88 protein-coding genes, 3 rRNA genes and 3 pseudogenes (2 of these 94 running past the window's edge) are annotated in these 115,343 nt (G+C 70.7%); 48 read left to right on the forward strand and 46 right to left on the reverse strand.

Going from position 1 to position 115,343, the window contains the following annotated elements:
* Together OG352_RS16755 and OG352_RS16760 are read right to left on the reverse strand one after the other, a co-directional pair.
* Positions 1-45, reverse strand: partial view of a serine/threonine-protein kinase gene (locus OG352_RS16755; protein WP_329217834.1) — the 5' end (the start) only. Its footprint begins 1,209 nt before the window's first position; 45 of the gene's 1,254 nt are visible here — the first part of the coding sequence; it begins with the start codon at positions 43-45; its stop codon lies off the left edge, out of view.
* Between the two features lie 137 nt (positions 46-182).
* Positions 183-1,934 carry a serine/threonine-protein kinase gene (locus OG352_RS16760; protein ID WP_329217835.1) on the reverse strand — a complete coding sequence of 584 codons (1,752 nt, stop codon included), beginning with the start codon at positions 1,932-1,934 and terminating at the stop codon, positions 183-185.
* Between the two features lie 385 nt (positions 1,935-2,319).
* Between OG352_RS16760 and OG352_RS16765 the strand changes: the two genes are divergently transcribed.
* From OG352_RS16765 to OG352_RS16800, 8 genes are all read left to right on the forward strand, one after another.
* Positions 2,320-5,850, forward strand: a complete 3,531-nt coding sequence (locus OG352_RS16765; RefSeq protein WP_329223860.1) for an FHA domain-containing protein — start codon at positions 2,320-2,322, stop codon at positions 5,848-5,850.
* A 480-nt stretch (positions 5,851-6,330) separates the two neighbouring features.
* A complete protein-coding gene (locus OG352_RS16770; RefSeq protein ID WP_329217836.1) occupies positions 6,331-7,749 on the forward strand; it encodes an ABC transporter substrate-binding protein in 1,419 nt (472 codons plus the stop codon).
* Between the two features lie 7 nt (positions 7,750-7,756).
* Positions 7,757-9,049 (forward strand): carbohydrate ABC transporter permease, encoded by a 1,293-nt coding sequence (locus OG352_RS16775; RefSeq protein WP_329217838.1) that lies wholly within the window; start codon positions 7,757-7,759, stop codon positions 9,047-9,049.
* A gap of 88 nt (positions 9,050-9,137) precedes the next feature.
* Entirely contained in the window at positions 9,138-9,989 is an 852-nt protein-coding gene (locus tag OG352_RS16780) for a carbohydrate ABC transporter permease (protein ID WP_329217840.1), read from the forward strand.
* 200 nt (positions 9,990-10,189) lie between these two features.
* Positions 10,190-12,466: a bifunctional glycosyltransferase/CDP-glycerol:glycerophosphate glycerophosphotransferase gene (locus OG352_RS16785; RefSeq protein ID WP_329217842.1), complete on the forward strand. Its 2,277-nt coding sequence runs from the start codon at positions 10,190-10,192 to the stop codon at positions 12,464-12,466.
* A gap of 83 nt (positions 12,467-12,549) precedes the next feature.
* Positions 12,550-14,793 (forward strand): bifunctional glycosyltransferase/CDP-glycerol:glycerophosphate glycerophosphotransferase, encoded by a 2,244-nt coding sequence (locus OG352_RS16790; RefSeq protein ID WP_329217843.1) that lies wholly within the window; start codon positions 12,550-12,552, stop codon positions 14,791-14,793.
* A gap of 5 nt (positions 14,794-14,798) precedes the next feature.
* Positions 14,799-17,063: a bifunctional glycosyltransferase/CDP-glycerol:glycerophosphate glycerophosphotransferase gene (locus OG352_RS16795; protein WP_329217844.1), complete on the forward strand. Its 2,265-nt coding sequence runs from the start codon at positions 14,799-14,801 to the stop codon at positions 17,061-17,063.
* Between the two features lie 91 nt (positions 17,064-17,154).
* Positions 17,155-17,883 carry a hypothetical protein gene (locus tag OG352_RS16800; RefSeq protein WP_329217845.1) on the forward strand — a complete coding sequence of 243 codons (729 nt, stop codon included), beginning with the start codon at positions 17,155-17,157 and terminating at the stop codon, positions 17,881-17,883.
* Between the two features lie 45 nt (positions 17,884-17,928).
* Here OG352_RS16800 and OG352_RS16805 read toward each other — a convergent pair whose 3' ends face one another.
* The gene (locus OG352_RS16805) at positions 17,929-18,342 is read right to left on the reverse strand and encodes an organic hydroperoxide resistance protein (RefSeq protein WP_329217847.1); all 414 of its coding nucleotides are present in this window, start codon (positions 18,340-18,342) and stop codon (positions 17,929-17,931) included.
* A gap of 120 nt (positions 18,343-18,462) precedes the next feature.
* On the opposite strand from OG352_RS16805, the gene OG352_RS16810 reads away from it, so the two are divergent.
* Positions 18,463-18,960: a MarR family winged helix-turn-helix transcriptional regulator gene (locus OG352_RS16810; RefSeq protein ID WP_329217849.1), complete on the forward strand. Its 498-nt coding sequence runs from the start codon at positions 18,463-18,465 to the stop codon at positions 18,958-18,960.
* Here OG352_RS16810 and OG352_RS16815 read toward each other — a convergent pair.
* The gene (locus OG352_RS16815) at positions 18,908-20,488 is read right to left on the reverse strand and encodes a glycosyltransferase family 39 protein (protein ID WP_329217850.1); all 1,581 of its coding nucleotides are present in this window, start codon (positions 20,486-20,488) and stop codon (positions 18,908-18,910) included. The two genes, OG352_RS16810 and OG352_RS16815, sit on opposite strands and share 53 nt — an antisense overlap.
* 124 nt (positions 20,489-20,612) lie before the next feature.
* Here OG352_RS16815 and OG352_RS16820 point away from each other — a divergent pair, with 124 nt between their 5' ends.
* The gene (locus tag OG352_RS16820; protein WP_329217851.1) at positions 20,613-21,587 is read left to right on the forward strand and encodes an ADP-ribosylglycohydrolase family protein; all 975 of its coding nucleotides are present in this window, start codon (positions 20,613-20,615) and stop codon (positions 21,585-21,587) included.
* Between the two features lie 82 nt (positions 21,588-21,669).
* Here OG352_RS16820 and OG352_RS16825 read toward each other — a convergent pair whose 3' ends face one another.
* Positions 21,670-22,317 (reverse strand): TetR/AcrR family transcriptional regulator, encoded by a 648-nt coding sequence (locus OG352_RS16825; protein ID WP_329217852.1) that lies wholly within the window; start codon positions 22,315-22,317, stop codon positions 21,670-21,672.
* A 171-nt stretch (positions 22,318-22,488) separates the two neighbouring features.
* Between OG352_RS16825 and OG352_RS16830 the strand changes: the two genes are divergently transcribed.
* Positions 22,489-23,406: an ABC transporter permease gene (locus OG352_RS16830; protein WP_329217854.1), complete on the forward strand. Its 918-nt coding sequence runs from the start codon at positions 22,489-22,491 to the stop codon at positions 23,404-23,406.
* Complete coding sequence (locus OG352_RS16835) at positions 23,399-24,229, forward strand: ABC transporter ATP-binding protein (RefSeq protein ID WP_329217856.1); 831 nt, start codon at positions 23,399-23,401, stop codon at positions 24,227-24,229. Before OG352_RS16830 ends, OG352_RS16835 begins: the two co-directional genes overlap by 8 nt.
* Before the next feature lie 124 nt (positions 24,230-24,353).
* On the opposite strand, the gene OG352_RS16840 is transcribed toward OG352_RS16835, so the two are convergent.
* Positions 24,354-29,309: an NAD-glutamate dehydrogenase gene (locus OG352_RS16840; RefSeq protein WP_329217858.1), complete on the reverse strand. Its 4,956-nt coding sequence runs from the start codon at positions 29,307-29,309 to the stop codon at positions 24,354-24,356.
* Positions 29,310-29,928: 619 nt separating this feature from the next.
* On the opposite strand from OG352_RS16840, the gene OG352_RS16845 reads away from it, so the two are divergent.
* Positions 29,929-30,495, forward strand: coding sequence for a DJ-1/PfpI family protein (locus OG352_RS16845; RefSeq protein WP_329217859.1), 567 nt, complete (start codon positions 29,929-29,931; stop codon positions 30,493-30,495).
* Positions 30,496-30,592: 97 nt separating this feature from the next.
* Here the strand turns inward: OG352_RS16845 and OG352_RS16850 are convergent, their stop codons facing one another.
* Positions 30,593-31,267, reverse strand: coding sequence for an HAD family hydrolase (locus tag OG352_RS16850; protein ID WP_329217860.1), 675 nt, complete (start codon positions 31,265-31,267; stop codon positions 30,593-30,595).
* An 88-nt stretch (positions 31,268-31,355) separates the two neighbouring features.
* Complete coding sequence (locus tag OG352_RS16855) at positions 31,356-31,871, reverse strand: DUF6912 family protein (RefSeq protein ID WP_329217862.1); 516 nt, start codon at positions 31,869-31,871, stop codon at positions 31,356-31,358.
* A gap of 337 nt (positions 31,872-32,208) precedes the next feature.
* On the opposite strand from OG352_RS16855, the gene OG352_RS16860 reads away from it, so the two are divergent.
* Entirely contained in the window at positions 32,209-32,829 is a 621-nt protein-coding gene (locus OG352_RS16860; RefSeq protein WP_329217863.1) for an Rv3235 family protein, read from the forward strand.
* 212 nt (positions 32,830-33,041) lie between these two features.
* Here OG352_RS16860 and secA read toward each other — a convergent pair whose 3' ends face one another.
* Complete coding sequence (gene secA / locus OG352_RS16865; RefSeq protein ID WP_329217864.1) at positions 33,042-35,858, reverse strand: preprotein translocase subunit SecA; 2,817 nt, start codon at positions 35,856-35,858, stop codon at positions 33,042-33,044.
* Between the two features lie 277 nt (positions 35,859-36,135).
* On the opposite strand from secA, the gene OG352_RS16870 reads away from it, so the two are divergent.
* Positions 36,136-36,771: a GNAT family N-acetyltransferase gene (locus OG352_RS16870; protein WP_329217866.1), complete on the forward strand. Its 636-nt coding sequence runs from the start codon at positions 36,136-36,138 to the stop codon at positions 36,769-36,771.
* A gap of 101 nt (positions 36,772-36,872) precedes the next feature.
* On the forward strand, positions 36,873-38,072 hold the full coding sequence (locus OG352_RS16875) for a winged helix-turn-helix domain-containing protein (protein ID WP_329217867.1): 1,200 nt from the start codon (positions 36,873-36,875) through the stop codon (positions 38,070-38,072).
* 104 nt (positions 38,073-38,176) lie between these two features.
* Here the strand turns inward: OG352_RS16875 and OG352_RS16880 are convergent, their stop codons facing one another.
* From OG352_RS16880 to OG352_RS16890, 3 genes are all read right to left on the reverse strand, one after another.
* On the reverse strand, positions 38,177-38,923 hold the full coding sequence (locus OG352_RS16880) for a response regulator transcription factor (RefSeq protein ID WP_329217868.1): 747 nt from the start codon (positions 38,921-38,923) through the stop codon (positions 38,177-38,179).
* 316 nt (positions 38,924-39,239) lie between these two features.
* Complete coding sequence (gene hpf / locus OG352_RS16885; RefSeq protein ID WP_443072290.1) at positions 39,240-39,932, reverse strand: ribosome hibernation-promoting factor, HPF/YfiA family; 693 nt, start codon at positions 39,930-39,932, stop codon at positions 39,240-39,242.
* A 315-nt stretch (positions 39,933-40,247) separates the two neighbouring features.
* A complete protein-coding gene (locus OG352_RS16890; protein ID WP_329217869.1) occupies positions 40,248-41,165 on the reverse strand; it encodes a ComF family protein in 918 nt (305 codons plus the stop codon).
* Between the two features lie 262 nt (positions 41,166-41,427).
* Between OG352_RS16890 and OG352_RS16895 the strand changes: the two genes are divergently transcribed.
* Both OG352_RS16895 and OG352_RS16900 read left to right on the forward strand, forming a co-directional pair.
* Positions 41,428-41,835, forward strand: a complete 408-nt coding sequence (locus tag OG352_RS16895; protein ID WP_329217870.1) for a YciI family protein — start codon at positions 41,428-41,430, stop codon at positions 41,833-41,835.
* 8 nt (positions 41,836-41,843) lie between these two features.
* Entirely contained in the window at positions 41,844-42,989 is a 1,146-nt protein-coding gene (locus OG352_RS16900; protein WP_329223862.1) for an RNA polymerase sigma factor, read from the forward strand.
* 141 nt (positions 42,990-43,130) lie between these two features.
* Here the strand turns inward: OG352_RS16900 and OG352_RS16905 are convergent, their stop codons facing one another.
* From OG352_RS16905 to mtrA, 3 genes are read right to left on the reverse strand one after another with little or no spacing between them, the layout of a single operon-like run.
* The gene (locus tag OG352_RS16905; RefSeq protein WP_329217871.1) at positions 43,131-44,999 is read right to left on the reverse strand and encodes an LpqB family beta-propeller domain-containing protein; all 1,869 of its coding nucleotides are present in this window, start codon (positions 44,997-44,999) and stop codon (positions 43,131-43,133) included.
* Positions 44,989-47,238, reverse strand: coding sequence for an MtrAB system histidine kinase MtrB (gene mtrB / locus OG352_RS16910; protein WP_329217873.1), 2,250 nt, complete (start codon positions 47,236-47,238; stop codon positions 44,989-44,991). The genes OG352_RS16905 and mtrB overlap by 11 nt, the downstream gene beginning before the upstream one ends.
* A 1-nt stretch (position 47,239) precedes the next feature.
* Positions 47,240-47,929, reverse strand: coding sequence for a two-component system response regulator MtrA (gene mtrA, locus OG352_RS16915; protein WP_218159018.1), 690 nt, complete (start codon positions 47,927-47,929; stop codon positions 47,240-47,242).
* A gap of 184 nt (positions 47,930-48,113) precedes the next feature.
* Between mtrA and OG352_RS16920 the strand changes: the two genes are divergently transcribed.
* Positions 48,114-48,962 carry a GNAT family N-acetyltransferase gene (locus OG352_RS16920; RefSeq protein WP_329217875.1) on the forward strand — a complete coding sequence of 283 codons (849 nt, stop codon included), beginning with the start codon at positions 48,114-48,116 and terminating at the stop codon, positions 48,960-48,962.
* A 71-nt stretch (positions 48,963-49,033) separates the two neighbouring features.
* Here the strand turns inward: OG352_RS16920 and mtnA are convergent, their stop codons facing one another.
* Entirely contained in the window at positions 49,034-50,182 is a 1,149-nt protein-coding gene (mtnA, locus tag OG352_RS16925; RefSeq protein ID WP_329217877.1) for an S-methyl-5-thioribose-1-phosphate isomerase, read from the reverse strand.
* Positions 50,183-50,346: 164 nt separating this feature from the next.
* On the opposite strand from mtnA, the gene OG352_RS16930 reads away from it, so the two are divergent.
* Genes OG352_RS16930 through OG352_RS16950 form a run of 5 tightly spaced genes read left to right on the forward strand, consistent with a single transcriptional unit; the run spans position 50,347 to position 56,122 of the window.
* Positions 50,347-51,738: a glycerophosphoryl diester phosphodiesterase membrane domain-containing protein gene (locus OG352_RS16930; RefSeq protein WP_329217878.1), complete on the forward strand. Its 1,392-nt coding sequence runs from the start codon at positions 50,347-50,349 to the stop codon at positions 51,736-51,738.
* Between the two features lie 4 nt (positions 51,739-51,742).
* Entirely contained in the window at positions 51,743-52,609 is an 867-nt protein-coding gene (locus tag OG352_RS16935; protein WP_443072291.1) for a DUF4129 domain-containing protein, read from the forward strand.
* Positions 52,606-53,823: a DUF4350 domain-containing protein gene (locus OG352_RS16940; RefSeq protein ID WP_329217880.1), complete on the forward strand. Its 1,218-nt coding sequence runs from the start codon at positions 52,606-52,608 to the stop codon at positions 53,821-53,823. The genes OG352_RS16935 and OG352_RS16940 overlap by 4 nt, the downstream gene beginning before the upstream one ends.
* On the forward strand, positions 53,823-54,812 hold the full coding sequence (locus tag OG352_RS16945) for an AAA family ATPase (RefSeq protein WP_329217882.1): 990 nt from the start codon (positions 53,823-53,825) through the stop codon (positions 54,810-54,812). The genes OG352_RS16940 and OG352_RS16945 overlap by 1 nt, the downstream gene beginning before the upstream one ends.
* The gene (locus OG352_RS16950) at positions 54,812-56,122 is read left to right on the forward strand and encodes a DUF58 domain-containing protein (RefSeq protein ID WP_329217883.1); all 1,311 of its coding nucleotides are present in this window, start codon (positions 54,812-54,814) and stop codon (positions 56,120-56,122) included. Before OG352_RS16945 ends, OG352_RS16950 begins: the two co-directional genes overlap by 1 nt.
* A 98-nt stretch (positions 56,123-56,220) precedes the next feature.
* On the opposite strand, the gene rrf is transcribed toward OG352_RS16950, so the two are convergent.
* The 4 genes from rrf to OG352_RS16970 form a co-directional block, all read right to left on the reverse strand.
* Positions 56,221-56,337, reverse strand: a 5S ribosomal RNA gene (rrf, locus tag OG352_RS16955).
* Positions 56,338-56,432: 95 nt separating this feature from the next.
* Positions 56,433-59,557 (reverse strand): 23S ribosomal RNA (locus OG352_RS16960).
* A gap of 319 nt (positions 59,558-59,876) precedes the next feature.
* A 16S ribosomal RNA gene (locus OG352_RS16965) occupies positions 59,877-61,403 on the reverse strand.
* Together the 16S, 23S and 5S rRNA genes form the textbook arrangement of a ribosomal RNA operon.
* 589 nt (positions 61,404-61,992) lie before the next feature.
* A complete protein-coding gene (locus tag OG352_RS16970; RefSeq protein WP_329217885.1) occupies positions 61,993-63,000 on the reverse strand; it encodes a stage II sporulation protein M in 1,008 nt (335 codons plus the stop codon).
* 130 nt (positions 63,001-63,130) lie between these two features.
* On the opposite strand from OG352_RS16970, the gene OG352_RS16975 reads away from it, so the two are divergent.
* A complete protein-coding gene (locus OG352_RS16975; protein WP_329217887.1) occupies positions 63,131-64,048 on the forward strand; it encodes an RDD family protein in 918 nt (305 codons plus the stop codon).
* 20 nt (positions 64,049-64,068) lie between these two features.
* On the opposite strand, the gene OG352_RS16980 is transcribed toward OG352_RS16975, so the two are convergent.
* From OG352_RS16980 to OG352_RS17015, 8 genes are all read right to left on the reverse strand, one after another.
* Positions 64,069-64,683 carry a hypothetical protein gene (locus tag OG352_RS16980; RefSeq protein ID WP_329217889.1) on the reverse strand — a complete coding sequence of 205 codons (615 nt, stop codon included), beginning with the start codon at positions 64,681-64,683 and terminating at the stop codon, positions 64,069-64,071.
* 101 nt (positions 64,684-64,784) lie between these two features.
* Positions 64,785-66,242, reverse strand: coding sequence for an adenosylhomocysteinase (gene ahcY, locus OG352_RS16985; protein ID WP_329217891.1), 1,458 nt, complete (start codon positions 66,240-66,242; stop codon positions 64,785-64,787).
* 263 nt (positions 66,243-66,505) lie between these two features.
* A complete protein-coding gene (locus tag OG352_RS16990) occupies positions 66,506-67,486 on the reverse strand; it encodes a cation diffusion facilitator family transporter (protein WP_329217893.1) in 981 nt (326 codons plus the stop codon).
* 125 nt (positions 67,487-67,611) lie between these two features.
* Complete coding sequence (manA, locus tag OG352_RS16995; protein WP_329217894.1) at positions 67,612-68,763, reverse strand: mannose-6-phosphate isomerase, class I; 1,152 nt, start codon at positions 68,761-68,763, stop codon at positions 67,612-67,614.
* Between the two features lie 79 nt (positions 68,764-68,842).
* Entirely contained in the window at positions 68,843-69,976 is a 1,134-nt protein-coding gene (locus OG352_RS17000; protein ID WP_329217895.1) for an SIS domain-containing protein, read from the reverse strand.
* A gap of 148 nt (positions 69,977-70,124) precedes the next feature.
* Complete coding sequence (locus OG352_RS17005; RefSeq protein ID WP_329217896.1) at positions 70,125-70,295, reverse strand: Trm112 family protein; 171 nt, start codon at positions 70,293-70,295, stop codon at positions 70,125-70,127.
* 169 nt (positions 70,296-70,464) lie between these two features.
* Complete coding sequence (locus OG352_RS17010; RefSeq protein WP_329217897.1) at positions 70,465-71,874, reverse strand: phosphomannomutase/phosphoglucomutase; 1,410 nt, start codon at positions 71,872-71,874, stop codon at positions 70,465-70,467.
* A 236-nt stretch (positions 71,875-72,110) separates the two neighbouring features.
* Complete coding sequence (locus OG352_RS17015) at positions 72,111-72,533, reverse strand: DUF3499 domain-containing protein (RefSeq protein WP_329217898.1); 423 nt, start codon at positions 72,531-72,533, stop codon at positions 72,111-72,113.
* Positions 72,534-72,873: 340 nt separating this feature from the next.
* Here OG352_RS17015 and OG352_RS17020 point away from each other — a divergent pair, with 340 nt between their 5' ends.
* Entirely contained in the window at positions 72,874-73,254 is a 381-nt protein-coding gene (locus tag OG352_RS17020; RefSeq protein WP_329217899.1) for a metallopeptidase family protein, read from the forward strand.
* Between the two features lie 90 nt (positions 73,255-73,344).
* Here the strand turns inward: OG352_RS17020 and OG352_RS17025 are convergent, their stop codons facing one another.
* The 3 genes from OG352_RS17025 to OG352_RS17035 all read right to left on the reverse strand — a co-directional run bounded on the left by OG352_RS17025 (position 73,345) and on the right by OG352_RS17035 (position 79,037).
* On the reverse strand, positions 73,345-74,868 hold the full coding sequence (locus OG352_RS17025) for a DUF5719 family protein (protein WP_329217901.1): 1,524 nt from the start codon (positions 74,866-74,868) through the stop codon (positions 73,345-73,347).
* Positions 74,865-78,557: a glycosyltransferase family 2 protein gene (locus OG352_RS17030; RefSeq protein WP_329217903.1), complete on the reverse strand. Its 3,693-nt coding sequence runs from the start codon at positions 78,555-78,557 to the stop codon at positions 74,865-74,867. Before OG352_RS17030 ends, OG352_RS17025 begins: the two co-directional genes overlap by 4 nt.
* Positions 78,558-78,767: 210 nt before the next feature.
* Positions 78,768-79,037 carry a WhiB family transcriptional regulator gene (locus OG352_RS17035; RefSeq protein ID WP_069768511.1) on the reverse strand — a complete coding sequence of 90 codons (270 nt, stop codon included), beginning with the start codon at positions 79,035-79,037 and terminating at the stop codon, positions 78,768-78,770.
* Positions 79,038-79,812: 775 nt separating this feature from the next.
* On the opposite strand from OG352_RS17035, the gene OG352_RS17040 reads away from it, so the two are divergent.
* From OG352_RS17040 to OG352_RS17055, 4 genes and pseudogenes are all read left to right on the forward strand, one after another.
* Positions 79,813-80,322 carry a cysteine dioxygenase gene (locus OG352_RS17040; RefSeq protein WP_329217905.1) on the forward strand — a complete coding sequence of 170 codons (510 nt, stop codon included), beginning with the start codon at positions 79,813-79,815 and terminating at the stop codon, positions 80,320-80,322.
* Positions 80,323-80,487: 165 nt separating this feature from the next.
* Positions 80,488-81,447 (forward strand): 2-phospho-L-lactate transferase, encoded by a 960-nt coding sequence (cofD, locus tag OG352_RS17045; protein WP_329217906.1) that lies wholly within the window; start codon positions 80,488-80,490, stop codon positions 81,445-81,447.
* 59 nt (positions 81,448-81,506) lie between these two features.
* A pseudogene (locus tag OG352_RS17050) lies at positions 81,507-82,831 on the forward strand (coenzyme F420-0:L-glutamate ligase).
* A gap of 194 nt (positions 82,832-83,025) precedes the next feature.
* The gene (locus OG352_RS17055) at positions 83,026-84,102 is read left to right on the forward strand and encodes a DNA-3-methyladenine glycosylase family protein (RefSeq protein WP_329217908.1); all 1,077 of its coding nucleotides are present in this window, start codon (positions 83,026-83,028) and stop codon (positions 84,100-84,102) included.
* 35 nt (positions 84,103-84,137) lie between these two features.
* On the opposite strand, the gene OG352_RS17060 is transcribed toward OG352_RS17055, so the two are convergent.
* Positions 84,138-85,340 carry an RNA-guided endonuclease InsQ/TnpB family protein gene (locus tag OG352_RS17060; RefSeq protein WP_329217910.1) on the reverse strand — a complete coding sequence of 401 codons (1,203 nt, stop codon included), beginning with the start codon at positions 85,338-85,340 and terminating at the stop codon, positions 84,138-84,140.
* A gap of 28 nt (positions 85,341-85,368) precedes the next feature.
* Between OG352_RS17060 and OG352_RS17065 the strand changes: the two genes are divergently transcribed.
* Positions 85,369-85,527 (forward strand): Arc family DNA-binding protein, encoded by a 159-nt coding sequence (locus tag OG352_RS17065; protein ID WP_329217912.1) that lies wholly within the window; start codon positions 85,369-85,371, stop codon positions 85,525-85,527.
* A gap of 371 nt (positions 85,528-85,898) precedes the next feature.
* Here the strand turns inward: OG352_RS17065 and OG352_RS17070 are convergent, their stop codons facing one another.
* On the reverse strand, positions 85,899-86,981 hold the full coding sequence (locus OG352_RS17070; protein WP_329217913.1) for an NDP-sugar synthase: 1,083 nt from the start codon (positions 86,979-86,981) through the stop codon (positions 85,899-85,901).
* Positions 86,982-87,143: 162 nt separating this feature from the next.
* The gene (locus OG352_RS17075; protein ID WP_329217914.1) at positions 87,144-88,727 is read right to left on the reverse strand and encodes a peptidoglycan recognition protein family protein; all 1,584 of its coding nucleotides are present in this window, start codon (positions 88,725-88,727) and stop codon (positions 87,144-87,146) included.
* Positions 88,728-88,876: 149 nt separating this feature from the next.
* Between OG352_RS17075 and OG352_RS17080 the strand changes: the two genes are divergently transcribed.
* The 4 genes from OG352_RS17080 to OG352_RS17095 all read left to right on the forward strand — a co-directional run bounded on the left by OG352_RS17080 (position 88,877) and on the right by OG352_RS17095 (position 95,221).
* On the forward strand, positions 88,877-89,635 hold the full coding sequence (locus OG352_RS17080; RefSeq protein ID WP_329217916.1) for a TIGR03089 family protein: 759 nt from the start codon (positions 88,877-88,879) through the stop codon (positions 89,633-89,635).
* A 382-nt stretch (positions 89,636-90,017) separates the two neighbouring features.
* Entirely contained in the window at positions 90,018-91,304 is a 1,287-nt protein-coding gene (locus tag OG352_RS17085; RefSeq protein ID WP_443072292.1) for an LCP family protein, read from the forward strand.
* A gap of 242 nt (positions 91,305-91,546) precedes the next feature.
* Positions 91,547-93,409: an LCP family protein gene (locus tag OG352_RS17090; protein WP_329217918.1), complete on the forward strand. Its 1,863-nt coding sequence runs from the start codon at positions 91,547-91,549 to the stop codon at positions 93,407-93,409.
* Positions 93,410-93,502: 93 nt separating this feature from the next.
* Positions 93,503-95,221, forward strand: coding sequence for an LCP family protein (locus OG352_RS17095; protein WP_329217919.1), 1,719 nt, complete (start codon positions 93,503-93,505; stop codon positions 95,219-95,221).
* Positions 95,222-95,251: 30 nt separating this feature from the next.
* Here OG352_RS17095 and OG352_RS17100 read toward each other — a convergent pair whose 3' ends face one another.
* On the reverse strand, positions 95,252-96,304 hold the full coding sequence (locus tag OG352_RS17100) for a glycosyltransferase family 2 protein (RefSeq protein WP_329217920.1): 1,053 nt from the start codon (positions 96,302-96,304) through the stop codon (positions 95,252-95,254).
* 132 nt (positions 96,305-96,436) lie between these two features.
* On the opposite strand from OG352_RS17100, the gene OG352_RS17105 reads away from it, so the two are divergent.
* Together OG352_RS17105 and OG352_RS17110 are read left to right on the forward strand one after the other, a co-directional pair.
* Complete coding sequence (locus OG352_RS17105) at positions 96,437-97,939, forward strand: LCP family protein (protein ID WP_329217922.1); 1,503 nt, start codon at positions 96,437-96,439, stop codon at positions 97,937-97,939.
* Positions 97,940-98,148: 209 nt separating this feature from the next.
* The gene (locus tag OG352_RS17110; protein WP_329217924.1) at positions 98,149-98,511 is read left to right on the forward strand and encodes a four-helix bundle copper-binding protein; all 363 of its coding nucleotides are present in this window, start codon (positions 98,149-98,151) and stop codon (positions 98,509-98,511) included.
* A gap of 68 nt (positions 98,512-98,579) precedes the next feature.
* On the opposite strand, the gene OG352_RS17115 is transcribed toward OG352_RS17110, so the two are convergent.
* Positions 98,580-99,875: an LCP family protein gene (locus OG352_RS17115; protein ID WP_329217925.1), complete on the reverse strand. Its 1,296-nt coding sequence runs from the start codon at positions 99,873-99,875 to the stop codon at positions 98,580-98,582.
* A gap of 119 nt (positions 99,876-99,994) precedes the next feature.
* Here OG352_RS17115 and OG352_RS17120 point away from each other — a divergent pair, with 119 nt between their 5' ends.
* The 7 genes and pseudogenes from OG352_RS17120 (at position 99,995) to OG352_RS17150 (ending at position 103,734) form a co-directional block, all read left to right on the forward strand.
* A complete protein-coding gene (locus OG352_RS17120) occupies positions 99,995-100,555 on the forward strand; it encodes an acyl-CoA thioesterase (RefSeq protein ID WP_329217926.1) in 561 nt (186 codons plus the stop codon).
* Between the two features lie 290 nt (positions 100,556-100,845).
* Positions 100,846-101,036 (forward strand): annotated as a pseudogene (locus OG352_RS17125) (hypothetical protein).
* Entirely contained in the window at positions 101,020-101,550 is a 531-nt protein-coding gene (locus tag OG352_RS17130; protein WP_329217927.1) for a DUF6879 family protein, read from the forward strand. Before OG352_RS17125 ends, OG352_RS17130 begins: the two are co-directional and overlap by 17 nt.
* Entirely contained in the window at positions 101,547-102,377 is an 831-nt protein-coding gene (locus OG352_RS17135; protein WP_329223865.1) for a helix-turn-helix domain-containing protein, read from the forward strand. Before OG352_RS17130 ends, OG352_RS17135 begins: the two co-directional genes overlap by 4 nt.
* Positions 102,378-102,609: 232 nt before the next feature.
* On the forward strand, positions 102,610-102,846 hold the full coding sequence (locus tag OG352_RS17140; RefSeq protein ID WP_329217928.1) for a hypothetical protein: 237 nt from the start codon (positions 102,610-102,612) through the stop codon (positions 102,844-102,846).
* A 105-nt stretch (positions 102,847-102,951) separates the two neighbouring features.
* Positions 102,952-103,176, forward strand: coding sequence for a DUF397 domain-containing protein (locus OG352_RS17145; RefSeq protein WP_329217930.1), 225 nt, complete (start codon positions 102,952-102,954; stop codon positions 103,174-103,176).
* 96 nt (positions 103,177-103,272) lie between these two features.
* Entirely contained in the window at positions 103,273-103,734 is a 462-nt protein-coding gene (locus OG352_RS17150) for a hypothetical protein (protein ID WP_329223866.1), read from the forward strand.
* On the opposite strand, the gene OG352_RS17155 is transcribed toward OG352_RS17150, so the two are convergent.
* A complete protein-coding gene (locus OG352_RS17155; RefSeq protein WP_329217932.1) occupies positions 103,727-103,933 on the reverse strand; it encodes a DUF397 domain-containing protein in 207 nt (68 codons plus the stop codon). The two genes, OG352_RS17150 and OG352_RS17155, sit on opposite strands and share 8 nt — an antisense overlap.
* A gap of 2 nt (positions 103,934-103,935) precedes the next feature.
* A complete protein-coding gene (locus OG352_RS17160) occupies positions 103,936-104,799 on the reverse strand; it encodes a helix-turn-helix domain-containing protein (protein WP_329217933.1) in 864 nt (287 codons plus the stop codon).
* Positions 104,800-105,049: 250 nt separating this feature from the next.
* On the opposite strand from OG352_RS17160, the gene OG352_RS17165 reads away from it, so the two are divergent.
* Positions 105,050-105,457, forward strand: a complete 408-nt coding sequence (locus OG352_RS17165; RefSeq protein ID WP_329217934.1) for an ATP-binding protein — start codon at positions 105,050-105,052, stop codon at positions 105,455-105,457.
* Positions 105,458-105,520: 63 nt separating this feature from the next.
* Here the strand turns inward: OG352_RS17165 and OG352_RS17170 are convergent, their stop codons facing one another.
* Positions 105,521-106,678, reverse strand: coding sequence for an acyl-CoA dehydrogenase (locus tag OG352_RS17170; RefSeq protein ID WP_329217935.1), 1,158 nt, complete (start codon positions 106,676-106,678; stop codon positions 105,521-105,523).
* A gap of 233 nt (positions 106,679-106,911) precedes the next feature.
* Between OG352_RS17170 and OG352_RS17175 the strand changes: the two genes are divergently transcribed.
* Positions 106,912-108,255 (forward strand): UDP-glucose dehydrogenase family protein, encoded by a 1,344-nt coding sequence (locus OG352_RS17175; RefSeq protein ID WP_329217936.1) that lies wholly within the window; start codon positions 106,912-106,914, stop codon positions 108,253-108,255.
* A gap of 99 nt (positions 108,256-108,354) precedes the next feature.
* Positions 108,355-108,459, forward strand: a pseudogene (locus OG352_RS17180) (VOC family protein); the annotation flags it as partial.
* A gap of 13 nt (positions 108,460-108,472) precedes the next feature.
* On the opposite strand, the gene OG352_RS17185 reads toward OG352_RS17180, so the two are convergent.
* From OG352_RS17185 to OG352_RS17210, 6 genes are all read right to left on the reverse strand, one after another.
* Positions 108,473-109,648, reverse strand: coding sequence for a dipeptidase (locus OG352_RS17185; RefSeq protein ID WP_329217937.1), 1,176 nt, complete (start codon positions 109,646-109,648; stop codon positions 108,473-108,475).
* A gap of 102 nt (positions 109,649-109,750) precedes the next feature.
* Positions 109,751-110,014 carry a Txe/YoeB family addiction module toxin gene (locus OG352_RS17190; RefSeq protein ID WP_329217938.1) on the reverse strand — a complete coding sequence of 88 codons (264 nt, stop codon included), beginning with the start codon at positions 110,012-110,014 and terminating at the stop codon, positions 109,751-109,753.
* Entirely contained in the window at positions 110,011-110,283 is a 273-nt protein-coding gene (locus OG352_RS17195) for a type II toxin-antitoxin system Phd/YefM family antitoxin (protein ID WP_329217939.1), read from the reverse strand. Before OG352_RS17195 ends, OG352_RS17190 begins: the two co-directional genes overlap by 4 nt.
* Before the next feature lie 88 nt (positions 110,284-110,371).
* Complete coding sequence (locus tag OG352_RS17200) at positions 110,372-111,559, reverse strand: dipeptidase (RefSeq protein ID WP_329217940.1); 1,188 nt, start codon at positions 111,557-111,559, stop codon at positions 110,372-110,374.
* A gap of 7 nt (positions 111,560-111,566) precedes the next feature.
* A complete protein-coding gene (purE, locus tag OG352_RS17205; protein ID WP_329217942.1) occupies positions 111,567-112,109 on the reverse strand; it encodes a 5-(carboxyamino)imidazole ribonucleotide mutase in 543 nt (180 codons plus the stop codon).
* Positions 112,106-113,245 (reverse strand): 5-(carboxyamino)imidazole ribonucleotide synthase, encoded by a 1,140-nt coding sequence (locus OG352_RS17210; RefSeq protein ID WP_329217943.1) that lies wholly within the window; start codon positions 113,243-113,245, stop codon positions 112,106-112,108. The genes purE and OG352_RS17210 overlap by 4 nt, the downstream gene beginning before the upstream one ends.
* A 197-nt stretch (positions 113,246-113,442) precedes the next feature.
* Between OG352_RS17210 and OG352_RS17215 the strand changes: the two genes are divergently transcribed.
* Complete coding sequence (locus OG352_RS17215; RefSeq protein WP_329217944.1) at positions 113,443-113,985, forward strand: GtrA family protein; 543 nt, start codon at positions 113,443-113,445, stop codon at positions 113,983-113,985.
* Between the two features lie 165 nt (positions 113,986-114,150).
* Here OG352_RS17215 and OG352_RS17220 read toward each other — a convergent pair whose 3' ends face one another.
* Positions 114,151-115,343, reverse strand: partial view of an ATP-binding protein gene (locus OG352_RS17220; protein ID WP_329217945.1) — the 3' portion only. The gene runs 82 nt beyond the window's last position; the window shows 1,193 of its 1,275 coding nt (coding positions 83-1,275); its start codon lies beyond the right edge, outside the window — the gene reads right to left on this strand; the stop codon is at positions 114,151-114,153.

Consider the following 115,343-nt stretch of genomic DNA (forward strand, 5'->3'; position numbering starts at 1 on the left):
GAGGATCTGGTGGGCGGTGTACCGGCTGCCGATCTTCCGTGCCAAGGCTGCTCCTACAGACGCGTGTTGCCCATCAAAGTACGCGTCCGAAGCGCCAACCTTCACCGCGGAGACGGAAATCACCCGCCAGGTGTCGACAAGTCCACAAACTCGCGGTCAGCCCCGGTGTCCCGGCCGGTGTCTCAGTTCGCGCCACCGCCGGAACCGCTCCCCGAGCCACTGCCCGAACCGCTGCTGCCCAGGTCGCCGATCCATCCGGTGACGTCCCCGACCCAGCCGCTGACCAACTGCCACCAGCTCTTGCCCGTGCCGATCCAGCCCTGCAGCGGGCTGAACTCCCAGACCAGCCAGCCGGCCACGAACAGGATGACGATCGTGAACAGGCAGCCCTTCAGACAGCCGAGCCCGGGGATCCGCATCGGGTTGGCGCTGCGCTGCCTCGGCTCACGCGGCTGCCGGGGTTCCGGCGCGGGCCGCTGCTGAGGCTGCTGAGGCTGGGGCGGCGGCGCGTACCGCTGGGGCTGCTGCTGGGGCTGCTGGTGCTGCGGAGGCGCGTACTGCTGCTGCGGCTGCCCCTGGTACCCGTAGCCGGGCTGCTGCGGTTGCTGCGGACGGCGCTGGGGCCGCTGCTGCTGCGGTTGCTGGGGCGGATACCCCTGCTGCGGCTGCTGCTGCGGGGGCTGCTGGCGGGAGACCTGCCGCTGGGGGCGGCGGCGCAGCGGGTCCTGGCCGGGGTCGAGGTAGGGCTGGACCTGCGTCGGTTCGTTGCGGTCGCGGGCGGCCCGCATCTGGTTCTGCCAGGGGTGCGGCTGCTCGGGCTGCTGGCCGGACTGCTGTCCGGGCTCGTGCGGCGGCACCGGCGGCAGGACGGCCGTCCGGTCGGCCGCGCCCGCCGGACCGCCCGTGTGGGGCAGGACGGCGGTGGGGTCCGCCGCGCCCGCCGGGCCGGCCGTGTGCGGCAGGACGCTGGTCGCGGCGTTCGGGTCGTAGGCCCCGGCCGGAGCCCCCGGCACGGTCGCGGGCGCCGGGTTGGGCGCGAGGATGTGGCCGACGCCGTCGGCGGCGGCGATCTGCATCGAGTTCGCGTGCACCCCGATGCCCTCGGCGACGATCCGCAGCCCGCGCGCGAGGTTCTCGGCGCTCGGCCGGTGGTCGGGGTTCTTGCTCAGGCAGCGCTCGATGACCGTCCACAGCGGGTCGGGGACCGTGGAGGGGCGGCGCGGCTCGGCGCTGAGGTGCTGGTGGAGGACTTCCAGGGCGGAGCCGCCGGAGAACGGCGGACGGCCGGTGACCAGCTCGTACAGCAGGATTCCGGCGCCGTAGATGTCCACGGCGGAGGTCTGCGGGCGGCCCTCGGCGGACTCGGGGGCGACGTACGCGGGCGTGCCGACGAACTCGCTGGTGCGGGTCAGGCCCGGGGAGTCGGCGAGGCGGGCGATGCCGAAGTCGGTGAGCAGCGGGTGCATCTCCCCGCCGTTCTGCCTCAGCAGGACGTTGGCCGGCTTCAGGTCGCGGTGCACGACGCCGTCGGCGTGGCTGGCGGCGAGCGCGTCGGCGACCTGGGCGGTGAGCAGGGAGGCGGCGACGGGCGTGAAGGGGCCGTTCTCGCGCAGGTAGCGGTGCAGGTCGGGGCCCTCGACGAGGTCCATGACCAGGGCCAGCAGATCGCCCTCGACGACCAGGTCGCGGACCCGGACGATGTTCGGGTGGGTCAGCCGCAGCAGCACGGACCGCTCGCGCAGGAAGCGCATCACGACGTCGGGGTCGTTCGCGAGCTCTTCCTTGAGAACCTTGATCGCGACGGTCTCCCCGGGCTGGCCCGGCACGGCCGCCTCGGCGCCCGCGGTCTCGCGCTGGCGGGCTCGCCAGACGGTGCCCGTGGCGCCGCGTCCGAGCGGCTCCTCGAGCAGGTACTTGCTGCCGACTGGCCGCACGTCACGCGCTCCCTGCTGCTTGCTTACCTGTGCTGTCCGTGTTCCGACCCACTGTAGTGCCGCCGTCCGGACACCGGGCTGTCGTCTTTGTTCGCAGAAAGACGCGTGGCCCGGTCCCCTTGGTTGCCCGAGCCGGACGTGACCGATCTCAACTGATCGCCGGTGGCGTACTTGTCCGGCACTTTTGCGGGCAGAGCCGACCAATCAAGATCACTTGCCATCGGGGGGCGGGCGCGTTGTCAGTGGCAGGTGCGAGGATGCCTTCAGTACTGGCAGTGCTCCTGCGGAACTGCCGCGGGAGCGGCCGGTACTGGCAGTACTGGCCGCTGTGCTCGTGTGGGGTGGGGGGAAGTCCGCGCCCGTGCAGAAGGGACCGCTGACGGCGATGCAGATCCGGCTGACCGTCGTAGACCCGACGGGCCCGCCCGCCGACGCACGGGCCCGGGCCGCGAGCTGCGACGTGCTGGTCACGGCGCCCGCCGGCACGGCCCTGGCGGCGGTGGCGTCCGCGCTGGCCGCGGCGGTCTCCGGGGAGGGCGCCGCGTCGTCCTCGTCGGCGGCGGCGGTCGTGCTGTACGCGGGCGTGGAGCGGCTCGACACCCAGCGCTGCACGCTCGGCGAGCCCCCGCTGATCGACGGCGCGGTGCTGTCCCTGGGCGCCCCGGCCGACCCCGAGCCGCATCCCGAGGTCGACGACGCCCCGGCCCGCCTGCACGTGGTGGCCGGTCCCGACGCGGGCGGCGTCCATCTCCTGCACGGCGGTCAGGTCCGCGTCGGCCGCTCCGCCGACGCCGACGTGCCTCTCGACGACCCGGACGTCTCCCGCCTGCACTGCGCGGTGACGCTCTCGCCCGACGGCCGCCTCACGGTCGCCGACCTCGGCTCCACCAACGGCACCACCCTGGACGGCACGCGCGTACAGACCCGCCCCGTCCGCCTCGCCCCCGGCGCCCTGCTCCGCATCGGCGAGTCGGCCCTGCGCCTGGCCCCACCCGGCGGCCCGGGCCCCCGGATGCCGACGACACCGGACGGCGAGGGTCATGTACGGGTGCCCCGCGGGGGCACGGACGGAGAGGGGGGCGCGGACGCGGAGGCAGGGGCTGACCGCGCGGGCGACCATGAGGGCCCGTCCGGCCCGTCCAGCACCTCGGGCCCTTCCGGTCCGACCGGTCACGCCTACGGGACGGTCGACTGGAGCGGCTCGGGCGACGACGCCCGGGGCGAGCGGGGGCAGGGCCAGCGGCGGGGGCGCGGTACCGGGGAGACCCTCAGGGTGCCGCCCGTCGTGCGTCGCACGGCGCCTCCGCAGGTGCCGGGCCAGGGCACGGCACCGCGCATCGAGAGCACGTCCGGAGCGGGCGAAGGCTCCCTGCCCGGCTCCGTGACCGGTTCGACGGCCACCCACGGCGGACGCTCGGGCCTCGGCTCGTTCACGACGCCGTACGACGACGACGTCCGAGGCCCGCACACCGCCCACACCCCCGACACCTCCGCCACCACGTCCCCGTACGACGTCGACGCCCTGGAGACGATCGACGACCCGCGCGGAGCCTCCCGCCGTAAAGGCACCCCCCTGCGCGGCACCGACGTCCCGCCGGGCGTGCGCAAGCGTGGGGGGCTCTCCGCGTGGGCGCGGCGGCTGGCCGGGGGCCGTGGGGGCGACGAGGACACCGTCGTCCCCGGGAGCTGCGGCGAGGAGGCGGCCGGAGTCGAGTCGCCGCCGTCCGCCGCCGCCACCCCGCCCCCCGCGCCGGAGACCTGGCCGGACCCGGCGGCGCTGCTGCTGACGGCGCTGGGGCCGGGCCCCCGGCTGTGGGAGCGCGGTCCGGGGCACCCGGAGGCGCTCACCGTGCGGCTCGGCACGGCCGACCGGGCGGCGCCCGACGGCTCGGGTCTGCTGCCCGCCGTCCCGGTGACGGCAGGGCTGCGCGAGGTCGGCGCGCTCGGGCTGGCCGGGCCGCGCCCGAGGCTGTCCGGGCTGGCGCGCGCGGTGCTGGCCCAGCTCGCCGCGCTGCACTCCCCCGACGCCCTGGAGATCGTCCTGCTCAGCACGGACCGCGCGCGTTCCGAGGAGGAGCGCGCCGCCGAGTGGTCCTGGCTGGGCTGGCTGCCCCAACTGCGCCCCGGGCACGGCCAGGACTGCCGTCTCCTCCTCGCCTACGACCGCGACCAGGCCACGGCCCGCACCGACGAACTCCTGCGCCGCCTGGAGGACCACGTCTCCGACAGTGCGAGCGGCCCGGGGCCGGCGCAGGTGCCCCCGCCGCGTGGCACCGCGCGCCGCCCCTCGTGGGCCGTGGCGGACGACACGGGCGGCGGCTTCCCCGGCCCGTACACGGTGGTCGTCGTGGACGGCGACCCGGGCGGCGCCGACCTGCGGGACGCGGTGAGCCGGCTGGCGGTGACCGGTCCGCGCGCCGGGATCCACGTCGTCTGCCTGGCCGAGACGCCCGCCGCCGCCCCCTCCGCGCCGCCGGCGCAGACGTACGAGGCGGCGTGCGCGGCGGTGCCCACGTTCCGCGCGTGCGGGGCGGTCGCGCTGCTCAGCGGGGACGTGGCGACGGCGCTGCGGCTGCTGCGGGTGGCGCGGTCCGGGGCGGACACGGAGCGGCCGGGCCCGGTGGGCGCCGGCACGGTCGGCGCGGTGGACGCGGTCTCCCTGGCCTGGGCCGAACGCTTCGCGCGCGCCCTGGCCCCCCTGCGCCCGGACAACGCCGGCGGCGGTGCGGAGCGGCACGCGCGCGTGTCCGCGCCGCTCCCCCAGTCGGCCCGGCTCCTGGACGAGCTGGGCCTCGCCCGTGCCACGCCCGCCTCCCTGATGGCGCGCTGGGCGGCCGCGGCGGACGACGCCGAGGCGCTCGGCGGCCGGGCGTGGGCCGTGCTCGGCGCCGGTCCGCGCGGCCCGGTCGGGGTGGACCTGGCCGCCGAGGGCCCCCACCTGCTGATCGAGGGCCCGCCCGGCAGCGGGCGTACGGAGCTGCTGCGGGCGGTCGTCGCCTCGCTGGCCGCGGCCGAGCGCCCGGACCGGCTGGACATCATCCTGCTGGACGGCCGCGACACCGTCGGCAAGGGCAGCGGCGGCGGCCCCGGCGACGGTCTGCAGGTCTGTACGGACGTCCCGCATGTCAGCACCCACCTCACCGCCAACGACCCCGTCCGGATGCGGGAGTTCGCGCAGTCGCTGAGTGCCGAGCTGAAGCGGCGGGCCGAGCTGCTGGGCCGCTCCGACTTCGCGGAGTGGCACACGCACCGCTCGGTCTCCGGCCGCATCCTCCCGCAGCGCACCCCGAACACCCCGCCCCCGGCGACCGGCAGCACCGCGGCAGGCGCCGCCGACCTCGACACCCCGCCCAGCACCACGCTCCGCCTGCGCCCGGGAGCGGCGGCCCGGCAGCGGACCGAGACGGCGCCCCCGCTGCCCCGCCTGGTGGTGGTGGTCGACGACCTGGACGCCCTGGTCTCTCCCGCCCTCGGCTCCCCGGGCCGCCCCGCCGCCGGTTCGGTGATGCGCGCGCTGGAGGCGGTGGCCCGCGAGGGCGAGCGGCTCGGCGTGCACCTGGTGGCGGCGGCCGGCCCCGGAGTCCGTACGGCGGAGTCGGAGCCGGCCCGCAGGTCCACCGTTCGGATCACTCTCGAAGCACCGGGTTCCGGCGCGGACGAACCGGCCCCGGGCCGAGGCCGCCTCAAGGGCGCGGACGGCCGCCTCACCCCCCTCCAGGCCGGCCGCGTCACCGGCCGCATCCCCCGCACGGCGACCCTCCGCCCCACGGTCGTCCCCCTGGAATGGCCCCGCATGGGCGACCCCCCGACCCGCAGACCGGTACGAGAACTGGGCAACGGCCCGACGGACCTGGCCCTGCTGGCGAGCGCCCTGGAACGAGCGGCCCGCCAGCACAGCCCATCAGGCGTCCACTGATGCTTGTCAGCCCGTCCAGCGTCCACTGACAAGCGCCCGGCCAGAGCATCCCAGCCCGTCCGGCGTCCACTGACGATCACCGGTCAGTGCACTTCAGCGGGTCGGGCGCTCACGGACAGGGCACCGGTCAGGACAACTCAGCCGGTCGGGCGCTCACGGACAAGGCACCGGTCAGGACAACTCAGCCGGTCGGGCGCTCACGGACAAGGCACCGGTCAGGACAACTCAGCCCGTCCGGCGTTTGAGGACGAGGCCCCTTAAGGGCCGACAGCGGGGGCCTGGGGGCGGCAGCCCCCAGCAACGCCCACACCAACACCCCGCACCGACACCCCCGCACCAACACCCCTCACCGATCACGACGCGGTCACGATCCCCCGCCCCACCGCGTGGGCGCTCTTGCCGAGCCATGGCACCCGGCGTAGACCAGTGCCCACGGGACAACGCTCAACGTTCGACGAGGAACGAAGAACGGGGCCAGTGATGCGTAGCACGAGCAGCAGCACCATCCGGACACACCAGACGCACCGCACACGCCAGACCCACCGCACACGCAGCACCGTGAGAGCAGCCGCCACGCTCCTGGCGGGAGCCCTCGCGCTCTCGCTCACCGCCTGCGGCAACGACGACAAGAGCGGCAGCACCGGCAGCGGCACCGGAACCAAGGATTCCGGCAGCGGCCTCACCCTCCCCAAGCTCGACGGCACCACGCTCGAGGTGGCCGCCGTATGGACCGGCACCGAACAGGCGAACTTCAAGAAGGTCCTCGCCGAGTTCGAGAAGCGCACCGGCGCGAAGATCACCTTCGTGCCCGCCCAGGACCCGATCATCAACTTCCTCGGTTCGAAGATCGCGGGCGGCTCACCGCCGGACATCGCCATGCTGCCGCAGCCCGGCGCCATCAAACAGGCCGCCGACAAGGGCTGGGCCAAACCGCTGGGCGCCGAGGCCCAGGCAGAGCTGGCCAAGAACTACTCGCAGAGCTGGCAGGACATCGGCAAGGTGGGCGGCAAGCAGTACGGCGTCTACTACAAGGCGGCGAACAAGTCGCTGATCTGGTACAACGCCAAGGTCTTCGAGAACGCGGGCGCGGCCGAGCCCGCCACCTGGAACGACCTGGTGAAGACCGCGCAGACGGTCTACGACTCCGGCGTCACCCCGTTCTCGATCGGCGGCGCCGACGGCTGGACCCTCACCGACTGGTTCGAGAACGTCTACCTCTCCCAGGCGGGCCCGGAGAAGTACGACCAGCTCGCCCAGCACAAGATCAAGTGGACGGACCCGTCCGTGAAGGCGGCCCTGACCACTCTCGCCCAGATCTGGGGCAAGAAGGACTGGATCGCGGGCGGCGCGAGCGGCGCGCTCCAGACCGAGTTCCCGGCCTCGGTGACGCAGACCTTCACCGGCGGCGACCAGCCGAAGGCGGCCATGGTCTACGAGGGCGACTTCGTGCAGGTCAACATCGCCGACACCAAGGCGAAGGTGGGCACGGACGCGAAGGTGTTCCCGTTCCCGAAGGTCGGCTCCACCGCGCCCGTGGTCTCCGGCGGTGACGCGGCCGTCATCCTGAAGGACTCCAAGGGCGCGCAGGCGCTGGCCACCTTCCTGGCCTCGCCGGACGCGGCGGAGATCCAGGCCAAGCTCGGCGGCTACCTCTCGCCGAACAAGAACGTGGACATCTCCGCGTATCCGAACGAGGTCCAGCAAAGAATCGCCAAGGCGCTGATCGCGGCCGGCGACGACTTCCGCTTCGACATGTCCGACCAGGCCCCGCAGGCCTTCGGCGGCACCCCCGGCAAGGGCGAGTGGAAGGAGCTCCAGGACTTCCTGAAGAACCCGACCGACGTGGCCGGCATCCAGCAGAAACTGGAGTCGGACGCGGCGGCGGCGTACGGGAACTGACCCGGCGATGAAACAGTCCGTGACCGGCACGCGCAGGAGCGTGGCGGCGCTGTTCCTGCTGCCCGCCCTGGTCCTGCTCGGCGCGCTCGTGGTCTACCCGATCGGGTACTCGGTCGTGCGCAGCTTCTACGACCAGTCCGGCGACGGTTTCGCCGGCGCCGACAACTACAAGGCCCTCTTCACCGACGCCGGCATCCGCACCGCGCTGAAGAACAACGTGATCTGGGTGGTGTTCGCGCCGACGGTCGCGACCGCGCTCGGGCTGATCTTCGCGGTGCTGACCGAACGGGTGCGCTGGGGCACCGCGTTCAAGCTGGTCGTCTTCATGCCGATGGCGATCTCGATGCTGGCGGCCGGCATCATCTTCCGGCTGGTCTACGACCAGGACCCGGACAAGGGCGTCGCCAACGCGGTGTGGGTGGGCGTGCACGACACGTTCGCCCAATCGTCGGCGTTCCCGAAGGCCCACCCGGGCCGCGACTCGCCGCTGCGGCCCGACCAGGGCGGCTTCCTCACCAAGACCCCCGTCCGGGCCGGCACCCCGGTCGCCCTCCCCCTGGTCGGCGTCGCCCCCGACCAGATGCCGGACAGCGCGAAGAACGCCGTCACAGCGCCGGCGGACCCCGGCAGGATCACCGGCACCGTCTGGCAGGACTTCACGCGCGGCAAGGGCGTCGGCACGCTCGGCGCGCCCGACCCGTCGGAGCTGGGCTACGCCGGGATGCGGATCGAGGCGGTGAAGGACGGCAGGGTGGTGGCGTCGGCCAAGGCCGCCGACGACGGCACCTTCACCCTCCCCGCCCAGGCCGACGGGGCCCGACTCCGGCTTCCGGCAAGCAACTTCAAGGAGGCGTACAACGGCCTGGACTGGCTGGGCCCGACGCTGGTCACGCCGTCGATCATCGGCTCGTACATCTGGATGTGGGCGGGCTTCGCGATGGTGCTGATCGCGGCCGGTCTGGCGGGCGTGCCACGGGAGTTGCTGGAGGCCGCGCGCGTCGACGGCGCGACCGAGTGGCAGGTGTTCCGCCGGATCACGGTGCCGCTGCTCGCGCCGGTCCTCGCGGTCGTCACCGTCACCCTGATGATCAACGTGCTGAAGGTGTTCGACCTGGTGTTCATCATCGCCCCGGGCTCCTCGCAGGACGACGCGAACGTGCTCGCCCTGGAGCTGTACCGCAAGGGCTTCTCCGAGGACCAGCCCGGCATCGCCAGCGCCATCGCGGTGTTCCTGCTGCTGCTGGTGATCCCGGTGATGTGGTTCAACGTGCGTCGGCTCAGGCGGGAGGTCAGGCGATGAGCGTGCACCTGTCCTTCTGCTGGGGGTCTGGGGATTGTCCCCCGGACGGAAGCAGCAACGTGCGTCGGCTCAGGCGGGAGGTGCGGCGATGACGGCGGCGGGCAAGTGGCTGGTGGAGAAGCTCAACGGCGGTCTGGTGCGCGCCTTTCTGCTCGTCGTCGGGCTGTTCTGGCTGGTCCCGACGATCGGGCTGCTCATATCCTCCCTGCGCTCCCCCGAGGACATGAGCGCCGGCGGCTGGTGGAAGGTGTTCTCCCAGCCGTCCCAACTCACCTTCGACAGCTACCGGAAGCTGCTGGAGAACGGCGACATCACCAGCTCCCTCGTCAACACCGTGCTGATCACGGTGCCGGCGACGGTCCTGGTCGTCGTCATCGGCTCGCTCGCGGGCTACGCGTTCGCGTGGATGGAGTTCCCGGGCCGGGACTGGTGGTTCCTGGGCGTCGTGGGCCTGTTGGTGGTGCCCGTGCAGGTGGCGCTGATCCCGATCGCCGAACTGTTCGGCAAGATAGGCCTGTTCGGGAACATCCTGGGCGTGATCCTGTTCCACGTCGGGTTCGGGCTGCCGTTCGCGGTGTTCCTGCTGCGGAACTTCTTCGCGGAGATCCCCCGCGAACTGCTGGAGGCGGCCCGCCTCGACGGGGCCGGTGAACTGCGGCTGTTCGCACGGGTCGTGATGCCGCTGGGCGGGCCGGCGATCGCGTCCCTGGGCATCTTCCAGTTCCTGTGGGTGTGGAACGACATGCTGGTGGCGCTGGTGTTCACCAACGCCGACAGCCAGCCGATCACGGTCGCCCTGCAGACGCAGGTACGGCAGTTCGGCAACAACATCGACGTGCTGGCGCCCGGCGCGTTCATCTCGATGGTGATCCCGCTGGCCGTGTTCTTCGCGTTCCAGCGGCAGTTCGTGTCCGGCGTGATGGCGGGCGCGGTCAAGTAGCCGCAAACGCACGGGGAATCACGTAAGAGCACCGAAAACCAGGGGAAACCACGGGAAACCAGGGGGCGGGCAGGGTCATCGGCCCGCCCCTCTCCGTTAACCCGAAATCCCCCGTATGCCTCGGAAACCGTAACCAATTCACTCCTTCGGCCGTTCCCGGGCAAGGCCCTGTCCCGCCCGCGCCGACCCATGGATGTCCCTTGCCCAGGTTCAGTGTCATCGTCCCCGCGTACAAGGTTCAGGCGTACCTGCACGAGTGCCTCGAATCGGTGCTGTCCCAGTCGTACGCCGATCTCGAACTCATCGCCGTCGACGACCGTTCGCCTGACGCCTGCGGCGAGATCATCGACGAGTTCGCGGCCCGCGACGCGCGCGTGCGCGCCGTGCACCTGCCGCACAACGTCGGGTTGGGGCAGGCCCGTAACGCGGGACTGGAGCACGCCCGGGGCGACTACCTGCTGTTCCTCGACTCCGACGACACGCTCACCCCGGACGCGCTGCGCGCGATCGCCGACCGGCTGCAGGACACGGGCGAGCCGGACGTCCTGGTCTACGACTACGCGAGCACGTACTGGACGGGCGAGGCCGTCCGCAACAAGTTCGCCGACCAGCTCGACGAGGAGGGCCCGGCGCCGTTCAGGCTGGCCGACCGGCCGGGGCTGCTGAGGGTGCTCATGGTGGCCTGGAACAAGGCCTACCGGCGGGAGTTCGTCGAGAGCGTGGGCCTGACGTTCCCGCCCGGCTACTACGAGGACACGCCGTGGACGTACCCGGCGCTGCTGGCGGCGAAGACGCTGGCGACGCTGGACCGGGTCTGCGTGCACTACCGCCAGCGCCGCCGGGGCAACATCCTGTCGACCACGAGCCGGGGCCACTTCGACGTCTTCGAACAGTACGACCGGGTCTTCGCGTTCGTCGAGCAGCACCCCGAACTCGCGGAGTGGCGGCCGGTGTTGTTCCGCCGCATGGTCGACCACCTGTCGACGGTCTTCACCAAGCGCGACCGGCTCCCGCGCGGCTCGCGCGCCGAGTTCCTGCGCAGGGCCCGCGCCCACTACCGGCGTTACCGCGTCCCGGGCGCCTCGGTCCCGCTGCGTTCCCGGCTGCGCCACACCCTCGTCCACTTCGGCGTGCACCGCACCTACCGGCTGTTGCAGGTGTCCATGACCGTGCGCCGGCGCACGCAGAAGGCGGCCTCGAAGCTGACCCGCGCCCTGCGGGCGGCCGCCCTGCAGGCGCACTACCGCGTCCAGTTGCGGCTGCCGCTGCGCGCCGACCGGGCCGTGTTCGCCGCGTACTGGGGCCGTGGGCACGGCTGCAACCCGGGCGCGCTGGAAGAGGCGTTCCGCACGTTCGCGCCGCAGGTGCGCACGGCGTGGATCGCCCGCCCCGAGCACCAGGCGACCGTACCGCCGGGCCCGCGTCACGTGCGCCCCGGCACGGCCGCCTACTGGACGGCGCTGGCCCGCTCCAAGTACCTGGTGAACAACGTCAACTTCGACCGGCGGCTGGTCAAACGGCCCGGCCAGGTCTTCGTGCAGACCCAGCACGGCACCCCCCTCAAGCACATGGGCCTCGACCTCCAGGAACGCCCGGCGGCCGCCCGGGACATGGACTTCGCCGCGCTGCTGGACGGCGTCGACAAGTGGGACTACGTCCTGTCCGCCAACCGCCACACCACCCTCACCTGGGAGCGCGTCTACCCGGGCCGCTACGAGACCCTCGAGTACGGCTACCCGCGCAACGACGTCTACCAGAAGGCGACGGCGGCGGACGTGGCCCGGCTGCGCGAGACCCTCGGCATCCCGCGCAGCGCGGTCGCCGTCCTGTACGCGCCCACCCACCGCGACTACCGCCGCGTCCAGGGCTCCCACCTCGACCTGGAGCGCGTCCTGCGCCGGCTGGGCCCCCGCTTCGTGATCCTGGCCCGCGCCCACTACTGGCAGGACGCCCCGCTCGCCCGGCGGACGCCCGGCGTCATCGACGTCACCGGCCATCCGAGCGTGGAGGCCCTCTGCCTGGCCTCGGACGCCCTGGTCACCGACTACTCGTCCCTGATGTTCGACTACGCCAACCTGGACCGCCCGATCGTGATCCACGCCGACGACTGGGAGGCGTACGAGGCGGCCCGCGGCACCTACTTCGACCTGCGGGCCTTCCCGCCGGGCGCGGTCGCGCGCAGCGAGGACGAGCTGATCGACATCTTCGGCACCGGCCACTGGCGCGGCTCCCGCTCGACCCAGTTGCGCACCGCGTTCCGTGAGCGGTTCTGCGCCCACGACGACGGGCGCGCCGCCGAGCGGGTCGTCCGGCGGGTCGTGCTGGGCGAGACCGAGCTGCCCGCGGTGGTGCCGCTCGCCGAGCGCTGCCCGGCGGCGTCGGCGGCGCAGACGGCGGCGCAGGCGCAGTCGGGACGCCCGCCGCTCGCCACCGTGCCCCGGCCGTCCGGCTCCCGCCCCGTCACCGACAGCCACTGACCGCCGTTCGCCTTCCGACGCCTCACGACGTCTTCCGACGCCTTCCGGCAGAGAAATCAAGACACAGACAGAGAAAGAGCAGCATGCCCCGCTTCAGCATCATCGTCGCGTCCCATGGGGACGGGGGTCCCCCCGGTCGAGCGGCCACGAGACCGGGGGAGGGCCGGCTGTCCCTGGCGCTGGACTCCGTCCTCGCCCAGTCCTTCGCCGACTTCGAGCTGATCCCGGTCGGCGACGCGCCCGACGCCGTCGCCACGGCCGTCGCCGACCGGTACGCGGAGCGCGACTCCCGGGTGCGGCCGGCGCAGTCGCCGCCCGCGGCGGGTCTCGCCGGGGCGCGCAACGCGGGGCTGCGGGCGGCGGGCGGCGCATACGTGCTGTTCCTCGACGGCGACGACACCCTCGCCCCGGGCGCCCTGACGGCGCTGGACGCACGGCTGACCGAGACCGGCGACGTGGACGTCCTGTACACCGAGCACGAGCGCGTCCCCTGGTGGGAGGGCGAGCCGGCCAACCCGGCGGCCCCGCTGCTGGCGAAGACCCCGACGGGCGCGTTCTCCCCCTTCGAGGCCCCCCAGGTGACCGGGGTGCACCTGCCGGTGTGGGGCACCGCCTACCGGCGCTCCTTCCTCACCGAGCACCAACTCGCCTTCCCCGACGGCAACTTCACGGACGTCGGCTTCGGCGGCCTGGTCACCGTGTACGCCGAGCGCGTCGCGACCCTGCGGTCGGTCGTCGTACGGCACCTGCTACGGCGGCAGGGCGACCCGCTGAACCTGCCGGGCGAGCACCACATGGAGCTGCTGGACCGCGCCGACGAGGTGCTGACCCGGGCGGGCGAGGTCGCGCTGTCCGAGGACCGGTCGGGGCCGCTGTTCGAGCAGCTCTTCGCGGCCGTCCTGAAGACCGCCGCGCATCCGGCCCGGCTGTCCGGGCGCCGCCGCCGGGCCTTCTTCCGGCGCGCGGGCCGGCTGTACCGGCGCCACCGGCCGGCCGGTTTCCGCAGGCCTGGCGGGAGTCTCGGGGTGCAGCACCGGCTGCTGGCGGCCGGCGCGTACACCGCGTTCCGCGCGCTGCGCGACGCCAACCGCAGGGCGTCCGCGGCCGGCCGGCGCGTCCCGCGCGCCCGGGGCCTGCGCACCCGCCTGTACTACCGGCGTCAACTGCGCCGCCGTATCGACCCCGACCTCGCGGTGTTCTGCGCCTACTGGGGCCGCGGCTACGCCTGCAACCCGGCCGCGATCCACGCCAAGACCGCCGAACTCGCCCCGCACATCCGCTCGGTGTTCCTCGTCGAGTCCGACCAGGTGCACGCGCTGCCCGAGGGCGTCGACCACGCCGTGATCGGCAGCCGCCGCTACTGGCAGGTGCTGGCCCGCGCCAAGTACCTGGTCAACAACGCCAACTTCGAAGGGGCCGTCGTCAAACGCCCCGGCAGCGTCCATCTGTCGACGCAGCACGGCACCCCGCTGAAGCGGATGGGCGTCGAGCAGGCCGAGTACCCGGTGGTCGCCGCCGCCACCGGAAGCTTCGACCGGCTGCTCGCCCGGGTCGACCGCTGGGACTACAACCTCAGCTCCAACCGGCTCTCCACCGAGGTGTGGGAGCGGTCCTTCCCGTCCTCGTACGAGATGCTCGAGTACGGCTATCCGCGCAACGACGTCTACTACACGGCGACGGCGGACGACGTGCGCCGCGTCCGCGAGCGGCTCGGGATCCCGGCCGGCCGGACGGCGCTGCTGTACGCGCCGACGCACCGCGACCACCAGAGCGGCTTCCACGCACAGCTCGACGTCGAGGCGCTGTGCGAGGCCCTCGGGGACGACTTCGTGGTCCTGCTGCGCGCCCACTACTTCTACGACGACGACCGCGACCGGCCGCGCGACGAGCGGATCATCGACGTCACCGGGCACCGCTCGTCCGAGGACGTCTGTCTCGCCGCGGACGCCCTGATCACCGACTACTCGTCGATCGTCTTCGACTACGCCAACCTCGACCGGCCGATCGTCGTGTACGCCGACGACTGGGACGTGTACCGCGAGACCCGCGGGGTCACCTTCGACTTCCTGGGCTCCGCGCCCGGTCCGGTCGCCCGCACCGCCGACGAACTGGCCGCCGTCTTCCGCTCCGGCCGCTGGGCCGACGCCGAGGCGGCCGGGCTGCGGGCCCGGTTCCGGGCCCGGTTCTGCGAGTTCGACGACGGGCGCGCCGCCGAGCGCGTCGTGCGCCGCGTGCTGCTCGGGGAACCGGCCGAGCGCATCGAGCCCGCCGTTCCGCTCGCCCGGCGCAGGCCCGCCCCCGCCGCCGTGACCTCTCCGAGGAGCTGACCTTCGTGCCCCGCTTCAGCGTCATCGTCCCTGTCTTCAAGGTGCAGGGGTTCCTTCGCGAGTGCCTCGACTCCGTGCTCGGCCAGTCCTTCGACGACCTCGAGGTGATCGCCGTCGACGACTGCTCCCCCGACGGCTGCGGAGCGATCCTCGACGAGTACGCGGCCCGCGACCCCCGGCTGCGGGCCGTCCACCTGCCGGAGAACGTGGGCCTGGGCCGCGCCCGCAACGCCGGCCTGCCGCACGCCACCGGCGACTACGTCCTCTTCCTCGACAGCGACGACCGGTACACGCCCGGCCTGCTGCGGGCGGTCGCCGACCGGCTCGACGTGACCGGCGACCCCGACATCCTCGTCTTCGACCACGTTCGCACCCACTGGTGGGGCCGCGCGGGCCGCAGCGACGCCGCCGACCTCTTCGAACAGGCCGGCACCGACACCTTCGACCTGCGCACGAACCCCGAGTACCTGGGGCTGTTCCTGGTCGCCTGGAACAAGGCCTACCGCCGGGACTTCTTCCTCGGGCACGGCTTCCGGTACCGGCCGGGGCTGTACGAGGACGCCCCCGTCACCTATCAGACGATGGTCACGGCGGAGCGGATCGCCTGTCTGGACCGGGTGGGCGTCGAGTACCGGCAGCGGCGGCAGGGCGCGATCACCCGCACCCCAGGACGCAAGCACTTCGACATCTTCGACCAGTACGAGGGACTCTTCGCCTTCCTCGCCGAGCGGCCCGGCCTGGACTGGGCCCGGCCGCTGCTGTTCGAACGGGCCCTGGACCACATGCTGTTCACCGTGGCCCGCCCGGAACGGGTGCTGCGGGGCGACCGGCGGGAGTTCCACCGGCGGATCCGGGCGTTCTACCGCACGCACGTGCCGCCCGGCTTCGTCCCGCCGCCGGAGTCCCGCCGTACGGAGATCCGGCTGCTGGCCCTCGCCCCCTACTCCGCCCACCGCGGCCTCGGCGCGCTGCGCGGCGCGGGCCGGGCGGCCGGGCGCAGGACGCGCAGGACACGGGACCTGGTGGTCCGGCGCCTCAAGCGGTGCTGGTACCGGATCCAGTTGCGGCGGCCCCTCGACCCGGGGCTCGCCGTGTACTCCGCCGGACACAGCCGCGCCGTGAACGGCGACCCCCACGCGATCCACTCCCGCGCCGCCGAGCTGGCGCCGCAGGTGCGGGGCGTGTGGGTGGTGCGGCCCGACGCGGTGGGGCTGGTGCCGCCGGGCACGGAGTACGTGACGACGGGATCCTGGCGCTACTACCGGGTGATGGCCCGCGCGGGGCACTGGATCAACGACTGCAACTGGGCCGGTGACCTGGTGAAACGCCCCGGTTCCGTGCACGTCCAGACGCACCGGGGCACGCCGCTGAAGTACATGGCCCTGGACCTCCTGGACCGGCCGGGCGCCCGGCACGGCACCAACGTCCGCGGCATGCTGCGGCGCAGCGACCGGTGGGACGTCAGCCTGGTCGCGAACCGGCACTCGGAGGAGATCTGGCAGCGGGCCTACCCCTGTCACTTCACGTCGCTGCGCAGCGGCAGCCCGCGCAACGACGTCCTGGTGCGGGGCGGGGAGGCGCGGGCGGCCGAGGTGCGTGAGCGGCTGGGGGCGGGGCCGGCCGAGACGGTCGTGCTGTACGCGCCGACGCCGCGCGACTACCGCAGGGGCCGCCATGTCGGGCGGGTCGGCCTGGAGGCGCTGGCGGCGTCGCTCGGCCCCGGGCACCGGCTGCTGGTGCGCCTGCACCCCGGTCTGGCCCGACATCACGAGAGGGCGCTGCTGCTGCGTGACCTGCACCGGCGGGGCGTGCTGACCGACGTCACGGACGAGCCGCACGTCGAGGACGTCCTGCTGGCCAGCGACGCCCTGATCACCGACTACGCGGCGCTGATGTTCGACTACGCGAACCTGGACCGGCCGATCGTGATCCACGCCGACGACTGGGCGGCCTACCGGGCGGCCCGGGGCGCCTACTTCGACATCACCGCCGAGCCGCCGGGACACGTCACACGCTCCGACGAGGAACTGGCGAAGGTGTTCACCTCCGGCGCCTGGCGCGACACCGAGTCGACCCGGCTGCGGGCGGCGTTCCGGGAGCGGTTCTGCGAGTACGACGACGGGCGGGCCGCGGAACGCGTCGTCCGGCGGATCCTGCTGGGCGAGACACCGGACACGAAGGGTGGCGGCGGGGTCGTCGACGGTGACGGCGGGGTCGTCCGTATCCCGGCGGCCGTCGACCGTTCGGCGCGCCTGCCGGAGTACAGCTGACCTGCGTTCGGCGGGAGGCGGACGGGTTTCCTTCGGGGCCGTCGGCCTAGCCCGCCGGGAACAAGACTCCGCGAGGGGCAAAATGCGTGGAATGCGCACCACTGCCCGTCTCTTCCGGCATCCGACGCCGTACCAGTTCTTCGGAACCCTGGTCTGGCTGGCGATGTCCCTCGCGTACTGGCGGGACCCGCTGTGCCGCGCGGCGGTGACCGGCCCGGTCAACCTGCTGGTGCTGCTGACCGGGATCGGCCGCTTCACGCGCGTCCTGACGGACCGTCGCCGGGCCGCGGTGCTGGTCCTGCTCGTCCTGGCGCTGCTGTGGGGCGGCGACCCGTCCTGGTCCGACGGCGACCTCGGTCGTCCGTCGACACTGGCCGTCGGGCTGACCTGCTGGGCCTGGGCGGGGACGGCCACGCGCGCGGGGGCGGTGCGCTGCCCGGTCCGGTACGTCGGTCCGAGCGGCCTGCGGAGCTGCTGGGGGTACGCGTGGCTCGGCGCGCTGTACGCGCTGATCCTGATGCTGCACCCGGTGACGTTCGCCGCGGCGGCGGTCGGGGCGGTGGCGCTGGTCGCCGGGTGGGAACGGGACCGGCGGCCGGCCGTGCTGAGCCGGTGGGCGCTCACGGCGGCGGTGCCGTCGACGGCGGCGTACTTCCGGCCGTACGTCGACGCGCTCGCCCTGGCGGCCGGGGACCCCGGTGCGGGACTGACGCCCGAGCGGCTGCCCCTCGGGGTGCCCGGGCACTTCTGGCTGGTGCTGCTCGGCGTGCCCGCGCTGTGGCTGCGGGCGTGGCGGGCGAAGCGTACGGCGGGACACTGACCGCGTGTCCCGCCGGCGCCGAGGTGTGTGCCGAGTGGCGAGGGACTACTCGATGACGAGGTCGACCTCGATGTTGCCGCGGGTGGCGTTGGAGTAGGGGCAGACCTGGTGGGCCTGCTCGACGAGCTTGCGGCCGGCCGCCTCGTCCACGCTGTCGGGCAGCTCCACGCGCAGCGTGACCTTCAGCGCGAAGCCCTCGCCCTGCTTGCCTATGCCGACCTCGGCGGTCACCGCGGCGTCGCTGACGTCCACCTTCGCGGCGCGGCCGACGAGGCCCAGGGCGCTGCCGAAACAGGCGGCGTAACCGGCGGCGAACAGCTGCTCCGGGTTGGTGCCCTGCCCGTTGCCGCCGAGCTCCGCGGGCATGGCCAGCGCGAGGTCGATCTTGCCGTCGGAGGAGACGGCGCGGCCCTCGCGGCCGTGCGTGGCGGTGGCGACAGCGGTGTAGAGCGCGTCCATGGAAAACCATCCCTCTCAGATCACGTTCCGGCGGCCCGGTCCGGCCGCCTGACGGGGGTAAGTAGAGCACACAATTAAATTGGGCACAACTAAGTTGTGGATACGGGCTACCCTGGAGACATGACCGCCCCGCTGCCAGCCGTCGGCCCGGAGAACGCCACGGAGAACTGGCTCCGTCTGGACCACCAGATCTGCTTCTCCCTGCACGCCGCGTCGCGCGCCTTCAACGGCGTCTACCGCGTGATCCTCAAGGATCTGGGGGTCACCTATCCGCAGTACCTGGTCCTGCTGGTCCTCTGGGAGGAGGGCCCGCTGCCCGTCAAGAAGCTGGGCGAACACCTGCGCCTGGACTCCGGCACGCTCTCGCCGCTCCTCAAGCGCCTGGAGGCGGCCGGTCTGGTACGGCGCGAGCGCAGCGCCCGCGACGAGCGCTCGGTGGAGATCCGGCTGACCGAGGAGGGCACGTCCCTGCGCGACCGCGCCCTGGAGGTCCCCCGCAGAATCCTCACCGCCACCGGCTTCGATCCCGGCGAGATCGGCGCCCTGCGCGAGCGCCTGGACGAACTCACGGCGGCCCTGGACGCGGCGGCCTCGGAGGAGACGCCGGGGAGCCGGTAAGCGGGACGGCGGCGGTCGGGGTGGTAGTGGCCTGGGCGCCGGTCGCCGGGCGGCGGATGTAGAGGCGCAGGGCCACGCCGGGGCGGTCGTACTCCCAGCTGGGGGTGAAGCCTTCCGCCACGGTCAGGAGCTTGGCGCGCTCGGTCGGGTCGCCCGGGAACCAGCGGGAGCGCAGCGCGTACGGCTCGGCGACGACCCACAGCCTGCTCACCGCGGCCAGCCTGCGGCGCAGTTCCCGGGGGCCGACCTCGCGGCCGTACAGCGTGCCGGACTGGGCGCCGGGCACCTTCAGCGCCAGGTCCCGCGCCCCCTGGAACCCCTTCGGGTACGCGAGCGCGGCGCGCCGGCCGAGCGACGGCAGGAACAGCACCGGGTCGCCGGGGCGGACCTCGCGCGTGGCCAGGGCGGAGACGGCGGCGAGGTTGTCGGGGCGGTGGGCGAGGGTGCGGTACTGGCGGTGCAGCGGGAGCAGGTCGAGGAAGACGAGGGCGACGACCGAGGCGCCCGCCGCGGTGATCGTCCACGAGCAGGACCGGCGCCTCGCGAGGCCGGCCAGCCGGTCGGCCCCGGCCGCGATCAGCAGCGGCGCCCCGGCCAGGGCGTACAGCACGTAGCGTTCGTGATACAGGGGCCTGACCTGCGAGAGCAGCATCAGCAAGGCCGGCGGGACCACCATCAGCGGCGCCATGACGACCGCCGTCCGCCCGGCCCACAGCCCCGCCGCCATCAGCACCACGCACCCCCAGAACACCACCCCCTCCGGGCCCACGGCGAAGCTCCGCAGCAACCTCTCCGCACTCTCCCGGTCCGGCACCGGCAACCACTCCACCTGCCGCGACTGCCCGTGGGAGACCAGCACCAACGGCAGCAGCACCACGACCGCCGCCCCGGCCGCACGCCCCCACCGCCACCACACGCCCCAGGACACCCGCAGCAGCGCGAGGGTGACCGCGTGGGCGCACAGCATGAACACGGCCAGCTCGTGCAGCAGGCAGGTCACGGCGACGACACCGCCGTACCGCCACCACGGCCGCCCCGCCCCGGCCCCCTCGTCCACCGCCCGCACGAGCAGCAGCGTCGCCCCCGCCGCCCCGGCGGCGACCAGCGCGTACGAGCGGCCCTCCTGGGCGTAGTGACCGGCGAGCGGGGTCACCGCGTACAGCAGGCCCGCCCACAGCCCGACCCGGCGGCCGGCCAGCCGTACACCGAGGGCGGCGACCAGGCCCGCGGTGACGGTGGCCGCGCAGACGGACGGCAGACGCAGGACGACCTCGCCCGGGTGGAGGGGCAGCACGGCGTGCATGAGGAGGTAGTACAGGCCGTGCACCGCGTCCACCCCGTGCAGCAGCCGCCAGATCTGCGGCACCGTCCGCCGCGCGACCTGGTAGGTCACGGCCTCGTCCCGCCATATGCCACCACGGTCGAGCCCCCACAGACCGACGGCGAGCATGACAACCGCGGGAACGGCGACGGCCGAGGCGCCCAGGACGCCGGCACGGCTCACCTTCTGCACACGAACACACACCACGCCGCCGATTCTGCGACGCACACCCACCCGGCACGGCGATTGACGGCGCATCAGGCATCTCATATTCACGCAATGCACTCTGTTGACGTTGTCGCGTGTCCACGCGCGCGTGCAGGATGGCCGCATGATCGATTCCGTCGGCCGTCCCATGAACGACGTCATCGCCCGCGCCGTCGGCTGTGTCGTCGGCTCCGCCGTGGGGGACGCGCTGGGCGCTCCCTTCGAGTTCGGGCCGGAGGGGGCGTTCTCGGAGCGCTTCCCGTCCGCCGGGCAGGGCGGCGAGATGTGCGGGGGCGGCGGCTGGGATCCGGGGGAGGCGACCGACGACACGCAGATGGCCGTCTTCGTCGGGGAGTCCCTGCTGGAGTGCGGCGGACTGGAACCGGCGGACGTCTTCCGGCGGTTCCAACGCTGGGCCGCCGCCGACCCCAAGGACATCGGGCTGCAGACCGAGGCGGTCCTGAGCAGCGGCGACCCCTGGGACACCGCCGCCGCGCTGCACTTCCAGACAAGTCAACGGGCGGCGGGCAACGGCTCGTTGATGCGGGCGGCCACCTCCGCCGTGTACTTCGCGCCCCACGGCCGCGGCGCCACCATGGACGCGGCCCGTCGGCTCGCCGCCCTCACCCACGGGGACCGCGCGGCCTGGGAGGGCACGGCCGTGTTCCACGAGCTGGTGCGGATCGCCCTCACGGGCGCCGACCCGCTGGCCGCGCTCCCGGAGACCCTCACCGAGGTCCACGCCGACCACCGCGAGCGCTACGCGGCCGTCCTCGCCCCGGGCTGGCACCCCGACCTGGCGACGGAGTTCAACGGAGCGGTGTGGCCCTGCCTCGGCTCCGCCGTCTGGGCGCTGCGCACGACGTCCTGCTTCGAGGACGCGGTCCGCGCGGCCGTCGACCTCGGCGGCGACACGGACACCGTCGCGGCCGTGACGGGCGGCCTCGCCGGGGCGGTGTACGGCATCGACGGCGTCCCCCGGCGCTGGACGACCGCCCTGCACGTCCCGCTACCGGGCTCCGACGACCACCGCGTCCTGCGCCTGCCGGAACTCACGGCCCTGGCCCACGGACTGGCGGCCGGGTCCCCGATGCCCTGAGAGGGGCTGGTTCCGAGACGGGCTGGTCCTGAGACGTACTGGGAGAGCACAGCACCCAAGGCCCCTACAGCCCCCAAAGCCCCTACAGCGTCTTGATCGCCTCGGCCGTGGCCCGGGCCAGTGCTCCCAGGTAGCCCTTGGGCAGTTTCGGGCTGCGGATCACCACCGAGCGCCAGTAGAGCGGGCCCGAGATCAGGTCGAGCGCGAGCTCCTCGTTGAACCCCGCGCGGATCTCGCCGCGCTCCTGCGCCGCCGCCACGATCTTCAGGGCGACCCCCTCCTGCCCCTCCTTCAGCGCCTTCTGCAGCGCCTCGGCGATGTCGGGGTTGCGGGCCGCCTCGGCCTGGAGATCCGGGATGATCTGCGAGGCCACGGGGTGTCGCAGCGCCCGCGAGGTCACCTCGTAGAGCATGCGCAGATCGCCCTCCAGGCTGCCCGTCTCCGGGGCCGGCAGGCCCTGCACGGCGATCACCGAGACGATGTCGAGGACCAGATGCAGCTTGGAACGCCAGCGCCGGTACACGGCCGTCTTGCCCACCCCGGCACGGCGGGCGATGCCCTCGATGGACATGCGGGCGTAGCCGACGGTCGCGAGCTCCTCGAACACGGCGGCGCGGATGGCCTCCGTCACGTCCTCGCGCAGCACGGCCGCCCCCGCCGGCGCCCGGCGGCGCGGTCGCACCTGGGGTCCTTCGGCGTTCGTCGCGTTCGTCGTCATGCCGACCAGCATAGGGCGTCACGACGAAACGGTTGCGTTCCGACGTCAACTCGGCCTACTCTCACGTTGCGACGATACGGCCCCGTTCCGACGTAAGAGAAAGTAAAGAAAAGCGTAAGAAAAACGTCGGACGACTAGGGAACGGCGCCCGCACCCCCCTCCCCCCGAGTGAAAGCAGCGGATGTGAGTCAGGTCCTCCACACACCGCCCAGGACACCGGCCGACGGCCACGGCGATCTCGCTGCCCTGGCCGAGCAGTACGGCCTCACGGTCAGCGGTGCCCGTCCCCCCCTGCCGGAGTACATCCGCCAGCTCTGGGCACGCCGCCACTTCATCACCGCGTTCGCCACCGCCAAGCTCACCGCCCAGTACAGCGCGGCGAAGCTGGGCCAGGTCTGGCAGGTGATGACCCCGCTGCTGAACGCGGCGGTGTACTACTTCATCTTCGGTGTCCTGCTGGAGACCAAGAAGGGCGTGGCGGACTTCATCCCCTTCCTGGTCACGGGCGTGTTCGTCTGGACGTTCACGCAGAGCTCGATCATGGCGGGCACCCGGGCCATCGGCGGCAGCATCGGCCTGGTGCGGGCCCTGCACTTCCCCCGCGCCGCACTGCCGATCTCGTTCTGTCTCCAGCAGCTCCAGCAACTGCTGTTCTCGATGGGCGCCCTGCTGATCATCCTGTTCGCGGTGGGCGTGCCGCCGGCCCTGTCCTGGCTGCTGGTCTTCCCTGCCCTCGCGCTGCAGTTCGTCTTCAACGCGGGCGTCTCGATGATCCTGGCCCGGCTCGGCGCGAACACCCCGGACATCGCCCAGCTGATGCCGTTCATCCTGCGCACCTGGATGTACATCTCGGGTGTCATGTGGAGCATCGACAACCTCATCGGCAAGCACCACGGCATGCCATCCTGGGTCGCGGACCTGCTGCGGGCCAACCCCGCCGCGGTCTACATCGACCTGATGCGCTTCGCGCTGATCGACAGCTTCCACGCCAGCCAGTTGCCGCCGCACGTGTGGCTGGTCGCGACCGGCTGGGCGCTGCTCGCCGGCGTCGGCGGCTTCATCTACTTCTGGAAGGCTGAGGAGACGTACGGCCGTGGCTGACAACACCGAGACCGAGGCGCGCACCGCGCCCGCCGAGCCCTTCGACGAGCGCGCCCCCACCGTCGTCGCGGACGGCGTCGACATCATCTACCGGATCAACGGCACCGGCAGCGGCCGGGGCAGCGCGACCGCCGCCCTCAACCGCATCCTGCGCCCCAAGCAGGCCGAGAAGGCCGCCGGCATGCGGATCGTGCACGCCGTCAAGAAGGTCTCCTTCGTCGCCTACAAGGGCGAGGCGATCGGCCTGATCGGCACCAACGGCTCCGGCAAGTCGACCCTCCTCAAGGGCATCGCGGGCCTCCAGCCGGTGGAGAACGGCAAGATCTACACCGACGGCCAGCCCTCCCTCCTCGGCGTCAACGCGGCCCTGATGGGCGACCTGACCGGCGAGCGCAACGTCTACCTCGGCGGCCTGGCCATGGGCATGACGCGCGAGCAGATCAAGGAGCGCTACCAGGAGATCGTCGACTTCTCCGGCATCAACGAGAAGGGCGACTTCATCTCCCTGCCGATGCGCACCTACTCCTCCGGCATGGGCTCCCGGCTGCGCTTCTCCATCGCCGCCGCCAAGGACCACGACGTCCTCCTCATCGACGAGGCCCTGTCGACCGGTGACGCACGGTTCCAGGCGCGTTCGGCGGAGCGCATCCAGGAGATGCGCCGGCACGCAGGAACCGTCTTCCTGGTCAGCCACAGCAACGCCGCGATCCGCGACACCTGCGACCGCGTGCTGTGGCTGGAGCGCGGCGAACTGCGCATGGACGGCCTCACCGAAGAGGTCCTCCAGGCCTACGAGGCGTTCACCTCCGGCAAGAAGAAGTAGCCGGCACGGCCCGGTACGCGGTCGGCACACGACGAGAAGGGCGCCCCCCGATGGTTCGGGGGGCGCCCTTTTGTCGTACCTGAGACCGGGCCCTACCGCCTGACCGGCCTACCGCCCGACCGGCCTACGAATGCGTCCGCAGCAGCGTCCGCATCGTCCGCATCGCCACCGACAGGTTGGCCAGGTCGAACGTCTCCGAGCTCTGGATCTCCTCCAGCGTGGTGCGCGCCCGGCCCAGGATCGCCGCGTTCTTCTCCTCCCACGCCTTGAAGCGCTGCTCGGGCGTCGAGGTGCCGTTGCCGACGGCCAGGACGTCCGCGGCCACCGCCGCGTGGGCCGCGTACAGGTCCTCGCGGATGGAGGCGCGGGCCATGGACTGCCAGCGGTCGGCGCGCGGCAGGTCGATGATGCGGTCCATCAGCTGGGTGATGCGCAGCCGGTCGGCGAGGTCGTAGTAGACGTCGGCGACGTCCAGCGGGTCCCGGCCCATGCGGTCGGCCACCGACACGATGTCCAGCGCCGGGAACGCCGACGAGAACCCGGCCACCCGGGTGGCCAGCTCGTCCGGGACGCCCCCGTCGGTCAGCTCGTCGTAGATCTTCTGCCACCACTCCAGATCCGCGCCGCGCATCAGCTTCGTCAACTGCCCCCACACCTGCTCGACGCGCTCGGCGAAGAACTCGACGGTCTCGGCCAGCTGCAGCGGCTGCGGCCGGTTGTTGAGCAGCCAGCGCGTGCCGCGCTCGACGAGCCGCCGCGAGTGCAGCCGGATCCGGGTCTGCACGGCGGCCTCGACCCGGTTGTCGAGGGCCTCCACCGCGTCCCACACCGGGGCCGCGCGGAAGATCGCCCGGGCCGCGGTCTGGGCCCGCACGATCTCCTCCAGCGAGGCGCCCGTCTCCTCCCGCAGCCGGTGCAGATACGTCGTACCGCCCGTGTTGACCGTGTCGTTGACCAGGACGGTCGTGGTGATCTCGCGGCGCAGCGGGTGGCTGTCGATGCCCTCGGGGAACCGCTCGCGCAGCGCCGTCGGGAAGTACGCGTGCAGCAGACCGCGCAGGTAGTCGTCGTCGGGCAGCGAGGTGTGCAGCAGCTCGTCCGACACCGTGATCTTCGTGTACGCCAGCAGGACGGCCGTCTCCGGGCTGGACAGGCCCTGGCCGGCGCCGAGCCGCTCGCGGATCTGCCGGTCGGTGGGCAGGAACTCCAGGGCCCGGTCCAGGTGCCGCTCCCTGACCAGGTGGCGCATGAAGCGCTGCTGGGCGTGGAGCATGTCCTTGGACTGGAAGAGGGCGTTGGCGATCGCCGTGTTCTGCGCGTAATTGTTGCGCAGGACGAGTCCGCCGACCTCGTCGGTCATCTCCGCGAGCACCTTGTTGCGCTGCTTGACGGTCATGTCGCCCTCGGCGACCAGGCCGTTGAGCAGGATCTTGATGTTCACCTCGTGGTCGGAGGTGTCCACGCCCGCGCTGTTGTCGATGGCGTCCGTGTTGATCCCGCCGCCGCTGCGGGCGAACTCGATCCGCCCGAGCTGGGTCAGCCCCAGGTTGCCGCCCTCGCCGACGACCTTGACCCGCAGGTCGGCGCCGTCCACCCGGATCGGGTCGTTGGCCTTGTCGCCGACGTCGGCGTTCGACTCCGTACCCGACTTGACGTACGTGCCGATGCCGCCGTTCCACAGCAGGTCCACCGGCGCCCGCAGGATCGCCTTCATCAGGTCGGCCGGGGTCAGCTTGTTGACGCCCGCCTCGATGCCGAGCGCCTCGCGGACGTGCGCGCCGACCGGGATCGCCTTCGCCGTACGCGGGAAGATCCCGCCGCCGGCCGACAGCAGGCCGGTGTCGTAGTCGGCCCAACTGGAGCGGGGCAGCTCGAACAGGCGGCGGCGCTCGGCGTAGGAGGTCGCCGCGTCCGGGACGGGGTCGATGAAGATGTGCCGGTGGTCGAAGGCGGCGACCAGGCGGATGTGCTCGGAGAGCAGCATGCCGTTGCCGAACACGTCACCGGACATGTCGCCGATGCCGACGACCGTGAAGTCCTCGGCCTGCGTGTTCACGCCCCGCTCCCGGAAGTGCCGCTTCACGGACTCCCAGGCGCCGCGGGCTGTGATGCCCATGCCCTTGTGGTCGTAGCCGGCCGAACCGCCGGAGGCGAAGGCGTCCCCGAGCCAGAAGTCGTACGACTGCGCGACCTCGTTGGCGATGTCGGAGAACGTCGCCGTGCCCTTGTCGGCGGCGACCACGAGATAGGTGTCGTCCTCGTCGTGCCGGACGACGCCGGACGGCGGCACGACCTCCCCGCCGACCATGTTGTCGGTGATGTCCAGGAGCGCCGAGATGAACGTCTTGTAGCTGGAGATGCCCTCGGCCAGCCACGCGTCGCGGTCCACGGCCGGGTCGGGCAGCTGCTTGGCGACGAAGCCGCCCTTGGCGCCGACCGGCACGATGACGGTGTTCTTCACCATCTGCGCCTTGACCAGGCCGAGCACCTCGGTGCGGAAGTCCTCCCGCCGGTCGGACCAGCGCAGACCACCGCGCGCGACCTTCCCGAACCGCAGGTGCACGCCCTCCACCTGCGGCGAGTACACCCAGATCTCGAACGCGGGCCGGGGCGCCGGCAGGTCGGGGATGACCTGCGGGTCGAACTTCATGGACACGTAGTCGTGCGGACGGCCGTCCGCGCGCTCCTGGAAGAAGTTCGTGCGCAGGGTCGCCTTGATGACGGTCAGGAAGGACCGCAGGATCCGGTCCTCGTCGAGCGAGGCCACCTGGTCGAGCGCGGCGTCGAGCTCCTCGAGCAGCGCGTCGACGATCTCGAGCCCGGCACGCTGCCGGTCGGGCGACATACGCGCCTCGAACAACGACACCAGCAGCCGGGTGGTGTGGACATTGGTGCGGAGGGTGTCCTCCATGTAGTCCTGGCTGAACGTGGACCCGGCCTGGCGCAGGTACTTGGCGTACGCGCGCAGCACCATCGCCTGCCGCCAGTTCAGCCCGGCGCCCAGCACCAGCGCGTTGAACCCGTCGTTCTCCGCCTTGCCGGTCCAGGTCGCGGAGAACGCCTCCTGGAACCGCTCACGCCCGTCGTCCCCGAGGAAGTCGCCGCCGGGACCGGCCAGCGACCTGGGGATGCGCAGCCCGAAGTCGTAGATCCAGGCGTTGCTGCGGTCCGTGCAGCGCAGCTCGTACGGCCGCTCGTCGATCACCTCGACGCCGAGCCGGCTGAGGACCGGCAGCACGGCCGACAGGGAGATCGCGTCGCCCTTGCGGTAGATCTTGAAGCGGCGCTCGTCGGGCGCGGCGCCCACCGGCTCGTACAGGCTCAGCGAGAAGCTCTGCTCCCCGGTGAGCCGCTCCAGGTGGACCAGGTCGGCGACCGCGGCGCGCGGCGAGTGGTCGGCCTTGTAGCCCTCGGGGAAGGCGTTGCTGAAGCGCCGCTGCAGCTCCGCGGCCCGCTCCTCGCCGCACTCGGCGTTCAGCGCCTCACCGAAGGCGTCGGCCCAGGACCGGGCGGCCTCGACGAGCCGCGCCTCGATGTGGTCCTTGTCGGCGTCGGACAGCTCGGGCAGCTCGGTGCCCTGCGGGACGCGGACGACGAAGTGCAGCCGGGACAGGATCGACTCGGTGTTCCAGGCGGTGAAGTCGACGCTCGTCCCGCCCAGCTCCTCCTTGAGGATGTCGATGATCCGCAGCCGGACGCCGGTGGTGTAGCGGTCGCGGGGCAGGTAGACCAGCGCCGAGTAGTAGCGCCCGTACTCGTCCTGCCGCAGGTAGAGCCGCAGCCGCCGCCGCTCCTGCAGATACAGCACGCTGGTGACGATGGACCGCAGCTCGTCCACCGGCGTCTGGAACAGCTCGTCGCGCGGGTACGTCTCCATGATCTGGATCAGGTCGCGCCCGTCGTGACTGTTCGGCGAGAACCCGGCGCCCGTCAGCACGGCCTGCACCTTGCGCCGCACCACGGGAACCCGCCCCACGGACTCGGTGTAGGCGGCGGAGGAGAACAGCCCGAGGAACCGCCGCTCACCGACGACGTTCCCCTCCTTGTCGAACCTCTTCACACCGACGTAGTCGAGGTAGGAGGGCCGGTGCACGGTGGCCCGGCTGTTCGCCTTGGTCAGCACCAGCAGCTTGTGCTCGCGCGCCTTGGCCCGGGCGTCGGCGGGAAGCCGCTCGAAGGAGGGGCTGACGGGGTGGGTCTCCGTGTCGGTGTGATGCGGGTCGGCGCGCAGAATGCCGAGCCCGGTGCCGGGGACGGCGGCGAGGGAGTCGTCGCCCCGCAGTTGGTACTCGCGGTAGCCGAGGAAGGTGAAGTGGTCGGCGGCCAGCCAGCGCAGCAGCTCACGGGCCTCGTCGACGTCGGGCCGCGCCAGATCACCGGGGACGGGCTCCTTCGGGAGCTCGTCGGCGACCCGCAGCGCGGTCTCCCGCATCTTCTCCCAGTCCTCGACGGCCTCCCGCACGTCGGACAGGACGCGCAGCAGGTCGGCGGTGATCTGCTTCAGGTCGGCGCGGTCGCTCTCCCGGTCGATCTCGACGTGGATCCAGGACTCGATGTGCGCGTCGTGGGGAAGGTCCCCGGCCGCGGTCGCGGTGGGCGGCGCGCCGAGCACCTCGACCAGCCTGCCGGTCACATCACGCCGCACCACGATCTGCGGATGGATGACGAGATGGATCCCCCGCCCCTGCCGGGACAGCTCATTGGTGACGGAGTCGACAAGAAACGGCATGTCATCGGTGACGACCTCGACAACGGAGTGGCTGCACATCCACCCGTTCTCTTCGACGGTCGGGGTGAGGGCCCTGACGTTGGCCGTCCCCTGTGGCCGGCTCTCGGCCAGCCGGTAGTGCGAGAGTGCGGCACCGAAGACGTCGACCGGGTCACGGCCGCTGAGATCCTCCGGGGCGGTGTGCAGGTAGTAACGCTGCAGGAACGCGAGGAGGGCGGCGTGGTCCGGGGTCCCCGGAGCGCCCTCACCCGTCGTCCCAGTCGGTAGGTGCCCCCCGACCGGGCTGTTCTCAGCGACCCGCGCCGCCCTCTCGAGCAGCTCGGCCTTGGCTTCGTCCAGCTTGGTCTGCATTGTCCTCTGGCTCCTGTCGCGCGCCGTTGCGTGACGTAGAAGGAAGTACGGTCTCTTCCCCTGCGGCTCGCCGCCACGGCCCGAGGTCTCCGGGCTGCTTCGACGCTATGCCGCAAGGCGAGATGAGCGGGGGGTTATCGGCCATGTTCGACACGATCCCGGGATGTGACACTGCTCTCCGTGCCACAAGCGTCCGGGGCGAATACGACGTCCAGGGGCCCCTTGCGCCCCCGTCCCGCCCGCGCCGACCAGCGTCCACCACCCGGCCGCGGAGACGATCCGCACACACCGGGCGCAAGGCAGGGGCAACAACACCCCCGCGAACTATCGCGCTGATCACGCCACCAGGCTATCGCTCCTCCCGGGCTCCCCGTCATGAGCCGTATGTGTACAAAACAAGGGCCATAACTTTGACGTTCTGCACAGAAGCGGAGCGGGGACGACGTGTACGGGGTCAGGGATGACGTGCACGGGGCCGGGGACGACGTGGGAGAGGCGGGTCGGAAAAAGTCGACGCCGGCCCCGCCCCGCGGGACGCTGAAAGCACCCCCTCTTGGCAAGCCCGCCGCCAGGAGGCACGGTGCCCAGGACAGCGCCCTCCCGAGAGGAGCCGCCCACCATGACCACGAAAATCCTCATCGTCACCGGCGACGCAGCGGAATCCCTGGAAGTCCTCTACCCCTACCAGCGCCTCCGCGAGGAAGGCTACGAGGTCCACATCGCCGCCCCCACCCGCAAGAAGCTCCAGTTCGTCGTCCACGACTTCGAACCCGGCTTCGACACCTACACCGAGAAGCCCGGCTACACCTGGCCCGCCGACCTCGCCTTCTCCGAGGTCGACCCCGGCCAGTACGCCGCCGTCGTCATCCCCGGCGGCCGCGCCCCCGAGTACCTCCGCAACGACCCCGAACTCCGCAAGATCCTCAAGTCGTTCTTCGACGCCGACAAGCCCGTGGCCCAGATCTGCCACGGCCCCCTGCTCACCGCGGCCGCCGACGCCCTCCGCGGCCGCCACGTCACGGCGTACCCGGCCCTGGAGCTCGACATGCAGTCGGCCGGCGCCGTCTTCCAGGACGCCGAGGCAGTGGTCGACGGCACCCTGGTCTCCGCCCGCGCCTGGCCGGACCACCCGGCCTGGATGCGCGAATTCCTGACGGTACTGCGCGCAAAGGCACCGGTGACCTGACCTAACCTGACCCCAACCCGCCCCCGGCCCGATCTCCCGGCCGGCCCCCACAGGTGCGGCGCCCCAGGACGCCGCACCACCCCCGCCCGGCGAAACCCTACGCAGCCGCAGCCAACCGCCCCGCGACCTCCACCGCCTCCCCCAACGTGTCCACCACCGGCACCCCCACCCCCTCCAAGCTGGCCCGACTGTGCGACCCCCCGGTGTACAACACGGCCCGCGCCCCCACATGCAGGGCGGCCACCGCGTCGTCGGCGGCGTCCCCGATCACCACCGTGCGTGCCGGCGCGACCCCGCCCAGCGCCCGCAGGTGCCGCACCATGTGCTCGGCCTTGCTGCCCCCGGACGGCCCGGTCCGCCCGTCGACCCGCACGAAATGCGGCTCGATCCCGAACCCCCGGACCAGCGGCACGAGCTCCTCGTGCACGTACATGCTCAGCAGCGACTGGCTGTGCCCCGCCGACCGCCACCCCGCGAGCAGCTCCACCACCCCCTCGGTGAGCCCGCACCGCACCCGGTGCTCCGCGTAGTACCGGTGGAAGACCTCGTCCATGACCTCCCACTCGGCATCCGTGGGCAGCCTTCCCATCAGCCGCTCGTAGAACCTGGGCACCGGCACGCAGTACAGCGCCCGGTACCGCTCCAACGTGAGCGGCTCCAGCCCAAGCTCGGCGAACGCCGCGTTCGTCGCCCCGATGATCGCGTCATTGTCGTCGAGCAGCGTCCCGTTCCAGTCCCAGACGATGTGCGCCGCTTCCTGCTGCATCCCCATACCGGAAAACGTACCCGCCACCACTGACAATCAAGTGGCCGACCGAGGACCGCCCCGCAGCGGACGGGAAATCGGGCAAACGGCAGGCTCAGCCCCCGGACCCCACCAGGTTCGGAATCTCCTGCGTGGCGAACCACAGCAGCTCATGGTCCTCGGCGCCGTCCACGACGAACTGCGCGTCGTCGTCCCCGCCGTCCGCCGCCGCGAGCGCCTCCGCCGCGGCGGTCACGTCCGCCTCCGCGTCCCCGGCGTCGACGTGCACCGCGGCCGCCTTGCCCAGCCGCACGGCACCGCTCACCCGCACCTCGCCCAGCGCCGCCGGATCGAGCCCCCGGTCGGGGTCCGCGACGGCCGCCCGGTCGGGTACGTCGACGGCGACGACGACCCGCCGCCGCGGGGCACCCGGGTCCGCCGCGAGCAGCCGCAGCGAGGCGAGCGCGGCCCTGCTCAGCGCCGCGTACTCCAGCTCCTCGATGTCGTCGGACAGATACCACTCACGCAACCCGGGCGTGACGGCGTACGCGACGAGCGGCCCGGACCCCAGCTCCCCCGTCTTGTGCGCCTCGGCGAGACCGGGGAGGGTCAGGGGGACGTAGACGCGCATGGCTGGCCGCTTTCTTTCGTGGTCGCAGACTCGGACTCGGCACCTCGGGAGGCCGGTTCCGCGCCTCCCTGGGGGCCTTCAGGATACGTGCGGGCCCGTCCCCTTTCGGGCCCCTGCCCCTACCCCGTCAGACGTCAACCCCGAACCCCGGAACTCACCCGGCCCACCCCCACGACGCCGGGCCCTGCACCCCCTCGACCACCCCTGATAGGTGAACTTTCCGACCCCTCGCCCACTACTCCCCGCTTCCTTGCCGCCACGGACCGCGACCCCGTACAAGATCCCCAACGGCAAGTTACCGCCCGGTATGCACCGGGCCCACGGAACGGGGACACCCATGAACAAGGTCATGACGAGGACGCAGCACCACCCCGGCACCCGCCCGCCCGGCCGCCGCGACACCCGCCGCCCCACAGGCACCCCACCCCGCACCCCGAACGGCGTCACCCCTCGCCCGTCACCCCACAGCACCCGCCCACCCACCGCCCCCGGCACCACCTCCCCCACCGGCACCGCCACCCGCACCCGCCACGCCGACGGCCGCCCCGCAACCACCCAGGCCCTCACACCCCCGACCGTCCCCGCCCAAACCCCCCGCCGTCCCCTCTCCCAACCGCGCCCCACCGACCTCTTCGCCGACCGCCTCCTCGCGGTCCTGACCGGCCAACGCCCCGTCCACTTCATGCTCCGGCACACCCTCGGCCACGCCTACGACGACCTGGCCCACCTCGCCGAACGAGGCCCCTTGCGCAGCACCGCCCACAGCGCCCGTCCCGTCGTCCGCGACATCGGCTACTTCGTCCCGCGCACCGGCGCCATCGAGGCCTTCGCCCGCATCAGCGCCGGCGACCGCCTGCGCGCGATGGCCTTCCGCCTGGAACTCGGCACGGACCGCCGCTGGCGCTGCACCGCCGTGGAACTCGACGGCCCCCGCAGGCCCCACCCACAGGACGACTGAGCAGCCTCCAGGGCCACCGAACAGCACTGCCCAAGGCAAACGGGGCCACAAGCCGCGGAAAGCCCCCAGAGGCCCCAGAGGCCGCCCGCCCAACCAACCCCACGCACGCCAAAGGGCCGGGCCACCCGAAGGTGACCCGGCCCCAAAGCGGCGAAGCCGCCACAAAATCGCTGTCCCTGATCCCTACATCTGATCCCTACATCTCGGGATCCCTACTTCTTGCGGCGCCGCCCGGCCTTCGCCTGCTTGCGGCGCTCCGCGCGCGTGAGGCCGTCGGCCTCGGAGCGGACGGGCTCGTCGTCGTCACTGTCGAAGTCGCCCTCGATCGTGCCGCCCTCGCCGTCCACCGTCGGCGCCGAGAAGTGCAGCTGACGACGCTGCGGAGCGTCCAGCCCCTTGGCGCGGATCTCCGGACGCCCGCCCGACTGCGCGGGCACCACGTCCTGCTTCTCCATGTCGACCGGCTCGGCGTCCTCTACGAGAACCTCCTCGACCTGCTGCTCGACCTGGACCTCCAGGTTGAACAGGTAGCCGACGGACTCCTCCTTGATGCCGTCCATCATCGCGGAGAACATGTCGAAGCCCTCGCGCTGGTACTCGACCAGGGGGTCCTTCTGCGCCATCGCGCGCAGGCCGATGCCCTCCTGGAGGTAGTCCATCTCGTAGAGGTGCTCACGCCACTTGCGGTCCAGGACCGACAGCACGACCCGCCGCTCCAGCTCACGCATGATCTCCGAGCCGAGCTGCGACTCCCGCGACTCGTACTGCTCGCGAATGTCGTCCTTGATGGACTCGGAGAGGAACTCGGCGGTCAGACCGGCCCGGTCACCGGCCGCCTCCTCCAGCTCCTCGACGGTGATCTTCACCGGGTAGAGCTGCTTGAAGGCGCCCCACAGCCGGTCCAGGTCCCAGTCCTCCGGGAAGCCCTCGGCGGTCTCCGCACCGACGTACGCGTCGATCGTGTCGTCCGTGAAGTGGTGGATCTGCTCCTGCAGGTCCTCCCCCTCCAGGACGCGGCGCCGCTCGCCGTAGATGACCTCACGCTGACGGTTGAGGACCTCGTCGTACTTCAGGACGTTCTTACGCGTCTCGAAGTTCTGCTGCTCCACCTGCGACTGCGCGGACGCGATCGCGCGCGTGACCATCTTGTTCTCGATCGGCACGTCGTCCGGCACGTTCGCCATCGACATGACGCGCTCGACCATCTGCGCCTTGAACAGCCGCATCAGGTCGTCACCAAGCGACAGGTAGAACCGGGACTCGCCCGGGTCGCCCTGACGGCCGCTACGGCCGCGCAACTGGTTGTCGATACGCCGCGACTCGTGCCGCTCGGTACCGAGGACGTAGAGCCCGCCGAGGTCCTTGACCTCCTCGAACTCCGCCTTGACCGCCTGCTCGGCCTTCTCCATTGCGGCCGGCAGGGCCGCGGCCCACTCCTCGATGTGCTCGTCGGGATCGAGGCCACGCTGACGCAGCTCCGCCTCGGCGAGGTCGTCGGGGTTGCCGCCGAGCTTGATGTCCGTACCACGGCCGGCCATGTTCGTGGCGACCGTCACAGCGCCCCTGCGGCCGGCCTGGGCGATGATCGGCGCCTCACGGTCGTGCTGCTTCGCGTTCAGCACCTCGTGCTGGATACCGCGCTTGGAGAGCTGCTGCGAGAGGTACTCGGACTTCTCGACCGACGTCGTACCGACGAGGATCGGCTGGCCCTTCTCGTGCTTCTCGGCGATGTCGTCGACGACCGCCTCGAACTTCGCGACCTCGGTGCGGTAGATCAGGTCCGACTGGTCCTTACGGACCATGGGCCTGTTCGTCGGGATCGGGACCACGCCGAGCTTGTAGATCTGGTGGAACTCGGCGGCCTCGGTCATCGCCGTACCGGTCATGCCGGACAGCTTGCCGTAGAGGCGGAAGAAGTTCTGCAGGGTGATCGTGGCGAGCGTCTGGTTCTCGTCCTTGATGTCCACCCCTTCCTTCGCCTCGATCGCCTGGTGCATGCCCTCGTTGTACCGGCGGCCGGCGAGGATACGGCCCGTGTGCTCGTCGACGATCATGACCTCGCCGTCGATGACGACGTAGTCCTTGTCCTTCTTGAAGAGCTCCTTCGCCTTGATGGCGTTGTTCAGGTAGCCCACCAGAGGCGTGTTCACCGACTCGTAGAGGTTGTCGATGCCCAGCCAGTCCTCGACCTTGGCGACACCGGACTCATGGATGGCGACCGTGCGCTTCTTCTCGTCGACGTCGTAGTCGCCCGTCTCCTCGAGACCCTTGAGGGGGTTGCCCACCTCGCCCTTCTTCAGGCGCGTCACGAGCTTGGCGAAGTCGCCGTACCACTTGGTGGCCTGGTCCGCCGGGCCGGAGATGATCAGCGGCGTACGGGCCTCGTCGACCAGGATCGAGTCGACCTCGTCGACGATGGCGAAGTTGTGGCCGCGCTGGACGAGCTCGTCCTGCGACCACGCCATGTTGTCGCGCAGGTAGTCGAACCCGAACTCGTTGTTCGTGCCGTACGTGATGTCGCACGCGTACTGCTCACGGCGCTGGGCCGGCGTCATGTTCGCCAGGATGCAGCCGACGTCCAGGCCCAGGAACTTGTGGACGCGACCCATCATCTCGGAGTCGCGCTCGGCCAGGTAGTCGTTGACCGTGATGAGGTGCACGCCGTCGCCGGAGAGGGCGTTGAGGTACGCGGGCAGCGTGCCGACGAGGGTCTTGCCCTCACCGGTCTTCATCTCGGCCACATAACCGAGGTGGAGGGCGGCACCGCCCATGAGCTGCACGTCGTAGTGGCGCTGGCCCAGCGAGCGCTTGGCGGCCTCGCGCACGGTGGCGAACGCCTCGGGCAGCAGGTCGTCCAGGCTCTCACCATCGGCGTACCGCTGCTTGTACTCATCGGTGAGGGCCCGCAGCTCGGCGTCGGAGAGGTCGACAAAGTCCTCTTCGATGGAGTTGACCTGGTCCGCGATGCGGTGCAGCTTGCGCAGGATCTTGCCTTCGCCTGCACGCATGATCTTTGAGAGGACGGACACGGGGGTTGGTCTCCTTGCCGGTCGGGCCGGGACGGTCGGTTCTTAAACTCACTGAGCAACGGCCATCGTATGCGAGGACCCCGCCACGCCGGGAGACCTGCCGCGACGAGGACCGCACACTGCTGCGCACCTGCTCCAAAATCTTCTTCAAACGGGACAACGGCCGGGCCCCGCCGATGGTGCCGCGTCCACCGAACGAATTGCGCGAATTGTGATCACGCGCTCACGCACGGCGAAATCGATGGCGCCCGCCGCACACCCCGAGCAGAATCGGCCGATGGAGCCCGAGCCCGTCACCCTCACCACCCCCCGCCTCGTCCTGCGCCCCCTCGACCCCCGGGACGCCGACGCCGTGTACACCGCAGCCCAGGACCCCGACGTCCAGCGCTGGACCACGATCCCCTCTCCCTACCTCGCCGAACACGCCGAGACCTTCACGGAACTGCTCGCCCCGGAGGGCTGGGCGACCGGCTCGATGTTCACCTTCGGCGTCTTCCTCCCCGACCTTCCCGGCCTCCCCGACCGGCCCGGCCTCCCCGACGCCGGGCCGCGCGCCCTCACCGGCGTCCTCAGCCTCACCATGCGCTCCCTGGGCACCGCCGAGGTCGGCTTCTGGGCCGTCAAGGAACACCGGGGCCGGGGCTACACCACCGAGGCCACCCTCGCCGCCGCCCGCTGGGCGTTCACCTCCCTCTCCGTCGACCGCGTCGAATGGCGGGCCGAAGTCGGCAACACCGCCTCCCGCGCGGTCGCCGAAAACGCCGGCTTCACCCTGGAAGGCACCCTGCGCTCAGCCATCAACAACAAGGGCGTACGACGAGACTGCTGGCTCGCCTCCCTGCTCCCGTCGGACCTGGGACTGCCGTCGGCGGCACCGTACGTGCCGGCACCACACAGCCCGCCCGGCGAGTGACCGCCTTCCCGGCCCGTCCAAGAGGGCGCCCCTTCCCGGGGAATCTCCCCAAAACCCCAGCTCACCCCCCGATGTCAGACCCACCCCCTATCGTGCGAGCCATGACGACCCCGCGCCCTTCCACCGAGCTCTCCGCGGACGAAGCCCGCCGCATCGCCCTCCGGGCGCAAGGCTTCCTCGGCACGCCCGACCGCAAGGCCGGCGTCCGCGGCGTCCTCCGGCACCTCGGCGCGGTCCAACTCGACACCATCTCCGTCCTGGCCCGCTCCCACGAGCTGATCCCCTACGCCCGCCTGGGCGCCGTAGGCCGCAAGACGGTCGAGAACGCGTACTGGAAGCCCATGTCCGCGGGCGCGCCTGCGGCCCGACCGCACGCCTTCGAGTACTGGTCCCACGCCGCGTGCATCCTCCCCATCGAGGAATGGCCCCACTTCGCCTTCCGCCGCCGCGCCTACCGGGCCCGCCCGCACTGGAACCACGCCCTCCCGGACGGCACGTACGACCAGGTCATCAAGCAGCTCCGCACCGAAGGCCCCCTCACCGCCACCGAGTTGGGCGGCGCGAAGAAGACCAGCGAGTGGTGGGACTGGTCCGGCACCAAGGTCGCCGTGGAACGCGCGCTGATGTACGGGGAGGTGGTCTGCGTCGAACGCCGCGGCTGGAAGCGCGTCTACGACCTCGCCGAACGCGCCGTACCCGCCGACCTGCTGCACGACGAGCTGGACGACACCGAGTGCCTGCGCCGCCTCGTCCGCCTGGCCGGCCAGTCCCTCGGCGTGGGCACGCGCGCGGACATCGCCGACTACCACCGTCTCAAGGGCGAACAGGTCGACGCGGTGATCGCCGACTCGGGCCTGGTCCCGGTCACCGTCGAAGGCTGGGGCAAGCCCGCCTGGGCCGACCCGACGGCCCTTCAGACGCCCCCGCGCGGCCGCCACCGCACCACGCTCCTGTCCCCGTTCGACTCCCTGATCTGGGAACGGGCGCGCACCGAGCGCATCTTCGGCTTCACCCACCGCCTGGAGGCCTACGTCCCCAAGCCGAAGCGGGTCTACGGCTACTTCGCGATGCCGGTCCTGGCCGGCGGCCGGCTCGTCGGCCGCGTGGACCCGGCCCGCGAAGGCCGCACCCTGGTCGCCAGGCAGGTCACCCTGGACGGCCCGAAGGCGGTCCCGGCGGTGGCACAGGCCCTGCTCGAGGCGGCGACCTGGGTGGACTGCACGGACGTACGCGTGGAACGCGTGGACGCCCCCGACCTGCGCGAGCCGCTCACCAGGGTACTCACCCGCGCACTCGCCTGACCGAAGCCGGTGGAGCCGGTGGAGCCGGTGGAGCCGACGAAACCGGCGCGGTCACCGGATCCGAAACCACCGGATCCGGAGTCACCGACGTCAGCGATCCGGAGTCAGCGGATCTCGAGGATCTTCTCCCGCATCGCGTACACCACCGCCTCCATCCTGGAGTGCAGTTGCAGCTTCTCCAGGATGTTGCGCACATGGTTCTTCACGGTGTTCTCGGAGATGAACAACTCCTTGGCGATGTCACGGTTGTTCATCCCCGTGGCGACCAGCTTGAGCACCTCCAGCTCCCGGTCCGTCAGCCGAGGCGCGGGCACGAGGCGACGCTCGTCGGTCCGCTGGATCATCGACTTGAACTCGGTGAGCAGCTTCGACGCCATGGAGGGGCTGATCTGCGACTGCCCGTCGGCGACCGCGCGGATGGCGGTGGCGACCTCGTCCGTGGAGATCTCCTTGAGGAGATATCCGGTCGCGCCCGCCTTGATCGCCTCGTAGAGGTCGGCCTCCTCGTCGCTGATCGTCAGCATGATGATCTTCGCGCTGGGGGCCACCTCCTTGATGGAGGTGCACGCCTCGATACCACCGCGCTTGGGCATCCGTACGTCCATCAGCACGATGTCCGGCAGCAGGTCGGCCGCCTTGTCCACGGCCTCGGCGCCGTCCCCCGCCTCACCGACGACCTGGATGTCCTCCTCGGCCGCGAGCACGATCTCCAGTCCGCGACGGAACAGGGCGTGGTCGTCGACGACAAGGACTCTGATCGGCTCCTTGCGTGAAGTGCCCGCGTCCGGGCCCATGCCGACGACGCCGTCGTCGGCGCCTTCGTCCCGCATCGGTCCGAAGCTGTCCGCCATCGTTCCTCCCCCTGAAGGCTGTGGCCGTGGTCCCGAGCCATCGCCAACCCAAGGCAACGGCCCACCGGTTGAGCCGCCCTGCCATGATTCCATGCCCGGACGACAACGCGGTGACAGAGCGATGCCCGAAGGGGTCGCGCACAGGTGCCCCTGGGGGCGCACACCGCGCTCCCAGGGGCACATCGCTCATCTGTCACCACTCACGCTGTCACCCGTCACACTGTCACCGGATGCAGCCGGCACAGGATTCAGTCGGTACCGGATTCGGCCGACACCAGATCCGGCCGGCACCGGATTCAGCCGACACCGGGCAGCGTCAGCCGCCCAGCGCGCCGCCCGCCTCGGGGGAGTGCGCCTGGGCCACCATCGGGTCGGTGTCGAGGTAGATCACGCCGTAGTCGTAGGCGTGACGCCGGTAGACGACGCTCGGCTGCTTCGTCTCGGAGTCGACGAACAGGTAGAAGTCGTGTCCGACCAGTTCCATCTCGTAGAGGGCCTGGTCGAGGGTCATCGGAGCGGCCACGTGCGTCTTCTCGCGGACCACGAGGGGGCCGTCGCCCTGCACCTCCAGCGAGCCGATCCTCTTGGTCGGCACACTGTGCGACTCGTCGGCCTGGACGGGATGACCGTTGCCGTTGAGCGTCGCCACACCCTGGACGTGGTCGGGAACCTCTGCCGCGGAGAGCCTGCGGGCCCCGCGGCGCGTGTATCGCTTGTCGTGCTGCTTGCGCAGCTGGGCGTCGAGCTTCTCCGCCGCCAGGTCGAGTGCCGCGTACGGGTCGTTGGCCGCCGCCTCCGCCCGGATCACCGGACCGCGGGACCGGAGCGTGATCTCCACCCGGTCGCATCGGTCGGCCTGTCGCGGGTTGGGCTCCTTGGAGACCTCGACGTCGAGGCTGATCACCTTGCCGTCGAGCTTCTGGATCTTCTCCAGGTTCAGCTTCTCGGCCACGTGCTTGCGGAACCGCTCGGGCACTTCGGTCTTGCGGCCCTTGACGACGATGTCCACGCAGAACTCCGTTCCCGGATCACTCCGCTTCAGTGGCGGAGCATCTCCCTTTTGCACCAGGCCCCGGTGAGCACCGGAACCTCTGACTCGGTGACTTCCACCTCCTCCTCCCCCATCGGCGAGATCTACACCCCAGGCGCTGCGGCCGTTTACGCGAAACCGCAGCACGGCATTCGGATTTGAGAGGTGTGGCCTGCGGCTTTCCCTCACAACCGAACATATCTCGCCCGGACGGATGTCGTCACCCTCTACTGCGGCGTACCTCCGTTCAGGTGAATTGACCCTCTCATTACCTGCAACGACACAAGTTCTCACTCAGTTCCGGTTTATTTCGAAAGAGTCCGGCGAGGCCGCGACCACGGCCGCGCAGAGCACGTCACCGGCACCGGCACCGCCTGCCTCCCTTGCTCCGAACGGCTTCACCTGTCTGCGTTCCCTGGTGACACCCACGTACACGGCCGACGCACCTTCCCCACTCAACGCGCGCTCCGGCTCCGCCATCTGCCCCATCTGTTCCCCTTCCGACGTCGCCGTCGTCGCCGCCGCCGTCGCCTCCCGCACCGCGCGCGCCGCCTCCGCGAGCGATGCGCCCGTCGTGACCAGGTCGTCGACGAGCACCACCGCACCACCGCGCAGCAGCAGCCGCGCGCCCCCGGGCACCACCGCCAAGGCGCCCACCAGGTTGTCCAGCCGCTGGCGCGAGTCGAGCCCCGCCTGGTCGGCCACGGCCCGCCGCTGCCGCAACACCGCTGCCACCCGCACCGGCATCCCGGCCCGCCGCAGCTCACCGGCCGCCGCGAGCGCGATCCGCCGCGCCGGATCATGGCCACGGGCCCGCACGGCGGCACGGGCGGAGGGGACGGGGACGAGGAGTACTTCTCCGGGGGGCTGGGGCCCCTCCCCCACCCCCACCCCCACCCCCTCCCACCCCTCCCTCACCCCCACCCGCACAGCCCCCGCCAACGCCGCGCCCAGCGGTCGCGCCAGCGTCAGCGCGCCGCGTTCCTTGTGGGCCAGCAGCACTGCCCGGACTTCGTCCGCGTACCGGGCCGCCGCGTGCACGGCGGGCAGCCCCGGTGGTGGCGGCGCCGGCCGCACCCGGAACGGCTCGGTCCCGCTCAGCGCTGCACGGCACTGCGGGCAGAGCACCGTACGTGTGCTTCCGCAGCCCCCGCACTCGGCGGGCAGCACCAGGCCGGCGAGCTCCTGCCACCACTTGCGAGCGCCTTCCACGTGGATCACTCTGCCAAGGCCCGAGGCGGCTCACCACCCCTGTGGATAACTCGCTGTGGATAACCCGCGAGCTCGACGACGGGGAGGGCAGAGAAGGGGTGGGACGGAGGGGGACGGAGTGGGAAGTGACGGGGGAAGGCATGGATCCGAAAAAGATTCGCACGGCGATGTCGAGAACCCGTGCCCGGCTCCGTCCCCGCAGTGAACGCGACCACAAGTGAACGCGACCACAATGGATCGCACCAGCACCGAGGAGAACACCATGGCCAAGTATTTGCTGCTCAAGCACTACCGCGGCGCCCCGGCTGCGGTAAACGACGTGCCGATGGACCAGTGGACGCCGCAGGAGATCTCGGCGCACGTGCAGTACATGAACGACTTCGCGGCCCGGCTGGAGAAGACCGGCGAGTTCGTCGACAGCCAGGCCCTCGCACCCGGGGGGACGTTCGTCCGCTACGACGGCGAGGGGCGCCCGCCGGTCACCGACGGCCCGTTCGCCGAGACCAAGGACGTCATCGCCGGCTGGATGGTGATCGACGTCGACAGTTACGAGCGCGCCGTGGAGCTGGCCGGTGAGCTGTCGGCCGCCCCCGGAGCGGGTGGCGAGCCGATCCACGAGTGGCTGGAGCTGCGCCCGTTCCTGGGCGTGCACCACACCGTCACGGAGTGACCTCCGAGGTGAACGAGGTCCTGCTGAGGAGCCTCACCCCGAGTGTGCTCGGGATCCTCGTCCGCCGCGGAGCCGACTTCGCGGCGGCCGAGGACGCCGTACAGGAGGCGCTCATCGAGGCGGTCCGCGGCTGGCCGGCCGACCCGCCGCGGGATGCGAAGGGCTGGCTGGTCACCGTGGCCTGGCGCAAGTTCCTCGACGCGACCCGGGCGGACACCGCCCGCCGTAGGCGCGAGGACCTGGTCGACGAGGAGCCGGCGCCGGGCCCCGCACCCGCGGTGGACGACACGCTCCAGCTCTACTTCCTGTGCGCCCACCCGTCGCTGACGCCGTCGTCGGCGGTCGCGCTCACGCTGCGCGCCGTCGGCGGGCTCACCACCCGCCAGATCGCACAGGCCTACCTGGTGCCCGAGGCGACCATGGCGCAGCGCATCAGCCGGGCCAAGCGCACCGTCTCCGGTGTGCGCTTCGACCGGCCCGGTGACGTGGCCACCGTGCTGCGCGTCCTCTACCTGGTCTTCAACGAGGGCTATTCGGGTGACGTCGATCTCGCCGCCGAGGCCATCCGGCTCACCCGGCAGCTCGCGGCCGCGATCGACCACCCGGAGGTGGCGGGGCTGCTCGCCCTCATGCTGCTCCACCACGCCCGGCGGGCCACCCGGACCGCGCCCGACGGCAGCCTGGTGCCGCTCGCCGAGCAGGACCGCGGCCGGTGGGACACCGCGTCGATCGCCGAGGGCGTCTCGATCCTCCAAGCCGCCCTCGCCCGCGACCGGCTGGGCGAGTTCCAGGCCCAGGCCGCCGTCGCCGCCCTCCACGCCGACGCGCCCACCGCCGAGGAGACCGACTGGGTGCAGATCGTCGAGTGGTACGACGAGCTCGTGCGCCTGACCGACAGCCCGGTCGTCCGGCTCAACCGCGCGGTGGCGGTCGGCGAGGCCGACGGACCGCGTGCCGGCCTCGCCGCGCTCGCGGCGCTGGACGACGCTCTGCCCCGCCACACCGCGGTGGCGGCATACCTCCACGAGCGCGACGGCGACCTGGCGACGGCGGCACGGCTGTACGCCGAGGCGGCCCGAAAGGCCCCCACCCTCGCCGAACGCGACCACCTGACCCGCCAGGCCGCCCGCCTCAACACCCGCCGACGTCACTGACAGACGGAGGAAAAAGATCACCCCAAACACCACCCCAGATACCGCGCCAGACACCACCCCAGGCATCACGACAAGCACCACCCCAGACACCACCCCAAGTACCGCGCAAGTACTACCCGGGTATCACCGGTATCACCGGTATCACCCCGGGTAGAACGCGACGGAAGCGGTCTCCTTCAGCGTCCGCCATCCACTCCCGCCGGGCAGCCACAGCAGCCCGTCCTTGGAGGTCGCGAACAGCGGGGTGTCGCTGTCCTCGGAGGCGGCGATGCTGGTGACCTCGGTGAGGCCGGGAAGGGTGCCCGCCTCGGGGATCGAGCCGTCGCACTGCACGTACTGCGCCTGTTCCACGCCGCCGGCCTCGCGCCCGACGACCACGAGCCGGCTGTCCCCGGCCCACGACATGGTCCTGACCTGTTCCAGCTCCGGTGTCGCGGAGCGCAGTTCCTGGACCGAGACCTGCGCGGAGGCCTGTGCGCCGCTGCCCGGACCTCGTTCGCCCTGCTCGCCTCGTTCGCCCCGTTCGATCCGCCCGATGAGCAGGGACTGCCTGCCGCCCTTGTCCACGACGAGCGCGATCCGCACCCCGTCGGCGGCCACGCGCACGGCGTTGATCCGGCCGTCCAGGCCCGGCGTGAGGACCTCCAGGGGCTGGCCGCCGCCCTTCGCCAGCAGGAGCAGCCGGGGGTCGTCGGGGTCGCGGTCGGCCACCCACAGGTCGCCCTGGGCGTCCCAACTGGGCGTGGTGAGCCGGTCGGTCTCGGTCTTGCCCTTGCTCTGGAGTACGGGGTCGCCGATGGAGCTGCCCGTGACGGTGGAGGTGACGTAGAGCGCCTTGCCGTCGAGGGCGACTCCGGCCGCGCTGTGTTCGTCGCGGGCCACGGCGACCGAGCGCAGGGCCTTGGCGCCGTCGCCGAGCGCTCCGGGCACGGGTTCGGCCCTGGTGTTGCCGCTGCCGCTCGTCATGCGGACGAGGCGGTGCTGGCCGTCGATGAAGTACAGGTAGCCGGGGTTGCTCTCGGAGCCGCGGGCGGCGACGGCGGCGGCCCGGTCCTCGGTCAGGGCGCACAGTTGTGTGCCGCCCGCGCGCAGTGCGATCTCGTCGATGGTGGGGGTGAGGCTCTGCAGGGAGAACAGCAGTTGTGCCGCCATCTCGTCGCACTTGCTCTGCCCGATGTGGGCCGCCTTGTCGTTCAGCGGCACGGTGAGTTTGTTCTGGTCGTCGGGTGTGAGCGACGTGACGCCCTTGGGCAGCGCGGTGCCCGTGGGGAAGCTGGATCTGACGACGTGGCGCAGCCAACTGGTGGGTCCGGTGAGCACGGAGCGCACCATCTGTGTCATGGGGTCGACGCGTTCCCGTACGTAGACGGGGTCGGCGACGGCCATGGGCTGGCCGGAGCCGTCGGCCGTGGTGTTGGAGGCGAAGTAGTACTTGTTGACGGACACGTAGTTGCGCTGGAAGTCGGACTTGCCCATGACGACGCCCGAGGGGAGCGCGTCGATGCGCCACTGCCGGGTCTTCTTGTCGCGGGTGAGGTGGACTGTCTGCCCGTAGTTGCCGGAGGCGGGCGAGTACGACTGCTGGGCGTCGACGGTGGCGACCTTCGTGCCGGTCAGGACGTACGAGTAGTCGTCGCCGTCCTCCCTGCTCCCGGCGGGGACGGTCTCGGTGGCGGGTCCGTCCGCCAGGACCGTCGTGGACCGTTCGGGCTGCCATTTCTGGGCGGTTTTGGTGGCCAGGTACTGGCGTGCCGTCGCGTAGCCCGGGTCGTCGCTGGTGAGTGCCTCGAGGAAGCCCTGGACGATCTCCTGGGGCGGTGCGTCGTCCCGGGGCGGCATCGCGAACACCCGTACCTGGGTGTCCTGGCGCGGGGTGGATTCGACGCCGCGCAGGTCTCCGCTGTCGGGCATCGAGGCGCACCCCGCCAGCAGTACGACGCCACAGGCGGCGTACGCCACCGTGCGCTCCGGCGTGCGCCGGGTTGTCCCCGCGCGCCGTTCACCGCCCACGAAATGCCTCCCCTTGCTCGTCCGAGCCCTCTGCCCTGGCCCCGGCCCCGGCTCCCCGCCGTCCCGGAGTCCCCCTCAACGCCGCACCCGTAGCACCCGTAGCACCCGTAGCACCCGCGTCAGCCATATCGGCCGTATCGGCCGTATCGGCCCCATCAGCCGTGTCGGCCGCATCACCCGTACCACCGGCCGCCCCAGGCGGCTCTTCCGGCCGCCGTCCGCCGGCACCCGTGCCCGTGCTCGTGCCCGGGGCGGCGGGCCGGGACACCACACGCGCGCCGTTGCCGGGCAGGGCCGTCGGGTCGGCCGTGGGGGCCACGGTGGCCGTGCGGGGCGTGAGCGGGGTGCGTGCGGCGGACTGCTGCTCGCCGGCGGGCCGTACGGGCACCGTGGCGCTCTTCTCGCCGCCGCGCGGCTGGCCGGCGTCGTCGCGTTCTCCCCGGTTGCGGCGGGAGTCCTTGGGTTCGAGCGGTATCGGTGAGCCCCGCAGCGGCTCGTCGGCGGTCCTGGGCAGCGTCAGCCGGAACTGGGAGCCGCCGCCGGGCTCTCCCCAGGCCTGTAGCCAGCCGCCGTGCAGCCGGGCGTCCTCCAGGGCGATGGACAGCCCCAGGCCGGTGCCGCCGGTGGTACGCGCGCGTGCCGGGTCGGCGCGCCAGAACCGGCTGAAGACGCGGGTGGCCTCGCCGGGCTTGAGCCCGACGCCGTAGTCGCGCACGGCGATGGCGACGGCCCCGCCCGCGGCGGCCAGTTTGACGATGACGTCCTTGCCCTCGCCGTGTTCCACGGCGTTGACGACCAGGTTGCGCAGCACCCGCTCCACGCGCCGGGCGTCGGCCTCGGCGACGACGGGCTGCTGGTCGCCGATGACGTGGACGGTCGTCCCCTTGCGTTCGGCGAGCGGCGCGGCCCCGCTGACGACCCGCCGTACGACCTGCCTGAGGTCGATCGGCTCGGCTTCGAGGGCGGCGGCGCCGGCGTCGAAGCGGCTGATCTCCAGCAGGTCGGCGAGGAGCGTCTCGAACCGGTCGAGCTGGTCGGCGAGGAGTTCCGCGGACCGGGCGGTGACGGGGTCGAAGTCGACGCGGGCGTCGTGGATGACGTCGGCGGCCATGCGGACGGTCGTCAGCGGTGTCCGCAGTTCGTGCGAGACGTCGGACACGAACCGCCGCTGCATCCGTGACAGGTCCTCCAGCTGCTGGATCTTCAGCTGGAGGTTCTGGGCCATCTTGTTGAAGGCCTCGCCGAGGCGCGCGATGTCGTCCTCGCCGGTGACCTTCATCCGTTCCTGCAGCCGCCCGGCGGACAGCCGCTCGGCGATCCCGGCGGCCATCCGCACGGGCGTGACGACCTGCCGCACCACGAGCCAGGCGATCGCGCCCAGGAGGACGACGACGAAGAGTCCGGCGGTCGCCAGCGTGCCCTTGACCAGGCTGAGCGACTTCTCCTCCTGCGTCAGCGGGAAGAGGTAGTACAGCTCGTACGGGTCGCCGTTGGGGTCGTTGACCTGCTTGCCGATGACCAGGGCCGGCTGGGACTCCTTGTGGTTGCTGTAGCGGATGCGGGAGTAGCTCTGGACCGCGCCGGTGCTGGTGTTGACCCGTGCGCGCAGGTTCTCGGGGACGCTCTTGTTGGGGTCGACGAAGCCGGAGGCGCGCGGTCCGCGTCCGGCTTCGCTGTCGTCGCCGGGGGGCAGGGTGACCACGTCGAAGGCGCCCTGGCCGCCGCTGGACAGCGACGACACGAGTTCGCTCATCCATTCGATGACGTTCTGCGAGGCGCGGCCGTCCGCCGGGGTCCCGTCGTCCGCGGTCGCGCTGGCGGCCTCGTCGGCCTTCTGCTTGGCCACGGCGAATCCGCCGGTGGCCTGGCTCTGGGACGCCTTGACCTTGGCGTCCAGCAGCCCGTTGCGGACCTGCCCGATGACGACGAAGCCCAGCAGCAGGACGACGCCCAGTGACATCAGCAGTGTCGTGGCGACGACCTTGAGCTGGATGTTGCGCCGCCACAGCCGCATGACGGGCAGCAGCGGCCGGCGCACCCAGCGCAGCAGCAGCCTCAGGACCGGGCTGCCCTGCACCCCGCCCTGGAGGAGCCCGCCTTCGAGGAGGCGCGCGAAGCGTGAACCCCGCGGCCCCCGCGGCCCTCTTGGCCCCCGTGACCCCGGTGTCTTACGGCCGACAGGCCGCTCCGGACGGGCCCCGGACCGACCGGGGGCCGAAGCGGCACTGTCCCCGGACATGTCAGCTGGGCCCTGCCTTGTATCCGACGCCACGGACGGTCACCACGATCTCGGGCCGCTCGGGATCCTTCTCGACCTTGGAGCGCAGCCGCTGGACGTGCACGTTGACCAGGCGGGTGTCGGCGGCGTGCCGGTAGCCCCACACCTGCTCGAGGAGCACCTCGCGGGTGAACACCTGCCAGGGCTTGCGCGCGAGCGCGACCAGCAGGTCGAACTCCAGCGGTGTCAGCGCGATCGACTGCCCGTCCCGCTTCACGGAGTGCCCGGCCACGTCGATGACCAGGTCGCCTATGGCGAGCTGCTCGGGCGTCGGCTCCTCCGACCTGCGCAGCCGGGCCCGGATCCGGGCGACCAGCTCCTTCGGCTTGAACGGCTTCACGATGTAGTCGTCGGCGCCGGACTCGAGGCCGACGACCACGTCGACGGTGTCGCTCTTCGCCGTGAGCATCACGATCGGCACCCCGGACTCCGCCCTGATCAGGCGGCACACCTCGATGCCGTCCCGGCCGGGCAGCATCAGGTCCAGCAGCACCAGGTCGGGTTTCGCCTCACGGAAAGCAGCCAGCGCCTTGTCACCGTCGGCTACGAAAGACGGCTCAAAACCTTCACCACGCAGCACGATGCCGAGCATCTCGGCCAGTGCGGTGTCGTCGTCGACGACAAGGACTCGTCCCTTCATAAACGACATCATCCCATTCTCGTAACAGTGACAGAGGCGCTGGTGAGCAGGGTCACTGGCCCGTGACGATAGTCGTACGCGACGGTCACTGTCTGCCCCGGCCCCCGGACACCGGTCCCGGCGACCGCCGCCGGGAGCTACGCCGACGGAAAAACCCCGGTGCGTGGTACCGCCTTCCGGTGGTGGGATGCGCCGCATGAGCGACCCGTCGCGCGACCGCATCGAGCGGTACTACGCCACCGTGCCCCTCCTCTTCGCCGACGCCGAGGACTTCGGCCCGCTGCGCCTGTTCGTACGGCGGGAGCCGGGCGCCCCGTACTACGGCGGCCCCGGCCACGCCCAGCCCACCGCGGCGGGCGCGGCTTCCGTCGGCTCCGCCGACATCGCCCGGGTGCGGGCCCGCCAGCGCGAACTCGGTGTGCCGGAGGCGTTCGAATGGCTCGCCGAGTCGGCGCCGGCGCTGCGCGCCCGTATCGAGGCCGCAGGCCTCTCGGTGCTACGACGCCCGCTCATGCTCCTCCCACCCCACCACCCGCTCCCTCCGCAGCCCCTGCCGGACGGTGTGACCCTTCGCGCGCTGACCGAGGACGACCCCGCGCTCCCCGCCGCACTCGCCCTCCCCCGTCTGGCCTTCGCCCAGCCGCCCACCCCGACGGCCGGCGCGTCGGACCGTACGGAACTGTCGAGGCTGGCCGCGGAGTTGGCCGAGGACGGCACGGTGGCCGCCGTCCGCCCCACGCTTCGCGCCGGACACAAGACGCTCGTCGCCGCCCTCGCCCCGGACGGCACCCCGCTCGCGACCGGCCACTACCACCCGGCGACCGGCACCACGGAGATCGGCGGCGTCGGCACCCTGCCCTCCGCCCGCCGCCAGGGTCTGGCCGCCGCCGTGACAGCGGCGCTGGTCGGCCACGCCCGCGACCACGGCGTCGACACGATCTTCCTCGCCTACGCGGAGGAGACCGCCGCCCGCATCTACGCCCGCCTCGGCTTCCGCCCCGCCGGCACGACCCTGCTGATCGCCGGCCAGCCCGCCCGCTCGTAGCACCGCACTCCGGTTCACACAGACGCCGACGGCCGGTCAGGTCAGTCCGGGCCAGGGCAGTCCGGGTACGGTCAGTCCGGGTCCCCGTCCTGGCGTGCCCGGCCGCACAGTTCGGCCAGCGCATCGGCCGTCACCGGCGATATCGCGCCCTCCTCCGTGACGATCGCCGTCAGCAGCTCGGGCGGCGTCACGTCGAACGCCGGGTTGTACGCCTGCGTCCCCAAGGGCGCCACCGGAATCCCTCCTCCCGCTCCCGTCACCGGCGCCTGGGCCGCCATGACCTCCGTCACCTCGAACCCGGGACGCTGCTCCACCTCGATCGACGCCCCGTCCGGCGTCCGCGCATCCACCGTCGTCACCGGCGCCACCACGATGAACGGCACATGGTGGTAGCGCGCGAGCACCGCGAGCGGATAACTCCCCACCTTGTTCGCCACCGACCCGTCGGCCGCGATCCGGTCCGCGCCGATCAGCACCGCGTCCACCTCTCCCGCCGCGAACAGCGAGCCCGCCGCGCTGTCCGTCAGCAGGGTGTACGCCATGCCGTTGCGCGCCGCCTCGTACGCCGTGAGGCGGGCGCCCTGCAGCAGCGGACGCGTCTCGTCCACCCACAGCCGGCGCAGCCGTCCCGCCCGGTGCGCGGCGAGCGCCACCGCGAACGCGGTCCCCTCCCCGCCCGACACCAGCGAACCGGTGTTGCAGTGCGTGAGGACACGGTGCCCGCCGCCGGGCAGCAGCTCGTCGAGGAGCGCCAGCCCGTGCCCGGCCATCCGGGCACTGGCCGCGGCGTCCTCCCGGTGCAGTTGCCGCGCGGCCGCCAGCGCCGCCCGCGCACCCTGCCCCGGATCACCGCCCCGAACGGCTCCCGCCCGGTAGGCGGACCGGGCCCGGCGCACGCCGACGGACAGGTTCACCGCGGTGGGCCGGGCGCCCGCCAGCGCGTTCGCGGCCTCGTCCACGTCGAAGCCGCGCGCGGCGGCGAGCGCGACGCCGTACGCTCCGGCGATCCCGAGCAGCGGCGCTCCCCGCACGGCCAGCGAGCGGATCGCCTCCACCAGCACGGACGCGTCCGTACACACCAGTTCGACTTCTTCGGCCGGCAGTCTCGTCTGGTCGAGAACGACCAGTACGGGACCTTCGGGCAGCTCCTCCCAACGGATCGCCGGTGTCTGGGCCGGCGGCCCCTTGTCCTCGCCGGGTCGCGCGTACTGATCAGCCATGTGGTGAGTCTGCCCACGATCCGGCGGACCATGGAGGGCGGGCAGCCAGGGATGCGGCCAGGTGTCCAGCCCGTACCGCGGCCGGTCCCCCGACCAGGCCCCCATGGCACGATGGCTCCCAACCTGCCGCCGCGACCGCGGACGGGCACGCTGAAGGAGCGACGATGAAAGACACTCCGGGCTGGGCCTCGCCCGGATCCGCCCCGTCCGACGGACAGGAGCCCGGCGCGTCCCACCCCGCCGAGCCCTCCGGCCCGCAGCCCGTGGACCAGCCGGGCGCGAACCCACCGAGCCCCGGCGCGAAGTGGTCCAAGGAACAGCCGCCACCCGCCCAGTGGTCCGCGCCCACAGGCCCCCAGAACCCCGGCCAGACCCCACCGCCGCCCCCACCGCCCGGCCCGGGCTGGAGCACCCACCCGCCCACCGGACCGGGTGCCGGCCACCCCGGCGGCCCCGCAGGCCCCGGCGGACACGGCGGCTACGGCGGACAGCCCGGACAAGGCGGCTACGGCGGTTACGGCGCTCCCGGCGGCTGGGGTACCGGCTGGGGCGGCCCCCCGCCCGCCGCGAAGCCCGGCGTGATCCCGCTGCGCCCGCTCGGCGTGGGCGAGATCCTCGACGGCGCCGTCGCCACCATGCGCACGTACTGGCGCACGGTCCTGGGCATCTCGCTGACCGTCGCGGTCGTCACCCAGGTCTTCGTCGTCCTGCTGCAGGGCCTGATCCTCGAAGGCGCCACGGACACGACCGCGCTCGGCGACCGCAGCGCCACCGTCGACGAGCAGCTCGACGCCATGAGCGACGCCCTGCGCGCCTCCGGCCCGGTCCTCCTCATCACGCTCCTCGGCACCATCACGGCGACCGCCCTGCTCACGGCCGTCACCAGCCGCGCGGTGCTCGGCAAACCCGTCACGCTCAGGGAGGCCTGGCGCGACGCCCGCCCCCAGGTGCCCAGGCTGTTCGGTCTGATCTTCCTGGTGATGCTCATCACCGCGGGCGCCGCCTTCGCGTGCCTGCTGCCGGGCGCCCTCGTGACCGCCGCCGGAAGCACCGCCGTGGGCGGCGCGCTCACGGCCTTCGGCGTCCTCGGCTCGATCGTCGTCGGGCTGTGGGTGCTGATCCGCTTCTCCCTCGCCTCGCCCGCGCTGATGCTGGAGAAGCAGGGCATCAAGAAGGCCCTCGGCCGTTCCGCGAAGCTCACCCGCGGCTCCTGGTGGCGCGTCTTCGGCATCGAACTGCTCGCCGTGATCATCGCGAACATCATCGCGATGATCGTCGTCGTCCCCTTCGTCCTCGTCGGCGCCGCCCTCAGCGACGGCGGTGTCGGCGGCGTGGTCGAGGCGGGCGGCGGCGACTTCGGCTGGACCTACCTGATCGTCAGCGGCGTCGGCTCGGTCATCGGCTCCATGGTCACCTTCCCGATCGTGGCGGGCGTCTTCGTGCTGCTCTACGTCGACCAGCGCATCCGCCGCGAGGCCCTCGACCTCGACCTGGCCCGCGCCGCAGGCCTCCAGGACTACGGCTCCCCCGCTCCCGGCACGACCCCGGGGAGCTGATGCGGTGAGCCCGGCGGGGGGAGTTCTCACAGCGGTACCGCTCCCGGGCAGCCTGCCCGTACAGGCGCTGCCCGGGATGTCCGGCATCACCGACGCGATCACCGACGCGCTCCCGGCGACCCTCTCCCGCGCCGCCGACAGAGCCGTAGCAACACTGCTGCGGGCGGGCGGCGACGGCACCGTGCTGTCACTGGCCCGCTCCGGCGACGCGCCGCCGGTGACCGTCCCCCGTGACCCCGCGCGGGAGGCGGTCCGCCGCGAGCTGTCCAAGGACCTGTACCACCAGAACGACCCCAGCCTGCTCCAGCGCGCCCTGGACACCTTGTGGGACTGGATCGGCGACCTGTTCGCCACCGCCTCGACCGCCACCCCCGGCGGCACGCTCGGCCTCCTGGTCGTCGTCCTCGCCGTCGCGGCCGTCGTGGGCGCCCTGTGGTGGCGCCTGGGCACCCCACGCCGCCAACCCTCCTCCACCGCCGCCCTGTTCGACGACCGCCCCCGCAGCGCCGCCGAACACCGGGCGACGGCCGAGGCGCACGCCGCCCAGGGCCACTGGAACCAGGCCGTCCAGGAACGCATGCGCGCCATCGTCCGCTCCCTGGAGGAACGCGCCCTCCTCGACGCCCGCCCCGGCCGCACCGCCGACGAAGCCGCCGCCGACGCCGGACGCACCCTGCCCGCCCACACCGACCGACTGCGCACCGCCGCCCGCGACTTCGACGACGTGACATACGGCGGCCGCCGCGCGACCGGGCAGTCGTACCGGCACATCGCCGAACTCGACCTCGACCTCGAACGCACCAAGCCCCGACTCACGGCGAACAGCACCCACACCGCGGCCCACACCGCCCGCCAGGGAGCCGCCGAATGACGACCGAGGCCACGCTCCCCGCCACCTCCACCTCGGCCTCCTCCACCTCTGCCTCCCCCACCGCCCTGCGGCTGTGGACCCGCGCGCGAGGACTCACCCTCGCGCTCGTGCTGCTCCTGGCCGGGGCCGTCACGCTCGCCGCGCTCCAGTCCGACGCCCGTCACGGCGCCCTCGACCCACGCTCCGCCGACCCCTACGGCAGCCGCGCCGTCGCCGAACTCCTCGCCGACCGCGGTGTGTCCACCCGCGTGGTCGCCACCCTGGCCGAAGCCCGCACCGCGGCGGGCCCCGACACCACCCTCCTGGTCGCCGCCCCCGACCTCCTGACGGAGCGTCAACAAAAGGAGCTGCACGCGGCGATCGCCGGCTCCGGCGGCCGCACCGTCCTCGTCGCCCCCGGCAGCCCGTCCGTGGGCACCCTCGCCCCCGGCGTGACCGCCGACCCGGCCAACGGCCGCGGCTCCACGCTCTCCCCCGACTGCGCCCTGCCCGCCGCCCGCAGCGCCGGCACCGCGCAGACCGGCGGCATCCGCTACACCACCCACCAGCTCGACGCCGACGAGTGCTACCCCAGCGAGCGCCTGGCCACCCTGCTGCGCGTCCCGGACACCACCGGAGACGGCGACACCGTCGTCCTCGGCGCGCCCGACATCCTCTTCAACAACCGTCTCGACAAGCAGGGCAACGCCTCGCTCGCCCTCCAACTCCTCGGCTCCCGCACCCATCTGGTCTGGTACCTCCCCTCGCTCTCCGACACCACCGCCGCCAACCCGGACGACGAAAAGGACTTCCTCGATCTGCTCCCCTCCGGCTGGCTCTGGGGCACACTGCAGCTCTTCGTCGCGGCAGCCCTCGCCGCCCTCTGGCGGGCCCGTCGCCTCGGCCCCCTCGTGCCCGAAAAACTCCCCGTGGCGATCCGCGCCTCCGAAACCGTCGAAGGCCGCGCCCGCCTCTACCGCAAGGCCGGCGCCCGCGACCGCGCCGCCGCCGCTCTTCGCTCCACCACCCGCACCCGCCTCGCCCCTCTCCTAGGCGTCCCCGTCACCCAGGCGCACGCGCCCGAAGCCCTGCTCCCCGCCCTGTCCGCCCACCTCCACGGCGACGGACACGCCCTGCACTCCCTCCTCTTCGGCCCGCCGCCCGGCGACGACGCGGCCCTGATCGCCCTCGCCGACCAACTCGACGCCCTCGAAAGAGAGGTACGCCGTCCATGATGGACCCGACCACTGACAACGCCGGGAGCATCGGGGATCCGGGCCGGGCCCGAGCCTCCCTGGAAGCCCTGCGCGCCGAGATCGCCAAGGCCGTGGTCGGCCAGGACCCCGCTGTGACCGGCCTCGTCGTCGCCCTCCTCTGCCGCGGACACGTTCTCCTGGAAGGAGTCCCCGGAGTGGCCAAAACGTTGCTCGTCCGCGCCCTCGCCTCCGCACTCGAACTCGACACCAAGCGCATCCAGTTCACCCCCGACCTCATGCCGAGCGACATCACCGGCTCCCTCGTCTACGACGCCCGCACCGCCGAGTTCTCCTTCCAGCCCGGCCCGGTCTTCACCAACCTCCTCCTCGCCGACGAGATCAACCGCACCCCGCCGAAGACCCAGTCGTCCCTCCTCGAAGCCATGGAGGAACGCCAGGTCACCGTCGACGGCACCCCCCGCCTCCTCCCCGACCCGTTCCTCGTCGCGGCGACCCAGAACCCCGTCGAGTACGAGGGCACCTACCCCCTCCCCGAAGCCCAACTGGACCGTTTCCTCCTCAAACTGACGATCCCTCTCCCCTCCCGCCAGGAGGAGATCGACGTCCTCACCCGCCACGCCGAGGGCTTCGACCCACGCGACCTGCACGCCGCCGGCGTGCGCCCCGTCGCAGGCCCGGCCGACCTCGAAGCCGCCCGCACAGCCGTCGCCAAAACAACCATCTCCCCCGAGATCACGGCCTACGTCGTCGACATCTGCCGCGCCACCCGCGAGTCCCCGTCCCTCACCCTGGGCGTCTCACCGCGAGGCGCGACCGCCCTCCTGGCCACAGCACGCGCGTGGGCATGGCTCACCGGCCGCGACTACGTCATCCCCGACGACGTCAAAGCCCTCGCCCTCCCCACCCTCCGCCACCGCGTACAGCTCCGCCCGGAGGCCGAGATGGAAGGCGTCACCGCCGACTCCGTCATCACCGCGATCCTCACCCACGTCCCCGTCCCCCGCTGATGGCCCTCACCGGACGCACCGCACTCCTCGCGGCCCTCGCCTCCCTCCCCGTCGGCATCTGGGACCCCGGCTGGACGGGCATCCTCGCGGTCAACGCCCCCCTGGCCGTGGCCTGCGCCTGCGACTTCGCCCTGGCAGCCCCTGTACGCCGACTGGGCCTGACCCGCTCCGGCGACACCACGGCCCGCCTGGGCGACCCGGCGGACATCACCCTCACCCTCACCAACCCGTCCCGCCGCCCTCTGCGCGCCCACCTCCGCGACGCCTGGCCCCCCAGCAGCTGGCAACCGGGAACGGAGACAGAAGCCTCCCGCCACCGCCTCACGATCCCGCCCGGAGAACGCCGCCGCATCACCACCCGCCTACGCCCCACCCGCCGCGGCGACCACCAGACCGACCGCGTCACCATCCGCTCCTACGGCCCCCTCGGCCTCTTCTCCCGCCAAGGCACCCACAAGATCCCCTGGACGGTACGCGTCCTCCCCCCGTTCACGAGCCGCAAGCATCTCCCGTCGAAACTGGCTCGCCTGCGCGAACTCGACGGCCGCACCAGCGTCCTCACCCGCGGCGAGGGCACAGAGTTCGACAGCCTGCGCGAATACGTTCCCGGCGACGACACCCGCTCCATCGACTGGCGCGCCACAGCCCGCCACTCCACGGTCGCGGTCCGCACCTGGCGGCCCGAACGGGACCGGCACATCCTCCTGGTCCTCGACACGGGCCGCACCTCAGCAGGCCGCGTCGACGACGCTCCCCGCCTGGACGCCGCGATGGACGCGGCACTGCTCCTCGCCGCCCTGGCATCCCGCGCCGGCGACCGAGTCGACCTCCTCGCCTACGACCGCCGAGTACGCGCCCTGGTCCAGGGCCGAACGGCACGCGACGTCCTTCCGTCCCTGGTCAACGCCATGGCCCCCCTCGAACCCGAGCTGGTCGAGACGAACGCCCGCGGCCTCGCCGCCGCAGTGCTCCGCACGGCTCCCCGCCGCTCCCTCATCGTCCTGATGACCACGCTCGACGCCGCCCCGGTCGAGGAGGGCCTCCTCCCCGTCCTCCCTCAGCTCACCCAACGCCACACGGTCCTGGTGGCCTCGGTCGCCGACCCGCACATCGCCCGCATGGCCACCTCCCGCGGCAATGCCGACGCCGTGTACGAGGCCGCAGCCGCCGCCCAGGCCCAGTCCGAACGCCACCGCACGGCCGAACAGCTCCGCCGGCACGGCGTCACCGTCGTCGACGCAACACCGAACGAACTTGCCCCGGCACTGGCAGACGCCTATCTGGCACTAAAAGCAGCAGGACGCCTCTAACGCAAAACGGGCTCTCCGGAGGAAGAGCCCGTCAAAAAATAATCGTGAACGCAGAAAACCCCCGCACCATGATGGTGCGGGGGTTTACCGGAATGATTGTTCGGCGGTGTCCTACTCTCCCACAGGGTCCCCCCTGCAGTACCATCGGCGCTGTAAGGCTTAGCTTCCGGGTTCGGAATGTAACCGGGCGTTTCCCTCACGCTATGACCACCGAAACACTATGAAACTGTTTCAGCCGCACCACACCCCGGCCAAAGGGGGTGTGGGGCTGTTCGTGGTTTCAGAACCAACACAGTGGACGCGAGCAACTGAGGACAAGCCCTCGGCCTATTAGTACCGGTCAGCTCCACCCATTACTGGGCTTCCACATCCGGCCTATCAACCCAGTCGTCTACTGGGAGCCTTAACCCCTCAAAGGGGGTGGGAATACTCATCTCGAAGCAGGCTTCCCGCTTAGATGCTTTCAGCGGTTATCCCTCCCGAACGTAGCCAACCAGCCATGCCCTTGGCAGAACAACTGGCACACCAGAGGTTCGTCCGTCCCGGTCCTCTCGTACTAGGGACAGCCCTTCTCAATATTCCTGCGCGCGCAGCGGATAGGGACCGAACTGTCTCACGACGTTCTAAACCCAGCTCGCGTACCGCTTTAATGGGCGAACAGCCCAACCCTTGGGACCGACTCCAGCCCCAGGATGCGACGAGCCGACATCGAGGTGCCAAACCATCCCGTCGATATGGACTCTTGGGGAAGATCAGCCTGTTATCCCCGGGGTACCTTTTATCCGTTGAGCGACGGCGCTTCCACAAGCCACCGCCGGATCACTAGTCCCGACTTTCGTCCCTGCTCGACCCGTCGGTCTCACAGTCAAGCTCCCTTGTGCACTTACACTCAACACCTGATTGCCAACCAGGCTGAGGGAACCTTTGGGCGCCTCCGTTACTCTTTAGGAGGCAACCGCCCCAGTTAAACTACCCATCAGACACTGTCCCTGATCCGGATCACGGACCCAGGTTAGACATCCAGCACGACCAGACTGGTATTTCAACGACGACTCCCCCTGAACTGGCGTCCAGAGTTCAAAGTCTCCCAGCTATCCTACACAAGCCGAACCGAACACCAATATCAAACTATAGTAAAGGTCCCGGGGTCTTTCCGTCCTGCTGCGCGAAACGAGCATCTTTACTCGTAGTGCAATTTCACCGGGCCTATGGTTGAGACAGTCGAGAAGTCGTTACGCCATTCGTGCAGGTCGGAACTTACCCGACAAGGAATTTCGCTACCTTAGGATGGTTATAGTTACCACCGCCGTTTACTGGCGCTTAAGTTCTCAGCTTCGCCACACCGAAATGTGACTAACCGGTCCCCTTAACGTTCCAGCACCGGGCAGGCGTCAGTCCGTATACATCGCCTTACGGCTTCGCACGGACCTGTGTTTTTAGTAAACAGTCGCTTCTCGCTGGTCTCTGCGGCCACCCCCAGCTCGGAGAGCAAGTCCCCTCACCAGTGATGGCCCCCCTTCTCCCGAAGTTACGGGGGCATTTTGCCGAGTTCCTTAACCATAGTTCACCCGAACGCCTCGGTATTCTCTACCTGACCACCTGAGTCGGTTTAGGGTACGGGCCGCCATGAAACTCGCTAGAGGCTTTTCTCGACAGCATAGGATCATCCACTTCGCCACAATCGGCTCGGCATCAGGTCTCAGCCTTAATGTGCGACGGATTTGCCTATCGCACGGCCTACACCCTTACCCCGGGACAACCACCGCCCGGGATGGACTACCTTCCTGCGTCACCCCATCACTCACCTACTACAAGTCTGGTCCGTCGGCTCCACCACTTTCCATTCCCCGAAGGGTCCGGAACGGCTTCACGGACTTAGCATCGCCTGATTCAATGTTTGACGCTTCACAGCGGGTACCGGAATATCAACCGGTTATCCATCGACTACGCCTGTCGGCCTCGCCTTAGGTCCCGACTTACCCTGGGCAGATCAGCTTGACCCAGGAACCCTTAGTCAATCGGCGCACACGTTTCTCACGTGTGTATCGCTACTCATGCCTGCATTCTCACTCGTGAACCGTCCACCACTGCCTTCCGGCGCGGCTTCACCCGGCACACGACGCTCCCCTACCCATCACAGCAGGCGTTGGCCCTATATGCTGCAATGACACGACTTCGGCGGTACGCTTGAGCCCCGCTACATTGTCGGCGCGGAATCACTAGACCAGTGAGCTATTACGCACTCTTTCAAGGGTGGCTGCTTCTAAGCCAACCTCCTGGTTGTCTCTGCGACTCCACATCCTTTCCCACTTAGCGTACGCTTAGGGGCCTTAGTCGATGCTCTGGGCTGTTTCCCTCTCGACCATGGAGCTTATCCCCCACAGTCTCACTGCCGCGCTCTCACTTACCGGCATTCGGAGTTTGGCTAAGGTCAGTAACCCGGTAGGGCCCATCGCCTATCCAGTGCTCTACCTCCGGCAAGAAACACACGACGCTGCACCTAAATGCATTTCGGGGAGAACCAGCTATCACGGAGTTTGATTGGCCTTTCACCCCTAACCACAGGTCATCCCCCAGGTTTTCAACCCTGGTGGGTTCGGTCCTCCACGAAGTCTTACCTCCGCTTCAACCTGCCCATGGCTAGATCACTCCGCTTCGGGTCTTGAGCGTGCTACTCAAACGCCCTATTAGGACTCGCTTTCGCTACGGCTACCCCACCCGGGTTAACCTCGCAACACACCGCAAACTCGCAGGCTCATTCTTCAAAAGGCACGCAGTCACGAGAATGCATGCAAGCATGCACTCCGACGCTCCCACGGCTTGTAGGCACACGGTTTCAGGTACTATTTCACTCCGCTCCCGCGGTACTTTTCACCATTCCCTCACGGTACTATCCGCTATCGGTCACCAGGGAATATTTAGGCTTAGCGGGTGGTCCCGCCAGATTCACACGGGATTTCTCGGGCCCCGTGCTACTTGGGTGTCTCTCAAACGAGCCGTTGACGTTTCGGCTACGGGGGTCTTACCCTCTACGCCGGACCTTTCGCATGTCCTTCGCCTACATCAACGGTTTCTGACTCGCCTCACAGCCGGCAGACTGTGAAAGAGAGATCCCACAACCCCGTATGCGCAACCCCTGCCGGGTCTCACACGCATACGGTTTGGCCTCATCCGGTTTCGCTCGCCACTACTCCCGGAATCACGGTTGTTTTCTCTTCCTGCGGGTACTGAGATGTTTCACTTCCCCGCGTTCCCTCCACATACCCTATGTGTTCAGGTATGGGTGACAGCCCATGACGACTGCCGGGTTTCCCCATTCGGAAACCCCCGGATCAAAGCCTGGTTGACGACTCCCCGGGGACTATCGTGGCCTCCCACGTCCTTCATCGGTTCCTGGTGCCAAGGCATCCACCGTGCGCCCTTAAAAACTTGGCCACAGATGCTCGCGTCCACTGTGCAGTTCTCAAACAACGACCAGCCACCCATCACCCCCAACCCTCACCGGGTCGGAGTGCACTGGGGCCGGCACTGAAGACAGACCTTGCGGCCATACCCTCAGACACCCAACAGCGTGCCCGACCAACCCCCGCCCGAAGATCATGCTTTCCACACCCTTACGAGCAGTACTTGCAGCCTCCGACCCGGAAACCGGCCGAATAATCAACGTTCCACCCTTGAGCAACCACCGTCGGACATACGCCGACGTAATGGCCCTGGACCACCGGGCAAGCCCGGCAGCCTAGATGCTCCTTAGAAAGGAGGTGATCCAGCCGCACCTTCCGGTACGGCTACCTTGTTACGACTTCGTCCCAATCGCCAGTCCCACCTTCGACAGCTCCCTCCCCGTGAGGGGTTGGGCCACCGGCTTCGGGTGTTACCGACTTTCGTGACGTGACGGGCGGTGTGTACAAGGCCCGGGAACGTATTCACCGCAGCAATGCTGATCTGCGATTACTAGCAACTCCGACTTCATGGGGTCGAGTTGCAGACCCCAATCCGAACTGAGACCGGCTTTTTGAGATTCGCTCCACCTCACGGTTTCGCAGCTCTTTGTACCGGCCATTGTAGCACGTGTGCAGCCCAAGACATAAGGGGCATGATGACTTGACGTCGTCCCCACCTTCCTCCGAGTTGACCCCGGCAGTCTCCTGTGAGTCCCCATCACCCCGAAGGGCATGCTGGCAACACAGAACAAGGGTTGCGCTCGTTGCGGGACTTAACCCAACATCTCACGACACGAGCTGACGACAGCCATGCACCACCTGTACACCGACCACAAGGGGGCGACCATCTCTGGCCGTTTCCGGTGTATGTCAAGCCTTGGTAAGGTTCTTCGCGTTGCGTCGAATTAAGCCACATGCTCCGCTGCTTGTGCGGGCCCCCGTCAATTCCTTTGAGTTTTAGCCTTGCGGCCGTACTCCCCAGGCGGGGAACTTAATGCGTTAGCTGCGGCACCGACGACGTGGAATGTCGCCAACACCTAGTTCCCACCGTTTACGGCGTGGACTACCAGGGTATCTAATCCTGTTCGCTCCCCACGCTTTCGCTCCTCAGCGTCAGTAATGGCCCAGAGATCCGCCTTCGCCACCGGTGTTCCTCCTGATATCTGCGCATTTCACCGCTACACCAGGAATTCCGATCTCCCCTACCACACTCTAGTCTGCCCGTATCGAATGCAGACCCGGGGTTAAGCCCCGGGCTTTCACATCCGACGTGACAGACCGCCTACGAGCTCTTTACGCCCAATAATTCCGGACAACGCTTGCGCCCTACGTATTACCGCGGCTGCTGGCACGTAGTTAGCCGGCGCTTCTTCTGCAGGTACCGTCACTCTCGCTTCTTCCCTGCTGAAAGAGGTTTACAACCCGAAGGCCGTCATCCCTCACGCGGCGTCGCTGCATCAGGCTTTCGCCCATTGTGCAATATTCCCCACTGCTGCCTCCCGTAGGAGTCTGGGCCGTGTCTCAGTCCCAGTGTGGCCGGTCGCCCTCTCAGGCCGGCTACCCGTCGTCGCCTTGGTGAGCCATTACCTCACCAACAAGCTGATAGGCCGCGGGCTCATCCTTCACCGCCGGAGCTTTCAACCCCCACCCATGCGAGTGGAAGTATCATCCGGTATTAGACCCCGTTTCCAGGGCTTGTCCCAGAGTGAAGGGCAGATTGCCCACGTGTTACTCACCCGTTCGCCACTAATCCACCCCGAAAGGCTTCATCGTTCGACTTGCATGTGTTAAGCACGCCGCCAGCGTTCGTCCTGAGCCAGGATCAAACTCTCCGTGAATGTTTTCCCGACTATGCTTAATTAAAAGCGCGGGTCGACACCACGAGAGCGGAACAGCCAGGCGGAATAAGCCCGGCCGTTCACAGCGTCCTCGCTGTGTTTTGTTTCAAAGGAACCTCATCCCCGGCTATCACTGCCGGGAACGGGGTATCAACATATCTGGCGTTGATTTTTGGCACGCTGTTGAGTTCTCAAGGAACGGACGCTTCCTTTGTACTCACCCGAGAGACTCTCTCAGGCTTTCCTCCGGGCTTTTCCCTTCGGTCTTGCGTTTCCGACTCTATCAGACCGTTTCCCGATCCGATTTCCTCGGTGCTTTCCAGGTTCCCGCTTTTCTTTCGCGGTTTCCCTTTCCGGCGGTTCCGACTTTATCAGAAGTTTCGAGCCGGTCTGACCGGCCATTCATTTCCGACTTATCGGGGAGCCCCTGTGGAATCAGAGATTCAAGAGGCTGGCAGATACTAACTGCTGCCGACCGGACTGCGTCCAGTTCCAGGCAACTGTTCAAATCTACCTCCCCACGCACTCCGTGTCAACGGCTTTTGCGGGGCGAGGAGGAGACTAGCAGTTGAACGGGGCCGTCCGCACATCAGGCGGCTGTCGGCACCGTGGCGCTGCGCTCGGCCACCTCGACGTCACCCGTGGCTCCGGCGCGGGCAGCCCGGCCGCCGAGGACGTAGACGTATGCGAGGAAGGCCAGTTCGGCTGCGATGCCGATGGTGATGCGGGCCCAGGTGGGCAGGCCTGACGGGGTGACGAAGCCTTCGATGGCGCCCGAGACGAAGAGGACCAGGGCCAGGCCGATGGCCATACCGACCGCGGCTCGGCCTTCTTCGGCGAGGGCGGTTCGCCTGGTACGGGGGCCCGGGTCGATGACCGTCCAGCCCAGGCGGAGTCCCGTGCCGGCTGCGACGAAGACCGCTGTCAGTTCGAGCAGGCCGTGTGGGAGGACGAGGCCGAGGAAGGTGTCGAGTCGGCCGGCCGAGGACATCAGGCCGGCTCCGATGCCGAGGTTGAGCATGTTCTGGAAGAGGACCCAGAGGACCGGTAGGCCTAGGAAGACACCCAGGACCAGGCACATCGCGGCGGCCTGCGCGTTGTTCGTCCAGACCTGGGCGGCGAACGCCGCTGCCTGATGGCTCGAGTAGTACGTCTCGTACAGGCCGCCGGGGCGGGTGAGCTCGCGGAGTTCGTCGGGGGCGGCTATGGAGGACTGCACTTCCGGGTGGGTGCCGATCCACCAGCCCAGGAGAGCCGCTACGGCGATGGAGAGGAGCGCGGTCGGTATCCACCAGTGGCGCGACCTGTAGACCGCGGCGGGGAAGCCCTGTGTGAGGAAGCGGGTCACGTCGCGCCAGGAGGCGCGTCGGGTGCCTGTGACCGCGCTACGCGCGCGTGCCACGAGTTGGGTCAGCCGGCCGGTGAGCTGGGGGTCGGGGGCGCTGGACTGGATCAGGGAGAGGTGGGTGGCGGTGCGCTGGTAGAGGGTGACGAGTTCGTCGGTCTCGGCGCCGGTGAGGCTGCGCCGGCGGCGCAGGAGGGCGTCGAGGCGGTCCCATTCGGCCCGGTGGGCGGAGACGAAGACGTCGAGGTCCATCGGTGTGCCTGCTCCTCGGCTGTTCGTCGGCGGCCGGTGGTGGATATCAGCTCGTCGCACTGGCGCGCGGTGTGCCCTCAGCTTGGCAGACTGGCCGTTCTCGGGGCAGGCCAGGGAAGGGACGTCGGACGTGAGTGAGCTGGTGACGGGTGAGGCGGTGGCGCTGGAGCTGCGGCCTGCCAGGCTGCCCAGCCGGGCGTTGGCCACGTTGCTGGACCTGGTCGTGGCCTTCGTGGCGTACATCGTCGTGAGCGTCGTTCTGGTGGCGGCGACGGCTTCCTTGGACGAGGCGGCGCAGGTCGCGCTGTCGATCGCCGCGTTCCTGCTGGTGCTGGTGGGTGGGCCGATCGCGGTGGAGACGCTCAGTCATGGCCGGTCGCTCGGGAAGATGGCGTGCGGGTTGCGGGTGGTGCGGGACGACGGTGGGCCGATCCGGTTCCGGCACGCGCTGGTGCGGGGCGCGCTCGGTGCGGTCGAGATTCTGCTGACGATCGGGGTGGTGGCCTGTATCGCGTCGCTCGTGTCGGCTCGGGGGCGACGGCTCGGTGATGTCTTCGCGGGGACGCTGGTGGTGCGGGAGCGGGTGCCTGAGGCGCGTTCCGGTTTCGTGCCGCCGCCTCCGCCCTGGCTCGCCGGTCAGTTCCAGGGACTGGATCTTTCGGCGGTGCCGGACGGGCTGTGGCTGGCGGTCCGCCAGTACCTGGGGCGGATGAACCAGCTGGATCCGCAGGTCGGCTGGGCGATGGCGGAGCGGCTGGCCGGTGATCTCGCGGCGCGTACGGGGGTTCCGGTGCCCCAGGGGGTGTGGTCGGCCGCGTATCTGGCGGCGGTGGTGCAGGAGCGGCAGGTCCGGGAGGCGCGGCGGGCCTTCGGGAGCGGTCCGGTTGCGAGGCGGCCTGTGGGGGACGGTGGCGGCGGGGCTGTGGGCGGTGCGGTGGGGGCCGACGGTCCGCCGGCGTCGTACGGGGTTCGGCCTGTGGTGCCTGTGGAGGAGTGGTCCGGTGATCGGGGGGAGGGGCCGGGTACCGGGTTCGTGCCGCCGGCGTAGGGCTGGCTGTCCGGGTGTGGTCAGGCGAAGGTCGACGGGGGTGTTTCGAGGTCTTCGAGTTCGATGCCGGGGGCTGAGAGGACGACGTCGCCGGCGATGTGCACGGTGTGCTGTTCGCCTGTGTCCAGGGCTGTGACCTGGTATTCGTCCACGGTCAGGGGGCCGTTGTCAGTGGTGTGTGCTTCTCTTTTGAGTAAGGCCCAGGACTGGTCCACGGTGCGTGGGGCGAGGACCGGTTCGGTGAAGGCGACGAGGCGTACTCGGGTTGCCGAGGAGGAGGGGGTGAGGCGTAGGAGTCGGGTGGTGGCGATGAGGAATGCGGGGGATGTGCCGGTGAAGGCGTGGGCGGGGACGTTGCCTTCTGTGGCGTGGGTGCCGGTGGGGTCGGTGCGGACCCAGGTGACGCCGTCCAGGGCTGCTCCGCGTACCTGCCAGCTGCGTGCGTGGAGTTCGAGGCGGAGGGGGCGGCCGAGGTCGTCGAGGGTGAGGTCGACGGAGCCGGTGTGTTCGCCGGCGGGGGTGGTGAGCTGGGAGACGTAGCGCCAGCCGGAGGGGCCGGGGGCGCAGTGGAAGTGCTCGTGTGCGAGGGGGGTGTGATCGTGCGGATCGTGGAGCGAATATCGGCCGCGGGGCATCGGGGTCCTGGGATGTGACGGGACAGGCCCCCGGCACGGGGGTGCGGGGGCCTGTCTCTGAGGTGCTGCGGACTACGCGCTACGGGTTACGGGCTGCGGACTCAGTAGCGGTAGTGGTCCGACTTGTAGGGGCCGTCGACCTCGACGCCGATGTACGTGGCCTGCTCGGGGCGGAGGGTCGTCAGCTTGACGCCGAGGGCGTCGAGGTGAAGGCGGGCGACCTTCTCGTCAAGGTGCTTGGGCAGCGTGTAGACGCCGATCGGGTACTCGTCGGGCTTGGTGAACAGCTCGATCTGGGCCAGGGTCTGGTCCGCGAAGGAGTTGGACATCACGAACGACGGGTGGCCGGTGGCGTTGCCCAGGTTCAGCAGGCGGCCCTCGGACAGGAGGATGATGACCTTGCCGTCGGGGAACTTCCAGGTGTGGACCTGGGGCTTGACCTCGTCCTTGACGATGCCCGGGATCTTCGCCAGGCCGGCCATGTCGATCTCGTTGTCGAAGTGGCCGATGTTGCCGACGATGGCCTGGTGCTTCATCTTGGCCATGTCCGCGGCCATGATGATGTCCTTGTTGCCGGTCGTGGTGACGAAGATGTCGGCCTTGTCGACGACCTCGTCCAGCGTCGTGACCTGGTAGCCGTCCATCGCCGCCTGGAGGGCGCAGATGGGGTCGATCTCGGTGACGATGACGCGGGCGCCCTGGCCGCGGAGGGACTCGGCGCAGCCCTTGCCGACGTCGCCGTAGCCGCAGACGACCGCGGTCTTGCCGCCGATGAGGACATCGGTGGCGCGGTTGATGCCGTCGATGAGGGAGTGGCGGCAGCCGTACTTGTTGTCGAACTTCGACTTGGTGACGGCGTCGTTGACGTTGATCGCCGGGAACAGGAGGGCGCCGTCGCGCTGCATCTCGTAGAGGCGGTGGACGCCGGTGGTGGTCTCCTCGGTGACGCCGCGGATCTCCGAGGAGAGCTGGGTCCACTTCTGGGAGCCGTCGGTGATGGTGCGGTTGAGGAGTTCGAGGACGACGCGGTGTTCGTCGTTCTCGGCGGTGTCGACGGAGGGGACCTTGCCGTCCTTCTCGTACTTGACGCCGTTGTGGACGAGGAGGGTGGCGTCACCGCCGTCGTCGAGGATCATGTTGGGGCCGCCGGTGGGGGTGTTCGGCCAGGTCAGGGCCTGCTCCGTGCACCACCAGTACTCCTCCAGGGTCTCGCCCTTCCAGGCGAAGACCGGGACGCCCTGGGGGTTGTCGGGCGTGCCGTTCGGGCCGACGGCGATGGCGGCGGCCGCGTGGTCCTGGGTGGAGAAGATGTTGCAGGAGGCCCAGCGGACCTCGGCGCCGAGGGCGACCAGGGTCTCGATGAGGACGGCGGTCTGCACGGTCATGTGCAGGGAGCCGGTGACGCGGGCGCCGGCGAGGGGCTGGGCTTCGGCGTACTCCTTGCGGATCGCCATGAGGCCCGGCATCTCGTGCTCGGCGAGGGTGATCTCCTTGCGGCCGAAGGCGGCCAGGGAGAGGTCGGCGACCTTGAAGTCCTGTCGGTTGTCGACAGTCGTCATGGGGTGCTGCTCCTCGGGGGTCGGTTCGCGAGAGTGGGTAGGGCTGGTCTGCGCGGCTGCGGACACAGGAGTGCCCGAGGGGTGCCCCAAGGGGACCCGGGCATGACCGCAGTACGCACAGCGCAGTCCGTCGGAGGCCCTCTCTCCCTCGGTCGGTCCGCAGTGGGACCGCCCGACCGCCATCAGCAGCGACGTCTGGCTCCGTTCCAAGCTACACCGGAGGCGTGGGCTGCCCCAGTCCGCCTCCGGTCGGAGCGCGCCGGTCAGTGTTCGGTCGGGGACTGGGTGGGGCCGCCCGGGGTGGCCTCGGGGTCGGGGCCCTTGGCGGCCTCGGTCTCGCTGTAGATGTCGGGTTCGAGGTAGATGACTCGGGCGATGGGGACGGCGGTGCGGATGCGGGTCTCGGCGGCGTTGATGGCGGTGGCGACCTGGGTGGCCGTGTCGTCGTGCTGGACGGCGATCTTGGCGGCGACCAGGAGTTCTTCGGGGCCGAGGTGGAGGGTGCGCATGTGGATGAGGCCGGTGACGGTGTCGCCGTCGACGATGGCGGCCTCGATCTTCTTGACGTCTTCCAGGCCGGCGGCCTCGCCGAGGAGCAGGGACTTGGTCTCGGCGGCCAGGACGAGGGCGATGAGGATGAGGAGGATGCCGATACAGAGCGTGCCGATGCCGTCCCAGATGCCGTCGCCGGTGATGAGGGCGAGGCCGACGCCGCCGAGGGCGAGGACGAGACCGATCAGCGCGCCGAAGTCCTCGAGGAGGACGACGGGCAGTTCGGGTGCCTTGGCGCGGCGGACGAACTGCGACCAGGAGAGCGAGCCGCGCAGCTCGTTGGACTCTCTGATGGCGGTGCGGAAGGAGAAGCCCTCGGCGATGATCGCGAAGACGAGGACGCCGACCGGCCAGTACCAGTGCTCGATCTCGTGCGGGTGCTTGATCTTCTCGTAGCCCTCGTAGACGGCGAACATGCCGCCGACGGAGAAGAGGACGATGGAGACGAGGAAGGCGTAGATGTAGCGTTCGCGGCCGTAGCCGAAGGGGTGTTGCGGGGTCGCTTCGCGTTGGGCCTTCTTGCCGCCGATGAGGAGCAGGGCCTGGTTGCCGGAGTCGGCGAGCGAGTGCACGCCTTCGGCGAGCATCGACGACGAGCCGCTGAAGGCGAACGCCACGAACTTCGATGCCGCGATCGCGAGGTTGGCCCCGAGTGCCGCCACGATCGCTTTGGTGCCGCCTGACGCGCTCATGTGTTCGCGTTGTCCCTTCGCCTTCGTCTGTCCGGTTCGTCGGCCGGGTCTTTGCCCGGGCTTTGCCGGTGGGCCATTCTTGCAGCCCTCCGGGGCGACACCGCGTCAGGTATCCACAAGCCCGGTCAGACAATCACAGTGGCTCGGAAGAGGGTTCCCTCACCGGAGACCTCGGCCTTCTCGCCGGCCGGGACGAAGACCGACCGGCCGGGTGTCAGATCGTGCTCTCCGGCCAGGACCGTGCCGGCCGTGCAGAGCAGGATCTGCGGGGTGGCGAGCGTCAGGTCGTGGGCGTCGCCGCCCTTCGTGAGGACGTACCGGGAGAGGCGGAACTCGTCGACCGGGGTGTCGTAGAGCTCTTCGCCGTCGGGGGACGCCTCCGGGCGCAGGACGCCGGGGTCGCCGGGTTCGAAGCGGACGATGCGCAGGAGTTCGGGGACGTCGACGTGTTTGGGGGTGAGGCCGCAGCGCAGGACGTTGTCGGAGTTGGCCATGATCTCGACGCCGAGGCCGCTGAGGTAGGCGTGCGGGATGCCGGCGCCGAGGAACAGGGCCTCGCCGGGCTGGAGTCGGACGTGGTTCAGCAGCATGGCGGCGATGACGCCGGGGTCGCCGGGGTACTGGTGGGCGATGCCGGCGTAGGGGGCGTAGTCGCCGCCGAGGCGGTCGCAGGCGGTCGCGGCGGCGGTGACCGTGTGGGCCGTCTCCGCGCGGTCGGCGGTGAGGATCGCGGTGAGGACCTCGCGCAGGGCGGCCTCTTCGGGGTGGGCGCGCAGGAGGTCGACGTACGGCTTGAGGGAGTCGACGCCTAGGCCGTCGAGGAGGTCGGCGGTGTGTGCCGGGGCGCGGAAGCCGCAGAGGCCGTCGAACTCGGTGAGGGCGCAGATGAGTTCGGGCTTGTGGTTGGCGTCCTTGTAGTTGCGGTGCGGGGCGTCGACGGGGATGCCGCGGCGCTCTTCGTCCTCGTATCCCTCCCTGGCCTGTTCCAGGTCGGGGTGGACCTGGAGGGAGAGGGGGGCGCCGGCGGCGAGGATCTTGAGGAGGAAGGGGAGGCGGGGGCCGAACTTGGCGGCGGTCCGCTCGCCGAGTTCGCGTCGCGGGTCGGCCCCGATCACCTCTGCGAGGGTGCCCCGGTCGGTGCGCGAGGGTGCGCCCGCGTGGGCGCCCATCCACATCTCGGCCTGCGGTTCGCCGGTCGGCGTGAGGCCGAGGAGGTGCGGGATCGCGGTGGGGGAACCCCAGGCGTAGGGGCGGACGGTGTTGTCGAGGCGGTCCATGCGGTTCTTTCTGCCGTTCTCTCTGCCTGCGCGTTCTCGGTCGGCTGTCGTTGGCGGGCTGTCAGCCGTCGGGGGTGCGTCAGGCTCCTGAGGCGAGTGCCAGGTAGACGGCGGCGAAGTCCGTGGTGGCGATCAGTTCGGCGAGGGTGACGAGTTCGTCGCCTGCCTCCGGTTCGAGTTCGCTGATCGGCGTGTCGTGGCCGAGGGCCAGCTCGCGGGCGGCCGGGGCGGCGGTGAGGCCGCCGATCGGGCGGTCGCGCAGCAGCACCACGCGCGCGTGCAGGGCGGGGGGTTCTTCGACTCGGTCGCGGAAGAAGTCGTCCGGGTCGGCGCTGGCGGCGAGGGGGCCGGCGAGGAGGGCGTTGTGTTCGGCGAGGGCCTCGGGGAGTTCGGCCACGAGGGCGGGGCGGCCGGCGAGTTCGGCGAGGGCGGCGGCGAAGCGACGGCCCGCGGGGCCGGCCGAGGTGCCTTCGGTCCAGATCACCGGGAGGGCGTCGGCGAGTTCGGCGGCCAGGGTCTTCGCCGGGTTGCTGTAGGTCGCGATGGCGGGGCCGCAGCGTTCGGCGATGCGGTCGAGCCGGTCGGCGACCTTCTCGATCTCCTCGGGCGGGGCGGAGAGCAGGGCGATGCGGTCGAGGAGGGCGAGGAGGGGGGTGAGGAGGGCCCAGAGGACGCCGGGGGCGGAGGCCGCGACGGGGGGCTGTTCGTCCTGTTCGTACGGGGCGGTGGCCAGCGGGACGAAGAGGCCGTGCGTGGCGGTGAGCGCCTCGGTGAGGGGGGTGGCGGCGGGGGCCACGGCGACGACGGTGCAGCCTCGGCGGTAGGCCTGCTCGGCGAGGAGGGAGAGGCCGGGTTCGCTGCCGTCGGGGGTGGTGATGAGGAGGAGGTCCACGGAGCCTGCCCAGCCGGGGAGTTCCCAGCGCAGGGCGCCTGCGGCGGGGGCGACGCCGGTGGGTGTCAGGCGGATGACGGGGCAGGCGGCGCCGGCGAGGGTGCCGAGGAGGTCGGCGACGCAGGTGGCGGCGGCGCCGGGGCCTGCGATGAGGATCGCGCGGGGGCGGCCGTCCGGTTCGAGCTGGTGGACGCCGGCCTCGGCCGCGTGCCGGGCGGCCGTGCGGACGCGGGCGCCGGCTTCGGCCGCGCCGCGCAGGAGGGCTCGGCGGTCGGCCTCGGCGAGGGCCTCCGGCCTGTCGAGCAGAGAGTCGTCGAGCATGGCGGCAGTCTCCGATCGCCTGGGGCGTCGTCGGGTTGCGGGGCCGGGGACGAGGTGCGGCGGCGGGAGGAGGGGGTGGGGGCTGTCCTGTATCCCGTTTTCCCGGTTCCCGGGTCCCGGTTCCCGTTTTCTTCCCTGCGGTGCGCTGTTACGCGGGGTTGCGGGCCTCGTCGACGAGGAGGACGGGGATGCCGTCGCGGACGGGGTACGCCAGACCGCAGTCCTGACCCGTGCAGATCAGCTCTGTGTCCTGCTCCTTGAGGGGGGCGTGGCAGGCGGGGCAGGCGAGGATCTCCAGGAGGCCGGCTTCGAGCGGCATGGGGTTTCCCTTCGGGGTGGGCGGGTGTGTGGTGCGGTGTGCGGATGTGCCTGGTCAGGGTACCGCTGGTGGGGGTGGGGTGCGGGGGTTGGTGGTCGGTGTGCGGGGGTGGGCGTGGTGGGGTTTCGCCCCCGCCGCCCTTACCCGTTCCCGTCCCCAGAACCGCCGGTCACGAGGCTCGGGCTCGGATGATGCTGAGGGCCTCGTCGCGGATTTTGGCCATCGTCGGTTCGTCGCGGGCTTCTGCGTTGAGGCGGAGGAGGGGTTCCGTGTTGGAGGGGCGGACGTTGAACCACCAGTCGGTGGAGGAGACGGTGAGGCCGTCGAGTTCGTCCAGGGTGACGTCCTCGCGGTGGCCGTACGCCGCCTTGATCGCGGCGATGCGGTCGGCCTGGTCGGCGACCGTGGAGTTGATCTCGCCCGAGCCGGTGTAGCGGTCGTATGCGGAGACCAGTGAGGAGAGGAGGGCTTCCTGGCCTCCCAGGGCCGCGAGGACGTGAAGGGCGGCCAGCATGCCGGTGTCGGCGTTCCAGAAGTCCTTGAAGTAGTAGTGGGCGGAGTGTTCGCCGCCGAAGATCGCGCCGGAACGGGCCATCTCCGCCTTGACGAAGGAGTGGCCCACGCGGGTGCGGACAGGGGTGCCGCCGTTCTCGGTCACCACCTCCGGGACGGTCCAGGAGGTGATCAGGTTGTGGATGATCGTGCCCTTGCCGCCGTTGCGCGCGAGTTCGCGTACGGCGACCAGGGCCGTGATCACGGACGGGGAGACCGGCTCGCCCCGCTCGTCGACGACGAAGCAGCGGTCGGCGTCGCCGTCGAAGGCGAGGCCGAGGTCGGCCCCCTCTTCGCGGACGCGCCTTTGCAGGTCCACGAGGTTCGCCGGGTCCAGGGGGTTGGCCTCGTGGTTGGGGAAGGTGCCGTCCAGCTCGAAGTACATGGGGACGAGGGTCAGGGGCAGGCCCTCGAAGACCGTGGGGACGGTGTGGCCGCCCATGCCGTTGCCCGCGTCGACCACGACCTTCAGGGGGCGGATGGAGGCCAGGTCGACGAGTGCGCGGAGGTGTGCCGCGTAGTCCTTCAACGTGTCGGTCCGGGAGACCGTTCCCGGCTCTGCCACCGCTTCCGGTGCTGCCCCGGCGTCTGCGGCTGCCGTGGTTTCGGGGGCGTCCGTGTCCGTCCAGCGTTCGACCAGCTCGCGGATCTCCGTCAGGCCGGTGTCCTGGCCGACGGGGGCCGCGCCCGCGCGGCACAGCTTGATGCCGTTGTACTGGGCCGGGTTGTGCGAGGCCGTGAACATGGCGCCGGGCAGGTTCAGCGCGCCCGAGGCGTAGTACAGCTGGTCCGTGGAGCACAGGCCGATCTGTGTGACGTGCACGCCGCGTGCCGCCGCTCCGCGCGCGAAGGCGTCGGTGAGGCCGGGCGAGGAGGGGCGCATGTCGTGGCCGACGACGATCGCCTCGGCGCCGGTCACCTGGGCGAAGGCGGCCCCGAAGAGCTCGGCCAGGGACTCGTCCCACTGGTCCGGGACCACCCCGCGCACGTCGTACGCCTTCACGATCTGTGACAGATCAGCAGCCACGGCCAACCTTCCTGAATTCCCTGACGTCCTGTGGGTCACCACAAACTACCTGGGCCGGTTCGGCGTCGGCTGTGAGGTCGCCGTCGTCCGGGCCCGGGGTGCGGTGGTGCTCCGTCACGCGGGAAGCGGTTTCTCGTTTCCCGGCCGAGCGGAATGGTCGGGTCCGCGACGACGACGCGTCAATGGGCGGGCGTCAGCCTGTGCGAGACGGGAGGGGTGGGGGAGGCGGGAACCGGTCAGTTGTCCGGTGAGCGCAGGACCCGCAGGTGGCCGCGGCGGGCGACCTCCATCGGGTCCACCGCGCGCCGGCCGACGCCGGGCCCGGCCGCGCGTTCCTGCGGGCGGGCCGCCTCGCGGACGGCGTTGGCAAGCGCTTCCAGATCGTCGCCACTGGGCCGCGCGGGAGCCGAACTGTCGAGGAGCCGGACCACCTCCCAGCCACGCGGGGCTGTGAGGCGCTCGGAGTGCTCGGCGCACAGGTCGTAGCAGTGGGGTTCTGCGTAGGTGGCGAGCGGGCCGAGGACCGCGGTCGAGTCGGCGTAGACGTACGTCAACGTCGCGACGGCGGGTCGGCCGCAGGCGGTGCGCGAACAGCGACGTACAGGGCTCACGACGTTGGACGGTACCGCACTCTTGAACGGGCCGCGACGACTCTCCACCAGGTCACTCCACCGTGTCGTGTTGTGAAACGCCCCACGCGCCACTCCAGTCATACCCCGCTGACCTGCGCGAACACCAGTCATTCGGCGCAGGAAGACGGCGGTCCGCGGTCAACACTCGGCACAAACAGCATCAATTGCCGTGAGTTCGCCGGTCTGGGAGGGATACGGATTCGAGCCCAACCTTGGCTGGAATGGTCATCCTGCGACATGGTCCGTATGCCGTGTGGGGCCGGGGACCGGGTCGCGGCGGGGCTACGCTTCAGTAGTGATGGACAGCCCCGTACCGCCCCCCGCCGCAGGCCCCGGCCCCCGTCGTCGCGATCGCCATGGACGGGGCATGCGGGGGCCGATCGCGCCGCCCCAGGTACCGTTGGCCGCCAGCCGCGCGGAGGTGTTCGCGGATCTCGTGCAGGACTCCGTGGAGCGGCTGGAGCGGCGGTGGCCGCAGCTCGCCGACATCGACTTCCTGGTGCTGGAGGTGCCGCGCCTGGACGCGACCCCGGAGCCGTGGAACGACGAGGCCGTCCCGTTGGGCGGGACGATTCCCGCGCGCGAGGGGCGGCGGGCGCGGGTCGTGGTCTACCGGCGGCCGGTCGAGATCCGCACCAAGGGGCGCGACGAGCGGGCCGCGTTGGTGCACGAGGTGGTCGTGGAGCAGGTCGCGGAGCTGCTGGGGCAGACGCCGGAGGCGGTGGATCCGCGCTACGGCGAGGACTGAGCACCGCCCGCCCCGGCGCTCCCTCTATTGCCCCTCGCTTGCCCCTCTTTCGGGGTACCTCCGCCGCCCTTTCGGGTCAGTGCCGTACTTCTACTTCTGCAGCACCGCGACGTCCTCGTCGGCCTCCGGTACGGCCACCGTGCCCCGGTCGTCCGGCAGGGTCTGGACCGTGAAGCCCGGGACTCCCTCCTCCGTGGCCGCCAGGGTGCGGGAGGCGTAGACCGGAGTGTCGGTGAGGGGTTCCACGGTGAGCGCGTAGGTGCCCTTCAGGCCGGTGGGGACGGGGAGTTCGACGTCCTGGGTGGTGCCGGCCCTGACCGTGTACATCTTGGAGACGGCCGCGCCGCCGCCGCTGCCCGCGGACGCGGTGACCTTGACCTTGGCGGTGCCCTTGGGGGCCGTCAGGGAGAGCGTGGCGCCCTTGGCGCTGTTGTCGGCGACGGACGCGCGCGTGCCGACCGGCGCGGTGGCGGGGATGAACGCCGACTCCTGGTCGGCGCCCTTGCCGCGCAGGACCCGAACGGCCGCGACGACGGGGACCGACGAGCCCGTCGGGGTCAGGACCAGGGAGCCCGCCTCGCCGCGCGTGAGGTTGCCCAGGTCGACCGAGGTCGTCATGCCCGCCTTGACGTGGAGCGTCTCGTGGCCGGCGGGGGTGATCAGACCTGAGGGGGAGGCGAGTTGGACCTTGAGGTCCGCGTCGGCGTCGCCCGGCGCGTAGGCGACGAGGCGGACGGCCGTGGCGTCCTTGGGGATGCCGGGGATGACCTGGCTGCCCGCCGGTTCGGTGGAGGCGGCCAGCCAGTCGCCGCCGAGCTTCTCGTCCAGGGCCTGTACGGCGGCCCCCAGACGGCCGCTGCGGACGTTGACGTGGACGGTGAGGTCCTCCTGCTTCTCGGCGGTGAGCGTGGACAGCAGGATCGGCTCGCTGGAGTGCGCCGGGACCGTGATGCCCTCCCCCACCGTGCTCGCGAGGGCGCCGGTCTTGCCGAAGAGTTCGAGGTCGACGACGGCGGCGGAGTCGTCCGGGTTGGTGAGGTGGACGTAGTCCGTGCGGTCGGCGAGCGTGCTGACGCCCGGGAACCAGAACTCCGTGTCCGGCGCGGTGCAGGTGACGCCCTGGAGGCCGCGGCCGCTGCCGGCGGCGACCTCCGTGGTCTCCTGGACGGTCCAGCCGGGCGCGAACTTCCCCTCGGCGGTGCCCAGGAGCGCGGGCGCGGAGCCGCCGGTGGTGTCGCCGACGGCCGGGGTGCCGGGCGCCTTGGGTGTGACGACGGGCTTCGCGGCCGTCTTCTTCTTGCCGCCGGTCTTCTGGCCGCCGGTCTTCGCGCCGCCGGTCTCCTCGGTGGCGGTCTCCTCGGTGGCGGCCTTGAGTTCGGCCGTGCCGTCGGCGTCGGTGCCCTGGGTGACGGGTGTGAAGGACGTGTACGACGTCTCGGCGAGGTCGGAGGTGCTGGGCGCGGGGCAGAGCAGGCTGGTGCGCTCCACCGGCAGTTCGGCGGCCGCCTTGGCGGTGTCCGGGGCGGCGGCGTCCGGCTGGTTGAGCGTGGCGAACCCGGTGACGGCGGCGAGCGCGGCCGTGCCGGCGATCAGGGACAGGGTGGTGCGGTTCACTGCTGGCTCCCGTCGGGGCGCTCACTGCCGGTGCCCTGGGGGTGCTGGGCCGGGTCGTAGGACTGCTGGTCGTAGCCGCCCTGGCCGTAGGCCGACGGGTCGTAGCCCTGCTGCTGGTAGGTCGGGTCGTACGGGGCCTGCTGGGTCTGGCCGTCGTAGGCGTACGGGTCGTACTGGCCGGCCTGGTAGGGGTCGTAGGACTGCTGGTCGTAGCCGCCCGCCTGGTACTGCTGGGCGTTCTGGTACTGCTCGGCCGTGTAGCCGTTGTACTCGGCGCCCTGGTAGCCCGCCTGGTCCCACTCTCCGTAGGGCTGCTGCTGCGGGACGGCGACCGGGGTCTGCTCCTCCTTCGGAGGAGCTGGGAACTCATCGCCCTGGGTGGGTTCTTGGGTCTCGGTGTCGGTGTCCGCCTCGGCCTGGGCGCGCAGGCGGCGGGCGCGGCGGCCCTCGCCTTCGGTGGCCTGGGCGGGGATCGGCTCCTCCTCGGGGAGGTCGTCGTCGACGTCGCGGCGGCGGCCCGGGAGGGCGAGGACGACCAGGACCAGGCCGAGCAGGCCCTGCGCCCACAGCCAGGCGGTGTGGGTGAACGGGTCGTCGTAGGTGACGTCCAGTTTCCCGCCGGTGGCGGGGAGTTCGAAGCCCTGGGCCCAGCCGTCGACGGTGGTGCGGGTGAGGGGCTTGCCGTCGAGGGTGGCCGTCCAGCCGTCGGCGGCGGCGTCGGCCAGGCGCAGGACGCGGCTGCCGGCGCCGTCGGGGACGGTGGTGTGGATGTCGACGGGGCCCGCGGCGACCGGGGTCGCCGTGCCCTTGCCGGAGGCGGCGACGATCGCCGCGCGGGAGACCTCCTGGTCGACCCGCCACAGGGCGCTGCCGTCCTGCTGGCTGAGCCGCTTCAGGCCGGGGGTGGCGTCCAGGACGCGGGTGACCTGGCGGGGGGCGCCCTTGTGGACGAGGACGTAGCCCACGGCGAACTTGCCGAGCTGGTCGGCCTGGTCGGCGCCGGAGCCGGCGACGAGACTGGCGACGACCTTGTCGAGCTGCTTGTTCTCGCCGTCGGCGGCGGCGAGTTCGGCGTCGCCGAGGCGGGCGCCCGAGCCGCGGACCAGCATGTAGCCGACGTGGGCGGCGGAGTCGCTGTCGAGGACGAGGGTGCGGGCCTGGTCGCGGTTGCCGGCCTCCTCGGCGACGAACGCGGGCACCTGTACGGGGTCGCGGCGCTCCAGGGGGCCGTCGGCGCCGCCGATCATCCAGCCGGCGGCGAGGAGCAGCGGGCCGGCGGCCGAGGCGAAGGCGATGAGGACGGCGACGGGCTGGCGCCAGCCGAAGCTCTGCTCGGCGACACGCGTGCGTGCCCCGTCGGCGCCGATGACGGCGGCGGCGAGGAGGGCGAGGCCGTAGACGAGGGTGGCGGGGCCGGCCCAGGTGGAGCCGTTGGACAGGACCGCGAAGACGAGGCCCACCAGGGCGACCGCCCAGGCCGCCCAGACGCCGAAGTGGCGCTCGGAGCGCAGGAGGGCGGCCAGCGCGGCCAGCACGATGCCGATGAGCATCAGGCCGTCGACGGTGCCGGGGCCGCCGGGGCTGGCGCCGAGCAGGTCGAGCGCGGTGGCGGTCGACGGGCCGTAGTCGAGGCCGGCCTGGGTGAAGAAGCCGAACGGCAGCAGGGACAGCGACCAGGGCGCGAGGATCAGCAGGGGTGTGCCGAGCTGGGCCAGGAAGCGCAGGCCGTAGGCGGTGATGTCGCGGCGGCGCACGGCCAGGACGGCGAGGCCGAGGACGAGGGCGATGGGCCAGACGATCGGCGTGAACGCGGTGGTGATCGTCAGCAGCAGCGCGAACGCCCAGGTGGCGCGCCAGCTGCCGCGGGCGCCGGAGGCGCGGGTCAGGCCGCTCGCGGCGGCGCCCGCGCGGGCGATGAGCGGCAGCAGGACGGCCAGGACGGCGGTGCCGACGCGGCCGCCCGCGAGGGCGCCGGTGGCGGCCGGCAGGAAGGCGTAGACGACGGCCGCCCACGCGCGCAGGAGGCGCGACTCGACCAGTGGCCGGGAGGCGAAGTAGGCGGTGAAGCCGGCCAGCGGCACCGAGCAGACGAGCAGCACGGTGAGGGCGAGGCCGGTCGAGCCGAGCAGCAGGGTGGCCAGCGTGGCGATGATCGCGAGGTAGGGCGGGGCGGCGGGGGTGCCGCCGGCGCCGACCGGATGCCAGGCGTCGAGGTAGCGCGACCACAGCTCGGAGGCGTCGGCCGGGGCGGGCAGCAGGGCGCCGCCCGCGAGGGCTCCGCCGCCGATGAGGTTGCGGCAGGCGACCAGGGAGACGAGCAGGAGGATCAGGAAGAGCACCGGGCCGGGTTTGCGGGCGATGCGCTTGAGGCGGACGAACTGCTCGATCTCCAGGAACTCGGCGTCGTCGCCGCCGGGTCCGGACTCGACGGCTCCGCCGTGCCGGCCCGCGCCGGCGGTGGCCTCGGGGTCGTCGGAGCCGAAGAAGTCGCCGGCGACCTGTTCGACGGTGGCCCGCACGGTCGCGCCGGGCGGCGGGAACAGGGGGCGCAGTTCGTCCTTGTCGACCGTCGGCTTCCCGCGGCTGCGCCGCCCGGCGATGATCCGCTCGGGGCGCACCAGGGTGCCCAGCAGGCCGCGGATCTCGTCGACGGCCTGTCCGGGTACCTTGCCGACGAGGTAGGCGACCGTGCGCAGCACGGTGCCGAGGAGCAGGCGCACCAGGATCCAGGGCAGCAGGGCGGTGCGGCTGTTGACGAGGAGGGTGTAGACGGCGCCGGCCTTGTCGACCTTGTGCGGGGAGGCGCTGGTGCGGCCCGCGCAGTCGACGGCGCGGCGCTCGCGGGAGGCGGCCTCGGCGTGCCGTACGACGGCCTCGGGGGCGATGAGGACGCGGTGGCCGGCGGCCTGCGCGCGCCAGCACAGGTCGACGTCGTCCCGCATCAGGGGCAGGCGGCGGTCGAAGCCGCCGAGCTGTTCGAAGACGTCGCGGCGGATCAGCATGCCGGCGGTGGACACGGACAGCACGGACCGGACGTGGTCGTGCTGGCCCTGGTCCTGCTCGCGGCGGTCCAGGCCGGTCCAGCGGCGGCCGGAGTGGGCGATGGTGACGCCGACCTCGAGGAGCTGTCGGCGGTCGTACCAGCCGCGGAGCTTGGGGCCGACGACCGCCACGTCGGCCCGGCCGAGTTCGAGTTCGTTCTCCACCACGCGCAGCAGTTCGGCCAGCGCGTCCGGTTCGGGGGCGCAGTCGTCGTGCAGCAGCCACAGCCACTGGACGGGCTCTCCGTGCGGGAGCTCCGGCAGGTCGTAGGCGTCGTCGCGCCACGCGCGCGTGACGGGGTCCCAGCCGCTGGGGCGCTTGAGGTACGGCAGTTCCTCGGGGGTGAGGACCGGGGCCGTGCGGTTGGCCTCCTCGACGGCCTGGCCGAAGCCGGTGCGGCGGGCGAGGTGCAGGACGCGGTCGTCACCGAGGGCTTCGGCTACCAGGCGCGCGGAGTCGTCCGAGCTGCCGGTGTCGGCGGCCATGACGGACTGGACGGGGCGCTCCTGGCCGAGCAGCCCGGCGAGCGCGTCGGGCAGCCAGCGGGCACCGTCATGGGAGACGATCACCGCGGTCACGACATGACGCGGGAACTCAGGTGTGGCAGCGCTGTCTTGATGGGCTGCCGTGTGGCTGTGCACGGACATCGAGGTACGGGCCCCGGTTCGGTGGACTGCGGTGGACGCCTGCGCCGTGTGGGGGCGGCGGGGTGTCTCGGACGAGCGCCCACACTATCGGCTGGGCAGGACGACGGCCCGCCGCCTGTGGATAACCCACCTGCGACGGGCCGTTCGGACCCTTGTGCCTCGATATCGCGATGCGGTGCTGCCGTGGCGCCTGTGTGGAGCGGGCGGTTCTCAGACCGCCGCCTTCTTCAGCCGGCGGCGCTCCCGTTCGGACAGGCCGCCCCAGATGCCGAATCTCTCGTCGTTGGAGAGTGCGTACTCGAGGCATTCGGAGCGGACCTCGCAGGCGAGGCAGACCTTCTTGGCCTCGCGGGTGGAGCCGCCCTTCTCGGGGAAGAAGGACTCGGGATCGGTCTGGGCGCACAGCGCGCGCTCCTGCCAGCCGAGTTCCTCGTCCGCGTCGTCGACGTCGACCAGCAGTTGCTGCACCAGCTCGGTCATGTGCGCCCCTCGCTCTGTCTTTCGCGTCCCCGTGACGTGGCCGTTACCGATTTCGGCTGAACGACACGAGTGAAATTACAAGTGTGCTGCTCCGGGCGAGTCAAGCCGAGATCTGCTATTGGGCCCCTTATTCACTCTGCGGAACCAAGGCCGTGCAGTAAGTGTTCAAATCGCCATAAACCTTGACAAGCAGATGAAGCCCCGGAGGACCACCGGCCCCGCACAGCACTTGCACCAGGAAGGACGCCCAGAGGATCGATCTCGTTGCGGCACGCGCGCGGAGAGCGAGCGGCGGCGATCCGGATCACGGTCCGATCGGTCCACAGGGGGATCGATCGCAGTCGGATCACAGGCTCGCCGCGAGGCTTGCGCGCCCGGCTTGTGCCCCATGTGTCCCGGCCTGCGCCTGCACAAACCTTTCACCTCACAGATGAACCGGATGAGGTGAAGCATGTCCCACATACCGGGCGTCGAGTTGACAGTGAGGGTGTGAACCGCTGTCCTTGTGGGCATGCTCGCGAACTTGGCACTCACCTCGACCGGCTCCGCCGGATCCCACGGTGCTGCCCGCGCTCGCTGTAGCTGTTGTCGCTGTTCCAGCTGTTGAGCCCAACGCGCTCCGGCTGCTCCTCCTGAGTCCACCTCGACTCGGCTGCTGTTCCCCTTGGCCCACACCAGGGCGCCCCTGTTCCACCCGTGATCCGGGCGGACGGTACGCGAGACCCAGCGAGTCCCCCCACTCTTCCGCCTCTTCCGCCGAGGAACCCCGCACTCCATGAACAGCGACAGCGACCTCCAGATCGCCGGCGACATCCTCGAAGTCCCGCACCTCCTCCAGGCACCGCGCGAGCACCCGGCCACCGTCGCCGAGTTCGTCGGCCTGGCCCGCTCCATCGCCGCCGACCGTGCCCAGTGGGAACACCTGGTCGAGTACGACGCCACGGCCCGCTGGTACCACCGGCTGCGGACCGGCCCCGGCTACGAGGTGTGGCTGCTGTCCTGGGTGCCCGGCCAGGGCAGCGGACTGCACGACCACGGCCGCTCCTCCGGTGTGCTCACCGTCCTGGACGGCGAGCTGACCGAGCGCACCGAGCGCGGCAAGCGTGCGCTGGGGGCGGGCGCGCAGCGGGTGTTCGCGCCGGGGTACGTGCACGAGGTCGTCAACGACGCGCTGGAGGCCGCGGTGAGCCTGCACGTGTACTTCCCGGGGCTGACGGAGATGCCGATGCACACCGCGTGCGCGGCCCTCGCGAGCTACGAGCAGGTGGACGCCGTCGGCGCGTAGACGGCCTTCATCGGCGGGTGGGCGGCTTTCAGCGGCGGGTGGGCGGCTTTCAGCGGCGGGTGGGCGGACGCGGTCGGCTCGTACGGGTGAGCGGGTTATCCACATGCGGGCGGTTGTCCACAACCGGCCGTCGCGTTGTCGTAGGCGCCTGCAAGACTTGCTCTCATGCGCATTGTGGTTCTGGCAGGCGGCATCGGCGGTGCCCGGTTCCTGCGCGGTCTGAAGCAGGCCGTGCCGGACGCGGACATCACGGTCATCGGCAATACCGGCGACGACATCCACCTCTTCGGGCTGAAGGTCTGCCCGGACCTCGACACGGTGATGTACACGCTCGGCGGCGGCATCAACGAGGAACAGGGCTGGGGTCGGGCCGAGGAGACCTTCCATCTGAAGGAGGAGCTCGCGGCGTACGGCGCCGGGCCCGGGTGGTTCGGGCTGGGCGACCGGGACTTCGCCACGCACATCGTGCGGACGCAGATGATCGGCGCCGGATATCCGCTGAGCGCGGTGACCGAGGCGCTGTGCGACCGATGGAAGCCGGGGGTGCGGCTGATCCCCATGACGGACGACCGTGTCGAGACGCATGTGGCCGTCGAGGTCGACGGTGAGCACAAGGCCGTCCACTTCCAGGAGTACTGGGTGCGGTTGCGGGCGGCGGTGCCGGCGGCGGCGGTCGTGCCCGTCGGCGCCGAGCAGGCGAAGCCCGCGCCCGGGGTGCTGGAGGCGATCGCGGAGGCGGACGTGGTCCTCTTCCCGCCGTCGAATCCGGTCGTCTCCGTCGGCACGATCCTCGCCGTGCCCGGCATCCGGGAGGCGATCGCCGAGGCCGGGGTGCCGGTGGTGGGCCTGTCCCCCATCGTCGGGGACGCTCCGGTGCGCGGGATGGCCGACAAGGTGCTCGCGGCGGTCGGCGTGGAGTCGACGGCCGCGGCGGTGGCCGAGCACTACGGTCCGGGGCTGCTCGACGGCTGGCTCGTCGACACCGTGGACGCGGGCACCGTGGAGCGGGTCGAGGCGGCAGGGATCCGCTGCCGGGCCGTTCCGCTGATGATGAGCGATCTCGACGCGACCGCGCGGATGGCCCGGGAGGCGTTGAAGCTGGCGGAGGAGGTGCGGGGGGCGTGAGCGGATCCGTGGACGTGGGGGGCGCAGCGGAGGTATTGGGGGGCGCGGCAGAGGTGGAGGTGGAGGTGGAGGTGGAGGTGGAGAACGGTTATCGGGTCTGGGCCGTGGGCGGGTTGCCCGAAGTGCAGGCCGGGGACGACCTCGCGAAGCTGATCGCCGCCGCCGAGCCGGGGCTCGTCGACGGGGACGTGCTGCTCGTCACCTCGAAGATCGTCTCCAAGGCGGAGGGGCGGGTCGTCCGGGCGGCGGACCGGGAGGCCGCCATCGACGCCGAGACCGTACGGGTCGTGGCCCGGCGCGGGACGCTGCGGATCGTCGAGAACCGGCAGGGGCTGGTGATGGCGGCGGCGGGCGTTGACGCCTCCAACACCCCTTCGGGGACAGTGCTGTTGCTGCCCGAGGATCCGGACGCGTCGGCGCGGGCGATCCGGGACGGGCTGCGGGACGCGCTCGGCGTCGACGTCGGGGTCGTCGTCACCGACACCTTCGGACGCCCCTGGCGCGCGGGGCTCACGGACGTGGCGATCGGTGCCGCCGGTGTGCGGGTGCTGGACGACCTGCGCGGGGGCACGGACGCGTACGGCAATCCGCTGAGCGCGACGGTCGTCGCCACGGCGGACGAGCTGGCCGCGGCGACCTCGTGAAGGGGAAGGCCGCCGGGCTGCCCGTGGCCGTGGTGCGCGGGCTGGCGCATGTGGTGGCCGACGGGGAGGGGGCGGGGGTGGCGGAGGGTGCGCGGGCCATGGTTCGGGGCGCGCGCGACGACATGTTCCGGCTCGGGACGTCCGAGGCGGTGCGGCTGGCCGTCACGCAGCGGCGGACCGTGCGGTCCTTCACCGACGAGGCGGTCGATCCCGGGGCGGTACGGCGGGCGGTGGCGGCGGCCGTCACCGCGCCGGCGCCGCATCACACGACGCCGTGGCGGTTCGTGCTGCTGGAGTCGGCGGGGTCGAGGGTCCGGCTGCTGGACGCCATGCGGGACGCGTGGATCGCGGATCTGCGACGGGACGGGAAGTCCGAGGAGTCCATCGCCAAGCGGGTGCGGCGGGGGGACGTCCTGCGCGCCGCGCCGTATCTGGTGGTGCCGTGTCTGGTGATGGACGGGTCGCACACCTACGGGGACGAGCGGCGGGACGCGGCCGAGCGGGAGATGTTCGTGGTCGCGGCCGGGGCCGGCGTGCAGAACTTCCTGGTCGCGCTGGCCGGGGAGCGGCTGGGGTCCGCGTGGGTGTCGTCGACGATGTTCTGCCGGGACGTGGTGCGGGAGGTGCTGGAGCTGCCGGAGGGGTGGGATCCGATGGGCGCGGTGGCGGTCGGGCACGCGGCTGAGGAGCCTCGGGCTCGGGGGGAGCGGGGGGTGGGGGGGTTTGTTGTGGTGCGGTGAGATGGGAGGAGCGGTGCCGTACGCGGTGTGGTGAGAATGGGAGGAGCGGTGCCGTACGCGGTGTGGTGAGAAACGTGGTGTTGTGCGTGGTGCGGGCGGTGACTTACGCCGTGTGGCGATGGGGGCCGCCTACTCTCTTAGCAGCCTCTTCGTCACTCTCTTAGCAGCCTCTTCGTCGACCCCGGGACTTCATCGTGGCAGGACGGTTTTCTCCCCGGCCCACGCGTACGACCGTGCGCGGCGGGCATGTCGGGGTGCCTGGTGCAGGGCCTGGTGCAGAGCCTGGTGCAGGGCCTGGTGGGGTGCCGCGGCAGGGTTCGGGGGCGGGGCCTGGACGGGTGCGGGATTACGTCCCGGAAGGGGTGCTGGATCTTGGGCTGGTGCTTGGGCCGCTTCGTCGTGGGCCGGGTGACCCTACGTTCCGGGTGATGCCGGACGGGTCTGTGTGGCGGGCCAGTCTCACGCCTGCCGGGCCGGGGACTCTGCGGGTCGCCGCGGTGGATGGTGGTGGTGCTAGCGGTGGTGGTGGTGGTGGTGCGGTGCGGGGGGAGGCTTGGGGGCCTGGGGCAGAGTGGTTGCTGGAGCAGTTGCCGGAGATGCTGGGGGCCGCTGACGCTCCGGAGGCGTTCGTGCCTCGGCATCGGGTGGTGGCGGTGGCCCGGCATCGGCGGCCGGGGCTCAGGTTGACGCGGACCGGGCTGGTGCTGGAGTCGTTGATCCCGTCCGTGCTGGAGCAGAAGGTCACGACCGATGAGGCGTATCGGGCGTGGCGGTTGCTGGTGCGGAAGTTCGGGGAGCCGGCGCCGGGGCCTGCGGCGGGTGGGCGGCTGTGGGTGATGCCGGCGCCTCGGACGTGGGCGTTGATTCCGTCGTGGGAGTGGCATCGGGCAGGTGTCGACGACAAGCGGGCGTCGACGATTCTGCGGGCCGTGCGGGTGGCGGGGCGGATGGAGGAGGCGGTGGGGATGGCAGCGGAGGATGCGCGGGCTCGGTTGGAGGTCGTGCCGGGGGTTGGGCCGTGGACTTCGGCGGAGACCGTGCAGCGCAGTCATGGGGCGGCGGATGCGGTGACGGTGGGGGATCTGCATCTGCCGGGGATCGTGGGGTGGGCGTTGGCGGGGGATCGGGGGGCTGATGATTCTGTGATGTTGGAGTTGTTGGAGCCGTATGCGGGGCAGCGGCATCGGGCGGCTCGGTTGATCTTGTTGAGTGGGCGGGTGCCGGGGCGGCGGGGGCCGCGGATGCCTCGGGGGGATATCGGGGGGTTTTGACATCCTCCCCCTGCTAAAGCAGGGGGATTCCTAGCTCAGGCTGCCTCCGGGAGCGGCGCTCCCGGAGGGCTTACGCCATCAGCACCAGCCGGGTTGAGACCAGCCCGGACGAGCATCACGCGGGCGGAGTTCTTGTCCCTGGGGGATACGGCTCCGCACGCGGTGCACGCGTAGATTCGTTCGGAGAGGGGGAGTGCGTGCTTGGTTCTCGCACCGCACCGTGCGCAGTCCATCGTCGTGTGGGCCGGGTGCACCAGGTGCACGATCCGGCCGTGCTTGCGGGCCATCTCGACAAGCGCGGTCCTGGTCGCGCCGATCGCGGCGTCGGCCGCCTTGCGGGCCATCGTGGACTTCGCGAGGAACTTCGGCCGGAAGTCCTCGACCGCGAGCTGGTCGAAGTCGCGGACGACCTTCTTGGCCCACTTGCGGCCGGTGTCGTGGCGTTGTCGCGCGATCTTCTTGTGGACCTTCGCGGCCTGCGCCTGCGCGCGCCGGTAGCCCTTGGACTGGGCCTTGCCTCGGGGGGTGTGGCGGCGGGCCATCTGCTTCTGGTACCGGGCCAGGCGGGCGGCGGCGGTCTTGCCGTGCTGTGCGTGGGGCAGGTCGTGGCCGTCGCTCGTGGTGGTCGCGGTTTCCTTGACACCCCAGTCGATACCGATCACCGCGCCCGTGGCGGGCAGGGCGTCGGTGGTGGTCGCCACGACGAACGAGGCGTACCAGTGGCCGAGGCTGTCCCGGTAGACCCGCACGCTGGACGGGGCGGCCGGGAGGTCGCGGGACCACACCACCGTCAGGCTGATGCCTCCGGCCAGGTACAGACGCCCGTCCTTGAGGCGAAAGCCGCGCTGTGTGTAGTTCAGCGACGGTTCGGTGCCGCGCTTCTTCTTGTACCGGGGCATACTGGCCCGCCGCGCCATAGGCAGCCGGGCCTTGATGTCCTTCAGCGCCTTCGCGCGGGACTTGGCGAAGTCCCGGATCAACTGCTGCTGCGGGACCGAGGAGCCCTCGCGCAGCCACGCGTTCGCAGTGCGGGCCTCGGTCAGCATCTTGTCCAGGCGGGCCGGGCCGCACTTCTCCTGGTCGGCGTGGGCCTTCTTCGACCGGGCCACGCATTCGTTCCAGATCCACCGGCACCGCGCCCACTCCGCCTCCAGGGCGGCGGTCGCGGTGGATGACACGCGGAGACGGTAGGTGTACCGGGCGTGCCCGGTGTCCCCGCCTGCCTCCGCCGCAGTCATGCCACCACTCTACCACTACCATAGGGGCATGAATGACGAAACAAAGATCACCCTCCGCCTGCCCGCCGACCTGCATGAGTGGCTGGTCGCTCAGGCCAAGGCCGCCCGCAGGTCCCTCAACTCCGAGATCGTCTTCCGGCTGGAGGTCGAGCGCGCCGCCGCCGGAGCGGACGCCGAATCGCCCTGACGGCGATTCGGCTTTTCCTGCCCTGCTCCGCAGGAGTCCGATTCCTCCCCGGCCTGAAGGCCGGGGCATCCTCGGGAACCCGGTGAGAGGTTCTGCGAGGGCTGGGCGAGGAGGTTTCGCCCCCGCCGCCCCTACCCGTCCCGTCTCCAGGGGCGCTGCCCCTTCGGCCCCGTCCAGGGGGCTGCCGCCCCCTGGACCCCCGCTTCGGCCCTGAAGGGGCCTCGTCCTCAAACGCCGGACGGGCTGGAATGCACTGGCCGGCGTTCGAGGCTTGCCGTCGGACGGGCTGAGATGTCCGGCCGGCGCTCACGCCTTGCCGTCGGACGGGCCGAAAAGCGGACACCTGACCGGCGTTCGGAAGGCACTCGGTCCTACTGGTCCGACGAGAAGCGCACCGCGCCTGCTGGGATTCTTGCGTCGCACCAGATTCTGGCGCCCTCGCGGAGTTCGTTGTCGGGGCCGATGATCGCGCCGTCGCCGATGACCGTGCCGGTGAGGACGGAGCGTTCGCCCACTCGGGCTCGGGTGCCTATGAGGGAGTCCGTGATGACCGCGCCGGGTTCGATGACGGCGCCGGGGAGGATCGTCGAGCCGAAGACCCTCGCACCCTCCGCCACGTACGCGCCCTCGCCCACCACCGTGCCGCCGGTCAGCTTGGCGTCGGGGGCGACCCTGGCCGTCGGGAGGACCAGGCGGTCGCCGCAGCGGCCGGGAACCGCCGGGGACGGGGCGCGGCCGAGGACCAGGTCCGCCGAGCCTCGGACGAAGGCCGCCGGGGTGCCCAGGTCCAGCCAGTACGTCGAGTCGACCATGCCCTGGAGGTGGGCGCCGGCGGCGAGGAGGTCGGGGAACGTCTCGCGCTCCACCGACACCGGGCGGCCGAGCGGGATCGTGTCGATGACCGAGCGGCGGAAGACGTACGCCCCCGCGTTGATCTGGTCGGTGACGATCTCCTCGGGGGTCTGGGGTTTCTCGAGGAAGGCGAGGACCCTGCCCGTCTCGTCCGTGGGGACCAGGCCGTAGGCCCTGGGGTCGGTCACCTTGGTGAGGTGGAGCGAGACGTCCGCCCCCGTCGTCTCGTGCGTGGCGACCAGTCGCCTGATGTCCAGGCCGGTGAGGATGTCGCCGTTGAAGACCAGGACCGGGTCGTCCGGGGCCGAGGTGAGGCGGGACGCCACGTTGCGGATCGCTCCGCCGGTGCCGAGGGGTTCGTCCTCCGTCACGTACTCGATGTGCAGGCCCAGGGCCGAGCCGTCGCCGAAGTACGGTTCGAAGACCTCCGCCAGATAGCTCGTCGCCAGGACGATGTGGTCCACGCCCGCCGCTCTCGCCCGCGCCAGTTGGTGGGTGAGGAACGGCACCCCCGCCGCCCTGACCATGGGTTTGGGCGTGTGCACCGTGAGTGGGCGCAGCCGGGTGCCCTTGCCGCCGACCAGGAGGATCGCTTCTGTCACCTTCGTCTCTGCTTCCTGCCGGGACCGGCCGAACTGTCTTTCGACCGGCCAGTGTATGCAGACCGTGCATGCAGACCGTTGTGTGGCGACTTCCAGGCCGAGAACCGCCCCCCCTCCCGCCCCCGACGGCTGTTGAACGTGTGCTCCGGTCGTTCGCTCGCCTCAGCGCCCCTGGTAGCGCGCCGCGGTCGAACGGGCCGAGCCGAGCTTGCCGTAGAGCTGCTTTCCTGGGCATTCGGTGGCGAAGCCGTCCCGGTGACCCGAGATCACGTTCAGTCGTACGTTCTTTCCCTTTGCGTAGAGATTGCCACCCCCGGACTTCAGGTATGTCTTGGCTTTGGGATTCGCCCCGAAGACACCGAGTTTCCATGCCGTCAGTCGGGCGATGGCCGTGACCGTCGCGGCGCTCGGCTTGGCGCTGCTGAACGTGCCGAGGACGGCGATGCCCATGCTGTTGGTGTTGAAACCGAGGGTGTGGGCACCGAGGACCGGCTTCGCCACTCCCCCGGCGCGGCCCTCGTAGAGGGTGCCGCACTTGTCGACGAGGAAGTTGTAGCCGATGTCGCGCCAGCCCATGCTCTTGACGTGGTAGCGGTAGATACCGCGGATGACGGACGGGGCCTGCGAGCACTTGTAGCTGTTGCCCGTCGCCGTGTGGTGCACGAACGCCGCCTTGACGGTCGTCGTGTAGCGGAAACCGCTCTCCCGCAGGCTCTCGTCTGCGCCCCAGCCTCGCCTCGTGACGATGCTCGGGCGCGGGCCGATGTACGGCTTCGCCCGCTGGGCGGGGGTCAACTCGGCCGCGCGCAGGGCGAAGAGCTCGCGTTCGGTGCCCGGGCGGTCCAGGGCGGGGATCTCCGTGGCGCCGAGGGGGGCGAGGGGGGTGTTGGCGGCCGAGGCCTCCGTCGTCTCGGGCGTCATGGCGACCGTGTCGGTTGCGGTTGTGGGGGCATCGGCTGTTGCAGTGCGTGCGTCGGCTGTTGTCGTGGGGGCGTCGGCGTTTGTTGTGGGTGGGTCGGCTTTCGGGGCCGTTCCCTTGGTCATCGTTCGGGTTCGGCTGCGCGGTTGGCCCGCGGGCGCGTGCTCGCGGGTCGCGGGGGTGGCCTCTCCCGGGTCGACCAGGTCCAGGCGCAGGCCGGTGGGGAGGGGGGCGGCAGTCGAGAGGGTGCGGGTGCCCCGGCTCGTTTCCTCCGTACGGCGTTCCGTGTCCGGGTGGACTCGGATCTCCACGCCGTCGGAGTCGCCGACCCAGAGCGGGGCCGTGGCGCCGCGGACCCGCCCCGAGGCGCTCTCGGGGGTGCCGGGGTCGGCGCCGTGGTCGGCGTTGTGGGTCTCGACGTCCTGCCAGCCGGACCAGCCGCCGGTGCCGGCCGGGCGGGTGCGGACCTGGACGCGGCCGTGGAGTTCGGCGGCCGGGTCGTCCCAGACGACGCCGAGGAGGGAGAAGTGGCGTACGTCCCGGCGGGGCAGGCCCTGGTCGGCGCCGGTGCCGCCGGCGCCGCCGAGGGCGCGGTCGCCGGTCAGGGGGGTCAGGGGCAGCGACTGGGTGCTGCCCGGGAGCTCGGGGAGGTTGGGGAGGGATCTTGTCGGTGGGGTGTCGGGGCTTGTGGCCCTGGCCGTCCCGGCGGACGCCGCCTCCGCGGCCGGCGCCGGTCGCACCGTCGCCGCGGTGGCGGAGGGGGTCAGCGGGAGGGCGAGAGCCGCCACGCAGGTGACACCGATCGAGGAAGCAAGCAATCCACGCATGCCACCGATCCTGGACATAGTCATACATTTCTGTCCATCGGGGAATTGACGGGCCGTCGGGTGCGTTCCGCCGAACCGGTGGCCCGAAGACGGCTCCCGGTGGGTCCGGTGACGCGTGCGGCGGTGGGGCGGCGCGTACGCTTGCGCGGGTGACTGCCACCGATCGCACCCCTGCCGACCTGCTGCGTTCCGCGCTGGCCGCGGACCCCGCGCGTCCCCTGGTGACCTTCTACGACGACGCCACGGGCGAGCGGGTCGAATTGTCCGTGGCCACCTTCGCCAACTGGGTGGCCAAGACCGCGAACCTCCTCCAGGACGGGCTGTCCGCCGAGCCCGGCGACCGGGTCGCGCTGCTGCTGCCCGCGCACTGGCAGACGGCGGTGTGGCTGCTGGCGTGTTCGTCGGTGGGGGTCGTCGCGGACGTGGCCGGGGATCCGGCGCGGGCGGACTTCGCCGTCGCCGGGCCCGGGTCGTTCGAGGCGGGGCTGGCGTGCCGGGGGGAGCGGTACGCGCTGTCGCTGGCGCCGCTCGGGCGGCGGTTCGTGCCGGGTCCTCCGGAGGGGTACGACGACTACGCCGTGAACGTGCCGAGTTTCGGGGACCGCTTCGTGCCGTACGTGCCTGTCGATCCCGAGGAGCCCGCGCTGATCGTGGCCGGGGGGGAGTACAGCGGGGCGGAGGTTGTCGCTCGGGCGCGGGCGGAGGCGTCGGGGCTGGGCCTGACCGGGCCCGGGGCTCGGTTGCTGTCGGGGTTGGGGTACGACACCTGGGAGGGATTGAGTGCCGGGTTGTACGGGCCGTTGGCCAGTGGGGGGTCCGTGGTGTTGTGCCGGAATCTGGAGGGGGTCGGGGAGGAGGCGCTGGCGAAGCGGATCGAGAGTGAGCGGGTTTCGGTGACGGTTCGGTAGGCGCCCTGCGTCGGTTCGGCACCCCGCGTTGACGCCGGCCTCGCTGGGGGCTGCCGCCCCCAGACCCCCGCTTCGGCCCTGAAGGGGCCTCGTCCTCAAACTCCCCCAGAGGGGGGACCCCAGACGGGCTGAAATACAGGCACCCGCGCCTACAGGGCACCGACGGGCCGGATTTACGTACCCGCCGTCCGCAAGGCACCGACCGGCTGAAATTCACCTGCCCCCGCTCACAAGGCACCGACCGGCCGAAGGTACGCACCCCCGCCCCCAAGCCACCGACCAGCCGAAAACGCGCACCCCCCACGCTCACCCCCACCCCCCAACCACCGCCCCCTCACCCATTCAGCCCACCCCCACCCGCCCCCGCCCCCCACTTCGCGCCATGGTCGTAAGAGCAGCTCCGCATGCTCGTACGGCCGAAGTGGGAGGGGGTGGGTGGGACGTGAGGCGTTCCGTGCGGCGGTGGCCCCGGCAGCCGTCCCAGCGACTGCCCCGGTCCCGGCCTCGGCGGCGGTGGGTGCGGTACGGGGTGGGGGGTGTTGCCGTCGTCGTCGTGGGGGTCGGGGTTGCCGGGTGGGTCGTCTACGCGAAGCTCGATGGGAACATCACGCCTGACGAGGCCGCCGCGGCGGAGTTGGCGCGGTATGCGAGAGAGCGGCCCACCTCGTTGGTGAAGGACGCGCAGAACATCCTGCTCATCGGGTCGGACTCGCGGGCCGGGGACGGGAACGCGGAGTACGGGCGCGACTCCGGGACCGAGCGGTCGGACACGGCGATCCTGTTGCATCTGGCGGCCGGGCGGGGCAGTGCCACCGCTGTTTCGCTGCCCCGCGATCTGATGGTGCATGTGCCGGCGTGTCTGCGGGTGGACGGGAAGCGGGCCGGGCCGATGTTCGCGATGTTCAACTACGCCTTCCAGACCGGGGGTTCGGCCTGCACGATCCGGACGGTGGAGAAGCTGACCGGGGTGCGGATCGATCATCACGTCGTCGTCGACTTCAGTGGGTTCAAGGATGTCGTCGACGCCGTGGACGGGGTCGAGGTCTGTCTGCGCGAGCCCATCGACGACAAGGCCGCCAAGCTGCGGCTGCCGGCCGGGAAGGTCACGCTCGACGGGGAGCAGGCGCTCGGGTATGTGCGGGCCCGCAAGTCGCTCGGGGACGGGAGTGACACCGACCGGATGGAACGGCAGCAGCGGTTCCTGGGGGCGCTCGTCAACAAGGTGCAGAGCAATGACGTCCTGCTGAACCCGGTGAAGCTGTATCCGGTGCTGGACGCGGCCACGTCCTCTCTCACCACCGACCCGGATCTGGCGAGTCTGCGCGGACTGTACGAACTCGTGCGCGGCCTGCGAGACATTCCCACCGAACATGTGCAATTCCTGACCGTTCCGCGGGAGTCGTACGTCTATAACGCCAATCGCGACCAACTAGTGGAGCCCGAGGCGGAAAAGCTCTTCGAACGGCTGCGGACGGACACGCCGGTCGTGGTTTCCAAGGAAATTCCCACGGAATCCGGCTCCTCCGGTTCTTCGGGCTCTTCGGAGTCGGGTGACCACGGGCCGTATCGGACGTCGGGCGGGGCCCCTGCGGCTTACGGTGCGGTTTCGCCCACTCCGCCCGCTCCCACGTTCCGCGGGAACACCGCCGCCGAGGACGGCTGCGGGTAAAGCGCTTGCCAAGCCCAGCCCTTCCGGGGAACTGGAGTTCAAAGAATTGGGGCGGAATGCCCGCTTGTAGGGGCGTGGAATGTGTCACGGACGTCGCTCGACGCCGAACCGGGCGGCTAGTGTGAGCGATCCGGTGCACCCGGCCGCGAGGTCCATCCCGGGGTCGTGCATCGGTGACCGAGACCCGAGCGCCTTGAGAGGGGAAAGGCGCCGCGTGGCCCCGACGGAGGATTCGGACAACCGTGGACGCGCAAGGCCGTGGGCGGGCGGACAACATCGATCCCGCAGACCAGTGGGTGCTCAATCCGAACACCGGCGAATACGAACTGCGACTGAGTCCTTCCGGACCGCAGTCGGCGGTACCCGGACCGCGTAGATCCGGCTCCGGCCGACCCGCCGGTGGCGGGGGCCGGGGCAGAGGCGCCGGCAGTGGTCATGCCGCTGCCGGTGGCTCGGTGCGTGGGCGTGCGGACGGAGCGGATCACGATGCGGCATCGCCGTCGTCGCTGTCCTCGCCGTCTCCGTCCTCCGCCTTGTCGTCGTCCGCGGCCGTGCCTGGGGGCGAGGTGCCGGGGCCGCGCCGTCGTAGAGGTGCGGCTGCCGAGGAGGCCGCGTCCAACCGGCGCGGGCGTCGGCCGGTGAAGAAGAAGTCGAAGGCCAAGAAGGTCCTGCTGTGGACCGGCGGGATCATGGCCTTCGTCCTGGTGGGGACGGCCGGCGCGGCCTATCTCTATCTCGAGCATCTCAACGACAACATCACGTCCGTCTCCGACGACGGCGCGAGCACCGGTGGCTTCAGCAAGGACAAGGCGATCAACCTGCTGGTCATCGGCACCGACAAGCGCACCGGCTCGGGCAACGCCGGCTACGGCGACTCCGGCAGCGTGGGTCACGCGGACACCACGATCCTGCTGCACGTCTCCAAGGACCGGACGAACGCGACCGCGCTGAGCATCCCGCGCGACCTGATCGTGGACGTCCCGGACTGCCAGACCGCTCAGGCGGACGGCTCCAGCAAGGTCATCCCGGGTACGTCCGACGTCCGGTTCAACACCAGCCTCGGGCAGGACGACCGGACGCCGAGCTGCACCATGCGCACGGTGACGGAACTGACCGGGATCACCCCGGACAACTTCATGGTCGCCGACTTCAACGCGGTGAAGACGCTGACCACGGCGGTCGGCGGCGTCGAGGTGTGTCTGGCCAAGGACATCGACGACCCGGACTCGCATCTGAAGCTGTCCAAGGGCACGCACACGGTCCAGGGCGAGCAGGCGCTGGCCTTCGTGCGCACCCGGCACTCGGTGGGCTTCGGCGGCGACCTGAGCCGGATCCAGATCCAGCAGCAGTTCCTCAGCGCGCTGATGCGGAAGCTGAAGTCGAACGACACGCTCACCAGCCCCACCAAGATGATCAAGCTGGCGGAGACGGGCACCAAGGCGCTCACCGTCGACTCCCAGCTCGACAGCATCGACAAGCTGAAGGACCTGGGGCTGGAGCTGGGCAAGCTCGACGTCAAGAACCTGACCTTCACCACCGTGCCGGTCGTCGACAACCCGGCCGAGAAGGTCAAGGCCACGGTCGTCCTCGACAACGCGACGGCGCCCACCGTCTTCCAGATGATCAAGGACGACGTCTCCTTCACCAAGGTGAAGGAGGAGGCGGCGGCGTCGAAGGGCGCGGCGGCCGCTGCCGCCGCGGCGCGCCTGAAGGGCGCCCAGTCCGCCGCCTCCGCGGTGCGCGTGCAGGTCATGAACGGCGGCGCGCCCCCCGGCAGCGCACAGGAGACGCTCAACTGGCTGCAGATCCAAGAGGGCATCACGAAGTCCGAGAACGCGGGCAACGCGCCCGCCCAACTGGCCAGGACGACGCTCGAGTACGCGCCCGACCAGGCCGACCAGGCGCGTAAGCTCGCCGCCGTCATGGGGCTGGCCGGTACCGCTCTGAAGCCGGGCAAGAGCGTCGAGAACTCCCAGGGTCTGCCGACGATGACGCTGACGCTGGGCAAGGACTTCAAGGGCGCGGGCGTCTCGCTCACGGCTCCGACCACCGTGCCGGACACGGTCCAGAAGTCCACGGCGGACAAGGTCCAGTGCGCCAAGTAGGTCCGGGCAGCAGGTAACCCTTCGGGCCCGTCACGCGTCTGACTGGACGCGGGACGGGCCCGTGTCAGGCGCACGGCGGGGAGGGGCAGGGGAATGGCGGGGAACAGTGGGGTGCAGGGGGAGGTTCCCGCGGTCGAGGACACGAAGTCTCCGACCGCCCGGGACCAGCAGGACCGGAAGAACCAGCAGGACGACAAGCAGGACCAGGACGCGTCCGACGAGGGCGCCAGACACGGCGGCGGAGCCAAGGGTGCAGGCAAGGGCGTAGGCAAGGGCGGCGGCGGAGCCGGCGGCGGTGCGCGCGGGCCGGGTCGTATACGCCGACGTCGACGCGCGTTGCGCTGGTCGGCGACGGTGCTCGCGGTGGTGATACTCGGCGCCGCGGGGGCCGGATACCTCTACTACGAACACCTCAACGCGAACATCAAGAGCGACGACCTGAACATCGGCGACGCCAAGGACCGGGCGGCCGAGACGGAGGCCAACTCGGCCGGGCAGACGGCGCTGAACATCCTGCTGATCGGCTCGGACGCGCGTGACACCGCGGCGAACCAGAAGCTCGGCGGCGCCAAGGACACGTTCGACGGTCCCCCGCTCGCGGACGTCCAGATGCTGCTGCACATATCGGCGGACCGCAGCAACATGTCGGTGGTGAGCATGCCGCGCGACACCCTGCTCGACATACCCAAGTGCACGGACCCCGACGACAAGACCGCCTACGGGGCGTTGCGGGACACGATGACGAACGTGTCGCTCGGCCGCGGCGGCCCCGGCTGCACGGTGGCCACCTGGGAGAAGCTCACCGACATCCACATCGACCACTTCATGATGATCGACTTCTCGGGTGTCGTGTCGATGGCGGACGCGATAGGCGGCGTACCGGTCTGCGTCGACGCCAACGTCTACTCGCACACCAGCAGCGGCAAGGGCTCCGGTCTGAAGCTGGCGGCGGGCACCCACGCCGTGAAGGGCGAGCAGGCCCTGCAGTGGCTGCGCACCCGCTACGGCTTCGAGGACGACACCGACCTGGCCCGCGCCAAGGCGCAGCACATGTACATGAACTCGATGGTCCGCGAGCTGCGCGCCAACGCCAAGCTGACCAACCCCAACAAGCTGCGCAAGCTCGCCGAAGCCGCCACGAAGGCGATCACCGTCGACGACGGCCTGGACACCATCACGAAGATGTACGACCTGGCGGGCGAGCTGAAGAAGGTGCCCACCGACCGCATCACGATGACGACGATGCCCAACCGCTACCAGGGCGAGCGGGTGGTGCCCACGGAGGACGCCACGCAGTTGTTCCGGCTGGTGCGCGAGGACATCGCCCTCGACGGCAAGGACGCCAAGAAGGCCGCCGCGAGTCCGTCGCCGACGGCGGCGGCGTCCGCGGACCCGGCCGCCGCCGACGACAAGATCGCGGTGCAGGTCCACAACGGCACGTACACGGACGAGCTGGGCGCGGCCCGCGGGCGGGCGCGCGACGTGACGCAGGTGCTGACGGACAAGGGCTTCGCCCAGGCCGTCGCGGACAACTCGGCGGCCACGGCCGTCGCGCAGACCGTCGTCCGCTACCCGAGCGCCGACCTCCAGGGCGACGCCCAGGCGGTCGCGAAGGCCCTCGGCATCCCGGCGAGCCAGGTGAAGAAGTCCACCGAGGTCTCCGGGGTCACGCTGACCGTGGGCGCGGACTGGCGGTCGGGGACGACGTTCAAGGCCCCCGTGAAGGACGACAGGACGCCCGTCTCGGCCGGGGCGATCAACGCGTCCGACACCACCCAGTGCATGCACGTGGACCCGAACTACACCTGGTAGTCCGGGTGCGGTGGAGGTGCCCTGCGGTGCTCAGTGCGTGTGCGTGTCGCTGAGGACCGCGGGACGCCGCGACGCGATGACCTTCCTGGCCAGCGCCTTCGGGCTGGTCAGGAAGCCGAAGCCCCACGACATGTGCATGGTGGCGAGGGCTACGGGGATCCGCAGCCGGGCCTTCGCCGGCAGCCCCTTGCCGGCCGGCAGCGACCCGGCGACGATCGCCGCGAGGTAGCCGCCGGGGATCAGGAAGCCCAGCGGGGTGAGTACGGCGCCGACCACGAGGCCGGCCGCGATCGCGCACACCGCGGTCGGCGGCGCGAGGTAGCGCAGGTTGATGGAACCCTCGTGGTAGCGGGCGACGACGTGCCGCCAACGGCCGTAGTCCTTGTACTGCTTGGCGAGCGCCCGCGCGCTGGGCCGCGGCCGGTACGACACCTTCAGCTCCGGCGAGAACCAGATCAGGCCGCCCGCCTCGCGGATGCGGAAGTTCAGCTCCCAGTCCTGGGCGCGGACGAACTCCTCGTTGTAGCCGCCCTGTTGCTCCAGCGCCTCACGCCGGAAGACACCGAGGTACACGGTCTCGGCCGGGCCGGCCTGTCCGCCCGTGTGGAAGGCGGCGTTGCCGACCCCGATCTTCGAGGTCATGGCGGCGGCGACCGCGTGCTCCCAGTCGTTCTCGCCCTCGGCGTGCATGATGCCGCCGACGTTCTGCGCGCCGGTCTCCTCCAGGAGCCGTACGGCGGTGGCGATGTAGTTCGGCGAGAGCATGCCGTGCCCGTCGACGCGGACGACGATCGGATGGCGGGAGGCCTTGATCGCGGCGTTGAGGGCGGCGGGCGTGCGGCCGGTCGGGTTGGGCACGGTGTGCACGCGCTTGTTCTCGGAAGACGCGGTCTCCGCCACGAGCTGGGCCGCGATCTCGTCCGTACGGTCCGTGGACGGACCGATGGCGATCACGACCTCCATCTCGCCGGCGTACTCCTGCGCGAGGATCGCTTGGACGGCTCCGCGCAGATGCCGCTCCTCGTCGAGGACGGGCATGATGACGGACACGGCGGGGAGCTGCACGTCGGGCTTGGCGTTCATAGGGGGTTCACGTTACCGCGAACGGGGGACACGGCCCGCCCCGCCGGGTGCGCTGCACCGGTCGGCAGATCGTATGGGCCTACCGTTCCAACGGCTCCCCCCGCCCACGGCCGCCGCCCGGAGGTGCCCCGTATGCCCACCACTCCGCCCCGGTCCCCGCGCCGCCCCCACCCGCAGCGCCACGCCCCGCGACCGCCCGTCCGGCCCCTTCGCCGCACTCGCCGTCCGCGCTGGGCCATGCGGGCGGCGACGACGCTCTCGGTGGTGCTGCTCGCCGCCGCCGGGATCGGCCACTCGGTGATCAGCAGCCTCGACGCGGACATCGCCCGCGTCGACCCCTTCAAGGACATGAAGAACCGTCCGCGGGCCGGTCACGGCATGAACGTCCTGCTGGTCGGCACCGACGGCCGCGACCGGATCACGAAGGCCGAGCGCAGCCGCTACCGGCTGGGCGGGGCCCCGTGCCACTGCACCGACACGATCATGATCGTGCACATCTCGGAGGACCGGGAGCGGGCCAGCGTCGTCAGCCTCCCGCGCGACTCCTACGCCGAGACGCCCCCGCACACCGACCAGGTCACCGGCAAGGCGCACCACGGCCACCCGATCAAGCTCAACGCGGCGTACGCGGAGGGCGGGCCGCAGCTCACCGTGCGCACGGTCGAGAACATGACCCACGTGAAGATCGACCACTACCTGGAGGTCGACTTCGTCAGCTTCATGAAGACGGTGGACGTGCTGGGCGGCGTGAAGATCTGCACGGCCAAGCCCCTCAAGGACTCGTACACGGGCCTGGACCTGGCGCCCGGCACGCACACGCTGCTGGGCGGCGAGGCCCTGCAGTACGTCCGCTCCCGGCACGCGGACGCCACCTCCGACCTGGGCAGGATGAAACGCCAACAGCGTTTCCTGGCGGCCCTGGTGGCCCGGGCGACCTCCTCCGGGATCCTGCTGAACCCGCTGAGGTTCCGGGACGTGACCCGGGCCGTCCTCGGCTCGGTGCGCGCCGACCGCGACTTCGGCACCGACGAACTGCTCGACCTCGGCCGGGCGATGCGCTCCTTCTCCCCCTCCTCCTCCGAGTTCACGACCGTCCCCATCGGCCGGATGGGATACCTGGTGAAGGGCATCGGCTCGACGCTGAAGTGGGACCCGGTGAAGTCGCAGCGCCTCTTCAAGGCCCTGCGCGACGACGAGCCCCTCGCCGCCGCCCACGCCCGGCCGGCCGCCGGCCGGGGCACGCGCGTGGACGTGGCCCCGCAGCAGATCCGGGTCCAGGTCGAGAACGGCACGAGTACGGCGGGCCTGGGCAGGCGCGTGGACGCCGCGCTGGCGGCGACGGGCTTCGACACGACCCGCAGCCCGGCCACGGCGGCCGACCCCACGGTCGCGCGCACGGTCGTCGCCTACGACCCCCGCTGGGACCGCTCCGCGAAGTCCCTCGCGACGGCCCTCCCCGGCAGCGAACTGCGCGCCGTGAAGGGCCTCGGCCCGACGCTCAAGGTCATCGCGGGCGCCGACTTCCGGCAGGTGCGGAAGGTACGGGCGGCGGAGCCGGAGTCGGGGGCGGGGGCCGGTGGTGCGGAGCAGGGGGCGTTCGGGGTGGTTCGGGGGGATGAGGTCGGGTGCTCCTGAGGGGTGTCACGTAGGGGGCGTGGCATCGAGGCCTGACGTTAGGGACGCAGGGGTCTGATGGGGGTCTGATGTAAGGGGGACGTGCGGGACGGTCCCTGAGCCTTAGCCCTGATGGCCGTCGGCCCGATGGCGTGGGGTCCCTGGAGGGCGTAGGACGGAAGGGCACGCGTGGGCCCGCCACGGGCCCCGCTCACCCCCCAGGAGGAGCCATGACCCAGCCCGGAACCATGACCGCCATGAGCCAGCAGATGCAGGACTGCGTCGAGGCGTGCATGTCCTGCCACAGCGTGTGCGAGGAGACCATGAGCTCCTGCATGCAGATGGGCGGCCAGGCCCAGATGCAGATCATGCGCGCGCTCATGGACTGCTCCGAGATGACCCGCATGTGCGCCGACATGATGATGCGGCGCTCGCCCATGTCGGCCGAGATGTGCGCCCTGTGCGCCAAGGCGTGCGAGATGTGCGCGGAGGCGTGTATGGCCATGCCGGACGATCCGCAGATGATGCGCTGCGCCGAGTCCTGTCGGCGCTGCGCCGAGATGTGCCGCACGATGGCGGGCGCCCGGATGTGACCGCTGTCTGAACGCGCTCAGGGGCACCCCCTACGGGTGCCCCTGAGTGCGCCGGCTCGCGGGTCGGGTCAGTTGCCCGAGACGGTGACCTTCTCGTCGTTGTTCAACTCGCTCACCAGCTGCTTCACCTTCGCCTTGTCCCAGACGAGGTTGCCGCCGGAGGAGCCGGAGATCGGCATGTTCATGGAGGTGCCGTCGCCGCCGTTGACGCCCTTCATCGCGAAGAACATCGACCCCAGGTCGTACAGCCCCATGTCCTTGTCGACGATCAGGGAGTCCAGGCCCGCGCCCAGCGTCGGGTACAGCTTGAAGGGGTTCAGGACCGTCGACGGGGTCGCCACCTCGTGGGCCAGGGCCGCGAGGAACTTCTGCTGGTTCTTCGTACGCTCCAGGTCGGACGCGGCGAACGCGTGCCGGGTACGGACGAAGGCGAGGGCCTCCTCACCGTTCAGCTTCTGCTTGCCCGCCTGGAAGTCGGCACCCGAGTACTTGTCCTTGAACGCCTTGTCGATGGTGATCTCGACGCCGCCGACCGCGTCCACGATCTTCGCGAAACCGGCGAAGCCGATCTCGACGTAGTGGTCGATACGGAGGTTGGTGTTGAACTCGACGGTGCGCACGAGGAGTTCGGGACCGTCCTCGGCGTAGGCGGCGTTCAGCTTCACGTGCCGGCCGGTGCCCTTGTACGTCTTGCCGGACTCGGAGCCGACGAACGACGGGATCTCCACGTCGGAGTCACGGGGCAGCGAGACCAGGGTGTCGCCGTTGGACCCGACGTGCAGGATCATCATCGAGTCGGTGCGCTTGCCCTCGGCGGAGCCGGTGTGCAGCTCCTTCTTCTCCGCCGCGGACATGCCCTCACGGCTGTCGGAGCCGACGATCAGGTAGTTCGTGCCGTCGCCCGCCTCGGGCCGGTCGATGACCTTGGCCAGGTCGACCTCGCGGCGCAGCTTGGAGTCGGCCCAGAAGTAGGTGCTCACCGACGTCACGACCAGCACGGTCACGACGGTGATCGCCGTCCACTTGACGCGGCGGCGCCAGTTCGGCGCGGGCCGCGGACCACGGGTGGCGGTGCCACCGGGCCCACCCGGTCCGCCCGGTCCGCCGGGGTCGCCGCCGCCGTAGACCTGGCCCGTGCTGTAGCCGCTGTCGTACCCGGACCCGCGCGCGTCCGTGTAGTCGCCGTGTCCCTGACCGTTGACGTACGACGGCTGCGGCGGGACGCCGGCGCCCTGCGGCGGGGCGGCCGGGCCGCGACGGACCTGCCGCATGACGCGCGCGCTCTCGGGCTGTGCGCCCGCGCTGCCGCTTCCGTACCGGTTGCCGCGGTCGTTGCCGGACCATCCCTCGGGCCAATCGTTCATGCGGACCAGTGTGCAGGGCAGGACTGTGTGCCGTACAAGGGCTGTCGGAAAATCAGGGCCCCGCCGTTGCCAAGCTGACACAAAGTCCCGGCTTGTCCCCGCGGCATAAGGTGGAGGACATGACAGACCAGGTCACCGCGGCGGACTCGGGCAGCAGCACGGACATCCCGGGCAAGCCCACGTCCGCGTCCCGCACCACCCTCAGCCACATCATGACCCACGCCGACACCAACCTGCTGGGCACGGTGCACGGCGGTGTGATCATGAAGCTCGTCGACGACGCGGCGGGCGCCGTGGCCGGACGGCACTCCGGCGGGCCCGCCGTGACCGCGTCCATGGACGAGATGGCGTTCCTGGAGCCGGTCCGCGTCGGTGACCTCGTCCATGTGAAGGCCCAGGTCAACTGGACCGGCCGGACGTCGATGGAGGTCGGCGTCCGGGTCCTCGCCGAGCGCTGGAACGAGTCCGACCCGGCCACCCAGGTCGGCTCGGCCTACCTGGTCTTCGCCGCCGTCGACGCCGACGGCACACCCCGGACGGTCCCCCCGGTCCTCCCGGAAACGGAACGCGACGAACGCCGCTACCAGGAGGCCCAGATCCGCCGCACCCACCGCCTGGCCCGACGACGGGCGATCAGGGAACTGCGGGAGCGGCGGGTGGCGGAGGGGTTGGGGGACTGAGGGCTCTCGGGGCCGGGGGCCAGGGGCAGTCATGCGGTCATGCGCAGACGGCCTCCAGGGAAAAGCCGGGGAGGGAATCCGCCGCGTGACAGGCCACCGAATCCTCCAGGCCAGCCCGTCTCCCCGCGCCTGGGGCGGCAGCGCGTCGCATCTGGCCCCTCAAGACGACGATTTCCAGAAGCGGAAACCGTAGGCCCTTGCCGGGCGTCCGAGAGGACCGGAACGATGAGTCGTAGAGCCGACGATGACCGTTCCGAGCCGGCCAAAACGGATAAGGGGAGTGTGCAGTGGTGAAGCTGACGCGACTTGTGGGTGACTGCGACGAGGGTGAGTGCCCGACGCTGTACGCCACCGACCGCGGAACTCTTGTCGTGCAGGGCGAGCTACTGACCGGGCACGGCAGAGAGATCCCGCTCACGAAGCCCTCGTCGAAATCCCCGTGGACCTGATCCGAAAGGCTGTCCGTGACAACCTCGTCTAACAGCTCTCTGGCGGACTGGTTCACCGCCTTCGAGCAGGAAGCGTTCCGGTTGGAAACGCTGGATGACTACAGCCGGTCAGGAGGAGTGGACGCGTATCACGCTTTCCTAGCAGGCAAAGAACAGCCGGAGTCGTACAAGGCGGCGACCTGGCTGACGACCGTGAGGAGCGCCACCGAGGTCGGCAAGCGTTTCTACCGGGTGCACATCCTGTCCCGCCCGCTGACTGACTATCTCCGCTTCGAACTGTCCTGGGGATATCATCGGAACATGACCGCCGGTGAGGAATTCTTCATCCTCGACGTCACCGAACGTGAGAACCCGATTCCGGATGCCCCCGACTTCTGGCTGTTCGACGACCGGGTCACGGGGGCGATGGCATACGACGACGCCGGAAAGTACCTCGGGAGTGAACTCCTCGGGGAGGACCGGTCAGCCGAGTTCCGGGCTTACCGGGATACAGCACTCGCACACGCCGAGCCGTTCACGGAATGGTGGGCGCGGCACGGGGAGTGAACAGAGCTGAGCTTAGTGCCGCGCTGCGGGCGCTACGGCAGGCATCCGGTAAGGAAGCCAAGGCCGTCGCCCGTGGCGCAGCCATGTCCGGCTCCAAGCTGTCCAAGATCGAGAACGGCAGCGTCATGCCGAGCGTCGTCGACGTGGAGCAGATCCTCACCGCCATAGGCGTGTCCGACGACGTGAAGGCCGAGTACCTGTCGGTCGCCCGGGCAGCGGCGACCGAGACGACAGCGTGGCGACTTTACCGGCGTCTCGGCTATCACCGGAAACAGCAGCAGATTCAGGCGATCGAGGCCCGGACCACTCTACTGCGACTCTTCCAGCCCTCCCTTGTTCCCGGCCTCTTGCAGACTCCTGAATACGTTCAGGCGGTCCTCGGTCGGATGCAACTCGGCGAGGATCAGATGTCACGCGCCATTGGGGCGAGGCTGGCAAGGCAGCACATTCTGTACGAGCCGGGGCGACATCTTCGGTTCATTGTCACGGAGTCCGTACTTCGCTGGAGAATCGTGCCGCCACTGGTGATGGCCGGGCAGCTCGACAAACTTATCTCCGTCTCCCGACTGCCGAGTGTCGACCTCCGAGTGGTACCGCTGTCGGTACGGCAGACGGACTTCCCGAGCCACTCCTTCTCGGTCAAGGACGACCGTCTCGTAACCGTCGAAACCATCCATGCCGAGCTGGCCGTCACCGATCCACGGGATGTCGCTCTGTACGTCCGGAAATTCGAGGGATTCGAGCAGGTCGCTCTCTCCGGGAATGCGATGCGATCCCTGATCACAGGGATCCGCGACGAGTTCTTGCGGCAACAGGAAACAGACTAGAGCCACGTCCTCGGACAGCCGAAGATGGCTCCATGGAGAGCCAAGAGAGAACTTCCGGTCCCCTAGCGGCGACTTCCCTGTCCGAACCGCTCACCGAGCCGTCACCTGAGCCCGGTTGCTCGGACTGTCTGTCCCTGTCGGTGGCCCGGGAGAACGCCCGCTCCACGAGGGACTACAGCGCCGTGTCCGATGCCAACGTGAGGATGCGCCGGCACCGGGCAAAGACCCGCTGATGGACATGCAGACGTGGCGTGACAGTCGTACTCGGGCACAGGACGCCGCGAACGGGCTTCGCGACGCCTTGGCCTCTCTCGGACTTCCTGAGCGTGTGCAGCGGCATCTGCGGCCGATGGTGACTCATTCCGGAACGCCGTTCGTGCACGTGGGGATTCGCAAGGCCGAGGACGTCGAGCGCATGGCGAATGCGCTGCGCAATTCGACGGCCGCCTCTCAGGAAACCAGGTCGTAGCCGAACATATCGCGTATCCCCTCCCCTACCCACTTCCGCCCGTTCTCGGGTGGTAACCGGCCTGCCCATGGCCGGGAATTCGATCAGGAAGCAGGAGGCATATCGATGCAGAACGGAACCGACTTGTACGCCCTCGGCCTCGAATCCATCGACTTCGTTCAGGCCTGTGGTGGGCCGTGCACCGAAGGGTGCGTGGTGCTGGCGCGGATCGCGGACGGGGTCTGGGCGTTGGGTGACAGCAAGCGGCCGGACCTGGAGCCGCTGCGGTTCACGTCGGCGGAGTTGGTGGCCGCCGGGATCGATCCGGCGCGGTTCGGGCTGTCTGGCTGACCTGCGGCGCCACTACGCCGGTCTCGGCCCTACGTCACCGTCGGGTCGGGGCCGGCTTCGTTCTCGGTTCACCCTCTGATGCGAACGGGACGCACGTTGCACCACCACGGCTATCTCTGGACCGGTCCGAAACAGCGTTTCGACCAGGAGGCCTTGCGGCGTCCGCCGTATCCCGACCCGCCCCCGGCCGGCAGCAGGCCCGAGCTGATCCAGCGGTACCGGGAGGTCGTCGCGGAGTTCAACGTCGTGGATCTGCCGCCCATCGAGACGGCCTACTGGCTGCTCAAGCCGCGCACGCTCGTACGGGGGACCTGGGACGAGCCGAAGGAGGCGGCGGCCTGGCTCGGGGAGCGGTTGGGCGAGTACGCGCCCCGGTTCACCGTCGAAACGGAGCGCGAGGTCGGCCGCCTGGCGGGGCTCGTCGAGTCCGCGGTGGAGCGGCTGGCGTGGGGTGGGGACGTGTCACTCGGTTTCTATCTGGAACATCCCTCGTATCTGTCCCTCGCTGTCGTGACCTGCTCGTACGAACGGGCCGAACGGGCCTGTCCGCTCAGGTAGTCGGCGCTTTGCAGGTGTCCAGCAGGGCGTGCAGGGAGGCGGGCGTCGCGTGGAGTACGGCTGCCGGCTCGTCGGACTCGCGTAGCAGCAACGCTTCTCCGCCGGAGGCTACGGCTAGTTCCACGCAGTCGCGGTTTGCGTCGTCGCCGGAGAAGCTGGACTTCTGCCACTGGAGCTCCCGCACGGGCACCTCGCTCACGCTCACAGCCGCTGAGCCAGGCTCCGGATGAGGTTCAGCGACGGCCCCGGGCCGAGGGCTGCGGCCCTCAGTTGGTCGAACATGAGCTTATACGCAGCGACTTGAGCGGTGTCCTCCACGTAGAGGGTGGACACAGCGGTCTCCGTTCGCACCACGTCCGTCTCCGGATCAGGTAGCCCGACGATCCCGAAGGGGCCGTTCACGCCTCGGTGGGATTCGGTGGTGTAGGGCAACACCTGAACCGTCACGTGCTCTTGCTGTGCCATGAGCGCGAGGTGCGCGAGTTGGTCCCGCATGACCTCCGCGCCCCCGAACTTGGCATGCAGCACGGCCTCGTAGAGGACGACCCACAACTCGGGCGGCTGCTCGGCGTGATGGCCCAGGATCTGCTGGCGGTGCATCCGGCCTCGTACGTGCTCCTCCAGTTCATGCTCGGGCGTCTCCAGGCGGCCGCCTCGCTGAAAAAGGACCCTCATGTAGTCGGGCGTCTGGAGCAGGCCGGGGACGAGGATCGTCTCCCAGGAGTGCAGGCTGAGCGCCTTCGACTCCAGCTCGATCAGATCGGCGAACCCGCCGCTGAGCACATCGCCGTAGCGGTTCCACCAGTTGCGTCGTCGGCCCTCGCGCGCCATGTCGGCCAGCGCCTGGGCAAGGGCGTCGTCCTCCACGTCGTAGGCGTGCAGGAGTGCCTTGAGTTCGGCGGCGCGGATCCCGTTCAGTCCCGTCTCGATGCGGCTGATCTTCGCCTTGCCGCACTCCAGAACCTGGGCGGCCGCATCGATCGACAGGCCCGCGCCCTCGCGCAGTCTGCGCAGCTCGGCACCGAGGCGTTTCTGACGGATGGTCGGGTTCTTGCGTGGCGGCATACGGAATGTCCTAGCAGCGCGCGACGCACCGTGAGGTCGAAACGGGCCACTTCACCAGAAGGAGTCATTCCAAGGAGGAACGCTGCACCTTTCTGGCTTCCCGCCACTACCGTCGGAGACAGAGCGCTCCCCCCGCCTCCCACCCCTCACAACCCGGAAGAGCACCGCCACCGCACTCCATGCGGGCGGCGGCGAGGCCACCGTGTGAAGGGTGCGGAACAACCGCCGTCTTCCGACAGGGAGTTCGAACGTGAACAGCCGCCCGCGATCCCCGCACCCCGACGACCCCTGGGAGTACCGCCTCACCCTCCCCCACCACGCCCTCGGCACCGGCGTCGCCCGCAGTACCGTCCGGTCGATCCTCACGCGCCACTCGCTGGGCGGCCTCGTCGACACCGCCGAGTTGCTGACCAGCGAGCTGTGCGGGAACTCGTACCGGCATGCCGGCGGTCCCGCGACCGTGGGCGTGCGGTGGGCGGACGGCACCCTTCACGTCAGCGTGCGGGACGGCAGTGACGTGCTGCCCGCTCCGAGCCCTGGCTGTGTCGAACTGGACGGTGGGCGGGGGCTGTTGCTCGTCAGTCGGTGTGCGCAGGCCTGGGGCAGCCGGGCAGTGGACGGGGACGGGAAAGTCACCTGGTTCGAGTTGCGGCCATGACCGACGTACCTCGCCCCCGCCCGGCGAGGATGCGGGCGGGGGCGAGCACGGCGTCACGGGTTCCTACGGCAGGTTCCTCGCCATCACGATGCGCTGGATCTGGTTCGTGCCTTCATAAATCTGGGTGATCTTCGCGTCGCGCATCATCCGTTCCACCGGGTAGTCGCGCGTGTAGCCGTAGCCGCCGAGGAGTTGGACGGCGTCCGTGGTGACCTCCATCGCGACGTCGGACGCGAAGCACTTCGCCGCCGCGCCCTGGAAGGTGAGGTCGGGGTCCAGGCGTTCGGACTTGGCGGCTGCCGCGTACGTCAGTTGGCGGGCGGCCTCGATCTTCATGGCCATGTCGGCGAGCATGAACTGGATGCCCTGGAAGTCGGCGATCGGCTTGCCGAACTGCTTGCGCTCCTGGACGTAGTTCTTGGCGTAGTCGAAGGCGCCCTGGGCCACGCCGAGGGCCTGTGCGGCGATGGTGATGCGGGTGTGGTCCAGGGTCTTCATCGCCGTCGCGAAGCCCGTGCCCTCGTCGCCGATCATGCGGTCGGCCGGGATGCGAACGTTGTCGAAGTAGACCTCACGGGTCGGGGAGCCCTTGATGCCCAGCTTCTTCTCCGGGGCGCCGAAGGAGACGCCCGGGTCGGACTTCTCGACGACGAAGGCCGAGATGCCCTTGCTGCGCTTCGTGGGGTCCGTCACCGCGAGCACCGTGTAGTACTCGGAGACGCCCGCGTTGGTGATCCAGCGCTTCACGCCGTTCAGGATCCAGTGGTCGCCGTCGCGGACCGCCTTGGTCCGCATGCCCGCCGCGTCCGAGCCCGCGTCCGGCTCGGAGAGGGCGTACGAGAACAGCACGTCACCCTTGGCCAGCGGGGCCAGGTACTTCTTCTTCAGCTCCTCCGAGCCGGAGAGGATCACCGGGAGGGAGCCCAACTTGTTCACCGCGGGGATGAGGGAGGAGGAGACACAGACGCGCGCCACCTCCTCGATCACGATGACCGTCGCCAGCGCGTCCGCGCCTGCGCCGCCGTACGACTCGGGGACGTGCACCGCGTGCAGATCGCTCGCCACCAGGGCGTCCAGCGCCTCCTGCGGGAAGCGGGCGTCCTCGTCCACCGCGGCGGCGTGCGGCGCGATCTTCGCCTCGGCCAGGGAGCGGATGGCGTCGCGGAGCATGTCGTGCTCCTCGGACGGGCGGTACAGGTCGAAGTCAGCCGATCCGGCCACGGTGTCTCACGCTCCAAAACGCTACGGTCACAGCACAGTCACTCACGCTAACTACCGTTAAGTAACTCCAATTTTAAGCGTCCGCCCACCCGAGTGATACGTGAGCTTGGCGACAGGGGTCATGTCATCGGCGTCTCCTCGGCGTCCCGTCCGGGATCTGCCCGGTGAGGGGCGTCCGCACGCCCCGACTATGCTCGGGCGCGCAGCGACGGCATCCCCCACCTGGAGCATTCATGGCCCTCAAGATCACCGTGATCGGCACCGGCTATCTCGGCGCCACGCACGCCGCGGCCATGGCCGAGCTGGGTTTCGAGGTGCTCGCTCTCGACGTGGTGCCGGAGAAGATCGAGATGCTCGAGCGGGGCGAGACCCCGATGTACGAGCCCGGGCTCGAGGAGCTGCTGCGCAGGCACGTCGCCGGGTTCGAGGGGTCCAGCGGGCGGCTGCGGTTCACGATGGACTGGGCCGAGGTGGGGGCCTTCGGCGACGTCCACTTCGTGTGCGTCAACACTCCGCAGAAGCGCGGTGAGTACGCGTGCGACATGTCGTACGTCGAGTCCGCGATCGCGTCGCTGGCCCCGCATCTGGCGCGTCCGGCGCTCGTCGTCGGCAAGTCCACCGTGCCGGTCGGCTCCGCGGAACGGCTGGCCCGGACGATCGCCGAGCTCGCGCCGGCCGGCGAGGACGCCGAGCTCGCCTGGAACCCGGAGTTCCTGCGGGAGGGCCTCGCCGTCGAGGACACGCTGCATCCGGACCGGATCGTGGTCGGGGTGCGCAGTGAGCGGGCCGAGGCGCTGCTGCGGCAGGTGTACGAGAAGCCGGTCGGGGAAGGGTCGCCGTTCGTGGTCACCGACTTCCCCACCGCCGAGCTGGTGAAGACCTCGGCGAACTCCTTCCTCGCCACCAAGATCTCCTTCATCAACGCGATGGCGGAGGTGTGCGAGGCCGCCGGGGGCGACGTCGCGAAGCTGGCCGAGGCCATCGGGCACGACGACCGGATCGGGAAGAAGTTCCTGCGGGCCGGGATCGGTTTCGGCGGCGGGTGTCTGCCGAAGGACATCCGGGCGTTCATGGCGCGGGCCGGTGAGCTCGGGGCCGACCAGGCGCTCACCTTCCTCCGCGAGATCGACTCCATCAACATGCGCCAGCGCGGGCAGATGGTCGACCTGGCCCGGCAGGCGCTGGGGGGCGGGTCCTTCCTGGGGCAGCGGGTCGCCGTGCTCGGCGCGACCTTCAAGCCCGACTCGGACGACGTCCGGGACTCCCCCGCCCTCAACGTCGCCGGGCAGATCCATCTCCAGGGCGGGCAGGTCACGGTGTACGACCCGAAGGGGATGGAGAACGCCCGCCGGGTCTTCCCGACGCTCGGGTACGCCGACACGGCGCTCGATGCCGTACGGGGCGCCGACGCCGTCCTGCACCTCACCGAGTGGCGGGAGTTCCGCGAGCTGGACCCGGCGGCGCTGGGCGAGGTCGCGACGACCCGGCTGATCCTCGACGGGCGCAACGCGCTCGACCCCGTGCTGTGGCGCAAGGCCGGGTGGACGTACCGGGCGATGGGGCGTCCTACCGCCTGAGGCTTCCAGGGGGCAGGAGGAGCGGGTGACGCCGGACCGCCTCGCGTGAGCTACTTCGCGCGGTACCGGCGCATCTTGGCGCGCGCCCCGCACACCTGCATCCTCGCGCTCGGCGCGAAGCCGCTGGACGCGGCGGACCACTCGCGCACCTGGCGGGTGTACGCGGATCCGGCGGGGCACCCGTTCTGCCTGTGCAGTTCCTGAACAGCCCGAGGACTCAGCCGTCCAGGTGGGCGATCTGGGCCGTCGACGGCTCCCGGCGTTCCTGTGCGGCGCGGGCCGTGAAGTCGGCGCTGCGCAGGACGCGCTGCATGTTGCCCCAGGTCAGCAGGGCGATGTCGGTGTCCGGCCAGCCGCGGCGGAGGAGTTCGGCGATCAGGTACGGGTAGCCGGAGGCGTCGGCGAGACCCTGTGGGTGGGCGGCGCCGGAGTCGTACGTGCCGGACAGGCCGACGCTGTCCGGGCCGGCGACCGCGCGGACGTGGTCGAGGTGGTCGGCGACGTCCCGGACGGTCGGGCCGGTCTGCTCGGCGGTCAGCGGCACCAGGCACAGGCCCCCCGCCGCGCCCAGCTCGGCGAGCAGTTCGTCGGGCAGGTTGTCGGGGTGGGGGCGCAGGGCGCGGGCGGCGGAGCGGGTGCACAGGACCGGGGTCTTGGAGAGCGCGAGGGCGCGGCCGGCCGTGGTGTCGGAGGCGCCGGAGAGGTCGGCGAGCACGCCGAGCCGGTTCATCTCCCGCACGACCTCCTCGCCGAACCGGGTCAGCCCCGCCCCGCTCGCCCAGGAGGTGCCGGCGAGGGTGAGGACGCGCAGGCCGAGGGAGTGCAGTACGCGCAGGATGCCGAGGGAGTCGTCGAGCGCGGCGGCCGTGGCCGGGCCCAGGACGATGGCGACGCGGCCGCAGTTGCGGGCGTCGATGACCTGCCCGGCGCTGCGCGCGAGCCGCAGCCCCTCGGGGTGGGCGGCGATCACCGACCGGGCGAGGTCCAGTTGCTCCAGGGTGGCGCCGACGGCGCGGTCGGCGGCGAGGCCCTCGGGCAGGTGCAGCGACCACAGCAGCGCGCCGACGTGGCCCTCGCGCAGCCGGGGCACGTCCGTGTCGACGGCGCTCTCGCCGAGCTGGAGGTCGTACCAGGGCAGGTGGCGCAGGGCCCAGGGCAGTCCGCTGTAGCCGTCGGCGACGGGGTGCGCGGCGAGGAGGGCACGGGCCCGGTCCAGATCGTCGGCCACAGCGACGGCTGCGGCTTCGGCCGGGACCGGGCGGTGCGGGGTGAAGGGGGCGGCCTGCACGTCGTCGAGCTCCTTGTCGAGCTCCTCGTCGTACGCCTCGTCGTACGCCTCGTCGCGTTCGCCGGCCTCGGGGAGGGTGTGCAGTTCGTCCTGGAGGTCGGCCATGACGGTCTCCGTACGTCGATCAGCAGTACGGTCACCGTCCCACGACCGGGGGTGCGCTACCTGGTGGGCGGGGCGTTCGGGGTATCCCCGGAGCAGGTGCCCTCAGTCGTGGTAGTGGTAACGGGCCTTGAGGATCTTCACTTCCTTGTCGTCCGCCCGGTAGACCAGCCGATGCTCGTCGTCGATCCGACGGGACCAGTAGCCGGACAGATCGCCCTTGAGGGGCTCTGGCTTGCCGATGCCGGTGAACGGATCGCGCTGGATCTCGCCGACCAGTCGGGTGATCCGACGGGCCATCCTGCGGTCCGAACCGAGCCGGAACAGGAAGTCCTCCCAGGCGTCCGGGTCGAAGTGGACGCTCCTCACTCGTCCCCCGCCAGGTCCTGCATTTCCTCGACGGTCTTGCCGACCGTGACCGCACCCGCCTTGTCCCGGGCGACGGCTTCCATGAGGCGCCGCGCGTTCGCAGGGGAACGCAGCAGGTAGATGGTCTCCTGCCAGGATTCGAAGTCGTCCGCGGACATCAGCACGGCGTCACCGCCCTTGGAACTGATGCGCACCGGCGTGTGATCGTCGTTGACGCGCTTGATGAGGGGGAACAAGTCCCGGCGGGCTTCACTGGCGCTTATGGTCATCTGCGAACCACCCCTTCGACGACACCCTGACCGGTACCGAAAAAATGTACCGCACCGGTACGGCTTTCCGGTACCGGCGAGCCCCTCTTCAGCCGTCCAGGGACTCGAGCGTCGCGTTGGACGGGGGGCGGGTCGTGCGGAGGTCTTGGGCCACGTCTTCTGCCGCGCCGAGGACTCGTAGCGCGTTCTGCCAGGTCAGTTTGGCGAGGTCGGTGGTGGACCAGCCGCGGTCGAGGAGTTCCGCGATCAGGTTGGGGTAGCCGGAGACGTCGGTCAGGCCGTCGGGGGTGAAGGCCGTGCCGTCGTAGTCGCCGCCGATGCCGAGGTGGTCGACGCCGGCGGCCTCGCGCATGTGGTCGAGGTGGTCGGCGACCGTGGCGACGGTGGCGACCGGGCGGGGGCGCCGTTCCTCGAAGGCGCGGTGGACCTTCATCGCCTCGGGGGTGGTGGCCAGGTGGTGGAAGCCGTGGGCGCGCATGTTGTCGTCGGCCTCGGCCGTCCAGTCGACCGCCGCCTGGAGGACGAACTTCGGCACGAACGTCACCATCGCCATGCCGCCGTTGCCGGGCAGCCGCTCCAGGACGTCGTCCGGGATGTTGCGGGGGTGGTCGCAGACGGCGCGGGCGGAGGAGTGGGAGAAGATCACCGGCGCGACGGACGTGTCGAGCGCGTCGCGCATCGTCGTCGCCGCCACGTGCGAGAGGTCGACCAGCATGCCCTCGCGGTTCATCTCGCGCACGACCGCGCGGCCGAAGGCGGACAGGCCGCCGACCCCGGGCTCGTCGGTCGCGGAGTCCGCCCACGCGGTGTTGTCGTTGTGGGTGAGGGTCAGGTAGCGGACGCCGAGCGCGTACAGGGCGCGCAGGGTGGCCAGGGAGTTGTCGATCGAGTGGCCGCCCTCGGCGCCCATGAGGGAGGCGATACGGCCCTCCGCGCGCGCCGCCGCCATGTCGGCGGCCGTCAGCGCGCTCTTCAGGTCCTGCGGGTGCCGTGCGATCAACTGCCGTACGCAGTCGATCTGTTCGAGCGTCGCCGTCACCGCGTCGGGCAGGTCGGAGCGCACGTACACCGACCAGTACTGCGCGCCGACCCCGCCCTCGCGCAGCCGCGGGATGTCCGTGTGCAGGTGGGCGTTCTGCGGTGTGGCGATGTCGCGGGCGTCGAGGTCGTAGCGGACCTGTTCGCGCAGCGCCCAGGGCAGGTCGTTGTGGCCGTCGACGACCGGGAACTCGCGCAGGAGTTCCCGGGCCGCGTCCAGGGAGGTCGGCTCCGTCACGTCGCCGTCACTTCCCGAAGCCGAAGCCGCCGCCGGCCCCCTCGACCTTGGCGCGCAGGCGCTTGCCCTTCTCGGTGGCCTGGTCGTTCAGCTCCTGCTGGAACTCCCGCATCCGGCCGAGCAGTTCCTCGTCGTGGGTGGCGAGGATGCGGGCGGCGAGCAGGCCCGCGTTGCGCGCGCCGGCCACGGAGACGGTCGCGACCGGGACGCCGGCCGGCATCTGCACGATCGACAGCAGGCTGTCCATGCCGTCCAGGTACTTCAGGGGCACGGGCACGCCGATGACGGGCAGCGGGGTGACGGAGGCGAGCATGCCGGGCAGGTGGGCCGCGCCGCCCGCGCCCGCGATGATCACCTTGAGCCCGCGGCCGTCCGCCTGCTCGCCGTACGCGATCATCTCGCGGGGCATGCGGTGCGCGGAGACGACGTCGACCTCGTACGCGATCTCGAACTCGTCGAGGGCCTGGGCGGCGGCCTCCATGACGGGCCAGTCGGAGTCCGACCCCATGACGATGCCGACGACAGGGCCCGCAGGGCTGGTAGGGCTCATTCGGTGATCGTGCCTCTCAGGTAACCGGCTGCGTGACGTGCGCGTTCGAGGACGTCGTCCAGGTCGTCGCCGTAGGTGTTGACGTGGCCGACCTTGCGGCCGGGCTTCACGTCCTTGCCGTACATGTGGATCTTCAGCCGGGGGTCGCGGGCCATGCAGTGCAGGTACGCGGAGTACATGTCCGGGTAGTCGCCGCCAAGAACGTTACACATGACGGTCCATGTGTCACGTTTGCGTGGATCGCCCAGGGGGAGGTCCAGGACCGCGCGGAGGTGGTTGGCGAACTGGGACGTGATCGCGCCGTCCTGCGTCCAGTGGCCCGAGTTGTGCGGGCGCATCGCGAGCTCGTTGACGAGGATGCGGCCGTCGCGGGTCTCGAAGAGCTCGACCGCGAGGTGGCCGACCACGCCCAGTTCCTTGGCGATGCGCAGCGCCATCTCCTCGGCGCGCAGCGCGAGCGCCTCGTCCAGACCGGGGGCGGGGGCTATGACGGTGTCGCAGACGCCGTTCACCTGCCGCGACTCGACCACCGGGTAGGCGACCGCCTGGCCGTGCGGGGAACGTACGACGTTGGCGGCGAGCTCGCGGACGTAGTCGACCTTCTCCTCCGCCAGGACCGGCACGCCGGCCCGGAAGGGGTCCTCCGCCTCCGCCACGCTGCCGACGACCCACACGCCCTTGCCGTCGTAGCCGCCCCGGACGGTCTTCAGGACCACCGGGAAGCCCTCCCCCTCGGCGGCGAACGCGGCGACGTCCGCCGGGTCCGTCACGATCCGGTGCCTCGGGCACGGAACGCCGATCGCGTCGAGCTTCGCGCGCATCACCCCCTTGTCCTGGGCGTGCACCAGCGCGTCGGGGCCCGGGCGGACGGGGATGCCGTCCGCCTCCAGCGCCCTGAGGTGCTCGGTGGGTACATGTTCGTGATCGAAAGTGATCACATCGCACCCGCGCGCGAACTCACGCAGCGTGTCGAGATCGCGGTAGTCGCCGATGACGACATCGCTCACGACCTGCGCCGCGGAATCCTGTGGGGTGTCACTGAGGAGCTTGAACCTGATGCCGAGCGGGATGCCCGCCTCGTGTGTCATACGAGCGAGCTGACCCCCGCCGACCATGCCGACTACCGGGAACGTCACGACACCAGGATATCGGCCAGGCCACCGCGGCCGGATCCCGCGCCTCTTACCCGCACCTTTCCGGCCTCACACCTGCTGTTTCCCCGCTTCTTCCCTGCTGGTCACCGCCTCGTGAGGCGGACCACAGGAAACCGACAAGAGTGGTGGTTAGCATGGCTTGGTTGACGAAACCCAACCCGAACGGGGGCCTTACGACCATGGCACATGGTTCCGCTGGTTCCTCGGGCGTCTCTCCGGGCGCTCCCTCGGGGCCGAAAAGGATCGTCCGCGAGCTCGCCAGGTTCGGCGCCGTGGGCGGTGCGGGGCTGCTGGTCAACCTCGGCGTGTTCAACCTCGTCCGGCATCTCACCGATCTGCAGGTGGTGCGGGCGAGCGTCATAGCGACCGTCGTGTCGATCGCCTTCAACTACGTCGGGTTCCGCTACTTCACCTACCGTGACCGCGACAAGAGCGGGCGGACGAAGGAACTGACCCTGTTCCTGCTGTTCAGCGCGGTGGGACTGGTGATCGAGAACGGGCTGCTGTTCGCGGCGACGTACGGGTTCGGGTGGGACAGCCCGCTGCAGAGCAACGTGGCCAAGTTCGTGGGCATCGGGATCGCGACGTTGTTCCGGTTCTGGTCGTACCGGTCGTGGGTGTTCCGGGCGATGCCTGTGCAGGGGGCTGTGGGCGGCGGGGAGTCGTCGCCCACGGTGGCGGGGCAGGCCCGGAAGCGGGAGGCTACGCAGCGGGTGGGTTGAGGGGTGCGGGTTTGTCTGCCGCGCCGTTGTGGGGGCTGCCGCCCCCAGGCCCCCGCTGTCGGCCCTTGAGGGGCCTCGTCCGCAAACTCCCCAGAGGGGGACCCCCAACGGGCTGAATGATGCGGGCCTGCGCTGAAACAGGCGCCGTACGCCACCCGAAAACCACTACCGCACCGTCGGCTCCTCGGCCTCCTGCATGCGCTTCTGGGGGGCCGTGCGGGACAGGAACAGGGCGAAGACCGGGGGCTGGGCCTGGAGCATCTCCAGGCGGCCGCCGTCGGCTTCCGCGAGGTCGCGGGCGACGGCCAGGCCGATGCCGGTGGAGTTGCGGCCGCTGATGGCGCGCTCGAAGATGCGGGCGCCCAGGTCGGCGGGGACGCCGGGGCCCTCGTCCGTCACCTCGACCACGGACTGGTTGCCGGTGACGCGGGTGCGCAGGGCCACCGTGCCGCCGCCGTGCATGAGGGAGTTCTCGATCAGCGCGGCCAGCACCTGGGCGACCGCGCCGGGCGTGCCCACCGCCCGCAGGTGACGCTTGCCGGAGCTGACGATGGCCCGGCCGTCGCCCCGGTAGGCGGGACGCCACTCGGCGAGCTGCTGCTGGATGACCTCGTCGAGGTCGAAGGTGACCGCCGAACCGGTGCGCGGGTCCCGGGCGTTGGTCAGGAGGCGTTCCACCACGTCCGTCAGACGCTCCACCTGCGTCAACGCGATCGTCGCCTCCTCCTTCACCGTGTCCGGGTCGTCGGTGAGGGTGATCTCCTCCAGGCGCATCGAGAGCGCGGTGAGGGGGGTGCGCAGTTGGTGGGAGGCGTCCGCCGCCAGCCGGCGTTCGGCGGTGAGCATGCGGGCGATGCGCTCGGCGGAGGAGTCGAGGACGTCGGCGACCCGGTCCAGCTCGGGGACGCCGTACCGCTTGTGGCGGGGGCGCGGGTCGCCCGAGCCGAGGCGTTCCGCCGTCTCGGCGAGGTCGGTCAGGGGGGAGGCGAGGCGGTTGGCCTGGCGGATGGCCAGCAGCACCGCCGCGATCACCGCGAGCAACGCCACCAGGGCGATGATCAGCAGGGTGCGGCCCACCTCACGGGTGACCGTGGAGCGCGGCTCCTGGACCAGGACGGTCTCGCCCTCCTCGCCCTTCGCCGTCGACCTGATGACGTCGCCCTCGGGCTTGGTGCCGACCGCGATGACCGGCCGGCCGGGGATCCGGATCTCGGCGTAACGGTCCTGCGTGACCTGGTCTCGCAGTATCTCGGCGGTGACGTGCTCCGAGCCCACCAGCCGGCTGTCCACGATGCTGGCCAGCCGCAGCGCCTCGGAGTCCACCCGCTCCTGGGCACTGTTGCTGATCGTGCGCGTCT

The sequence above is a fragment of the Streptomyces sp. NBC_01485 genome (assembly GCF_036227125.1).
In the GTDB taxonomy this organism is placed as follows: Bacteria; Actinomycetota; Actinomycetes; order Streptomycetales; family Streptomycetaceae; genus Streptomyces.

What these genes read in the sequence shown, in the direction of transcription:
- OG352_RS16765 (WP_329223860.1), top strand. Translation starts at nt 2,320, where the DNA reads ATGCAGATCCGGCTGACCGTCGTAGACCCGACGGGCCCGCCCGCCGAC.
- OG352_RS16770 (WP_329217836.1), top strand. Translation starts at nt 6,331, where the DNA reads ATGCGTAGCACGAGCAGCAGCACCATCCGGACACACCAGACGCACCGC.
- OG352_RS16775 (WP_329217838.1), top strand. Translation starts at nt 7,757, where the DNA reads ATGAAACAGTCCGTGACCGGCACGCGCAGGAGCGTGGCGGCGCTGTTC.
- OG352_RS16780 (WP_329217840.1), top strand. Translation starts at nt 9,138, where the DNA reads ATGACGGCGGCGGGCAAGTGGCTGGTGGAGAAGCTCAACGGCGGTCTG.
- OG352_RS16790 (WP_329217843.1), top strand. Translation starts at nt 12,550, where the DNA reads ATGCCCCGCTTCAGCATCATCGTCGCGTCCCATGGGGACGGGGGTCCC.
- OG352_RS16800 (WP_329217845.1), top strand. Translation starts at nt 17,155, where the DNA reads ATGCGCACCACTGCCCGTCTCTTCCGGCATCCGACGCCGTACCAGTTC.
- OG352_RS16805 (WP_329217847.1), bottom strand. Translation starts at nt 18,342, where the DNA reads ATGGACGCGCTCTACACCGCTGTCGCCACCGCCACGCACGGCCGCGAG.
- OG352_RS16810 (WP_329217849.1), top strand. Translation starts at nt 18,463, where the DNA reads ATGACCGCCCCGCTGCCAGCCGTCGGCCCGGAGAACGCCACGGAGAAC.
- OG352_RS16820 (WP_329217851.1), top strand. Translation starts at nt 20,613, where the DNA reads ATGATCGATTCCGTCGGCCGTCCCATGAACGACGTCATCGCCCGCGCC.
- OG352_RS16825 (WP_329217852.1), bottom strand. Translation starts at nt 22,317, where the DNA reads ATGCTGGTCGGCATGACGACGAACGCGACGAACGCCGAAGGACCCCAG.
- OG352_RS16840 (WP_329217858.1), bottom strand. Translation starts at nt 29,309, where the DNA reads ATGCAGACCAAGCTGGACGAAGCCAAGGCCGAGCTGCTCGAGAGGGCG.
- OG352_RS16845 (WP_329217859.1), top strand. Translation starts at nt 29,929, where the DNA reads ATGACCACGAAAATCCTCATCGTCACCGGCGACGCAGCGGAATCCCTG.
- OG352_RS16850 (WP_329217860.1), bottom strand. Translation starts at nt 31,267, where the DNA reads ATGGGGATGCAGCAGGAAGCGGCGCACATCGTCTGGGACTGGAACGGG.
- OG352_RS16855 (WP_329217862.1), bottom strand. Translation starts at nt 31,871, where the DNA reads ATGCGCGTCTACGTCCCCCTGACCCTCCCCGGTCTCGCCGAGGCGCAC.
- OG352_RS16860 (WP_329217863.1), top strand. Translation starts at nt 32,209, where the DNA reads ATGAACAAGGTCATGACGAGGACGCAGCACCACCCCGGCACCCGCCCG.
- OG352_RS16870 (WP_329217866.1), top strand. Translation starts at nt 36,136, where the DNA reads ATGGAGCCCGAGCCCGTCACCCTCACCACCCCCCGCCTCGTCCTGCGC.
- OG352_RS16875 (WP_329217867.1), top strand. Translation starts at nt 36,873, where the DNA reads ATGACGACCCCGCGCCCTTCCACCGAGCTCTCCGCGGACGAAGCCCGC.
- OG352_RS16880 (WP_329217868.1), bottom strand. Translation starts at nt 38,923, where the DNA reads ATGGCGGACAGCTTCGGACCGATGCGGGACGAAGGCGCCGACGACGGC.
- OG352_RS16895 (WP_329217870.1), top strand. Translation starts at nt 41,428, where the DNA reads ATGGCCAAGTATTTGCTGCTCAAGCACTACCGCGGCGCCCCGGCTGCG.
- mtrB (WP_329217873.1), bottom strand. Translation starts at nt 47,238, where the DNA reads ATGTCCGGGGACAGTGCCGCTTCGGCCCCCGGTCGGTCCGGGGCCCGT.
- mtrA (WP_218159018.1), bottom strand. Translation starts at nt 47,929, where the DNA reads ATGATGTCGTTTATGAAGGGACGAGTCCTTGTCGTCGACGACGACACC.
- OG352_RS16920 (WP_329217875.1), top strand. Translation starts at nt 48,114, where the DNA reads ATGAGCGACCCGTCGCGCGACCGCATCGAGCGGTACTACGCCACCGTG.
- mtnA (WP_329217877.1), bottom strand. Translation starts at nt 50,182, where the DNA reads ATGGCTGATCAGTACGCGCGACCCGGCGAGGACAAGGGGCCGCCGGCC.
- OG352_RS16930 (WP_329217878.1), top strand. Translation starts at nt 50,347, where the DNA reads ATGAAAGACACTCCGGGCTGGGCCTCGCCCGGATCCGCCCCGTCCGAC.
- OG352_RS16940 (WP_329217880.1), top strand. Translation starts at nt 52,606, where the DNA reads ATGACGACCGAGGCCACGCTCCCCGCCACCTCCACCTCGGCCTCCTCC.
- OG352_RS16945 (WP_329217882.1), top strand. Translation starts at nt 53,823, where the DNA reads ATGGACCCGACCACTGACAACGCCGGGAGCATCGGGGATCCGGGCCGG.
- OG352_RS16950 (WP_329217883.1), top strand. Translation starts at nt 54,812, where the DNA reads ATGGCCCTCACCGGACGCACCGCACTCCTCGCGGCCCTCGCCTCCCTC.
- OG352_RS16970 (WP_329217885.1), bottom strand. Translation starts at nt 63,000, where the DNA reads ATGGACCTCGACGTCTTCGTCTCCGCCCACCGGGCCGAATGGGACCGC.
- OG352_RS16980 (WP_329217889.1), bottom strand. Translation starts at nt 64,683, where the DNA reads ATGCCCCGCGGCCGATATTCGCTCCACGATCCGCACGATCACACCCCC.
- ahcY (WP_329217891.1), bottom strand. Translation starts at nt 66,242, where the DNA reads ATGACGACTGTCGACAACCGACAGGACTTCAAGGTCGCCGACCTCTCC.
- OG352_RS16990 (WP_329217893.1), bottom strand. Translation starts at nt 67,486, where the DNA reads ATGAGCGCGTCAGGCGGCACCAAAGCGATCGTGGCGGCACTCGGGGCC.
- manA (WP_329217894.1), bottom strand. Translation starts at nt 68,763, where the DNA reads ATGGACCGCCTCGACAACACCGTCCGCCCCTACGCCTGGGGTTCCCCC.
- OG352_RS17000 (WP_329217895.1), bottom strand. Translation starts at nt 69,976, where the DNA reads ATGCTCGACGACTCTCTGCTCGACAGGCCGGAGGCCCTCGCCGAGGCC.
- OG352_RS17005 (WP_329217896.1), bottom strand. Translation starts at nt 70,295, where the DNA reads ATGCCGCTCGAAGCCGGCCTCCTGGAGATCCTCGCCTGCCCCGCCTGC.
- OG352_RS17020 (WP_329217899.1), top strand. Translation starts at nt 72,874, where the DNA reads ATGCGGGGGCCGATCGCGCCGCCCCAGGTACCGTTGGCCGCCAGCCGC.
- OG352_RS17030 (WP_329217903.1), bottom strand. Translation starts at nt 78,557, where the DNA reads ATGTCCGTGCACAGCCACACGGCAGCCCATCAAGACAGCGCTGCCACA.
- OG352_RS17035 (WP_069768511.1), bottom strand. Translation starts at nt 79,037, where the DNA reads ATGACCGAGCTGGTGCAGCAACTGCTGGTCGACGTCGACGACGCGGAC.
- OG352_RS17040 (WP_329217905.1), top strand. Translation starts at nt 79,813, where the DNA reads ATGAACAGCGACAGCGACCTCCAGATCGCCGGCGACATCCTCGAAGTC.
- cofD (WP_329217906.1), top strand. Translation starts at nt 80,488, where the DNA reads ATGCGCATTGTGGTTCTGGCAGGCGGCATCGGCGGTGCCCGGTTCCTG.
- OG352_RS17060 (WP_329217910.1), bottom strand. Translation starts at nt 85,340, where the DNA reads ATGACTGCGGCGGAGGCAGGCGGGGACACCGGGCACGCCCGGTACACC.
- OG352_RS17065 (WP_329217912.1), top strand. Translation starts at nt 85,369, where the DNA reads ATGAATGACGAAACAAAGATCACCCTCCGCCTGCCCGCCGACCTGCAT.
- OG352_RS17075 (WP_329217914.1), bottom strand. Translation starts at nt 88,727, where the DNA reads ATGCGTGGATTGCTTGCTTCCTCGATCGGTGTCACCTGCGTGGCGGCT.
- OG352_RS17085 (WP_443072292.1), top strand. Translation starts at nt 90,018, where the DNA reads ATGGTCGTAAGAGCAGCTCCGCATGCTCGTACGGCCGAAGTGGGAGGG.
- OG352_RS17095 (WP_329217919.1), top strand. Translation starts at nt 93,503, where the DNA reads ATGGCGGGGAACAGTGGGGTGCAGGGGGAGGTTCCCGCGGTCGAGGAC.
- OG352_RS17100 (WP_329217920.1), bottom strand. Translation starts at nt 96,304, where the DNA reads ATGAACGCCAAGCCCGACGTGCAGCTCCCCGCCGTGTCCGTCATCATG.
- OG352_RS17105 (WP_329217922.1), top strand. Translation starts at nt 96,437, where the DNA reads ATGCCCACCACTCCGCCCCGGTCCCCGCGCCGCCCCCACCCGCAGCGC.
- OG352_RS17110 (WP_329217924.1), top strand. Translation starts at nt 98,149, where the DNA reads ATGACCCAGCCCGGAACCATGACCGCCATGAGCCAGCAGATGCAGGAC.
- OG352_RS17115 (WP_329217925.1), bottom strand. Translation starts at nt 99,875, where the DNA reads ATGAACGATTGGCCCGAGGGATGGTCCGGCAACGACCGCGGCAACCGG.
- OG352_RS17120 (WP_329217926.1), top strand. Translation starts at nt 99,995, where the DNA reads ATGACAGACCAGGTCACCGCGGCGGACTCGGGCAGCAGCACGGACATC.
- OG352_RS17140 (WP_329217928.1), top strand. Translation starts at nt 102,610, where the DNA reads ATGGACATGCAGACGTGGCGTGACAGTCGTACTCGGGCACAGGACGCC.
- OG352_RS17145 (WP_329217930.1), top strand. Translation starts at nt 102,952, where the DNA reads ATGCAGAACGGAACCGACTTGTACGCCCTCGGCCTCGAATCCATCGAC.
- OG352_RS17160 (WP_329217933.1), bottom strand. Translation starts at nt 104,799, where the DNA reads ATGCCGCCACGCAAGAACCCGACCATCCGTCAGAAACGCCTCGGTGCC.
- OG352_RS17175 (WP_329217936.1), top strand. Translation starts at nt 106,912, where the DNA reads ATGGCCCTCAAGATCACCGTGATCGGCACCGGCTATCTCGGCGCCACG.
- OG352_RS17185 (WP_329217937.1), bottom strand. Translation starts at nt 109,648, where the DNA reads ATGGCCGACCTCCAGGACGAACTGCACACCCTCCCCGAGGCCGGCGAA.
- OG352_RS17195 (WP_329217939.1), bottom strand. Translation starts at nt 110,283, where the DNA reads ATGACCATAAGCGCCAGTGAAGCCCGCCGGGACTTGTTCCCCCTCATC.
- purE (WP_329217942.1), bottom strand. Translation starts at nt 112,109, where the DNA reads ATGAGCCCTACCAGCCCTGCGGGCCCTGTCGTCGGCATCGTCATGGGG.
- OG352_RS17215 (WP_329217944.1), top strand. Translation starts at nt 113,443, where the DNA reads ATGGCACATGGTTCCGCTGGTTCCTCGGGCGTCTCTCCGGGCGCTCCC.